Source organism: Mycobacterium lacus (assembly GCF_010731535.1).
In the GTDB taxonomy this organism is placed as follows: domain Bacteria; phylum Actinomycetota; class Actinomycetes; order Mycobacteriales; family Mycobacteriaceae; genus Mycobacterium; species Mycobacterium lacus.
The window spans coordinates 3,970,685-4,086,027 of the sequence record NZ_AP022581.1 but is presented as its reverse complement, the minus strand read 5'-3'; the positions used below and the strand labels follow the sequence as shown (position 1 = coordinate 4,086,027).

Annotated in this window: 95 protein-coding genes, 6 pseudogenes and 1 riboswitch (2 of these 102 running past the window's edge); of the genes and pseudogenes, 57 read left to right on the top strand and 44 right to left on the bottom strand. The window is 67.4% G+C overall.

What is annotated here, in order from left to right; translation table 11 throughout:
• Together G6N24_RS18840 and iniR are read right to left on the bottom strand one after the other, a co-directional pair.
• A protein-coding gene (locus G6N24_RS18840; protein WP_085160538.1) for a (Fe-S)-binding protein crosses the window boundary here: on the bottom strand, positions 1–1,724 show its 5' portion. It extends 1,105 nt beyond the left edge of the window; only the first 1,724 of its 2,829 coding nucleotides appear in the window; it begins with the start codon at positions 1,722–1,724; its stop codon lies off the left edge, out of view.
• Positions 1,725–1,828: 104 nt separating this feature from the next.
• Positions 1,829–4,306, bottom strand: coding sequence for an isoniazid response ATPase/transcriptional regulator IniR (iniR, locus tag G6N24_RS18835; protein WP_232070823.1), 2,478 nt, complete (start codon positions 4,304–4,306; stop codon positions 1,829–1,831).
• Positions 4,307–4,433: 127 nt separating this feature from the next.
• Here iniR and G6N24_RS18830 point away from each other — a divergent pair, with 127 nt between their 5' ends.
• The 4 genes from G6N24_RS18830 (at position 4,434) to iniC (ending at position 10,516) form a co-directional block, all read left to right on the top strand.
• Entirely contained in the window at positions 4,434–4,973 is a 540-nt protein-coding gene (locus tag G6N24_RS18830; RefSeq protein WP_085160534.1) for an Rv0340 family IniB-related protein, read from the top strand.
• 239 nt (positions 4,974–5,212) lie between these two features.
• Entirely contained in the window at positions 5,213–7,090 is a 1,878-nt protein-coding gene (locus G6N24_RS18825) for an IniB N-terminal domain-containing protein (RefSeq protein WP_163745557.1), read from the top strand.
• Between the two features lie 103 nt (positions 7,091–7,193).
• Complete coding sequence (gene iniA, locus G6N24_RS18820) at positions 7,194–9,035, top strand: isoniazid-induced dynamin-like GTPase IniA (protein WP_085160532.1); 1,842 nt, start codon at positions 7,194–7,196, stop codon at positions 9,033–9,035.
• Complete coding sequence (iniC, locus tag G6N24_RS18815) at positions 9,032–10,516, top strand: isoniazid-induced dynamin-like GTPase IniC (RefSeq protein ID WP_085160531.1); 1,485 nt, start codon at positions 9,032–9,034, stop codon at positions 10,514–10,516. The genes iniA and iniC overlap by 4 nt, the downstream gene beginning before the upstream one ends.
• Here iniC and G6N24_RS18810 read toward each other — a convergent pair.
• From G6N24_RS18810 to G6N24_RS18780, 7 genes are all read right to left on the bottom strand, one after another.
• Positions 10,513–12,216 carry an Hsp70 family protein gene (locus G6N24_RS18810; RefSeq protein WP_085160529.1) on the bottom strand — a complete coding sequence of 568 codons (1,704 nt, stop codon included), beginning with the start codon at positions 12,214–12,216 and terminating at the stop codon, positions 10,513–10,515. The genes iniC and G6N24_RS18810 overlap by 4 nt on opposite strands.
• Positions 12,217–12,290: 74 nt before the next feature.
• A complete protein-coding gene (locus tag G6N24_RS24915; RefSeq protein ID WP_232070606.1) occupies positions 12,291–12,482 on the bottom strand; it encodes a hypothetical protein in 192 nt (63 codons plus the stop codon).
• Positions 12,483–12,703: 221 nt separating this feature from the next.
• A complete protein-coding gene (locus G6N24_RS18800; protein ID WP_085160526.1) occupies positions 12,704–13,255 on the bottom strand; it encodes a hypothetical protein in 552 nt (183 codons plus the stop codon).
• 39 nt (positions 13,256–13,294) lie between these two features.
• Positions 13,295–13,840, bottom strand: a complete 546-nt coding sequence (locus G6N24_RS18795; RefSeq protein WP_085160524.1) for a hypothetical protein — start codon at positions 13,838–13,840, stop codon at positions 13,295–13,297.
• 54 nt (positions 13,841–13,894) lie between these two features.
• Entirely contained in the window at positions 13,895–14,368 is a 474-nt protein-coding gene (locus G6N24_RS18790; RefSeq protein WP_085160522.1) for a (2Fe-2S)-binding protein, read from the bottom strand.
• A complete protein-coding gene (locus G6N24_RS18785) occupies positions 14,361–15,248 on the bottom strand; it encodes an FAD binding domain-containing protein (protein ID WP_085160520.1) in 888 nt (295 codons plus the stop codon). Before G6N24_RS18785 ends, G6N24_RS18790 begins: the two co-directional genes overlap by 8 nt.
• Positions 15,245–17,575, bottom strand: coding sequence for a xanthine dehydrogenase family protein molybdopterin-binding subunit (locus tag G6N24_RS18780; RefSeq protein WP_085160518.1), 2,331 nt, complete (start codon positions 17,573–17,575; stop codon positions 15,245–15,247). The genes G6N24_RS18785 and G6N24_RS18780 overlap by 4 nt, the downstream gene beginning before the upstream one ends.
• A gap of 52 nt (positions 17,576–17,627) precedes the next feature.
• Between G6N24_RS18780 and G6N24_RS18775 the strand changes: the two genes are divergently transcribed.
• A complete protein-coding gene (locus G6N24_RS18775; RefSeq protein WP_232070605.1) occupies positions 17,628–18,176 on the top strand; it encodes a nucleotidyltransferase family protein in 549 nt (182 codons plus the stop codon).
• Between the two features lie 146 nt (positions 18,177–18,322).
• On the opposite strand, the gene G6N24_RS18770 is transcribed toward G6N24_RS18775, so the two are convergent.
• The 3 genes and pseudogenes from G6N24_RS18770 to G6N24_RS24910 form a co-directional block, all read right to left on the bottom strand.
• Positions 18,323–19,786, bottom strand: coding sequence for an amino acid permease (locus tag G6N24_RS18770; RefSeq protein WP_085160514.1), 1,464 nt, complete (start codon positions 19,784–19,786; stop codon positions 18,323–18,325).
• A gap of 136 nt (positions 19,787–19,922) precedes the next feature.
• Complete coding sequence (locus G6N24_RS18765) at positions 19,923–20,294, bottom strand: PIN domain-containing protein (RefSeq protein WP_163745556.1); 372 nt, start codon at positions 20,292–20,294, stop codon at positions 19,923–19,925.
• A gap of 678 nt (positions 20,295–20,972) precedes the next feature.
• A pseudogene (locus G6N24_RS24910) lies at positions 20,973–21,501 on the bottom strand (DNA-binding protein).
• 141 nt (positions 21,502–21,642) lie between these two features.
• Between G6N24_RS24910 and dnaK the strand changes: the two are divergent.
• The 4 genes from dnaK to G6N24_RS18740 are packed head-to-tail and all read left to right on the top strand — an operon-like array spanning position 21,643 to position 25,797.
• Positions 21,643–23,514 (top strand): molecular chaperone DnaK, encoded by a 1,872-nt coding sequence (gene dnaK / locus G6N24_RS18755; protein WP_085160510.1) that lies wholly within the window; start codon positions 21,643–21,645, stop codon positions 23,512–23,514.
• Positions 23,511–24,182, top strand: coding sequence for a nucleotide exchange factor GrpE (grpE, locus tag G6N24_RS18750; protein WP_085160508.1), 672 nt, complete (start codon positions 23,511–23,513; stop codon positions 24,180–24,182). The genes dnaK and grpE overlap by 4 nt, the downstream gene beginning before the upstream one ends.
• A gap of 59 nt (positions 24,183–24,241) precedes the next feature.
• Positions 24,242–25,417 carry a molecular chaperone DnaJ gene (dnaJ, locus tag G6N24_RS18745; RefSeq protein WP_085160506.1) on the top strand — a complete coding sequence of 392 codons (1,176 nt, stop codon included), beginning with the start codon at positions 24,242–24,244 and terminating at the stop codon, positions 25,415–25,417.
• A complete protein-coding gene (locus G6N24_RS18740) occupies positions 25,417–25,797 on the top strand; it encodes a heat shock protein transcriptional repressor HspR (protein ID WP_085160504.1) in 381 nt (126 codons plus the stop codon). The genes dnaJ and G6N24_RS18740 overlap by 1 nt, the downstream gene beginning before the upstream one ends.
• A gap of 56 nt (positions 25,798–25,853) precedes the next feature.
• On the opposite strand, the gene G6N24_RS18735 is transcribed toward G6N24_RS18740, so the two are convergent.
• Together G6N24_RS18735 and G6N24_RS25560 are read right to left on the bottom strand one after the other, a co-directional pair.
• A complete protein-coding gene (locus G6N24_RS18735) occupies positions 25,854–36,395 on the bottom strand; it encodes a PPE family protein (protein WP_085160544.1) in 10,542 nt (3,513 codons plus the stop codon).
• A gap of 179 nt (positions 36,396–36,574) precedes the next feature.
• A pseudogene (locus G6N24_RS25560) lies at positions 36,575–37,733 on the bottom strand (integrase catalytic domain-containing protein).
• A 103-nt stretch (positions 37,734–37,836) separates the two neighbouring features.
• On the opposite strand from G6N24_RS25560, the gene G6N24_RS18725 reads away from it, so the two are divergent.
• A complete protein-coding gene (locus G6N24_RS18725) occupies positions 37,837–39,360 on the top strand; it encodes an HNH endonuclease signature motif containing protein (protein WP_163745555.1) in 1,524 nt (507 codons plus the stop codon).
• A gap of 152 nt (positions 39,361–39,512) precedes the next feature.
• A pseudogene (locus tag G6N24_RS18720) lies at positions 39,513–40,341 on the top strand (IS982 family transposase); the annotation flags it as partial.
• A gap of 18 nt (positions 40,342–40,359) precedes the next feature.
• On the opposite strand, the gene G6N24_RS18715 reads toward G6N24_RS18720, so the two are convergent.
• From G6N24_RS18715 to G6N24_RS18705, 3 genes are all read right to left on the bottom strand, one after another.
• Positions 40,360–41,250: an aldose 1-epimerase gene (locus tag G6N24_RS18715; protein WP_085160098.1), complete on the bottom strand. Its 891-nt coding sequence runs from the start codon at positions 41,248–41,250 to the stop codon at positions 40,360–40,362.
• Between the two features lie 3 nt (positions 41,251–41,253).
• Positions 41,254–42,408 carry an FAD-binding oxidoreductase gene (locus tag G6N24_RS18710; RefSeq protein WP_085160112.1) on the bottom strand — a complete coding sequence of 385 codons (1,155 nt, stop codon included), beginning with the start codon at positions 42,406–42,408 and terminating at the stop codon, positions 41,254–41,256.
• Positions 42,409–42,867: 459 nt separating this feature from the next.
• Positions 42,868–43,044, bottom strand: a complete 177-nt coding sequence (locus G6N24_RS18705; protein ID WP_163745554.1) for a hypothetical protein — start codon at positions 43,042–43,044, stop codon at positions 42,868–42,870.
• Positions 43,045–43,436: 392 nt separating this feature from the next.
• On the opposite strand from G6N24_RS18705, the gene G6N24_RS18700 reads away from it, so the two are divergent.
• Positions 43,437–44,720, top strand: a complete 1,284-nt coding sequence (locus G6N24_RS18700) for an Rv1453 family transcriptional regulator (protein ID WP_085160093.1) — start codon at positions 43,437–43,439, stop codon at positions 44,718–44,720.
• A gap of 551 nt (positions 44,721–45,271) precedes the next feature.
• The gene (clpB, locus tag G6N24_RS18695; RefSeq protein WP_085160091.1) at positions 45,272–47,818 is read left to right on the top strand and encodes an ATP-dependent chaperone ClpB; all 2,547 of its coding nucleotides are present in this window, start codon (positions 45,272–45,274) and stop codon (positions 47,816–47,818) included.
• A gap of 91 nt (positions 47,819–47,909) precedes the next feature.
• Here the strand turns inward: clpB and G6N24_RS18690 are convergent, their stop codons facing one another.
• The gene (locus tag G6N24_RS18690; protein ID WP_197743097.1) at positions 47,910–48,392 is read right to left on the bottom strand and encodes a DsrE family protein; all 483 of its coding nucleotides are present in this window, start codon (positions 48,390–48,392) and stop codon (positions 47,910–47,912) included.
• A 95-nt stretch (positions 48,393–48,487) separates the two neighbouring features.
• On the opposite strand from G6N24_RS18690, the gene ttfA reads away from it, so the two are divergent.
• From ttfA to G6N24_RS18665, 5 genes are all read left to right on the top strand, one after another.
• On the top strand, positions 48,488–49,354 hold the full coding sequence (gene ttfA / locus G6N24_RS18685) for a trehalose monomycolate transport factor TtfA (RefSeq protein ID WP_085160089.1): 867 nt from the start codon (positions 48,488–48,490) through the stop codon (positions 49,352–49,354).
• Between the two features lie 84 nt (positions 49,355–49,438).
• On the top strand, positions 49,439–50,212 hold the full coding sequence (locus G6N24_RS18680) for an SDR family NAD(P)-dependent oxidoreductase (protein WP_085160087.1): 774 nt from the start codon (positions 49,439–49,441) through the stop codon (positions 50,210–50,212).
• Between the two features lie 82 nt (positions 50,213–50,294).
• Positions 50,295–50,831, top strand: a complete 537-nt coding sequence (pyrE, locus tag G6N24_RS18675) for an orotate phosphoribosyltransferase (protein ID WP_085160108.1) — start codon at positions 50,295–50,297, stop codon at positions 50,829–50,831.
• Between the two features lie 10 nt (positions 50,832–50,841).
• On the top strand, positions 50,842–51,735 hold the full coding sequence (locus G6N24_RS18670) for a hypothetical protein (RefSeq protein WP_085160085.1): 894 nt from the start codon (positions 50,842–50,844) through the stop codon (positions 51,733–51,735).
• On the top strand, positions 51,732–52,376 hold the full coding sequence (locus tag G6N24_RS18665) for a TrmH family RNA methyltransferase (RefSeq protein WP_085160106.1): 645 nt from the start codon (positions 51,732–51,734) through the stop codon (positions 52,374–52,376). The genes G6N24_RS18670 and G6N24_RS18665 overlap by 4 nt, the downstream gene beginning before the upstream one ends.
• A gap of 105 nt (positions 52,377–52,481) precedes the next feature.
• On the opposite strand, the gene G6N24_RS18660 is transcribed toward G6N24_RS18665, so the two are convergent.
• The gene (locus G6N24_RS18660) at positions 52,482–52,697 is read right to left on the bottom strand and encodes a dodecin family protein (RefSeq protein ID WP_085160083.1); all 216 of its coding nucleotides are present in this window, start codon (positions 52,695–52,697) and stop codon (positions 52,482–52,484) included.
• 17 nt (positions 52,698–52,714) lie between these two features.
• Positions 52,715–53,680: a LysR family transcriptional regulator gene (locus G6N24_RS18655; protein ID WP_085160081.1), complete on the bottom strand. Its 966-nt coding sequence runs from the start codon at positions 53,678–53,680 to the stop codon at positions 52,715–52,717.
• 22 nt (positions 53,681–53,702) lie between these two features.
• Here G6N24_RS18655 and G6N24_RS18650 point away from each other — a divergent pair, with 22 nt between their 5' ends.
• The 10 genes from G6N24_RS18650 (at position 53,703) to G6N24_RS18605 (ending at position 63,883) form a co-directional block, all read left to right on the top strand.
• Positions 53,703–54,833: an XdhC family protein gene (locus tag G6N24_RS18650; RefSeq protein ID WP_169716075.1), complete on the top strand. Its 1,131-nt coding sequence runs from the start codon at positions 53,703–53,705 to the stop codon at positions 54,831–54,833.
• A 115-nt stretch (positions 54,834–54,948) separates the two neighbouring features.
• The gene (locus G6N24_RS18645) at positions 54,949–55,839 is read left to right on the top strand and encodes an FAD binding domain-containing protein (protein WP_085160079.1); all 891 of its coding nucleotides are present in this window, start codon (positions 54,949–54,951) and stop codon (positions 55,837–55,839) included.
• A 59-nt stretch (positions 55,840–55,898) separates the two neighbouring features.
• Entirely contained in the window at positions 55,899–56,378 is a 480-nt protein-coding gene (locus G6N24_RS18640; RefSeq protein WP_085160077.1) for a (2Fe-2S)-binding protein, read from the top strand.
• Positions 56,375–58,783: an aerobic carbon-monoxide dehydrogenase large subunit gene (locus tag G6N24_RS18635; RefSeq protein WP_085160075.1), complete on the top strand. Its 2,409-nt coding sequence runs from the start codon at positions 56,375–56,377 to the stop codon at positions 58,781–58,783. The genes G6N24_RS18640 and G6N24_RS18635 overlap by 4 nt, the downstream gene beginning before the upstream one ends.
• The gene (locus G6N24_RS18630; RefSeq protein WP_085160072.1) at positions 58,784–59,503 is read left to right on the top strand and encodes an XdhC family protein; all 720 of its coding nucleotides are present in this window, start codon (positions 58,784–58,786) and stop codon (positions 59,501–59,503) included.
• Positions 59,500–60,072, top strand: a complete 573-nt coding sequence (locus tag G6N24_RS18625; RefSeq protein ID WP_085160070.1) for a nucleotidyltransferase family protein — start codon at positions 59,500–59,502, stop codon at positions 60,070–60,072. Before G6N24_RS18630 ends, G6N24_RS18625 begins: the two co-directional genes overlap by 4 nt.
• Positions 60,069–60,938 carry an AAA family ATPase gene (locus G6N24_RS18620; RefSeq protein WP_085160068.1) on the top strand — a complete coding sequence of 290 codons (870 nt, stop codon included), beginning with the start codon at positions 60,069–60,071 and terminating at the stop codon, positions 60,936–60,938. Before G6N24_RS18625 ends, G6N24_RS18620 begins: the two co-directional genes overlap by 4 nt.
• A 13-nt stretch (positions 60,939–60,951) precedes the next feature.
• Positions 60,952–61,557, top strand: a complete 606-nt coding sequence (locus tag G6N24_RS18615; RefSeq protein WP_085160066.1) for an SRPBCC family protein — start codon at positions 60,952–60,954, stop codon at positions 61,555–61,557.
• A 60-nt stretch (positions 61,558–61,617) separates the two neighbouring features.
• The gene (locus G6N24_RS18610) at positions 61,618–62,769 is read left to right on the top strand and encodes a vWA domain-containing protein (protein WP_275996341.1); all 1,152 of its coding nucleotides are present in this window, start codon (positions 61,618–61,620) and stop codon (positions 62,767–62,769) included.
• Between the two features lie 16 nt (positions 62,770–62,785).
• Positions 62,786–63,883, top strand: coding sequence for a glycoside hydrolase family 76 protein (locus tag G6N24_RS18605; RefSeq protein WP_085160062.1), 1,098 nt, complete (start codon positions 62,786–62,788; stop codon positions 63,881–63,883).
• An 8-nt stretch (positions 63,884–63,891) separates the two neighbouring features.
• Here G6N24_RS18605 and G6N24_RS18600 read toward each other — a convergent pair whose 3' ends face one another.
• Entirely contained in the window at positions 63,892–64,566 is a 675-nt protein-coding gene (locus G6N24_RS18600) for a VTT domain-containing protein (RefSeq protein ID WP_085160060.1), read from the bottom strand.
• A 61-nt stretch (positions 64,567–64,627) separates the two neighbouring features.
• Here G6N24_RS18600 and fbaA point away from each other — a divergent pair, with 61 nt between their 5' ends.
• On the top strand, positions 64,628–65,662 hold the full coding sequence (fbaA, locus tag G6N24_RS18595) for a class II fructose-bisphosphate aldolase (protein ID WP_085160058.1): 1,035 nt from the start codon (positions 64,628–64,630) through the stop codon (positions 65,660–65,662).
• Positions 65,663–65,733: 71 nt separating this feature from the next.
• Here the strand turns inward: fbaA and G6N24_RS18590 are convergent, their stop codons facing one another.
• On the bottom strand, positions 65,734–66,582 hold the full coding sequence (locus G6N24_RS18590) for an Rv0361 family membrane protein (protein WP_085160056.1): 849 nt from the start codon (positions 66,580–66,582) through the stop codon (positions 65,734–65,736).
• A gap of 44 nt (positions 66,583–66,626) precedes the next feature.
• On the opposite strand from G6N24_RS18590, the gene G6N24_RS18585 reads away from it, so the two are divergent.
• Positions 66,627–67,040, top strand: a complete 414-nt coding sequence (locus G6N24_RS18585; RefSeq protein WP_085160100.1) for a DUF3151 domain-containing protein — start codon at positions 66,627–66,629, stop codon at positions 67,038–67,040.
• A 6-nt stretch (positions 67,041–67,046) separates the two neighbouring features.
• Here the strand turns inward: G6N24_RS18585 and G6N24_RS18580 are convergent, their stop codons facing one another.
• Genes G6N24_RS18580 through G6N24_RS18570 form a run of 3 tightly spaced genes read right to left on the bottom strand, consistent with a single transcriptional unit; the run spans position 67,047 to position 69,414 of the window.
• Positions 67,047–67,946 (bottom strand): cation diffusion facilitator family transporter, encoded by a 900-nt coding sequence (locus G6N24_RS18580; RefSeq protein WP_085160054.1) that lies wholly within the window; start codon positions 67,944–67,946, stop codon positions 67,047–67,049.
• Between the two features lie 49 nt (positions 67,947–67,995).
• On the bottom strand, positions 67,996–68,766 hold the full coding sequence (locus tag G6N24_RS18575; RefSeq protein ID WP_085160052.1) for a site-2 protease family protein: 771 nt from the start codon (positions 68,764–68,766) through the stop codon (positions 67,996–67,998).
• A 9-nt stretch (positions 68,767–68,775) separates the two neighbouring features.
• Complete coding sequence (locus G6N24_RS18570) at positions 68,776–69,414, bottom strand: peptidase M50 (RefSeq protein ID WP_085160050.1); 639 nt, start codon at positions 69,412–69,414, stop codon at positions 68,776–68,778.
• A gap of 89 nt (positions 69,415–69,503) precedes the next feature.
• Here G6N24_RS18570 and G6N24_RS18565 point away from each other — a divergent pair, with 89 nt between their 5' ends.
• Both G6N24_RS18565 and G6N24_RS18560 read left to right on the top strand, forming a co-directional pair.
• The gene (locus tag G6N24_RS18565; protein ID WP_085160048.1) at positions 69,504–70,826 is read left to right on the top strand and encodes an adenylosuccinate synthase; all 1,323 of its coding nucleotides are present in this window, start codon (positions 69,504–69,506) and stop codon (positions 70,824–70,826) included.
• Between the two features lie 14 nt (positions 70,827–70,840).
• Entirely contained in the window at positions 70,841–71,488 is a 648-nt protein-coding gene (locus G6N24_RS18560) for a PaaI family thioesterase (RefSeq protein WP_407938712.1), read from the top strand.
• Here the strand turns inward: G6N24_RS18560 and G6N24_RS18555 are convergent, their stop codons facing one another.
• On the bottom strand, positions 71,489–72,814 hold the full coding sequence (locus G6N24_RS18555) for a PPE family protein (protein ID WP_139822376.1): 1,326 nt from the start codon (positions 72,812–72,814) through the stop codon (positions 71,489–71,491).
• Between the two features lie 438 nt (positions 72,815–73,252).
• On the opposite strand from G6N24_RS18555, the gene purT reads away from it, so the two are divergent.
• Genes purT through G6N24_RS18540 form a run of 3 tightly spaced genes read left to right on the top strand, consistent with a single transcriptional unit; the run spans position 73,253 to position 76,162 of the window.
• Positions 73,253–74,491 (top strand): formate-dependent phosphoribosylglycinamide formyltransferase, encoded by a 1,239-nt coding sequence (purT, locus tag G6N24_RS18550; RefSeq protein ID WP_085160042.1) that lies wholly within the window; start codon positions 73,253–73,255, stop codon positions 74,489–74,491.
• Positions 74,492–74,510: 19 nt separating this feature from the next.
• The gene (locus G6N24_RS18545; protein ID WP_139822374.1) at positions 74,511–74,936 is read left to right on the top strand and encodes a rhodanese-like domain-containing protein; all 426 of its coding nucleotides are present in this window, start codon (positions 74,511–74,513) and stop codon (positions 74,934–74,936) included.
• Positions 74,933–76,162 carry an O-succinylhomoserine sulfhydrylase gene (locus G6N24_RS18540; RefSeq protein ID WP_085160038.1) on the top strand — a complete coding sequence of 410 codons (1,230 nt, stop codon included), beginning with the start codon at positions 74,933–74,935 and terminating at the stop codon, positions 76,160–76,162. The genes G6N24_RS18545 and G6N24_RS18540 overlap by 4 nt, the downstream gene beginning before the upstream one ends.
• On the opposite strand, the gene G6N24_RS18535 is transcribed toward G6N24_RS18540, so the two are convergent.
• Positions 76,159–77,553, bottom strand: coding sequence for an NAD(P)/FAD-dependent oxidoreductase (locus tag G6N24_RS18535; protein ID WP_085160036.1), 1,395 nt, complete (start codon positions 77,551–77,553; stop codon positions 76,159–76,161). The two genes, G6N24_RS18540 and G6N24_RS18535, sit on opposite strands and share 4 nt — an antisense overlap.
• A 246-nt stretch (positions 77,554–77,799) precedes the next feature.
• Between G6N24_RS18535 and G6N24_RS18530 the strand changes: the two genes are divergently transcribed.
• On the top strand, positions 77,800–79,257 hold the full coding sequence (locus G6N24_RS18530) for an HNH endonuclease signature motif containing protein (protein ID WP_163745553.1): 1,458 nt from the start codon (positions 77,800–77,802) through the stop codon (positions 79,255–79,257).
• Here the strand turns inward: G6N24_RS18530 and G6N24_RS18525 are convergent.
• Genes G6N24_RS18525 through G6N24_RS18515 form a run of 3 tightly spaced genes read right to left on the bottom strand, consistent with a single transcriptional unit; the run spans position 79,254 to position 82,327 of the window.
• Positions 79,254–79,886 (bottom strand): hypothetical protein, encoded by a 633-nt coding sequence (locus G6N24_RS18525; RefSeq protein WP_085157838.1) that lies wholly within the window; start codon positions 79,884–79,886, stop codon positions 79,254–79,256. The genes G6N24_RS18530 and G6N24_RS18525 overlap by 4 nt on opposite strands.
• 2 nt (positions 79,887–79,888) lie before the next feature.
• Entirely contained in the window at positions 79,889–81,121 is a 1,233-nt protein-coding gene (locus G6N24_RS18520; protein ID WP_085157840.1) for a serine hydrolase domain-containing protein, read from the bottom strand.
• 9 nt (positions 81,122–81,130) lie between these two features.
• Positions 81,131–82,327: an acyl-CoA dehydrogenase gene (locus G6N24_RS18515; RefSeq protein WP_085157842.1), complete on the bottom strand. Its 1,197-nt coding sequence runs from the start codon at positions 82,325–82,327 to the stop codon at positions 81,131–81,133.
• Between the two features lie 35 nt (positions 82,328–82,362).
• On the opposite strand from G6N24_RS18515, the gene G6N24_RS18510 reads away from it, so the two are divergent.
• The 6 genes and pseudogenes from G6N24_RS18510 to G6N24_RS18485 all read left to right on the top strand — a co-directional run.
• Positions 82,363–82,734 (top strand): DUF3054 domain-containing protein, encoded by a 372-nt coding sequence (locus G6N24_RS18510; RefSeq protein ID WP_085157844.1) that lies wholly within the window; start codon positions 82,363–82,365, stop codon positions 82,732–82,734.
• Between the two features lie 40 nt (positions 82,735–82,774).
• Positions 82,775–83,254, top strand: a complete 480-nt coding sequence (locus tag G6N24_RS18505; RefSeq protein ID WP_085157846.1) for a GNAT family N-acetyltransferase — start codon at positions 82,775–82,777, stop codon at positions 83,252–83,254.
• Complete coding sequence (locus G6N24_RS18500; protein WP_085157848.1) at positions 83,251–84,339, top strand: LLM class flavin-dependent oxidoreductase; 1,089 nt, start codon at positions 83,251–83,253, stop codon at positions 84,337–84,339. Before G6N24_RS18505 ends, G6N24_RS18500 begins: the two co-directional genes overlap by 4 nt.
• Positions 84,336–85,457, top strand: coding sequence for an LLM class flavin-dependent oxidoreductase (locus tag G6N24_RS18495; protein WP_085157850.1), 1,122 nt, complete (start codon positions 84,336–84,338; stop codon positions 85,455–85,457). Before G6N24_RS18500 ends, G6N24_RS18495 begins: the two co-directional genes overlap by 4 nt.
• A complete protein-coding gene (locus tag G6N24_RS18490) occupies positions 85,454–86,776 on the top strand; it encodes an NtaA/DmoA family FMN-dependent monooxygenase (RefSeq protein ID WP_085157852.1) in 1,323 nt (440 codons plus the stop codon). Before G6N24_RS18495 ends, G6N24_RS18490 begins: the two co-directional genes overlap by 4 nt.
• 347 nt (positions 86,777–87,123) lie before the next feature.
• Positions 87,124–87,294 (top strand): annotated as a pseudogene (locus G6N24_RS18485) (F420-dependent methylene-tetrahydromethanopterin reductase); the annotation flags it as partial.
• A gap of 86 nt (positions 87,295–87,380) precedes the next feature.
• Here G6N24_RS18485 and G6N24_RS18480 read toward each other — a convergent pair.
• Together G6N24_RS18480 and G6N24_RS18475 are read right to left on the bottom strand one after the other, a co-directional pair.
• Positions 87,381–88,157, bottom strand: a complete 777-nt coding sequence (locus G6N24_RS18480; RefSeq protein ID WP_085157856.1) for an MBL fold metallo-hydrolase — start codon at positions 88,155–88,157, stop codon at positions 87,381–87,383.
• Positions 88,158–88,402: 245 nt separating this feature from the next.
• Positions 88,403–88,819, bottom strand: a complete 417-nt coding sequence (locus tag G6N24_RS18475; protein WP_085157858.1) for a hypothetical protein — start codon at positions 88,817–88,819, stop codon at positions 88,403–88,405.
• 374 nt (positions 88,820–89,193) lie between these two features.
• Here G6N24_RS18475 and fgd point away from each other — a divergent pair, with 374 nt between their 5' ends.
• The 3 genes from fgd to G6N24_RS18460 are packed head-to-tail and all read left to right on the top strand — an operon-like array spanning position 89,194 to position 93,479.
• Positions 89,194–90,204, top strand: a complete 1,011-nt coding sequence (gene fgd, locus G6N24_RS18470; protein WP_085157860.1) for a glucose-6-phosphate dehydrogenase (coenzyme-F420) — start codon at positions 89,194–89,196, stop codon at positions 90,202–90,204.
• Positions 90,205–90,214: 10 nt separating this feature from the next.
• Positions 90,215–92,341 (top strand): phosphate acetyltransferase, encoded by a 2,127-nt coding sequence (gene pta, locus G6N24_RS18465; RefSeq protein WP_085157862.1) that lies wholly within the window; start codon positions 90,215–90,217, stop codon positions 92,339–92,341.
• The gene (locus G6N24_RS18460) at positions 92,334–93,479 is read left to right on the top strand and encodes an acetate kinase (RefSeq protein WP_085157864.1); all 1,146 of its coding nucleotides are present in this window, start codon (positions 92,334–92,336) and stop codon (positions 93,477–93,479) included. Before pta ends, G6N24_RS18460 begins: the two co-directional genes overlap by 8 nt.
• Before the next feature lie 53 nt (positions 93,480–93,532).
• Here the strand turns inward: G6N24_RS18460 and G6N24_RS18455 are convergent, their stop codons facing one another.
• Genes G6N24_RS18455 through glnX form a run of 3 tightly spaced genes read right to left on the bottom strand, consistent with a single transcriptional unit; the run spans position 93,533 to position 98,123 of the window.
• Complete coding sequence (locus G6N24_RS18455; RefSeq protein ID WP_085157866.1) at positions 93,533–95,818, bottom strand: serine/threonine-protein kinase PknG; 2,286 nt, start codon at positions 95,816–95,818, stop codon at positions 93,533–93,535.
• The gene (locus G6N24_RS18450; protein WP_085157868.1) at positions 95,818–96,804 is read right to left on the bottom strand and encodes a glutamate ABC transporter substrate-binding protein; all 987 of its coding nucleotides are present in this window, start codon (positions 96,802–96,804) and stop codon (positions 95,818–95,820) included. Before G6N24_RS18450 ends, G6N24_RS18455 begins: the two co-directional genes overlap by 1 nt.
• Positions 96,804–98,123, bottom strand: coding sequence for a protein kinase G-activating protein GlnX (gene glnX / locus G6N24_RS18445; RefSeq protein ID WP_085157870.1), 1,320 nt, complete (start codon positions 98,121–98,123; stop codon positions 96,804–96,806). Before glnX ends, G6N24_RS18450 begins: the two co-directional genes overlap by 1 nt.
• 156 nt (positions 98,124–98,279) lie before the next feature.
• Here glnX and G6N24_RS18440 point away from each other — a divergent pair, with 156 nt between their 5' ends.
• Positions 98,280–98,912, top strand: coding sequence for an NUDIX hydrolase (locus G6N24_RS18440; protein ID WP_085157872.1), 633 nt, complete (start codon positions 98,280–98,282; stop codon positions 98,910–98,912).
• Here G6N24_RS18440 and thiE read toward each other — a convergent pair.
• Positions 98,884–99,561, bottom strand: coding sequence for a thiamine phosphate synthase (gene thiE, locus G6N24_RS18435; RefSeq protein WP_085158036.1), 678 nt, complete (start codon positions 99,559–99,561; stop codon positions 98,884–98,886). The genes G6N24_RS18440 and thiE overlap by 29 nt on opposite strands.
• A gap of 227 nt (positions 99,562–99,788) precedes the next feature.
• On the opposite strand from thiE, the gene thiO reads away from it, so the two are divergent.
• Genes thiO through thiG form a run of 3 tightly spaced genes read left to right on the top strand, consistent with a single transcriptional unit; the run spans position 99,789 to position 101,768 of the window.
• Entirely contained in the window at positions 99,789–100,799 is a 1,011-nt protein-coding gene (gene thiO / locus G6N24_RS18430; protein WP_085158038.1) for a glycine oxidase ThiO, read from the top strand.
• Complete coding sequence (gene thiS / locus G6N24_RS18425; protein ID WP_085157874.1) at positions 100,796–100,993, top strand: sulfur carrier protein ThiS; 198 nt, start codon at positions 100,796–100,798, stop codon at positions 100,991–100,993. Before thiO ends, thiS begins: the two co-directional genes overlap by 4 nt.
• Positions 100,986–101,768 (top strand): thiazole synthase, encoded by a 783-nt coding sequence (thiG, locus tag G6N24_RS18420; RefSeq protein WP_085157876.1) that lies wholly within the window; start codon positions 100,986–100,988, stop codon positions 101,766–101,768. Before thiS ends, thiG begins: the two co-directional genes overlap by 8 nt.
• Here thiG and G6N24_RS18415 read toward each other — a convergent pair.
• Positions 101,744–102,256 (bottom strand): serine/threonine protein kinase, encoded by a 513-nt coding sequence (locus G6N24_RS18415; RefSeq protein ID WP_085158040.1) that lies wholly within the window; start codon positions 102,254–102,256, stop codon positions 101,744–101,746. The two genes, thiG and G6N24_RS18415, sit on opposite strands and share 25 nt — an antisense overlap.
• Before the next feature lie 112 nt (positions 102,257–102,368).
• Between G6N24_RS18415 and G6N24_RS18410 the strand changes: the two genes are divergently transcribed.
• The 5 genes from G6N24_RS18410 to G6N24_RS18390 all read left to right on the top strand — a co-directional run bounded on the left by G6N24_RS18410 (position 102,369) and on the right by G6N24_RS18390 (position 106,553).
• Positions 102,369–102,560 (top strand): hypothetical protein, encoded by a 192-nt coding sequence (locus tag G6N24_RS18410; RefSeq protein WP_139822233.1) that lies wholly within the window; start codon positions 102,369–102,371, stop codon positions 102,558–102,560.
• A gap of 193 nt (positions 102,561–102,753) precedes the next feature.
• Positions 102,754–103,086 (top strand): CD225/dispanin family protein, encoded by a 333-nt coding sequence (locus tag G6N24_RS18405; protein WP_085157880.1) that lies wholly within the window; start codon positions 102,754–102,756, stop codon positions 103,084–103,086.
• A gap of 15 nt (positions 103,087–103,101) precedes the next feature.
• Positions 103,102–103,527 (top strand): DUF2752 domain-containing protein, encoded by a 426-nt coding sequence (locus G6N24_RS18400; RefSeq protein ID WP_085157882.1) that lies wholly within the window; start codon positions 103,102–103,104, stop codon positions 103,525–103,527.
• A 39-nt stretch (positions 103,528–103,566) separates the two neighbouring features.
• The gene (locus G6N24_RS18395; protein WP_085157884.1) at positions 103,567–105,069 is read left to right on the top strand and encodes a M28 family metallopeptidase; all 1,503 of its coding nucleotides are present in this window, start codon (positions 103,567–103,569) and stop codon (positions 105,067–105,069) included.
• A complete protein-coding gene (locus tag G6N24_RS18390) occupies positions 105,066–106,553 on the top strand; it encodes a M28 family peptidase (protein ID WP_085157886.1) in 1,488 nt (495 codons plus the stop codon). Before G6N24_RS18395 ends, G6N24_RS18390 begins: the two co-directional genes overlap by 4 nt.
• A 40-nt stretch (positions 106,554–106,593) precedes the next feature.
• Here the strand turns inward: G6N24_RS18390 and G6N24_RS18385 are convergent, their stop codons facing one another.
• Complete coding sequence (locus G6N24_RS18385) at positions 106,594–106,896, bottom strand: type II toxin-antitoxin system PemK/MazF family toxin (protein WP_085157888.1); 303 nt, start codon at positions 106,894–106,896, stop codon at positions 106,594–106,596.
• A 401-nt stretch (positions 106,897–107,297) separates the two neighbouring features.
• On the opposite strand from G6N24_RS18385, the gene G6N24_RS24900 reads away from it, so the two are divergent.
• The 3 genes and pseudogenes from G6N24_RS24900 to G6N24_RS25930 all read left to right on the top strand — a co-directional run bounded on the left by G6N24_RS24900 (position 107,298) and on the right by G6N24_RS25930 (position 111,110).
• Entirely contained in the window at positions 107,298–107,672 is a 375-nt protein-coding gene (locus G6N24_RS24900; RefSeq protein WP_232070602.1) for a ribbon-helix-helix domain-containing protein, read from the top strand.
• 841 nt (positions 107,673–108,513) lie between these two features.
• Positions 108,514–109,977: a neutral zinc metallopeptidase gene (locus tag G6N24_RS18370; protein WP_085158043.1), complete on the top strand. Its 1,464-nt coding sequence runs from the start codon at positions 108,514–108,516 to the stop codon at positions 109,975–109,977.
• Positions 109,931–111,110 (top strand): annotated as a pseudogene (locus G6N24_RS25930) (TetR/AcrR family transcriptional regulator). Before G6N24_RS18370 ends, G6N24_RS25930 begins: the two are co-directional and overlap by 47 nt.
• On the opposite strand, the gene G6N24_RS18360 reads toward G6N24_RS25930, so the two are convergent.
• From G6N24_RS18360 to G6N24_RS26110, 6 genes and pseudogenes are all read right to left on the bottom strand, one after another.
• Complete coding sequence (locus G6N24_RS18360) at positions 111,013–111,648, bottom strand: alpha/beta hydrolase family protein (RefSeq protein WP_085157894.1); 636 nt, start codon at positions 111,646–111,648, stop codon at positions 111,013–111,015. The pseudogene G6N24_RS25930 and the gene G6N24_RS18360 sit on opposite strands and share 98 nt — an antisense overlap.
• Positions 111,645–112,475 (bottom strand): bifunctional hydroxymethylpyrimidine kinase/phosphomethylpyrimidine kinase, encoded by an 831-nt coding sequence (gene thiD / locus G6N24_RS18355; protein WP_085157896.1) that lies wholly within the window; start codon positions 112,473–112,475, stop codon positions 111,645–111,647. Before thiD ends, G6N24_RS18360 begins: the two co-directional genes overlap by 4 nt.
• A complete protein-coding gene (thiC, locus tag G6N24_RS18350; protein ID WP_085157898.1) occupies positions 112,472–114,115 on the bottom strand; it encodes a phosphomethylpyrimidine synthase ThiC in 1,644 nt (547 codons plus the stop codon). Before thiC ends, thiD begins: the two co-directional genes overlap by 4 nt.
• A riboswitch (TPP riboswitch) is annotated at positions 114,106–114,216 on the bottom strand. (Overlaps the previous gene by 10 nt.)
• Positions 114,217–114,314: 98 nt before the next feature.
• A pseudogene (locus tag G6N24_RS24885) lies at positions 114,315–114,730 on the bottom strand (PE family protein); the annotation flags it as partial.
• A 140-nt stretch (positions 114,731–114,870) separates the two neighbouring features.
• On the bottom strand, positions 114,871–115,146 hold the full coding sequence (locus G6N24_RS18340) for a hypothetical protein (RefSeq protein WP_139822234.1): 276 nt from the start codon (positions 115,144–115,146) through the stop codon (positions 114,871–114,873).
• A 49-nt stretch (positions 115,147–115,195) separates the two neighbouring features.
• Positions 115,196–115,343: the 3' portion of a cation-translocating P-type ATPase gene (locus G6N24_RS26110; protein ID WP_232070599.1), read on the bottom strand. Its footprint extends 4,373 nt past the window's final position; 148 of the gene's 4,521 nt are visible here — the last part of the coding sequence; the start codon falls outside the window, past its right edge; the stop codon is at positions 115,196–115,198.

Genomic DNA, 115,343 nt, shown 5'->3' with positions numbered 1-115,343 from the left:
CCGATGGTGTTGAAGCAGTGCGGGCAGGTGACCACAATCTTGCGGTCGACGGTCTCCACACCCTCGAACAGTCCGTCCAGGGTCTCGACAGCCTGTTGGGCCAGTTGCTGGAACAGGAACTCGTTGCCCGACCGGCGCGCGGAGTCGCCGTTGCAGGTTTCCCCGGTACCCAACACCAGGAACTTCACCCCGGCGATGGCGAGCAGTTCGGCGACGGCCTTGGTGGTCTTTTTTGCCTTGTCGTCGTAGGCGCCCGCACAGCCCACCCAGAACAGGTATTCGTAGCCGTCGAAACTGTCGACATCCTCGCCGTAGACCGGGACGTCGAAGTCGACCTCGTCGATCCAATTGGTCCGGTCAGAGGCATTCTGCCCCCACGGGTTGCCCTTGTTCTCCAGGTTCTTGAACAGCACGGACAGCTCGGACGGAAACTCCGACTCCATCATCACCTGGTAGCGGCGCATATCCACGATGTGGTCGACATGCTCGATGTCCACCGGGCACTGCTCGACGCACGCGCCGCAGGTGACGCAGGACCACAGCACGTCGGGATCGATCACACCGCCCTGTTGGGCGGTGCCGACCAGCGGGCGGGCCGCTTGCTCGGGCCCGTGCCCGGGCACCCGGCCGAAGCCGGACTCCGGCACATGGTGGCCCTCCTCCTTGACCGTCTCGAGGTCGAGACCCTCAAGCGGCTCCTGGCTCTTCTCGCCCAGGATGTAAGGCGCCTTGGCCATCCAGTGGTCGCGCAGGTCCATGATGACGAGCTTGGGGGACAACGGTTTTCCGGTGTTCCAGGCCGGGCATTGCGACTGGCAGCGCCCGCACTCGGTGCAGGTGGCGAAGTCGAGCATCGCCTTCCAGGTGAAGTCTTCGATCTTGCCGCGCCCGAATTCGGCGTCGTCGGGCGGGTTTTCGAAGTCGATCGGCTCGCCGTGGGCTTCGACGGGCAGCAGCGGGCCCAACCCGTCCGGCAATCGCTTGAAGGTGACGTTGATCGGCGCCAAGAAGATGTGCAGGTGCTTGGAGTGCAACACGATCAGCAGGAACGCCAGCATGACGCCGATGTGCAGCATCAGCGCGACGGTCTCGACGATCTCGTTGGCGCCCTGACCCAACGGATGTAGTAGCGAGCCCATGGCGTGGGAGAAGAATGCGCCACGGCCGTAAGGGAATTCGTCGCCGAGCGCGTTGACCGATGCCCCGCGGAAAATGGCATACGTCCAGATGACGTTGAAGATCATGAACAGGATCAGCCAGGCACCGCCGGTGTGCGAACCGTAGAACCGGGACTGCCGACCGTGTTCCTTCGGCTCGGTGCGCAACCGGATGATCGCGAAGGTGACGATGCCGGCCAGCACGGCCAGCGCGAAGAAGTCCTGCAGGAAGCCCAGCGCGTCCCAGCGGCCGATGATCGGGAGGTGGAAGTTGGGTTGGAACAGCACCCCGTAGGCCTCGATGTAGACCGTCAGCAGGATGAAGAAGCCCCACATGGTGAAGAAGTGCGCCAAGCCCGGCAGTGACCACTTCAGCAGCCGACGTTGTCCGAACACCTCGGCGATCTGGGTCCAGATCCGGGTGCCCAGATTCTCGGTGCGCCCGGTGGCGGGCTGGCCGGACATGACCAGCTTGTACAGCCACCACACCCGTCGCAGAGCGAACGCTCCCACGACCGCCGTCATGCCCAGACCCAGCACCAGTCTGATGAGCGTTTGCGTGGTCACGGAAGGTCACCCCAATGCTTAGATACTCCGGCGTCACGACGCCGTACCCTGTTTAACCTGCCCATACTGACATCTGCGCGGTTCTGAGCGCGAGGGAGGCTGTCCTAACCTACGGGTCGAGTCAACATCGCGCGCAGCATCGACAACATCTCCGAGCGGGAGCCGGCGCCGAGGCGACGACGGATCCGCGCCACGTGGTGTTCGACCGTCTTGGCCGAGATGAACAGTTGGCCGCCAATGTCGCGGTAGGGCATGCCCAACAGCAGCAGCTCGGCGACCTCGCGTTCGCGGTCGGACAGCGGTGACCCCGCCGGAGGATGGCGGGGCGGGGGCGGACTGCCGGTCGCGGGTTCCTCATCGGGCGTCTCGCCGGCCATTTCGGTGGGGCCCGCGCTCAGCTTGAGGTCGCGGGCCAGTTGCAGCATGGCCCCGGACACCCGGGCGTCGGGCGTTTGCAGCGCCGCCTGACCAGCCAGCCGGGTCGCATCCGCGGTCAACCCGACGTGGGACAACGCCCGGGCCGCCGCGGTGACCTCGGCGGGATCGACCTGATCGGCAAGGACCCGCAGCCAGGTGCGTCCGGCGCCGGAGAGCGCCCGGGCCAGGGCGCTGCCGACCGCCGCCCCGCTGAGGGCCTGTCCGTGCGGCGCCACCGCCTCGGGCGAGTTGGCGACTATTCCGGCGTGCACCCCGGCCCAATGCAGCGGAACGGACCACAGCGCGGGATTGCCCAGCGATTCCAACAGGCTGAACGCTTGATCCAGGGTGTGTCGCATCTGGTCCAGCTGGCGCATCCGGGCAGCCGCGATCCACAATTCCCCCAGCGGCAGCAGCGTGAACAGGTCGACGGAGTACTCGGCGAGCACTTCCATGGCGGCATACCAATGGTTTTGCAGCGCACCCGCGTCGCCGCCGCGGCGCGCGATCGCGGTCTGCAGCGCCGCCGCCCACAACGTGTCGCGCCGGCGCAAGTCACCGGAGGCCGCCGCGACAGCGTCCGCGCTGGCCCACGGCAGCTGCCCGTCCTGCATCTTGATCCAGCCGGACAACAGCAGGTGGCGACGCCGGAACAGCGCGTCGTCGCCGGCACACACGGCGCGACCGATGACGCTGCGCGCGCGCACCGGATCGCCGGCGTGGATCGCCGCCAAGGCAACCAGGGCGGCGGGGCTGTCCGGAATGACTTCGGTCATCGTTCGTTCGGCCGCGATGGCCTGGCCCAGCCTTGTCATCGCGGCCGGATACGGCCGATCCATGGTCATCAGCAGCCCTTCGGCGAGGCTGCGCGACGCACGAGCCGCCATCGTCGGCGGGCCGGCGTCCTTGAGGCGCAGCGCGGCGCGCGCCGACGCCAGGTCACCGGTCCCGGCCAGCGCGATCGCCGCTGCCGCGCCCACCACCGCATCCGGGTAGGGGCCAAGCCAGCCGAACAATTCGGCCGCCTGACCCGCGTTGCCCTCGTGGGCCGCGACGCTGCCCGCAATCCGTACCGCCGCGGCGCGTTCGACGGAGTTCGAGGAGGCGAGCAGATCGTCGGCCAGTGCCGCGGCGGCGGCGCAGTCCCCGGAGAGGGCGAGCGCGTCCGCCAGTCGGGCAGTCAGCCCGGTGGCACCGGCGTCGATGGCGGCCCGGTACAGCCGCGCGGCCCGCTCCGACCGGCCGCGCGCCTGCGCGGCGTGCCGGGTCAGCAGGTCCGCCAGCCGGTCGTCGCGCAGCCCGTGTTCGGACAGTCGCAGCGCGAGATCGGGCGACACCGCCGACATGTCGAATTGTGTACGCAGCAACGCGGTTTCGACCTCGTGGTGGTGGGCATTTCCGACGATTTGCGCGACCGCGTCATGCACCGACCGCAGGAACGCCGCGGTGTGCGACGGTTCGACGAGTCCGCTCGCGCGGGCCCGATCGACCAACCCGCGGGCGTCTGCTGCCGAAATCGCCAACGCGGCTGCCACATCGGCCGTCCCTAACTCCTGGCTGAGCGACATGATCAGCAGGGTGTCCAGGGTCGGGTCGTCGTGCCGGCGCAACCGCTCGATCAGGGCGAACTTGGCCAGCTGCGCCGGGGACTGCGCGCCGGCGGACACGGCGTGAACCAGGAAGGGCAGCCCGGCGGTGCAGTCCAACAGGTGGTCGGCGACCGGCAGCGGTCCGAGCGCTATCCGAGATCCATCCCGTTCGATGACCGTCGTCAGGGCTCGCAGCGCGGCGCGCTGCTCCTGGGCTTCGGCGGCCACCACGACCGTCGCGCGCGGGTCGGCAGCCCGGTCGGCGAGGTCCGACAGTTCGGCGTCGGTCAGCAACTGGGCGTCGTCGACAACGAGCGCCGCGTCGGGTGGATCGTCGTCTCGTGGCGGGCGTGCCAGCACGGTCAACCCGGCGCGGCGCAGCCCGTCGCGGGCAGCGGCGAGAACGGTGGTTTTGCCCGTTCCGATACCGCCGCTGATCAGGACCTTGGCCGGCGCCGTCGCGGCGTTCGCGAGGGCCCGGATGGCCTCGCGCGCTGACGGCGGGATCTCAGTGCCGGGTTCGGTCACCCTGGATCCCCATATCCCCACAATTCCCCTAACGTCGTGCCCCCTAATAGTGCCGCAGGGTAGGTGGGTTTCGCACCGATCAACGCCGTTGCCTCAACCGATAACATTTTGATAATCGGCTGGGATTTCCCCGTGGTCGCCACGGCATCGGACACTGAGGGGGAGGAGGAGCGTGATGGCAAACTCGTTGCTCGATTTTGTGATCTCACTCGTGCGCGACCCCGACGCCGCCGCACGCTACGCCGCCAACCCCGCGCAGGCGATCGCCGATGCCCATCTTACGGATGTGACCAGCGCCGACGTGAACAACCTGATCCCGATGGTGTCGGATTCGCTGTCGATGGCGAACGCGGATACCACCGCCGCGGGAACACCTCCCGCCGATCATGGCAACGTGTGGGCAAGCGGAGCGGCCACGGCCGCCCTCGACGCATTCTCGCCACATATCCCTGCGGGAGTTGTCGAACAGCATCGAGCGTCAAGCGGCGTGATCAACCAGCCGGCCACACCCGACCGCGGTGACGTGCCCACGGATCCGCATCTGTTTCCGGCCGTCGGAAATGAACCGCCGGTCCTGCACACCGCGGCTGAGGTGCCGGAAACCACCGTCGACCACGGCGTATTCCCGCCAGAGGATCCGGGTATCGGGGACCACCCGGTCATCCACCCCCACACCGTCGAGGCCGATCATCACGGTTTCGGCATCCACGGGTAGCGCGCGTTAGGTTTCTGACGTGCGCAAATGCGGCTATTGGGGGTGGCTTCACGATGGGCATGGGGGATCCTAGATATCCCCTAATCCCCTAAAGGGGCGCCGCGGCCGATCCCGATGGGTACTCGACCCACCGGGGGATCGGACCCCGATTCCGGGGAGGGGTGCAATCCCTAGCGTTTATGGCAAACCGCCGGTCACATCGGCGGACAGCTGCACAGATTCGATTGAAGGGATGGACCATGACCACGCTGACCTCGCTTGTCGACTACATCCTGAGCCTGTTTCGCAACGAGGAAGCCGCGCAGTCCTTCGTGTCGGCTCCTGGGCAGGCCATGACCAATGCCGGGCTGATCAACGTGTCGCCGGAAGAGTTTGCCGCGGCGGCTAGTGCGGTGCCGGGGCTTGTCCTCGATGACGGCGACCCGATCGGCGCGGTCCAGCTGGCGGTGGCCGACCAGTTCGGCTTCGCGCCGACGCCCGACTCGGGCTTCGTGTCCGACGCCGGTTATGCGTCGGCGCTTGTTGCGCAGGACGCCGGCGCCGTCGTGGCGAGTGACGCGGGATCCGGACTGGCCAATGTCGCCGCAGACCTCGGTGCTGGGATCCTCGGTCAAGCGGGTGGCGGCCTGGGTTGGCAGGGCGGTGCCGGTGGGTTCATGCCCGGCCTCGCTTTCGCCGAACCAACCGGTGGCTTTGGGAGCCAGGTCGGTCTGGGATTGGGCGCTCAGGCAGGCTTCGCGGTTGAGGCCGGGATTGCTGTCCAGGTGGGCGCTGGCTTGGGTGTTGGTCTGGGTGGTCAGACGGGCGTGGGCGCCGGCCTGGGCTTTGGTCTTGGTGGCCAGGCCGCCGTTGGTGGTCAGGTTGGTGCGGGCCTGGGCCTCGGTCTGGGCGGCGGCGTTGGCGGCGGGGCCGGTTTCGGTGGTCAGGCTGGCATCGGCGGCGGCGCGGGCCTCGGAGGCCACGTCGGTGTCGGTGTCGGAGGTCAGGTCGGCGGTGGTCTAGCGGTTGGCGTCGGCGCCCAGGCCGGAGGCGCGATCGGTGGTGGCGTCGGCGGTCACGCCGGGGTCGGTTTCGCCGGTGAAGCCGTTGGGCGGACCGACATGGGAGGCCGCGTAGGTGGCGGTGTCCAGATCGGCGCCGGTGGTCAGGCAGGCGTTGGTGGCCAGGTTGGCATCGGCGCCGGTGGTTCGGCCGCGCTCGGCGGTCAAGCCACGCTCGGTGGCCAGGCCGCACTCGGCGGCCAGGCGGCTCTGGGTGGCCAGACTGCTCTCGGTGGCGTGGGCGGTGTTGGCGCAAACGTGGCGTTGGGAGCAACCGCAAGCAGCCAAGCCGGATTGATTGCTAGCGAAGGCGCCGCGTTGAACGGCGCCGCTACTCCTCACGTTTCCGGCCCACTAGGGGGTGTCGGTGTGGGTGGTACCGCCGGCGCCGGGGCGGCCGGCGGCGCAGGGCTAGGCATCGGTGGTGGCGGCCGCGGCAACCTGCTGAGCGGCGACAGCGCCGCGCTTGGTGGCCACGCGACCCCGCAACCGGCGATCGCGGGTGGGGCTGGAACCGCGGCCCACGTTGGCGCCGAGGGCGCAATGGCCGGCGGAGTGGGCGACGGCATCATGGGGACCGGACCCGGCGGCGGTGCGGCGGCCGGGGGAGCCGGCGCCGGGGCGCACGGCGACATCCTCGGCCAGGAAGGCGTCACGCTCGGAGGTGGCGGCACCGTCAACGGCGGTTTCCCGCCCGCCCAGCATGGCCCGACCGTTCCCGCTGGCCAGGGCCCTGTCATTCGGGGCGGTGCTGACGGCACGGTTGGCGGTCACACAACGCCCCCGTCGGGTGGCGGCCCCGTCATCGGCAGCCCCGGCAGCGCCGATGGCCACGGCGGCGGCGCGCACCCACCGGTGATCAATGCACCGGAGCCGCACGCTCCGGCGCCGGCCCATCCGGCCCCCACGCCGGCCCTTCCGGCCCCCACGCCGGCCGAGCACGCGCCGAGCGAGTGGCCGGCCCACGCGCCGAGCCCCTCGGTGTTCGGTGGCGATCACCAGCCGCCGGTGGCGCATACGTCGCCGCACACCGAGCCACCCGCGTCGCACGGCCCGGTCGACCACCACGGGTTCTGACCCCGGACCGGCCCGACGAACCGGCGGGGACTTCGTGGTCCCCGCCGGTTCGTGCGCATACCGTGATCTGAAGTGCAAGCGAGCGAGAAAGTAGGGCTGCACGGTGAACCAACCCGATGACCCGCGTCGGGTCGGCGTGATCGTCGAATTGATCGATCACACCATCGCGATCGCCGAACTCAACGACCGTTCCGACCTGGCGCGGCGGCTGACCCGGGCCCGCGAGCGAATCACGGATCCGCAGATCCGGGTGGTGATCGCCGGACAGCTCAAACAGGGCAAGAGCCAACTGCTCAACTCCCTGCTGAACATGCCGGTGGCGCGCGTCGGTGACGACGAAGCCACCGTGGTGGTCACCGTGGTGAGCTACAGCGCGCAGCCGTCGGCTCGCCTCGTCGTTGCCGCCGGTCCCGACGGCGAAACCGAGACGGTCGACATCCCGGTCGATGACATCAACACCGACCTGCGGCGGGCCCCGCGCGCGGACGGCCGCGAGGTGTTGCGGGTCGAGGTGGGCGCGCCCAGCCCGCTGCTGCAGGGCGGCTTGGCGTTCATCGACACCCCCGGTGTGGGTGGCCACGGGCAGCCCCACTTGTCGGCGACGCTTGGGCTGTTGCCCGATGCCGACGCCATCCTGATGGTCACCGACACCAGCCAAGAACTGACCGAACCCGAGATGCGTTTCGTGCAGCAGGCCTACCAGATCTGTCCCGTCGGCGTGATGGTGGCCACCAAGATCGACCTCTATCCGCACTGGCGTGACGTCGTCAACGCCAACGCCGCGCACCTGCACCGCGCCCGGGTGCCGATGCCGATCATCGCAGTGTCGTCCCTGTTGCGCAGCCATGCCGTCGCGCTCAACGACACGGAGCTCAACGACGAGTCCAACTTTCCGGCGATCGTCAAGTTTCTCAGCGAGAAAGTCCTCTCTCGCCAGACCGACCGGGTGCGTGATGAGGTACTCGGCGAAATACGTTCGGCAGCAGAGCATTTGGCTATTTCCGTGGGCGCGGAGCTATCGGTGGTCAACGATCCGGATCTTCGCGGCCGGCTCGCCGACGAGCTGGAGCGACGCAAGCGGGAGGCCCAGGATGCGCTGCAACAGACCGCGCTATGGCAGCAGGTGCTGGGCGACGGATTCACCGACCTGAGCAACGACGTGGACCACGACCTGCGCGCGCGCTTCCGCGCTGTCACCGAAGACGTTGAGCGCCAGATAGATTCGTGCGACCCGACCAGGCATTGGGCGCAGATCGGCACCGACGTGGAAAACGCAGTCGCCACCGCCGTCGGGGACAACTTCGTGTGGGCTTACCAACGGGCCGAAGAATTGGCTGACGACGTGGCGCGCTCCTTCGCCGACCTGGGGCTGGACTCGGTGATGTCTCCCGAGCTGAGCGCGCGTGCGATGGGCGAGGATTTCGGCCGGCTCAAGGCGCTGGCCCAGCTCGAGTCCAGGCCGCAGGGCAAGGGCCAGAAGGTGGTGTCCGGCTTGCGGGGTTCCTACGGCGGCGTGGTGATGATCGGCATGTTGTCCTCGGTGGCCGGGCTGGGTTTGTTCAATCCGCTGTCCGTGGGGGCCGGGGTGATACTCGGCCGCATGGCATATAAGGAGGAAAAAGCGAATCGGCTGTTGCGGGTGCGCGCCGAGGCGAAGAGCAATGTGCGGCGCTTCGTTGACGACGTTTCGTTTGTCGTCGGCAAGGAGTCCCGCGACCGGCTCAAGGTCATCCACCGCACGTTGCGCGACCACTACCGCGGCATCGCCAACGAGCTCACCCGGTCGCTCAACGAATCACTGCAGGCCACCATCGCGGCGGCGCACCTGCACGACGTCGAGCGTGACAATAGGGTCCGTGAACTTCAGCGGCAGTTGGACATCCTGAACCAGGTGAGCGACAACGTGAACAAGCTGACGTCCCGGGTGGCCATGGGAGGAACGTGAGCACCAGCGAGCGGGTCCGCGCGATTCTGGGCGGGACCATCGAGGCCTACCGGGGCGAGCCGGCTTACCGCCAACGCCAAGACGTTTTCTACGAACTGGACCGCATCGGCGCGCGCCTGGCCGAACCGATCCGCATCGCGTTGGCCGGCCCGCTCAAGGCCGGAAAGTCCACTCTGGTCAACGCATTGGTCGGCGCCGACATCGCGCCGACCGATGCCACCGAGGCGACCCGGATCGTGACCTGGTACCGCCATGGCCCCACGCCGAAGGTCACCGCCAACCATCGCGGCGGCCGGCGTTGCAACGTGCCGATCACCCATAGCGGCGGGCTGACCTTCGATATGCGCGGGCTCAACCCCGCCGACGTCGTGGACCTCGACGTCGAGTGGCCCGCCGAGGAATTGACCGACACCACCATCGTTGACACCCCGGGGACGTCGTCGCTGACGCGCGACGCCTCCGAGCGCACGCTGCAGCTGTTGGTCCCCGCCGACGGGGTGCCGCGGGTGGATGCGGTGGTGTTCCTGCTGCGCACCCTGGGCGCCGCCGACGTCGCACTGCTCAAGCAGATCGGTGCGCTCGTCGGCGGGTCGGCGGGAGCGCTGGGCATCATCGGGGTGGCCTCCCGGGCGGACGAGATCGGCGCCGGCCGGATCGACGCCATGCTGTCGGCGAAGGACGTGGCCATGCGGTTCACCAGCGAAATGAATCAGACCGGCAGCTGCCAGGCGGTGGTGCCGGTGTCCGGACTGCTCGCGTTGACCGCGCGCACGCTGCGCCAAACTGAGTTCATCGCACTGCAGAAACTCGCCGGCGCCGACAGCACCGAACTCAACAAGGCCCTGCTGAGTGTGGACCGGTTCGTGCGGCCGGACAGCCCATTGCCCGTGGACGCCGGCACCCGCGCGCAATTGCTGGAGCGGTTCGGCATGTTCGGCATCCGGATCTCGATCGCCGTGCTGGCGGCGGGCGTCGCCGATTCGGCGGGGCTGGCCGCCGAGCTGCTGGAGCGTAGCGGGCTGCTGGCGCTGCGCGACGTCATCGACCAGCAGCTCGCGCAACGCTCCGACATGCTCAAGGCACACACCGCGCTGGTGTCGTTGCGCAGGTTCGTCGAGGTGTTCCCGATCATGGCAACGCCATACATCATGGCCGATATTGACCCGCTGTTGGCCGACACCCACGCCTTCGAGGAGCTTCGCCTGCTCAGCCAATTACATTCACGGACAACGACATTGAATGAGGAGGAAATCGCATCGCTGCGCCGCATCATCGGTGGGTCGGGCACCAGCCCGGCGAGCAGGCTTGGGCTGGACCCCGATGCGCATCCCAACGAGGGGCCGCGTGCCGCGTTCGCCGCTGCCCAGCGCTGGCGCCGCCGGGCCGAACACCCGCTCAACGATCCTTTCACCACCAGGGCCTGCCGCGCGGCGGTGCGCAGCGCGGAGGCGATGGTGGCGGAGTTCGCCGCGCACCGCTAGCCCACCGGCGCCATGGTGGTTGGTGTGACGGGCGCGGCGGTCGTCGTTTGTTGCGTGGTCGGCGGCGCGGTGGTCGTCGCCTGGGACGTCGTCGGTTTGGTCGTGGTCGGCTGAGCGGTCGTGGTGGTCGGCGGGGGAGTCGTGGTGGATGTGGTGACGGCCGTGGTCGTGGGTTGGCTGGTTGTCGTGGGCGCGGGCGGCCGCGTGGTGGTGGTGACGGGCGGCGGGGGGAGCACCGTCAGGGCGGGGCTGTTGTTTGGCCGGATCACGGTCGTGGTGACGGACGACGGCGGGGCCGGTGGTTGGTTCGGTGGGGTGGTGTTGACCGGGGTGGTTTTGCTCTTGCCCAGGTTCAGTGCCAGCAGCACGGTAACCAAGACGGCCGCTCCGGCGCCGGCCACGCCCAACACCAGGGCGGCGCGTTTGTACCACGGCAGTGTCCCGGCTTCGGTGACCGGGCGGGCCTCGGCCGCATAGTCGAATCCCGTTGTTTCCCAGGCATATTTGCCAGTCGCGCCGGATCCGGCGTAGGGCACCGGCTCGTCTCCCGCGACGTCTTGTGACCACGCCAGGGCACGGTACGTCGACGATTTGTCGTCACTTGCGGCCCGCGCGGCCCACGCGGCTGGCGCCACCTCGGTCGGTGGGACGCCAACCATGTCGGTCGGCGTGTCGACCACGGCCCCCATGACGGTCGGTGTGCCCCCGGATGACTGCCGCTGGCCGAGCACCGCCGCGCCGATCGCGGCGCTGAACGTGGGTTGGCCGGTGGTGAAGATCGGCACCCCCAGGCGCTCCGACAGGCGCGTGGTGATCAGCGGGATGCTGGCCCCACCGCCGACCGTCGCCAGAGCGCGCAGGGTGGTCCGCGGAATCCCGTTGCGCTGCAGCATCTCTTCGACGTTGCTGACGAAGAGGTCGAGCGGGCCCGCGATAAGTTGCTCGAATTCCGTGCGGGACAGCCGGACATCCTCGCCGGAACCCGGCCGGCCCGCAATGACGGCCACGGTGGCCGCCGACAGCTGTTCCTTGGCGTGCCGGCATTCACCGAGCAGGCGCGTCAGCGACCCATCCGGTGGGTCTGCCCGCAGATGACTCACCATGAGCTGATCGATCGTGTCGCCGGAGAATTCGGGATCGCGGAGGGTGGCGCCGATCTGGTCGAAGCCCGCGCCGGCGTCGCTCAGCGTGACACTGGTGCCGCTGGCGCCGAAGTCGCACAGGGCGACGACGCCGTCCGTCGGGAATCCCGGTTTGGCGCAAAGCGCCGCGAGCGCGGCGGTCGCGTCGGAGATCAACGCCGGGGGCACACCGCCGGGCGCCAGGCCGGGTTGGGCGAAAAACTCCTCACGCATCGCGGCGTACTGGCCCTCGGACCAATACGCAGGCACGGCAACGGTGACCGGACCGCCGTCGCCAACCGTGCGCGCCATCGCCTCGAGCGCTTCGACCGTCAGCGCCACGCCGAGGTACTTGGTGCCGTCGGCGGCCACCAGCGGAGTCCGGTCCCCGACCCGCTCGACAAATCCCCGCAGCACCAGGCCAGCTTCGGTCACGTTCGGATTCTCTTCTGGCACACCGACCTCGGACGCCCGGTGGTCGAATACCGTCAACACCGAGCCGCGGGATACCGGCGCACCACCCACCCGGGCCGCGACCAGGTTGGCCACCCCGATCGACAACCCGAGCGACGCGCTCATATCGCTAACCCCCGTGTCCTTTGTCTAGCTCGGCGGCCGACGGCCGCTCCCCACCATAGCGGCACCGGGAACGGTCACAGGCCGGGCGACAAATTGATCACGGTGAGCATCGACGGCAGCGTGGGCCACGCCCCGGGCGACGGCGTGTTGGTGGTCGTGGTGCTCGTGATGGCCGGCACCGGAGCGGGGCGGCCGTGGGCGAGCTGGATAACGCCGTCGATGATCAGCGCGATCAGGATTGCGATCAGGACGCCCCACCTGACCAAATGCGAGGGGATTGCGCCACCCAGGGGTTAGCTCGGGTCGCGGCGCTTGTCCGTACCCTCCCTGGCTGGCGCCGTAGCCGCCGTTGCCACGCGGTCGGGTCGTTGGCTCCATAGTTCGGCGGGTCTCGGCCGCCGTGGCAAAATACCCGCGGGCCCCGGCTGGATACCGCCTCCACACGCGGCGCTACCGATCAGCGGTCAAACCCCGACCCAGACGGGACCTACTCGGTAAGGCCGGGCGGCAACGTAATCGGCGACGGCAGACCCGGAATGGTGATCACCGACGGAAGCGGCGGCAGATGCGGGTCGTGCGTTGGCTGCTGTGTCGGGTGAAGCGTTGACTGCCAGGTTGGCTGCGGTGGCGGCGGTTCGACTGCGCTGCTGGTGGGCGGTGGCGTCGCTGTCGTGGTGGTGGTGGGCGGCTGCGTTGTGGTGGTAGCCGGCGGAATCGTCGTGCTCGTGCCAGGCGGGGTTCGGCTGGTGCCCTGGTCGCCCCCGATCAGCTCGCTGATTCCGAAGACGATCAAGCCGATCAGGATCACGACGAGCGCCAACCAGCCGATGAACGCCACGGGGTTGCGGTACCACGGCGTGGGCTCGGCATCCAGATCCTCAGGCTCGAAGGGCTCATCAGGCGGCCCCGCGGTTTCAAGGGGCGCCTCAGCCACAGGGGGTGGCGGTGGCGGATTGGCCGGCAGGTATCCGCCCGGGCCGAAGTTGGCCTGCTGGGTGGGTTGCCTGTTGAATTCGTCTGGTGGGCCGTAAGGTGCCACGCAACCGATGGTACTGACAGCCCGGCGTGGGCCACGCGCTCAGAACGTGCTGACCTTCTCGATGCTGACGAACATGCCATGACCCGTGCGGCTGTTCGTAAAGCGGGTGCCCTCGGTGGTCGCCACGATGGTCCAGCCCACCGCGTCGTAGGTCTTGTAGTCGATGGTGACCGTCGGGATGGCGCCCAGATTGCCCAGCACCCACTGTACGGAACCGTTGGCGGTAACCCGGACGCCGTTCGCGTGCTCGCCATCCTGGATGGGGGAGTTCTTGAACGGCGCCTCGCACCCGACGCTTTCGGTGTTGATCTGGCAGCGCGTTTGGCCGGACTTGGTCTCGATGAAGACATAACCGCTCTGATCCGGTGGGAGCGGGATCGCGCCGGCCGGCGCCGTCGGGCTCGCGGGTGTTGTCGGTGCGGCGGTCGGCGGTGCGGCCGAAGACGTCGGGAACGAGGGCTCGGTTGGACCCGACCCCGGCGAGGCGACCGGCCTGCCGTCGATCGTGGTGCTGCATCCGGCGACCAGCGCGCCACCCGCCAGCACGCCGGCCAGGCCCCACCATGCTTTTTGGGATAACCGCACGAACTCAGACTACGCACCAGGTGATGCAAGTGACTGCAGTGACGCGCCTTGGCATTACCGCAGCAGTTCCGCCGCCCGATGCGCGGCGGCGACGATTCCTTGGTAACCGGTGCACCTGCAGAAGTTCCCGGACAGGCCTTCGCGTATCTCGTCTTCGGTCGGATCGGGGTTGTCGCGCAGCAACGCAGTCAGCGACATGACGAAACCCGGTGTGCAGAAGCCGCATTGCAGCCCGTGGCATTCCCGCAGCGCGGATTGCACCGGCGACAACGCCCCGTCCGGCGACGCGACGCCCTCGACGGTTGTCACCTCCATGCCGTCGGCCTGCACCGCGAACAGCAGGCACGACCGCACCGCCGCGCCATCCAGCAGCACGGTGCAGGCGCCGCAGGCTCCATGTTCGCAGCCCAGATGGGTGCCGGTGAGTGTGCACCTCTCCCGCAGGAAGTCCGCCAGCGTCATCCGCGGCTCGACGGTCGCCGCGATGGGAATTCCGTTGACCGACAGGTGGATCGGGTGTTCATGCATGCGGCGCCCCTGCGACCGCTTCCGCGACGGCTTGCGCCCAGGCGCGCGCCGTCATGACCGCGCCCACCTGGGTGCGATAGGACGCCGATCCTTGCAGGTCGGCCGGAACGTCGTCGAGCCCCGTCATCGCGACCCGGCCGACCTCCTCGGGCTCCACCTCCCTGACGGGTTCGCCGGCGACCGCCGCTTCGGCCGCCGTTGCGCGCCTGGGAGTGGCGCCCAGGCCCAACAGGCCGATAGCGCAGCGGGATAACCGCTCGTCGTCGTCGAGCGCGACGGCCACCAACGCGCCGGCGATCGCGAAATCGCCATGGCGACGCGAGAATTCGTGCACGGCGAAGCCGGGTCTGCTGTCCCACACGGGAAATCGGACTCCGGTCAGCACCTCGTCCGGTTCCAGGGTGGTTTCCCACACGCCGGTGAAGAAATCGGCGGCGGCGATCTGGCGTCGTCCCCGCGGCGACAGCACCTCCATCGTGGCATCCAGCGTAAGGGCCGCCGCGGGATATTCGCCCGCGGCGTCGGCGTGCGCGATCGACCCGCCGAGGGTACCGCGGTTGCGGATCTGAAAGTGACCGATGAACGGCGTCGCCCGGGCCAGCAGCGGAACCGCCGCGCGGACTTGGGAATCGGAGCCCACCGTGGCCTCGGTGGTGCCCGCACCGATCCACAGCTCCTGGCCCCGGCGCTCGATGCCCTGCAGCTCGGTCAGCCGGGAAATGTCGACGAGATGCTCGAAGGACGCCAAACGCATCGACAGCATCGGGACCAGGCTCTGCCCGCCCGCAAGGATCTTGGCGTCCTCGCCCAGTTCGGCGAGCAAGCCCACCGACTCCTCGAGGGTGCCGGGGCGGTGGTATTCGAACGACGCCGGTTTCACTGGCGCGCCTCTGCGAGTAACGACATGATCGCCGCCGGGCTGGCCGGCAGCCGGGTGATGGTCACGCCCAAGGGCGCCAGCGCGTCGTTGATCGCGTTGATCACCGCCGGCACCGAGCCGATGGCCCCGCCTTCGCCGACGCCCTTGTATCCGCCGGGGCCGGGGCCGGGCACCTCGATGTGGCCGAATTCGATGGGCGGGACCTCGGTGGCCGTCGGCAACAGGTAGTCGACGAAGGTCGTTGCCAGCGGATTGCCGTCGTCGTCGTAGACGAGGTTCTCCATCAGCGCGCCCCCGATGCCCTGCGCCGTTCCGCCGGCGATCTGGCCCTCCACGATCGTCGGGTTGATCATCGGCCCGACGTCTTCGCTGACGATGTAGCGCAGCAGCCTGACTTGGCCTGTCTGGGTATCCACCTCGCACGTACACGCGTGGGTGGCGTTGGCCCACAGGATCGGCGCCTTGGCGACGTAGCGGGCGGTGGCCTCCAGCACCGGCGAGATTCCCGGCGGCAGCCGCCGTGGCTGGTAGTACGCCAGGTATGCCAGCTCGCCAAAGGTCACCGCCTGGGCCGGGTCGTCGCGCACCATGGCAGTCGAATGGGCCAGTCGCACTTCGGATTCGGCGACCTTGAGCCGGTGCGCGGCCAGCGCCACAATCTTGCCGCGCAGGATCGACCCCGCCTCGTTGACAGCTCCCGCGGTCATCGGGCCGCTGCGGCTGCCCTGGGTCCCGGCGCCATACGGGGTGATCGCGGTGTCGCCCTGGATGGTGGCCACGTCCTCGATGTCGGCGCCCAGGGCGTCGGCGGTCAGCTGAATGACGGTGGTTTCCAGGCTGTTTCCGGTCGAGCCTCCGTTCACGTAGACGTTGATCTTGCCGGTCGGCTCCATCCGGATGGTGGCGCCTTCGGTTGCCATGTGGCCCGTCATGGCACTCGTCGCCTCGATGTATGCCGCGAACCCGAGGCCCAGATAGCGACCCTGGGACAGCGCTTCCCGTTGCTCCCTGCGGAACCCTTCGTGGTCAAGGATTTTCACCGCCTGCTCGAACGTCTCGATCGGAGCCACGTGGTCGTACGGCAGCCCGTTGGGGTTGAGATACGGCATCTCGTCGCGACGCAGCAAGTTCCGCCGGCGTAGCTCGACCGGATCGATATTCATCTTGCGCGCGGCTATGTCGAGAAGTAGTTCGCGCGCCAGGGTTTCGAATTGCCAAGGTCCGCGGTAGGCGGCCAGGCCGGCGGTGTTGGAGAAAACCGTCTTGTAGGTGAAGCTGGCCTTCGGTACCCGATAGGGCCCCGGGAAGAACATGCCGATCGCGGCACTTGTCAACACCGGGTAGGGCGTCGGATAGGCGCCGATGTCCTGGACGAAGTCGATATCCGCTGCGCGGAAATTGCCGTCGTCGTCGAACGCCATCCGGGCGGTCCCGTCGACGTGCCGGGCCTGCCCGGCCGACATCAGGTTCTCGCGCCGGTCCTCGATCCACTTCAACGCCGCCGGCACCTTCCGGGCGGCCAGCATGATGCACATGTCTTCGCGCATCGGGACGACCTTCTGGCCGAAACCACCCCCGGTGTCGCGCACGATGACCCGAACGCGTTGTGCCGCAATGCCCAACAGCCGCGCACAGAACGCCCTCAACTCGTGGGGCGTTTGTGTGGACGCCCACACGGTGAGTTCCTGGGAGGCCGCCGCCCACTCGACCACCAGACCGCGGGTCTCGATCGGCACGGGCACGTAGATCTGTTGGTATACATGCTCTTTCACGACGCATGTCGACGTGGCGAAGATCTCCTCGTCGGGCGGCGCGCCGGCCATCCCGCCCGCGACGTTGTTCGCGTAGTCGTCGTGAACCTGCACATCCGACGTTTGCGCGCGGGTGAAGTCGGTGATCGCGGGCAGCGGTTCGTAGTCGACGTCGATGAGTTCGAGCGCGTCCTCGGCGACATACCGGCTCTCGGCGACGACCAGCGCCACCGGGTCGCCGACGAACTTCGCCACACCCTCGGCCAGTGGCGGCCGCGGGGTGTCCGGGACGTCCTTGCCCGCGACGGCGTGCCAGGCTTCCCTGACGTCCGGGTTGAGGTCGGCTGCGGTGAAAACCGCGCGCACGCCGGGCAGCGCCAGCGCCGCCGAGGCGTCGATGCCGTTGATCCGGGCACGGGCAAACGGGCTGCGCAGGAAGCAGGCGTGCAGCATCCCGGGCCGCGAGACGTCGTCGACGAAGCTGCCGTGGCCGGTCAGCAGGCGGGCGTCCTCCACCCGTTGGACGCGGGTTCCGGCGTACCGCGGCGAGACGGCCCCCTGCACGTCCTGAGTCATCGCGCTCCGTCCAGTTGACGCCCAACGAGAAGCTCGATGTCATCATATGAGAGTGCCGTTATCGAAGTCGAGGGTCGTCGGTGTCCTGCTGGCCGCGGGAGCCGGACGGCGATATGGCAAACCGAAGGTGTTGGTCGACGGCTGGTTGGAGGCCGCGGTCGGCGCGCTGCGCGACGGGGGTTGCGCCGAGGTGGTTCTGGTGCTCGGGGCCGCCGAGGTGACGGCCCCGGACGGGGTCACGGCGATTACCGCTGCGGACTGGCAGCAGGGCCTGAGCGCCTCGTTGCGCGCCGGTCTGGCCGAGGCCGATCGGATGCGCGCGGAGTATGCGGTCTTGCACGTCATTGATACGCCCGACGTCGGACCGGCCGTGGTGGCCCGGGTCCTGGACCGCGCGTTGGCTTCCGGCAGCGGCATCGCGCGGGCATGTTTCGGGGACCGGCCGGGCCATCCCGTCGTCATCGCGCGCCGGCATTGGCCCGGCGTCTTGGCCGGGGTATCCGGCGACCAAGGTGCCGCAGCGTATCTGAGCACCCAGCCGGACGTCGCGATGGTCGACTGCGGCGATCTTGCTAGCGGCCGCGACCGAGACCGGCGGTAGCGGCCGACGTCCTCGGTTACCCACTTTGGCCGACGGCACCTCCGGCAACGGCCTTGCGCGGTGTGATGCACCGTAACGATCCCGACCGCATGGCGGCGGAGGATGCAGCCAGCCACGCGAACAGTGTGTGCACCGTGCCCGGTGTATTAGTCCTCCGGGTCAACCGAAGACAGGACCGCGAGGTCGCCAGCGTGGCCGACATCGTCGGCGGTCGCCGCAACGCGGTGGCGGACCAGGTACCAGCCACCGATGAGGGCGGGGATGCCGACCGCCATCGCGGCGAGCATCCAGCGCCCGTATGTCTCGTCGAACAGCATCAGTGCCAACACGCCGGCCAGGAACGCCAGCGTGAGGTAGCCGCTGTAGGGGGACAGCGGCATCCGGAAACTCGGACGCGGCAGCGCGCCGGCGGTCGTCATGCGGTGGAACCGCAATTGGCAGGCCACGATCGTCGCCCAGGCCACGATGACTCCCGTCGCGGCGATGTGCAGCACGATTTCGAAGGCCTGGCTCGGCTTGACGGCGTTGAGCACGATGCCGAACAGGCCGATACCGGCGGTAAGCAGGATTCCGCCGTACGGCACCCCGTTCTTCGACATCGGCGCGGTGAACTTCGGGCCGCTGCCGTTGATGGCCATCGACCGCAGGATCCGGCCCGTCGAGTACAGCCCGGCGTTGAGGCTGGAGAGCGCGGCGGTGAGCACCACGAGGTTCATCAGGCTGCCGCCCCCGGCAAAACCGGCCTTGGCGAAGAACGTCACGAACGGGCTGACATGTTCGCGGTAGGCGGTGTAGGGCAGCAGTAGGGCCAGCAGGACGGTCGACCCGATGTAGAAGACCGCGATGCGGAACACCACCGAGTTGATGGCGCGCGGCATGATCCGCTCCGGATCGGCCGTCTCCCCGGCCGCGATGCCGACCAACTCGATGGCGGCGTAGGCGAACACCACACCCGACGTGACGAGCACCAGAGGCAGCAGGCCGCTCGGCAACAGGCCGCCATGACTACTCCACAGTGACCACCCGGTCTCCTGCCCGTCGACCTTGAAGCGCCCGGCTAGAAAGATCGTCCCGACGACCAGGAAGGTCACCAGCGCCAGGACCTTGATCAACGCGGCCCAGAACTCCAGCTCGCCGAAGAGCTTGACCGAGATCAGGTTCATCGAGAGCACCACCAAAAGCGCGATCAACGCGAGCGTCCACTGTGGTATGACGTGCAACGCCTTCCAGTAGTGGCAGTAGTGCGCGATCGCGGTGGTATCGACGATCCCCGTCGTCGCCCAGTTCAGGAAGTACATCCAGCCTGCGGCGAAAGCCACCTTCTCGCCGAAGAATTCGCGAGCGTAGGACACGAAGGATCCCGACGACGGGCGATGCAACACCAGTTCGCCGAGCGCGCGCAAAATCAGGAACACGAAGATGCCGCAGACCCCGTAGACCAGGAACAAGCCCGGCCCCGCCGACGCAAGCCGGCCCCCAGCGCCGAGGAAAAGGCCGGTACCGATGGCGCCGCCGAGCGCGATCATCTGCAGCTGCCGGTTTTTGAGGTCCTTGTGGTAGCCCGTGTCTTCGCGGGTGAGTCTCGCCGCGTCGGTGTCTAGCGGTGGCATCGAGCTCCTGCCATGGTGGCTTGCTGAAACGCCGCGACGCGGGCACGCCCGAGGAACGGACTGGCTGTCAGGCTATCGCACCGAAACGCCGCTGGCGCGCCGAAAACCCCGTTGGAGCAAATCGGGCGTGCCTCCGTCAGAGGCTGCCACGCCTGGCCAGCCAAACGCTCGCGAAGCGAAGGTCCGTCCTCGTGGCGAGGGTGTCGTAGTCGCGGTCGTAGTGCAGCACTCCGGCGCCGTGTCGATCTGCCAGCGCCGCGATGATGAGGTCGACGGGGCGAAGGCGATGGTGCCCGGCGCGGGCAAGTTGACGCTGCGCGTCGACCGCGCGACGCTCGACCTCGGTATCGATGTGCAGCATCGGCAGCGACATCAGTTCGCGCAGCAGTTCAGCGTGATCCGTCGTGCTGCGCGCCGAGTAACCGGCTTCGAGCAGGAATGGCAGGCAGACACCGATCCGGCGCTGTTCGATCGCGTCGGCGATCTCCCGCGCCCGCCGCTCCCGCAATGCCGGCGACGCGAGGCGGACGAAACGCCGAATTGTCCAGCAGCAGCTCGACGCTCACCCGCGCGCCCAGCCGGACCGGCGCGCGAGTTCCGCGGCATCGGCGTCAACCGGAAGGCTGCGCGCCCGTACTCGGTCGGCCAGCCGCCGCCGAAGCCTCGCATCGCTTTCACGCTCGGCGCGGATCGACGCGAGTTGGGAGTGCGCGCGGGCGGTCGCCGAAACGCAAGCAGTGTTGTCCGGTGAAAATCTCGCCGTGAGTGCACGTTCGGCGCCTGCATAAGCCAGGGGTACCGTCCTCGGTCGGGGTTCGGCACGCCGAGGGGAATGGATGCCGGCGACTCCAACAGGACACGCGGGCGGAATTTTCATACTGGTACTCCCGGGCCTGTACTCGGCGATCTGCCCGCGCGCCGGTTGAATGGTTGGAAAATCCGTGCTGGTCCCTTTGGCGAGAGCGCTACGGACCGTCGCCGCGTCTGTGGACGATATCTCGGTGACGGCGGCGGTGCACCGCACCTCGACAATGGCAACCTCACGTGGAGCCTTGCCGAGCATCTTGTTGTCCGCGGGAGGAAGCCCCCGGGAGAAGAGCACCATCCGTCCGGGTGGCGGTGCCGGTGGTGCCGAGCGAACGCAGTACGTGCGGTGGCGGAGGGCCCGGCAGCATAGGGTCGACGGTCAAGTCGCCGCCCATTCGGCGATCTCGATCAGTCCGAGTACGGGCTCGACGGATCCACCGTGCAACAGCCTGCTGCGGGGTCATGAGAAAGCCAGCTACTGCAGTGGGGGGCAGCTCCCTGGCGAGCAGAGCCGGTAGCACCTCGTCGAGGCCGCGGACGTGCTTGAGTCTTCGTGGCTTGCCGCGGCCGCGGTCGACGATCTCGAACCTGAATCGCCGGGTATACCCAGGTGCCTCCGTCGCTGATCGCCCAGAGCGTGCGGGCGAGGCGGCGCTGCCGCACGCGGGAATCGTTGACGCCCAGTCCTTCTCTGACCTCGGCGGCGGTATAGGCAGTCTGTACAAGCTGGCCATGTGGGCGGTCGCGTCGGCTGCGATCTCTGCGTACGCTTCGGGGTCTTCGGTGAACCCGGCGTCATCGAGTAAACGAGCCTCGTCGGCGGTGAGTGTGGCCGCCCACGGACGCAAGCGGGATTTGGACACGATCCGCGCGTCACCACAGCAGACCCCGGGGAACAAGACGCGCATGCCCGCCGTTAGCATGGGCAGCAAGTTGAGCGAATCAGACTCAAGACTGAGTTGACACCACCATCGCCCTAGGGGCAGTCTTGAGCGGGGTTCACTCAGCATAGTGCACGAAAGAAGCTCTACTACTCAGGAGGATTCACTATGGCTCGTGCGGTCGGGATCGACCTCGGGACCACCAACTCCGTCATCTCGGTTCTGGAGGGCGGCGACCCCGTCGTCGTCGCAAACTCCGAGGGCTCCAGGACCACTCCGTCGGTCGTCGCGTTCGCCCGTAACGGCGAAGTCCTCACCGGCCAGCCGGCCAAGAACCAGGCGGTGACCAACGTCGACCGCACCGTGCGTTCGATCAAGCGGCACATGGGCAGCGACTGGTCCATCGAGATCGACGGCAAGAAATACACCGCCCCGGAGATCAGCGCGCGCGTCCTGATGAAGCTCAAGCGCGACGCCGAGGCCTACCTTGGTGAGGACATCACCGACGCGGTGATTACCGTGCCCGCCTACTTCAACGACGCCCAGCGCCAGGCCACCAAGGACGCCGGCCAGATCGCGGGACTTAACGTGCTGCGGATCGTCAACGAGCCGACCGCCGCGGCCCTGGCCTACGGTCTCGACAAGGGTGAGAAGGAACAGACCATCCTGGTCTTCGACCTGGGTGGCGGCACGTTCGACGTCTCCCTGCTGGAGATCGGTGAGGGCGTGGTCGAGGTCCGTGCCACCTCGGGTGACAACCACCTCGGCGGTGACGACTGGGACGACCGCATCGTCGACTGGCTGGTCGACAAGTTCAAGGGCACCAGCGGCATCGACTTGACCAAGGACAAGATGGCGATGCAGCGGCTGCGTGAGGCAGCCGAAAAGGCCAAGATCGAGCTGTCCTCGTCGGGCAGCACCTCGATCAACTTGCCCTACATCACCGTCGACGCCGACAAGAACCCGCTGTTCCTCGACGAGCAGCTGACGCGGGCCGAATTCCAGCGGATCACTCAGGACCTGCTGGACCGCACCCGCAAACCGTTCCAGTCGGTGATCGCCGACACCGGCATCTCGGTGTCGCAGATCGACCACGTCGTACTGGTGGGTGGTTCCACCCGTATGCCCGCGGTGACCGACCTGGTCAAGGAGCTCACCGGCGGCAAGGAGCCCAACAAGGGCGTCAACCCCGACGAGGTCGTGGCCGTGGGCGCCGCGCTGCAGGCTGGTGTGCTCAAGGGTGAGGTGAAAGACGTTCTGCTGCTTGATGTTACGCCACTATCCCTGGGAATCGAGACCAAGGGTGGCGTGATGACCAAGCTGATTGAGCGCAACACCACCATCCCGACCAAGCGGTCGGAGACCTTCACCACCGCCGACGACAACCAGCCGTCGGTGCAGATCCAGGTGTATCAGGGTGAGCGCGAGATCGCGGCGCACAACAAGCTACTCGGCAGCTTCGAGCTGACGGGTATCCCACCGGCGCCCCGGGGCATCCCCCAGATCGAGGTCACCTTCGACATCGACGCCAACGGCATCGTGCACGTCACCGCCAAGGACAAGGGCACCGGCAAGGAGAACACGATCCGCATCCAGGAAGGCTCGGGCCTGTCCAAGGAAGAGATCGACCGGATGATCAAGGACGCCGAGGCGCACGCCGAGGAGGACCGTAAGCGTCGCGAGGAGGCCGATGTCCGCAACCAGGCCGAGACGCTGGTCTACCAGACGGAGAAGTTCGTCAAAGAACAGCGCGAGGCCGAGGGTGGCTCGAAGGTGCCCGAGGACACGCTGAACAAGGTCGACGCCGCGGTCGCGCAAGCGAAGGCGGCACTCGATGGATCGGACATCGCCGCGATCAAGTCGGCGATGGAAAAGCTCGGCCAGGAGTCGCAGGCGCTCGGACAGGCGATCTATGAGGCCACCCAAGCCGCGGCGGCGCACGCGGGCGGCGCGCCCGGCGACGGGCCTGGCGCTGGCGCTGGTTCAGCTGACGAGGTGGTGGACGCGGAGGTGGTCGACGAAGATCGGGAGTCCAAGTGACCGAAGGAAACCCACACGAACAGGTAACGGTCACTGACAAGCGCCGGATCGATCCCGAGACCGGCGAAGTGCGCCATGTCCCTCCGGGCGAACCGCCGGGCGGGGTGCCGGAAGGCCAGGCACCGGCCGCACACAATGCCGACAAGGTCGCCGAGCTGACCGCCGATCTGCAACGTGTGCAGGCTGACTTCGCCAACTACCGCAAGCGGGCGTTGCGCGACCAGCAGGCGGCGGCGGACCGGGCCAAGGCCGGCGTCGTCAGCCAACTGCTGCACGTCCTCGACGATCTCGACCGGGCGCGCAAGCACGGCGACCTGGACTCTGGGCCGCTGAAGTCGGTTGCCGACAAGCTGGACAGTGCGTTGAACGCGCTGGGTCTGCGTGCGTTCGGTGCCGAAGGCGAGGATTTCGACCCGGTGCTGCACGAAGCGGTGCAGCACGAGGGCGACGGCGCGGAGGGCTCCAAGCCGGTGATCGGCACCGTGATGCGGCGGGGCTACCAGCTGGGTGAGCAGGTGTTGCGGCACGCGCTGGTCGCGGTCGTCGACACGGTCGCCGACGAGGCCTCCGAACCGGCCCAGACGCCCGACCAAGCCGACGCGGTCGAAGGCGACGCCGAAACCGAACAGGCCGACACGAGCGACAACGCCGACGCCTCCGATCAATAGGACACAGAATCGCAGATGACGGACACGCGATAGAGGAAGGTGAAAGGGGGTGACGCGACATGGCCCAGCGTGAATGGGTCGAAAAGGACTTCTACAAGGAGCTCGGCGTCTCCTCCGACGCTAGTGCCGAAGAGATCAAGCGCGCTTATCGCAAACTGGCCCGCGACCTGCATCCGGACGCGAACCCTAACAATCCGGCCGCCGGCGAACGCTTCAAGGCGGTGTCGGAGGCCCACAACGTCTTGTCGGATCCGGCCAAGCGCAAGGAGTACGACGAAACCCGGCGGCTGTTCGCCGGCGGTGGCTTCGGCGGCCGCCGGTTCGATACCAGCTTCGGCGGATTCGGCATGGGCGGTGACGGCGCCGAGTTCAACCTGAACGATTTGTTCGACGCCGCCAGCCGGGGCGGCGGCACCAACATCGGCGACCTGTTCGGCGGCCTGTTCGGACGCGGTGGCAGCGCGCGTCCCAGCCGGCCGCGGCGCGGCAACGACCTGGAGACAGAGACCGAACTGAACTTCGTGGAGGCCGCCAAGGGCGTGGCAATGCCGCTGCGGCTGACTAGCCCGGCGCCGTGCACCAACTGCCATGGCAGCGGCGCGCGGCCGGGCACCAGCCCAAAGGTGTGTCCCAGCTGCAACGGGTCGGGTGTGATCAACCGCAACCAGGGCGCGTTCGGCTTCTCCGAACCGTGCACGGACTGCCGGGGAAGCGGCTCGATCATCGAGCACCCGTGTGATCAGTGCAAGGGCACCGGCGTCACCACCCGCACCCGCACGATCAATGTGCGGATCCCGCCCGGTGTCGAGGACGGGCAGCGGATCCGGCTGGCCGGGCAGGGTGAGGCCGGGTTGCGCGGCGCTCCGTCGGGTGACCTGTACGTGACGGTGCATGTACGGCCGGACAAGATCTTCGGTCGCGACGGCGATGATCTGACGGTGACGGTCCCGGTCAGCTTCACTGAATTGGCTCTTGGCTCAACGCTTTCGGTGCCGACGCTGGACGGCACGGTCGGCGTCCGGGTGCCTAAAGGTACCGCCGACGGCCGCATCCTGCGGGTGCGCGGCCGCGGCGTACCCAAGCGCAGCGGCGGTAACGGAGACCTACTCGTCACCGTGAAGGTGGCCGTGCCGCCAAATCTGGAGGGCGCCGCCCGGGAGGCGTTGGAGGCCTACGCGGCGGCCGAGCGGTCCAGTGGTTTCGATCCGAGGGCCGGATGGGCAGGTAATCGCTGATGGCCAAGAACCCACGGGAAGGGGACTCCCGGACCTTCTTGATTTCGGTGGCCGCCGAGCTGGCCGGCATGCACGCGCAGACCTTGCGCACCTACGATCGGCTCGGTCTGGTCAGCCCGCGGCGCACCTCCGGTGGCGGGCGCCGTTACTCGCAGCATGACGTCGACCTGTTGCGCCAGGTGCAACGGCTTTCGCAGGACGAGGGTGTCAACCTCGCCGGCATCAAGCGCATCATCGAGCTGACGAATCAGGTGGAGGCGCTGCAGTCGAGACTGCAGGAGATGTCCGAGGAATTGGCGGCTTTGCGTGCCAATCAGCGCCGCGAGGTCGCGGTGTTGCCGAAGAGCACGGCCCTCGTCGTCTGGAAACCGCGCCGGTGAGCCGAGCCTGCGAAGCAGGCAAGCGAACGGCGCCATCAGCAGAAGCCGGTGAGCCGCTACGGCCCCATCCCCTCGTTGAAGAATCCGGAGAGTTGGCTGCCGAAGTTCCCGACACCGGAGACAAGGGCCTGCTGCATGAGGCTGAGCATGGTCGTGTTGTAGAAGCCCGAGATGAAGTTGCCGAGATTCGCCCAGCCCGATTCCAGTGTGCCGACGTTTTGGAAGCCCGAGAGGTCGGGGCCGCCGGCGTTGAAGAGGCCCGAGTTTTGGGCGAAGGCGTTTCCGAAGCCCGATACGGCGCCGGCGGCGTCGTTGAAGAAGCCCGATGCGCCGCCGGCTCCGGAGTTGAAGAAGCCGGACGATGGGGAACTGGTCGAATTGAAGAATCCCGGGGTTTGCTGCCAGCCGAAGCCGAAGGTAAAGGGGCCCACGGTTCCGCTGCCGGAATTATCGATGGTTTGCGAGATGACCGTGTCGATCGGGGTTTGCGGGTTGAGCACGGTCGCATCAATGGTGTAGGGGCCCACGTGCTCGGTGGTTATGGGGATGGTGACCGAGACGTGGAGTACGCATCCGACGAAGGGGATGTAGACGACGCAGACCGTGGTTTCCAAACTGATCGGTATCTCGAATTCGGCGATCGTGAACATATCCTGGGTCACGGCGTTGATGGTGCCCGTGACCGGAATCTGTATGTCGGAACTGATGTCGTAGCTCCAGGGGATTTCGGGAATGGTGCTCGAGTAGGCGAAGCCACCTAGGCCCTGGTAGTCACCGCGCCAGAAGAAGCCGTTGCTGTAGCTGCCCGCGATGAAGGCGCCGGTGTCGACATTGCCGGAATTTGCGAAGCCCGTGTTGGAGTCGCCCGTGTTGAAGTAGCCGGTGTTGTAGTTGCCCGGGTTGAAGCCGCCCGTGTTGTAGCTACCCGGGTTGAAGCTGCCGGTATTCGTGTTGCCCGCGTTGTAGTAGCCGGTGTTGTAGTTGCCCGCGTTGCCGACGCCGGTGTTGACCAGGCCGCTGTTGAAGAAGCCGGTGTTGGTGCTGCCCGTGTTCCCGATGCCGGTGTTGTAGTCACCGGAGTTCCCGATGCCCCAGTTGCCGGTGCCTGAGTTGAAGAAGCCGACGTTGCCGGTGCCCGAGTTGAACAAGCCGACGTTCCCGGTGCCCGTGTTCCATGCGCCGAACCCGGTCAGCGCGTTGCCGGTGAGCCCGATACCGATGTTGGCGTCGCCCGTGTTGCCAAAGCCGATGTTGTTGTTGCCGGTGTTGCCGAAGCCGACGTTGAAGCTGCCGGTGTTGCCCAACCCGATGTTGTTCAGGGCCGCCGACAACGCGGCACCCGAGTTTCCGAAACCCCAGTTTCCGCTGCCGATGTTGCCGCTGCCGAGGTTGTAGTCGCCGATGTTGCCGCTGCCCCAGTTGAAGCTGCCGATGTTGCCGTTGCCCAGGTTGTAGCTGCCGATGTTGCCGTTGCCCAGGTTGTAGCTGCCGAGGTCGGCGCTGCCCAGGTTCCACGATCCCTGGTTTGCCAAGCCGAAGTTGAAGCTGGTCGCGGTCGGGCCGTTGCGCAACCACCCCGCCAGGTCGGTGCCGATGTTGGAGAACCCCGAGACATTGGCCGGCGTCGCGAGGCCCGTGTTGAACAGGCCCGAGACGGTGTTACCCAGGTTCGCCCAGCCCGATTGCAGCGAGCCGTAGTTTTGGAATCCGGAGTTTCCAATGGCCGCGGTGGCGAAGTTGTAGATGCCCGAATTGTTGCCGAAGTTCTGGAAGCCCGACGCGCTCCCGGCGCCCCAGTTGAGGAAGCCCGACGAAGGGCCGGTCGTGGCGTTGAAGAAGCCCGGGGCCGGCGCGACGTCGATCAGCGGGACGTAGGCGGGACCGAAGCCGCCGGTGCCGCCGATGTGGACCACGGTCGAACCGTCCGGCGCGCCGATGTTGATGTTGATCGCGGGTTGCGTGCCGAAGTCGATCGTGAAGGGCGTGTTCGACGGGGCCGAGGCGTTTCCGCCGTGGATGGTGATGGGCCCGATCGGGGCGATCACCGTGCCCTTGACGATGGTCAGGTCGACGGAACCTCTGGTGTCGATTGTGGGGATGGTGATGGCCGGGACCGAAACGTCGGTGATGGTGCCGACGATGGGGATGTTGATCGGGATGTCAACGTTAAGGAACGCCGGGATCCTGTTGACGACGATGGTGTAATTCGCCTGCAGCAGGCCCTCGCTGTCGGCGCGCCAGAAGAAGCCGTTGTCCATGTTGGCGGTGATGAAGGCGCCGGTGCCAAAGGTGCCGGCGTTGGCCATGCCGGTGTTGTAGGTGCCGGGGTTGTAGAAGCCCGTGTTGTAGTCGCCCGGGTTGGCGATGCCGGTGTTGAGGTCGCCGATGTTGAACAAGCCGGTGTTGTAGTCGCCCGGGTTGGCGATGCCGGTGTTGAGGATGCCGGTGTTGAACAGGCCGGTGTTGTAGCTGCCCGCGTTGCCGATGCCGGTGTTGCCGACGCCGGTGTTGCCGATGCCCCAGTTTCCGGTGCCCGAGTTTCCGATGCCGACGTTGCCGGTGCCCGAGTTGAACAGGCCGATGTTCCCGCTGCCCGAGTTCAACCCGCCGATGCCCACCTCGTTGTTGCCGGACAATCCGATGCCGACGCCGCCGTTGCCCATGTTGCCGATGCCGACGTTGCCGGTGCCCGAGTTGAACAGGCCGAAGTTGCCGGTACCCGAGTTGAACAGTCCGAAGTTGGAGGTGCCCGCATTGAAGAAGCCGGTGTTGGCGGCTCCCGAGTTCAGCGAGCCGAAACCGACCTGGTTGTCGCCGGTGAGCCCGATGCCGACGTTGTTGTTACCGGTGTTGAACAGGCCGACGTTGTTGTTGCCGGCGTTCGCCCACCCGCGGTTGGAGTCGCCGGCGTTCGCCAGGCCGACGTTGTTGTCGCCCAGGTTGAACAGGCCGATGTTGCCCATGCCGTCGTTCAGCGGGCCCAGCCCCACCTGGTTGTCGCCGGTGAGCCCGATGCCGATATTGCCGTTGCCGGTGTTGCCGAAGCCGATGTTGCCGTCGCCGGTGTTGCCGAAGCCGAAGTTGCTGTTGCCGGTGTTGCCGAAGCCAATGTTGCCCAGGGCCGCCGTCAACCCGGGACCGGCGTTGCCGAAACCGAAGTTTCCGTTGCCGACGTTGCCGCTGCCGACGTTGTTGTTGCCGACGTTTCCGAATCCGATGTTCGAGCTGCCGAGGTTGCCGCTGCCGATGTTGAAGTCGCCGAGGTTTCCGCTGCCGACGTTGAGGCGGCCGATGTCGGCGAGCCCGGCGTTGAAGACGGTCCCGGTCGGGCTGCGGAACAGGCCCGCCAGGTCGGTGCCGATGTTGTAGAAGCCGGAGATGTTGGCCGCCGTCGCGAGGGTGGCCGTGCTGGTGTTGTAGAAGCCCGAGACGGTGTTGCCGAGGTTCGCCCAGCCCGATTGCAGCGAGCCGTAGTTCTGGAAGCCGGAGCTTCCCGCGCTCGCCAGCGTCGTGTTCCAGAAGCCCGAAAGGTTCCCGCCGGTGTTCCCGAAGCCGGAGGCGCTACCGGTGCCGGTGTTGAAGAAGCCCGACGAGGGGCTGGTGGTGGAGTTTCCGAAGCCGGGTGCCGGCGGGATGTCGAGCAGCACGACGCTGATGGGGCCGGCGCCGCTGCGGATCGAGATAGGTATCGAGGTGTTCGGTCCGCCGATGGTGATATCGATGACGGGCAGGGTGCCGCTGATGGTCGGAATGGTGATGGGTCCGACGCTGACGTTGGTGATGTTTATCGCGTTGAGGTGGATTGTCGGAATGGTGAAGCCGTTGATCGTGAGCGTCCCGAGGTCGGCGTAGATGGGGATATTGACGGGGATGCTTATGTCGAAGTTCAGCACCGGGAACTCGGGAATATCGATGGCGACGTGAGCGCCCCACAGGCCCTGGTAATCGCCCCGCCATAAGATGCCGTTGCTGTAGTTGCCGGCGATGAAGGCGCCGGTGTCGACGTTGCCCGAGTTGGCCAGGCCGGTGTTGTAGTCGCCCGTGTTGAAATGGCCGGTGTTGTAGTCGCCGGTGTTGAAGCCGCCCGTGTTGGTGCTGCCGGTGTTGTAGCTGCCGGTGTTGTAGTCACCGGGGTTGACCAATCCGGTGTTCGTGCTGCCCGTGTTGTAGCCGCCGGTGTTGAAGGTGCCGGCGTTGGCGATGCCGGTGTTGCCGGTGCCCGGGTTCCACAGGCCCCAGTTGCCGGCGCCCGCGTTCCCGATGCCCACGTTGCCGGTGCCCGGGTTGCCGATGCCGACGTTGCCAGTGCCCGAGTTGAACAGGCCGACGTTGCCGGTGCCGGTGTTGAAGAAGCCGGTGTTGTCGCTGCCGGAGTTGAACAGGCCGGTGTTGCCGCTGCCCGTGTTCAGCGCGCCGAATCCGAGTTGGCCGTCGCCGGACAGGCCGATGCCGATGTTGTTGTTGCCGGTGTTGGCGAAGCCGATGTTGTTGCTGCCGTTGTTCGCGAAACCCTGGTTGAAGTCGCCCAGGTTCGCCAGGCCGATGTTGTAGTCGCCCAGGTTTGCCAGGCCGAGGTTGAAGTTGCCCAGGTTGGCGGGGCCGACGTTGTATGCGCCCTGGTTTCCGGAGAAGACGTTGAAGCTGCCGATGTTGCCGGCACCGAAGTTTGCGTTGCCGACGTTTCCGAAGCCGACGTTGGAGTTGCCGACGTTTCCGCCGCCGACGTTTCCAACGCCGATGTTCGCGAAGCCCAGGTTCGCGATCGGGTTGTCATTGAGTAGCCCTGAGAGGTTGGCGCCGACGTTGCCAACACCCGAGATATTGGCCGGCGTCGAAAAGCCCAGCGTGCTCGTGTTGAGGAAGCCCGAGACGGTGTTGCCGAGGTTGGACACGCCCGATACCAGGTCGCCGAGGTTCTTGTAGCCCGAGATGCCCGAGGTGCCGGACGTGAGGTTAAAGAAGCCGGAACTGTTGGTGCCGGTATTTCCAAACCCCGACACGGTTCCGGCGCCGGAGTTGAAGAAACCCGACGACGGAACGGTCGTTGTGTTTCCGAAGCCCGGGGCCGCCGGGATGTCGATGATCGGGATCGTGATCGGGCCCAGGCCGCCGGTGCCGGTGATGTCGATCAGGGGTCCTGGGCTGGTACCGATGCTCATCGCGATCGCGGGAAGGGCAATCGAGATGCTCGGAAAATTGATTGCGCTGAGTTTGACGACGCCCGAGATGCCGGCGCCCAAGATGGTGATGTCCACGGTGACCGCCGGAATCTGGAAGCCCTCGATCGTGACGACGCCGAGTGTGCCGGTGATCGGGATATCGAGGTAGATCGGCACATGCATGTTCACCGGGATGGCGGTGTCGGGAATGGTGATTGTGTTGCTGATGCCCAACAGGCCCTCGTAATCGCCCCGCCACAAGAAGCCGTTGCTGTAGCTGCCGCTGATGAAGGCGCCGGTGTCAACGCTGCCCGAGTTCGCCAAGCCCGTGTTGTAGTTGCCGGTGTTCAGGTGGCCCGTGTTGTAGGAGCCTGGGTTGAAGCCGCCGGTGTTGAAGCTGCCCGCGTTGAAGCTGCCGGAGTTGTAGCCGCCCGCGTTGCCGAAGCCGGTGTTGACGTTGCCGGCGTTGGAGAACCCTGTGTTGATGTCACCGGAGTTGAACATGCCGGTGTTGGTGCTGCCGGTGTTGCCGATGCCCCAGTTTCCGGTCCCCGAGTTTGCGATGCCGACGTTGCCGGTGCCGGTGTTGAAGAAGCCGGTGTTGTCTGTGCCCGAGTTGAACAGGCCGGTGTTACCGCTGCCCGAGTTCAGCGCGCCGAATCCGAGTTGGCCGTCGCCGGACAGGCCGATGCCGATGTTGTTGTTGCCGGTGTTGGCGAAGCCGATGTTGTTGCTGCCGTTGTTCGCGAAACCGCGGTTGAAGTCGCCCAGGTTCGCCAGGCCGATGTTGTAGTCGCCCAGGTTTGCCAGGCCGAGGTTGAAGTTGCCCAGGTTGGCGGGGCCGACGTTGTATGCCCCCTGGTTTCCGGAGAAGACGTTGAAGCTGCCGATGTTGCCGGCGCCCAGGTTTGCATTGCCGACGTTTCCGAACCCGAGGTTGAAATCGCCCACGTTTCCGAAGCCCACGTTGTAGGTGCCGACGTTCGCCAGGCCCACGTTGAACGTCGACATCCCGGGGGGCGGAACCTGGTTGTAGAAGAAGCCCGCGAGGTTGCTGCCGACGTTCCACGCGCCCGAGACGTTGGCCGGCGCCCCGATGCCCGTGTTGAGCAGGCCCGAGACGGTGTTGCCCAGGTTCGCCAGGCCCGATTCCAGCGAGCCGTAGTTTTTGAAGCCCGAGGTTCCCGGGCCCAAGGCGTTTTGGAAGCCGGAAATGTTGGCGCCCACGTTCGCGATGCCCGAGACCGTCCCCGTGCCACTGTTGAGGAAGCCCGACGACGGGTTGGTGGTGGCATTGAAGAAGCCCGTTGTCGCTGGGATATTGACCACGGTCCAGTCGACGGGCCCGATGCTGGCAGTGGCAGGGATCGACACCACCGTCGAGCCGTCGGTGGCGCCGATATTGATCGAGACCGCGGGGCCGTTAGCCGTGATGGGCGGCACGGTGAGGGAGTTGATGACGCCGGTAAAGAGGGGGATCCCGATGTTGACGGCCAAACCAAAATTGATGTCCTGCATCGTGATGCCGCTGTAGACCGTGTCGGTGAAGCCGGCGGTAATGGGGATGTTGATGGGAGCGTTGACGTCGACGTGTGCGGGAATTTCGGGAACGTGGATTGTGTAGTTGGCGCCCCACAGGCCCTGCTGATCGCCCCGCCATAGCGCGCCGTTGCCCATGTCGCCGGTGATGAAGAAGCCGGTGTCGATGTCGCCCGCGTTGGCAAAGCCGGTGGCGTAGTTGCCGGTGTTGTAGGCGCCCGTGTTGTAGTCACCCAGGTTGGCGACGCCCGTGTTGGTGTTGCCCGCGTTGAACCAGCCGGTGTTGTAGCTGCCCGCATTGGCGACGCCGGTGTTGACGCTGCCGGCGTTGAGCAGGCCCGTGTTGGTGCTGCCGGCGTTGCCGATGCCGGTGTTGAAGTTGCCGGAATTGCCGATACCCCAGTTTCCGGTGCCCGAGTTGCCGATGCCGACGTTGTTGGTGCCGGAGTTGAACAGGCCGATGTTCCCGGTGCCCGAGTTCAACCCGCCGACACCGAACTGGCCGTCCCCGGTCAGCCCGATGCCGAAGTTGTTGTCGCCCGTGTTGCCGAACCCGATGTTGCCGTCGCCGGTATTGCCGAAGCCGAAGTTGTTGCTGCCGAGGTTGGCGAACCCGATGTTGTTTAGCGCCGCGGTCGACCCGGGACCCGCGTTTGCGAACCCAAAGTTTCCGCTGCCGACGTTGCCGCTGCCGACGTTGTTGCTGCCGACGTTTCCGAATCCGAGGTTCGAGCTGCCGAGGTTGCCGCTGCCGATGTTGAAGTCGCCGAGGTTTCCGCTGCCGACGTTGAGGTGGCCGATGTCGGCGAGCCCAACGTTGAAGACGGTCCCGGTGGGGCCGCGGAACAGGCCCGCCAGGTCGGTGCCGATGTTGTAGTAGCCGGAGATGTTGGCCGCCGTCGTGAGATTGGCCGTGCTGGTGTTGTAGAAGCCCGAGACACTGTTGCCCAAGTTCGCCCAGCCCGATTCCAGCGAGCCGAAATTCTGGAAGCCCGAATTTCCTATCGCACTCGCCAAGCCGCTGTTCCAGATACCCGAATTGCCGGCGCCGAAGTTTTGGTAGCCGGATGAGCCACCGGTGCCCGCGTTGAAGAAACCTGACGAGGGGTTGGTGGTCGAGTTTCCGTAGCCGGGGGCGGCCGGGATATCGACGAATGTGATCGTGCGGCTCTCGACGGCTCCGACAATGCTGATGGGCACGTTGATTGTTGGTCCGCCGATGGTGAGCGTCACCGTCGGGGTGGTAATCGAGGATGCGCCGAGGATGATAGGCCCGATATAGAACAGGCCGCCCAAGTAATAGGTTTTGGGAAAAACTGCTCCAGCCGTGGTGACCGGGACCACCATGCTGGGGAAGGTCATTACGTTGTTGACGGGAATGACCATCTGCTCGTTGATGGGAATGTAGGGCGTGGTGTAGGAGATGTTGATCGCAATCTGGCCCTGGTTGTCGAGCGACTGGGAGAAGCCATTGTTGAAGTCACCCGTATTTAGGGCGCCGGTGTTGACGTTACCGATATTGAAGAATCCGGTGTTGGTGTTGCCCGGGTTGTAGCTGCCCGTGTTGGTGTCGCCGATGTTGAAGTTGCCCGTGTTGGTGTCGCCGACGTTGAAGGCGCCGGTGTTGTAGCTGCCCGTGTTCAGCCAGCCCGAATTGACGTTGCCGGCGTTGGCCCAGCCCGTGTTGTAGGTGCCCGCATTGTGCAAGCCCGTGTTTCCGGTGCCGGGGTTCTCGATGCCCCAGTTCCCGATGCCCGCGTTCAGTATTCCCGAGTTCCCGGTGCCCGAGTTACCAATGCCGATGTTCCCGGTGCCCGAGTTGAAGAAGCCGACGTTGTTGGTGCCGGAGTTGAAGAGGCCGGTGTTGCCGATTCCCGAATTCAGGGTGCCAAACCCTATTTGGCCGTCGCCGGTGAGGCCGATGCCGATATTGTTGTTGCCGGTGTTTCCAAAGCCAATATTGTTGCTGCCGGTGTTTGCGAAGCCTTGGTTGTAGTCGCCGGCGTTTCCGAAGCCGACGTTGTAGCTGCCGAAGTTTCCGGGTCCGATGTTGTAGTTGCCAAGGTTTCCGGACCCGAAATTGTATATCCCGATGTTTCCGCTTCCGAAGTTGTTGCTGCCAATGTTTCCGCTACCGAAGTTTTGGCTGCCGATGTTTCCGCTGCCGAGGATGTTGAGGTTGCCGACGTTGCCGCTACCGAGGATGTTGTTGTTGCCGACGTTGCCGCTGCCGAGGATGTTTTCGTTGCCGATGTTTGCGTTGGCGAAATAATTCCCGACGCCCTGGTTTGCGATGCCGAGGTTGAAGGTTATCGGGCCGCGGAAGAAGCCCGCGAGGTTGCTTCCGCTGTTGAACACGCCCGAGATGAAGGCCGGCGTCGCGATGCTCAATAGGCTCGTGTTGAGGATGCCCGATATCGTGTTGCCCGCGTTGATCAGGCCCGATTCCAGCACACCGGTGTTCGCAAAGCCCGAGTTGCCGATGGCCCCCGAAGATGAGTTGAAGAAGCCGGAATTGTTGGCGCCCGAGTTGAAAAAGCCCGATGCGCTACCGGCACCGCTGTTGAAGAAGCCCGACGACGGGGAGGTGGTCGTGTTGCCGTAGCCCGGGCCCCCGAAAAACAGGCCCTGGTAATCGCCCCTCCAGAGGATGCCGTTACTGAAGTTGCCCGTAATGAAAGCGCCGGTGTCGACATTGCCGGAGTTCACAAAGCCGGTGTTGTAGTTGCCGCTGTTCAGGTAACCGGTGTTGTACCTGCCGATGTTGAAGCCACCGGTGTTGCTGTTGCCCGGGTTGTAGCTGCCGGTGTTGTAGCTGCCCGAGTTGGCCAGGCCGGTGTTGGCTATGCCGGAGTTGAAAAAGCCGGTGTTGGCGTCGCCCGAGTTGCCGATGCCGGTGTTGTAGCTATTGCCCGAGTTGCCGATGCCCCAGTTCCCGGTGCCGGAGTTGCCGATGCCGATGTTGCCGGTGCCCGAGTTGAACAGGCCGACGTTGCCGGTGCCCGAGTTCCAGCCGCCGAACCCGGACTGTCCGGTGCCGGTGAGCCCGATGCCGTGGTTTCCGTCGCCTGTGTTGCCGAAGCCGATGTTGTTGTCGCCGGTGTTGCCGATGCCGATGTTGTTGTTGCCGGTGTTGCCGAATCCAATGTTGTTCAGCGCCGCGGTCAATGCCGGACCCGCGTTGCCGAACCCGATGTTGCCGCTGCCGATGTTTCCGGAGCCGAAATTGGAGTTGCCGATGTTTGCGGAGCCGAGATTGAAGTTGCCGATGTTCGCGTTTCCGACGTTGCCCTGACCCACGTTTGCCAGGCCCAGGTTCCGCAGGCTGGGCATGGCGGCTGCCGCGGCGGCCGCGCCGGACAGGCCCGCGCCGCCCAGGAGGCTCTGCAGCGCCTCGAACGGCGTCAACGCCGAAGCGGCCGCCGAGGCGTCGGCGTAGTAGCCGAACATTGCGGACACATCCTGGGCCCACATCTGCTCATACTGAGCTTCTGCCGCCGCGATGGCAGGGGCGTTTTGGCCCAGCAGGTTCGAAAGCACCAGAGACACAACCTGGTTGCGGTTGGCCGCGATGATCGCCGGCTGCACCGTCGCCGCCCGCGCCGCCTCGAACGCGGCCGCCGCTAACCGGGCCTGCGACGCCGCCTGTCCGGCTTGGGCCGCCGCTGAACTCAACCACCCCAGATACGGCGCCGCCGCGCCCGCCATTGCCGCCGACGCCGCGCCCTGCCATGCGGAGCCCACCAGGCCGGAGGTCACCGACGAAAACGAGGATGCTGCCGAACCCAACTCGGTTGCTAGCGCCTCCCAGGCCGCCGCCGCCTCCAGCATCGGCCGCAACCCGGCGCCCAGATACAGCCGCGCCGAGTTGATCTCGGGGGGGAGCACCGCAAAGCTCATCATCCGTCCCTAACTGGAACCGTGGCGCGTGTGGTAGGGACGATTATTCAACAGATGTCCGATGCCCAAACCGTGTTTGAGCACACGACTTCGCAGATTGTGCGGGCCGGGTCGGACTTGGTCCGGGCAAGACCGGCCTTACCCGAATGCGGTTGACACAATCAATGTCGCCTGTTGCCTTATGTGAAGATGGGCGCGAGGGCGTCGGGTCCAGCTGTGCTGGTGGCCAGCGTGAGGGGCTGGGCGGTCAGGGCTTGGATCTGGTGTTGGGTGGCGGCGGGATTGATCAGGGAGTAGGTCCGCGTTAGTGCCACGATGCGCTCCACGGTCATGGTGGGGTGATCGATCGCGTGATGGAACGCGGTGGCGGTGGTGTCGTGTTTCTTGGGCACCGTGGCGCCGTTGCGGACTTTAGAGATCGGTTTCTGCTGTGGGTAGAAGTAGTTGGTCAGCTTGGACTGCAACTGCCAGATCTCGTTGAGCGGCAACAGTTCTGCGGCGGTGTCGTAGCGGTGGTAGCCGACGGTGGCGCGCACTACCGTCCAGTTCTTCTGCTCGACGTGACAGCCGTCGTTCTTGTTGCCCGGCCGCGCCCGGGTGAAGGTGATCTGGCGGTCCTGGCACCATCTGAGCAGGTCTTCGTTGATGAATTCTGATCCGTTGTCGGAGTCCACACCTAGGATCGGGAACGGCATCTTGCGGGCAATGTCATTTAGGGCGGCCGGCACGCATTTGGCGGTCTTGTCCGGCATTGAGCGGTTCTCGGTCCAGCCGGTGGCGATGTCGGTGACCGTCAGCGTGAAGGCATGGCCCCCACCGCGATTGCCGCCGTCGTGAAAGACCGTGTCGATCTCGACGAACCCGGGCCGCGCGTCGTCCCACTCGGCCCAGGTGCGCACCGGGATCTGGCTTGTGAGAAGCGATCCCGGCTTTGTCCCCACACGCCCTTGAGCTGGTGTTTGGCCCGCTCACCAGCCAGGCGGCGATCGATGGTGGCCGCTGACATTGACACCAACAGCGCCGCGGTGGCCTCGTCGATGACCAGTTCTCCGAACTGATGCAGCACTGCCACCGGTTGCCTGAGCATCGGCGCAAGCCGTTTGCCGGCGGGCATTCCGGGCACTGTCCAGCGCACCAACGGCGCCGCGGTGACATCAGGCCCGTACTTCACTGGCCGCGGACTGCGCGGGGTGACGATCTTGGGTTGCAGCGCCGCTTTGAGCGCCTTGCGGGCATGGCTGCGGTGCCACCGGGTGTTAGCGCACAACTCGTCGAGAATCCGACTCGTACCGCGGTGGTCTCGGTGATTGCTCTGCGCTCGGCCAACGTCAACCCCATCCACCGGGCGTTCGCGCGCATCTTCAATGAGGCAACGAATCAGCCTTTCGCGCGCATTTCTCACGGGTCAACGTGGTCGGCGGGGTCTGCTAGTATCGAATGTATGTTCGAAGGGGTGCTCGATCCGGAGGTGGTGGCCCGTTTCGATGAGCACGTCGAGCGGCGCCATCCGTCGACCACTGCGGAGTCGGCGGGGTTGGTGGAGCGGATTTGTGCGGCCGCGCGGGCGGAGAACCGGGCCGCCGCCGCGCAGCTGGTGGCTGTGGGGGAGTTGTTCGCCTCTCGGTTGTCGCGGTGTTCGGAGACCGAGGACTGGGCGATCGACACCATGGAGGCGGTGGCCGCGGAGGTGGGTGCGGCGTTGCGGATCAGCCAGGCGCGCGCCGCCGGCCGGCTGCGTTATGCGCGCGCGATGCGTGAGCGGTTGCCCAAGACCGCTGCGGTGTTTGTGGCCGGCGAGATCGACTTTCGGGCGTTTTCCACGATCGTGTTCCGCACCGATCTGATCGTCGACCCCGAGGTGCTGGCGGCGGTGGATGAGTTGGTGGCGCTCAATGTGACGCGCTGGCCCTCGATGACCAGCGCCCGGCTGTCCGGGGCGGTCGATAGGATCGTGGCCCGCGTGGATACCGATGCGGTGCGCCGGCGTAAGGAGTATCAGGCCGATCGGCAGATCTCGATCGGACAGGACCAAGACGGCCTCTCGCGCATCGACGGCAGCCTGTACAGCGTCGACGCCCACGCACTGGACAAGCGGTTGACTGCGTTGGCGGCCACCGTGTGTGCCCACGATCCGCGCACCCGCGAGCAGCGCCGCGCCGACGCGTTGGGGGCGCTGGCGGCCGGGGCGGATCGGCTGGGCTGTGGCTGCGGGCTCACCGACTGCCCGGCCGCCACCCGCCCGGGCGCGGCCCCGGTGGTGATTCATGTGATCGCCGAACCCGCCACCATCAATGGCACGGGCTCGGCGCCGGCATCTGAGATGAACGCCGACGGGCTGATCACCCCCGAACTGATCGCCGAGCTCGCCACCTCGGCCAAACTGGTGGCGCTGATCCACCCCGGCGATGCCCCACCCGAGCCCGGCTATGTGCCGTCGAAGGCGTTGGCCGATTTTGTGCGGTGCCGGGATCTGACCTGCCGCTGGCCCGGCTGTGACCGGCCCGCCGTCGATTGCGATGTGGATCATTCGATCCCCTACGCCGCCGGTGGGCCCACCCATGCGGCCAACCTGAACTGCAAATGCCGAACCCATCACCTTGTGAAGACCTTTTGGGGCTGGCGGGAACGGCAACTACGCGACGGGACCCTGATTTTCACCTCACCGTCGGGGCACACCTATGTCACCACGCCGGGTAGCGCGCTGCTGTTTCCCAGCCTGTGCCGCGCGGTCGGCGGTATGCCGGCACCGGAGGCCGACCCCCCGCTCGACTACTGCGCCCACCGGACGGCGATGATGCCCAAACGCCGGCGCACCCGCGCCCAAGACCGCGCCCACCGCATCGCCACCGAACGCCGCCACAACCGCGCCGCCCGCACGGTCGCCCACACCACCCGGCTAGCCGAACCCCCCAACCACCCCGGCCCCGCCCCACCCGACACCGACCACGACCCACCACCATTCTGACCTTTCGTGTCGCGTGTTCGTGGTCTAGATGAGTAATTCCAAGGGGTGTTACTGGTGTGGCTGCTGTGAATTGCGGCTGAGGGTGTCCAGGATTGGCGTTGCAAACCCAACCTGGCACTGGAGGCCGAAGTGGACGCCGACCTGGACACCCTCGCCAACAAATTGGGCTCGCCCCGCGGTTGTCCGACGCCGAACTGGTCACGCTGGTGGTACTGCAAGCATTGCTCGGCTTCACCTGCGAGGCGCGGTGGCTGCGCTATGCGAATACCCACCTGCGTGGCATGTTTCCTTATCTACCAACACAATCCGGATACAACAAGCGGGTCCGCGCCGCGACTGACATGCTGCGTGCGGTGATCGCGCACCTGGTCAAGTGCACCAGCTGCGCCACCGATGACGTGTGGGTGGTGGACTCGACACCGGTGGAGTGCGGGCGCTCACGAGAGACCGCGAAAACGCTCCGATCTGGCCGGGTGGGCCGAGTACGGCTACTGCGCATCGCACTCGCGCTCCGTCTGGGTGCTGCGGCTGCACCTGCTGTGCACCCTGTCGGGGCTGCCGGTCGCGTTCGCGCTGACCGGCGCCAAGGCCGACGAACGCGAGGTCCTGCTGGGCATGCTCAAGGCCGACCCGGCCCTGGTCGCAACCCATCCCCGCCAGGCCCTGATGGCGGACAAGAACTACTACGGCAAGGCGTTTGAGGCCGAACTCGCCGACGCCGACGTCCAGCTGCTGCGACCAGCCCGCAAGGGTGAGAAACCCCATGCGGAACAAGACTTTTTCAAGCCGCTACGGCAGATCATCGAATCGATCAACAACACCCTCAAAGCACAGCTCGACCTCGAACGCCACGGCGGGCGCACCATCGCCGGCGTCGCAGCGCGAGTTCTGCAACGCATCCTCGCCCTCACCGCCGCGATCTGGCACAACGACCACACCAGCCAGCCCGTCCTACGATCACTGACCGCCTGCGACCGCTGACCCCGTGGAATTACTCATCTAGGCGCGGATTGAGAACACCGCGACGGCCGACTCGCCCGGGTTCGCGCATCGGTAGCCACCCCGACGTAACGCATCGGTCGGAGCGGTCATTGGCTCGAAGCACACCACGTCCTCGCCGGGCGGCGCGAAGATCTGCGCCGCCGGGTACCCGCGTTCGAAGTGCACTTCGAGGCGGCGGGCGCCGCCGGAGACGGCGAATACCGATCCATCGGGCACCTGGTCGTAGCCGTCGTCTAAAGACTTGTCGCCCAATGGTTCTGATGCTGCCGGCCGCCGAGTCGTTTCGCCGGTGGGTAGTCCCCGCTCGTCGAGGGACAGCTGCCGCAGCGGCGGCGTCTCGATGGTCCACTCGCTGCGCGGTACGCCCGGCACGTGCAGATAGGGGTGGAAGCCGAAGCACAGCGGCACCGCCTTGTCGCCGGTTGGGGTGACGGTGGTGCGCACCGTCAGCGCCCGGTTGGCCACTCGCACCGTCAGCGCGAGCAAGTGCGGATAGGGGAAGCTGGCAAGCAATCGGGAGTCGGCGGCGAAGTCCAGTTCGGCGCTCAGCTCGTTCGCCGATTCGGTCGTCACCCGCCAGCCCGGATACGCGGCCAGCACCCCGTGTATGGGTAGTCCGTTGGGGTCGGGACGGACACCGTTCACGCCAGGTGTCAGCGTCACCGTCGTGTCCAGCGCGGTATAGGTGTTGTCGCCCAACCGATTTGCCCAGGGATACAGAATCGGGATCCCCATGGTCTTGGCCGCGGTGATGTAGCCGTCCAGGCCGTGTCGTTGGCCGAGCAGCTCAGATCCGGAGTCGGCCAGCGATGCGCCGATCATGCCCGCGTCGGGCACGAACTGGGCCTCAACCGGTGATGACGGGTCGCGCAGGATGACGACGTGCACGGGTTACCTCGACAGCGGGTCGTGCTGAATGCGTTCCGGCGGAGCGCCCTTGGCGATCAAAGCGGCCTTGGTCGCGCGGACCATCGCCGGTCCGCCGCAGATCAGGATCTGCCGGTCGCCCCAGCCGCCGTACTTGGTCACCACGTCGGGCAGCCGGCCGGCCTGGCGCACATGCAGGCCGCGCGGTGGCGACACGTCAGGGTAGTCGGCGGCCCAGGACGGATCGCGGTTGTACTCCGACACCGGCGACACCGAGAGCCACGGATTATGCGCCGCGATCTGCCACAGCGTGCGCAGGTCGTAGAGCTCGCAGAAGTAGCGTGCGCCGAAGAAGAGATGCACCCGTGGATTCGCGGCGAAGCGGGTCAGGTCCATGATCAACGCGCGCAGTGGCGCCAAACCGGTGCTGCCGGCCACCATCAGGACATCCCCGCCTTCGCGGTCGACCCGCATTCCGCCATGCGGGCTCGACAATCGCCACCGGTCGCCGGGTCGCGTCTCGTTGACGATGGCCGTGCTGACCAGCCCGCCGGGAACCACCCGGACGTGGAACTCGATGTGGCCGTCGGGGTCGGCCGGAATGGCGGGGCTGAGGTATCGCCAGCGGCGCGGGCACTGCGGGACGTGGACGTTGACGTACTGGCCGGGGTGATAGTCCAGCGGGTGGTCGAGACGCAGCCGAACCACCGCGAGATCGCGTGACACCCGAAGGTGCTCGGCCACCTCGCCGTCCCACCAGGCGGGCCCTTCGTCGGCGTCCGCCGCACCGCTCATTACCCCGGTGATCAGATTGAGCGAGGCAATGGCGGCCTGCTCGACGGCATCGGTCCAGGCGCTACCCAGATGACTGCGCATCGTCGCATAGAGCGCGTGGCGCAGCGTGTCGTAATGGCTCGGCAGCACACCGTATTTGCGATGGTCCCGGCCGAGCTGGGCAAGAAAGCTCACGGGCGCCTCGGCGCGCTGGGCGACCAGCTCGCCGTACACCCAACACAGCGCGTGGGCGAAGGAGGCCCGCTGGGCGTCCATGTCCGGCGGGAACAGATCGCGAACCGACGCGTCGAGCGCAAACCAGTGGGTGTAGAACCGGCGGGCGAGGTCCGGGCCTGCGAAGGCGTCTTGCAACACCCGCAACGCGTTCCGGTCCTCAAGGCCCACGGACCGTGATTCTAAGCTCGCCGCGGCACGGTCGGCGACGCCGCGGCCGCGGCCCGGCGGCACACCGCGAGGATCGTGGCAGTCGCTCCGGCGCCGAAACAAATGGGACGACGCTGCCGTCCCGGCGGGTCACCAACCACCGCCGGAGGTGTGTTCCGCCTGGTGTCGGCGGCAATGCCGCTTGTGTTCTGCGCCGGCCGCTGGCCCGCCAGCCCCGCCGTCGCCGACGGCGCCGCCGGCGCGGATTAGCCGGGCGCTGCTGTTGCGCGAAGGTGTCTTGCGGTGCCCGCAAGCCATCACGGTCCTCGATAGCCGGCGAACCTAACCCGGGGACTTCAGCAAGACAGCACAGGCGCGGGTGCGACCAGCAGTGCGTGAATTCCCTTGTACCGCAGCACTAATCCGATCAGCAACAGGATGGCCGCGACCGGGCGGCGTGGTGCCATTGCATCCAGTACTTCAGCCGCTCCAACGGAGCAGCGAGGCGGTCACCGGCAGCACGGGGGTGGCGACCGCCGACGCGGCGATCGTGAGGAACAGCGCGGGCGAGAGAACGGTTGCGGGGATGTCGAATGCGTCGGTACCGATCGCCAAACCTGCTGCTGCGCAGATGAATAGCACTTTGGGGTTAACCACGGCGAGGGCCGCTCCCGTGACTGTCCTTCGGCTGGGAGCATCTTCATGACTCACTAAACAGTGGCGGCACCGGTGGTGGCGGTGCGGGACTCGGGTTTGGCAACACCGTCGGCTTGGTACGTGATGTTTGTCGGCAACGGCGGCCATGGTGGCCTTGGCACCACCGGGGGTACTGCGCCAGGGCCGGTTTCCTGATCGGCAACGGCGGAGGCGGGGTAGCGACAGCAATGCATGTGTGCGGCGCCGATGGGACTTAAACCGCCGTCGCCGTCACCGCCGGCGCCGCCGGTGCCGTGCGAGTTGGCTCCGCCGGCCCGCCCAACGGGGCAAAGCACCTCAACCGGTGTGCGAAAAACATCGTGCACAATGCAGCGTTGCCCTAGCATCGATCCGTGATACGGCCCGAGCCCTCACCACGGGTATGTCAGCTCATCCGCGCGGGTGCGCGGATCGTCCTCGACGGCAGCCAAGACTTCCTCGTCGAGGTTGACTGCGCCATGATCGCCGGCAACCCGGTCATCGCCAACGACCCCGCGCTGGCAACGCTGGTCAGCCGCGCCAGCCGTTCCCATTTGATCCACTTCGCCACCGCCTGTCTGCACAGCCCTGGCGCCCCGGTGCCGGCCAACCTCGGCGACGAGCCGCTGTGCATGGCCCGCGAGCTGATACGCCGCGGCCTCGCCGAGTCCGCGCTCGACATGTACCGCATCGGACAAAACGCCGCCTGGCGGCTCTGGCATGACATCGCGTTCGGACTTACCCACGACCCTCAAGAGCTGCACGAGCTCCTTGAGACGCAATTTCGGTTGGCCAACGATTTCGTCGACGCCACCCTCGCCGGCATCGCAGCACAGATACAGTCGGAATACGACCAACTGACGCGTGACGGTCGTGCCGAGTGCCGCAGGGTCGTCGAACAGATCCTTGGCGGCGCCCCATTCACCCGTGAGCGCGCCGAAGCTCGATTGGGCTATCCCCTCGACCGATCTCACATCGCCGCCATCATCTGGAGCGACCAGCCCGAAGGTGATCCCGGCCGCCTCGACCAAATCGCCGAAGCATTGGGCCACGCCGCGGGTTGTCCGCGCCCACTGACCGTGGACGCCAGCGCCGACAGCCGCTGGGTATGGGTCAACGAGGTGGTTCCCCTGGACAGCGAGCAGATCCATCCGGTGCTCACCAGCGCACCGAACGTGCGCGTCGCGATCGGGACCGCCGCCATTGGAGTCGATGGGTTCCGGCGCAGCCACTTGGAGGCACTCGCCACGCAGCGCATGATGTCTCGGCTCCGGTCGCACCAGCGCGTTGCCCGCTTCGCCGACGTCCAGATGATCGCGTTGCTCACCGAAAACCCTGACGGCGCGGACGATTTCATCGAGACCACCCTCGGAGACTTTGCCGCTGCCAGCCCGATCCTGCAGGACACGGTGCTGACATACATCGCCGAACAATGCAACGCTTCCCGCGCCGCCAAGCGGCTGTTCACCCACCGCAACACCTTGCTGCACCGACTCGAGACCGCTGAACGGCTGCTTCCCCGACCCCTCGACCGGTCCACTATCGAGGTCGCCGTCGCGCTCCAAGCGCTGCAGTGGCGCGGTGATCACACCCGTGATTCCACCGGGGCGCGTACCCAAGAGCACCTCAATGGCGCCGTGCGCACGGCACAGCACTGAGCACCCTCATCGACCTCGTCCGCGTCCGAAAGCCGCACGGCAAATATGAAAACCCACCGCGTGGTCGGCGATCAGCGACAACCCGCAGCCTGCCGCCATCTCGGCATCACCACCGGCGATTTAGCCAACATGCCGCCGAGCGCCGAGTATCGCCGAGTATCCGCCCACCGACACGCATATGGGCAAACCGCCCAGCTGACTCGGGCCCGTGCAGGCCAACCAAGCGCCGCTGCGCCTGATGTCGGCTGGCGATCGGCGACCAGCGCAGCGCATCACCATCCCAGCAAAACCACAGGTAGTGCCTACGACCACGATGTGCGATAGCGCTGTGAGCCCTATGCTCCCACCCCCAGTACGACGCGAAACAGGGCACACCTCACACTCTGGTGCACAAGCACAGTGCAAACTGCCCAGCGGGAATGCGGCCCCCGTTAGCCAACTGAGCGGGTGCAGCGCCGTGAAAAACGTGAACTTGAGCGGAACAGACTCAACATTGACGGCGTTGAAGAACCCGACAAGCATTTTTTAGACGCACCCCGAACGGAGCTGTCGTGGACTCTTTCAACCCCACCACCAAGACGCAGGCGGCCCTCACGTCGGCCCTCCAGGCGGCCTCGGCCGCCGGGAATCCCGAGATCAGGCCCGCTCATCTGCTGATGGCGTTGTTGACGCAGAACGACGGGATCGCCGCACCGCTGCTGGAGGCCGTCGGCGTCGAGCCCGCCACCGTCCGCGCCGAGGCGCAGCGCCTGCTGGATCGGCTGCCCCAGGCCAGCGGCGCCAGCTCGCAGCCCCAGCTGTCCCGCGAATCGCTGGCCGCGATCACCACCGCCCAGCAGCTGGCCACCGAGATGGACGACGAATACGTCTCCACCGAGCACCTGATGGTGGGTTTGGCCACCGGCGACTCCGACGTGGCCAAGCTGCTGACCGGCCACGGCGCCTCGCCGCAGGCGCTGCGCGACGGCTTCGTCAAGGTGCGCGGCAGTGCCCGGGTCACCAGCCCCGAGCCGGAGGCCACCTACCAGGCGCTGGAGAAGTACTCCACCGACCTGACGGCCCAGGCCCGCGAAGGCAAGCTTGACCCGGTCATCGGGCGCGACAACGAGATTCGCCGGGTCGTGCAGGTGCTCTCCCGTCGCACCAAGAACAACCCGGTGCTCATCGGCGAACCCGGTGTCGGCAAGACCGCGATCGTGGAGGGTCTGGCCCAGCGCATCGTCGACGGCGACGTCCCGGAAAGCCTGCGCGACAAGACCATCGTCGCCCTCGACATGGGTTCGATGGTCGCGGGCTCGAAATATCGCGGGGAGTTCGAGGAGCGGCTGAAGGCCGTGCTCGACGACATTAAGAACTCGGCCGGGCAGATCATCACCTTCATCGACGAGCTGCACACCATCGTCGGCGCGGGCGCGACGGGTGAGGGTGCGATGGACGCCGGCAACATGATCAAGCCGATGCTGGCGCGCGGCGAGTTGCGGCTGGTCGGCGCGACCACGCTCGACGAGTACCGCAAGCACGTCGAGAAGGACGCCGCGCTGGAGCGCCGCTTCCAGCAGGTGTACGTCGGCGAGCCGTCGGTGGAGGACACCATCGGCATCCTGCGCGGGCTCAAGGATCGCTACGAGGTGCACCACGGCGTGCGCATCACCGACTCCGCGCTGGTTGCCGCGGCGGCGCTATCCGACCGCTACATCACCGCCCGGTTCCTGCCGGACAAGGCCATCGACCTGGTCGACGAGGCGGCCAGCCGGCTAAGGATGGAGATCGACTCGCGGCCCGTCGAGATCGACGAGGTCGAGCGGCTGGTGCGCCGGCTCGAGATCGAGGAGATGGCGCTGGCCAAGGAGGAAGACGAGGCGTCCAAGGAGCGGCTGGAGAAGCTGCGCGCGGAGCTGGCCGATAAGAAGGAAGAGCTGGCAGAGCTGACAGCCAGATGGCAGAACGAGAAGAACGCGATCGAGATCGTCCGCGAGCTCAAGGAGCAGCTGGAAACCCTGCGCGGTGAATCGGAGCGGGCCGAGCGCGACGGCGACCTGGCCAAGGCCGCCGAGCTGCGCTATGGGCGCATCCCCGAGGTGGAGAAGAAACTCACCGCGGCGCTGCCCCAGGCCGAGGCCCGTGAGCAGGTGATGCTCAAAGAAGAGGTCGGGCCGGACGACATTGCCGACGTGGTGTCGGCGTGGACCGGCATCCCGGCGGGACGGCTGCTGGAAGGCGAGACCGCCAAGCTGCTGCGCATGGAAGACGAGCTGGGCAAGCGGGTCGTCGGGCAGAAGCGGGCCGTGCAGGCGGTGTCGGACGCCGTGCGCCGCAGCCGGGCCGGGGTTTCCGACCCCAACCGGCCGACCGGCGCGTTCATGTTCCTCGGCCCGACGGGCGTCGGCAAGACCGAGCTGGCCAAGGCGCTGGCCGACTTCCTGTTCGACGACGAACGCGCCATGGTCCGCATCGACATGAGCGAGTACGGCGAGAAGCACACGGTTGCTCGCCTGATCGGCGCCCCGCCCGGTTACATCGGCTACGAGCAGGGCGGTCAGCTGACCGAATCGGTGCGCCGCCGACCCTACACCGTGGTGCTGTTCGACGAGGTCGAGAAGGCTCACCCCGACGTGTTCGACGTGCTGCTGCAGGTCCTCGACGAGGGCCGGCTCACCGACGGGCAGGGCCGAACCGTCGACTTCCGCAACACCATCCTGATCCTGACGTCCAACCTGGGTTCGGGAGGTAACGAGGAGCAGGTGATGGCCGCGGTGCGCGCGACGTTCAAGCCGGAGTTCATCAACCGCCTGGACGACGTGTTGATCTTCGAGGGCCTCAACCCCGAAGAGCTGGTGCAGATCGTCGACATTCAGCTCGCGCAGCTGGGCAAGCGGCTCGCACAGCGGCGGCTGCAGCTCGAGGTGTCGCTGCCGGCCAAACAGTGGCTGGCGCACCGCGGCTTCGACCCGGTGTACGGCGCTCGTCCGTTGCGTCGGCTGGTGCAGCAGGCGATCGGCGATCAGTTAGCCAAGATGCTGCTTGCCGGCGAGGTGCACGACGGCGACACCGTGCCCGTCAACGTCAGCCCGGACGGCGACTCGCTGATCCTGGGCTAGGTTCCTCGGCGAGCAGCCGCGAAAGCCCCCATTTCGTCACGAAATTGGGAGTTTTCGCGTCTGCTCGCCCTAAAACCGCTCGCGTACACGCTTACGATTCCGAAATCTTGACGTATCCCTGCTGGTCGAGCTGGGTCAATCTGGCCATGGCATTCCTGTTGATCTTGATTCCGGGGATCAAGTCGGCATTGCCCCAGCCGTTGGCCTTGGCGGTAACGCCGCAAAGCTCAACTTGCACGCCCTTCTGCATAAGGTCCGCGACGACGGGCCGGTACGGATTGCCGGTGGCGATGTGTCGGTTCGCGTTGTATGCCTGGTCATCCAGGGTCACGTGTCCGGCGTTCGTGTGGAACACGACCACCACCCGCGACTGCGCGCTCCAGTCCGCGGCATCGTCAGCGATGAGTCCCGCGTGCAGTAGAACGGCTGGCATGTCGCCCTCGAATGTGAGCGATGCCACGCTGAACACGACCTTTAACTCATCGAGATGGACCGGAATGTCGATCTGCAGCGAATCGTCTGGAAGAGACACCTCATTACTCCTGTTCCCGGCGAACCCGGGCTCGGCCGGCACCTGACCGAACCACGCTACGACTTAGCAAACCTTGATTCGCTTGTGACCTGGTCGCATTCCCGGTTCTGGGCCGACAGCAGATAGGCTGTTCACCGATGGTCCCACTCTGGTTCACGCTCTCCGCGCTGTGCTTCGTCGGTGCGGTGGTGTTGCTGTACGTCGACATCGATCGACGCCGTGGGCGCAGCAGACGCCGTAAGTCGTGGGCGCGCTCGCACGGATTCGACTACGAGCGCGAATCGACCGACATACTCAAGCGCTGGAAGCGCGGCGTGATGTCGACGGTGGGTGATGTCCCCGCCCACAACGTGGTGCTCGGTCAGATCCGCGGCGAGGCGGTGTACATCTTCGACCTCGAGGAGGTCGCCACGGTGATCGCGCTGCACCGCAAGGTGGGCACCAACGTCGTGGTCGACCTGCGGCTCAAGGGCCTGAAAGAGCCACGGGAGAGCGACATTTGGCTGCTGGGTGCGATCGGGCCGCGCATGGTGTACTCCACCAACCTGGACGCGGCCCGGCGGGCCTGCGACCGGCGCATGGTCACCTTCGCCCACACCGCACCGGACTGCGCCGAGATCATGTGGAACGAGCAGAACTGGACGCTGGTCAGCATGCCGATCGCCAGCACTCGCGCCCAATGGGACGAGGGCCTTCGCACTGTGCGCCAATTCAACGACCTGCTGCGGGTATTGCCGCCGCTGCCCGCCGAGACCGCTCAGGAAACGGGGGAGCGGCGCAATGTCGCGCCGAGCCGTCCGTTGGCGCCGGCCGGGCGAGCGGAGTTGCCACCCAGGCGCGCCCAGCAGGATGTGGCCGGGCTATTGGGTGATGCGGGCCGCGGGGCGCGGCCGGAGCCGGTGCGCCGCGAGGAGCCGGTGCGCCGTGACGACGGGCGTCCGGACCCCGGTCGACGCCCGCCGCCGGGACGCAACGGCAACCAGGCGCCGCATCTCCAGCGCTGACGACGAGCAGACGCAGACTCGCCCATTTCGCGGTCGAAATGGGCGATTCTGCGTCTGCTCGCGCTGAGCACTACGCTGTCGCACATGCCTCGCCCCGTCGCCCTGATCACCGGACCCACGTCCGGGATCGGCGCGGGCTACGCGCGACACTACGCGCGCGACGGCTATGACCTGGTTCTGGTCGCCCGCGACGTCGACCGGTTGAAGCGATTGGCCACGGAACTGGGCGGCGACGCCGGCAACATCGAGATCCTGCCCGCCGACCTGGCCGAGCCCGTCGACCGCGAGAAGGTCACCGCCCGACTCGCCGCGGGGGTTCGGGTGTTGGTGAACAACGCCGGCTTCGGCGTATCCGGCGAATTCTGGACGGCCGATCCAGCCCTGCTGCAGGCGCAGCTCGACGTCAACGTGACCGCGGTGCTGCACCTGACCCGGGCCGCGCTGCCGGCCATGCTCGACGCCGGCGCTGGGACCGTCATCAACATCGCCAGCGTCGCGGGGCTGCTGCCCGGAAGGGGGTCGACCTATTCGGCATCCAAGGCCTGGGTGATCTCGTTCACCGAGGGCCTGGCCGGCGGTTTGCAGGGCACCGGCGTCGGCGTGCACGCCGTCTGTCCGGGCTTCGTGCACACCGAGTTTCACGCGCGGGCGGGCATCGACATGACCAAGCTGCCGTCGTTCGTGTGGCTCGAGGTCGACGACGTGGTCCGCGAAAGCCTCGCCGATATCGCCGCCGGCAAGGTGATCAGCGTCCCGGGCATGCGGTACAAGGCGCTGGTCAGCGTCGGGCGGGTGATTCCGCGGCGCCTGCTGCGCGCCGCTACCAGGCGGGTCGGCGGTGGCCGTGGCCGGACTTGAGCGTGGCGACGATGCGCGCCGCATCGCGGCGCGAGGTGGGGGTACCCCCAGCCGCGGAGCGGCGAGGGGGCGAGGTGGGCAAATCGGACTTGAGCGTGGCGAGTTGGCGGAGCTGGTGCGTCGGCTGTCGGTGGTGCACGGGCGAGTCACGCTGTCGTCTGGCAGACAGGCCGACTATTACGTCGACCTGCGCCGCGCCACCCTGCACCACCGGGCCTCGGCCCTGATCGGCCGGCTGATGCGTGAACTCACCGCCGACTGGGAGTACTCGCTCGTCGGCGGCCTGACCCTGGGCGCGGATCCGGTCGCATGCGCCATCATGCACGCGCCCGGCCGTCCGATCGACGCGTTCGTGGTCCGAAAATCGGTGAAAACCCATGGGATGCAACGACTTATCGAAGGGTCCGAGGTCTCCGGCCGGCGGGTGCTGGTGGTGGAGGACACCAGCACCACGGGCGCCTCGGCGTTGACGGCCGTCCGCGCCGTCCAGGATGCCGGTGGCGACGTGGTCGGTGTGGCCACCGTGGTGGACCGCGCTACCGGCGCCGCGGAAGCCATCGAAGCCGAGGGACTGCCGTACCGCAGCGTGCTGGGGCTTACCGACCTGGGGCTGGGCTAGGCCGCCGGCTGTGCGAGTTGTCCCTGCGTTGGCCGTCGCTTTGTCCTGCCTGGTGGCCTGCTCCGGTTCGAAACCAAGTCACATCTATGGCGCCCGGAGCGCCCGGGCCGGCGAATCGGTGGTGGTGCTGGGCTGGAACATGGCGGTGTCGAATCTGCGGTGGAATGGCGACTATGTGCTGATCGACGTTGATGCCTCCGCGACGGACCCGCACGCGCCACACGCCAAGCCCGAGGACATCCGGTTCGGCCTCTACGGCGCGCTGGCCCATCCGATGGAGTCCCCCGGGCTCGGAAGCTGCGACGACGCGATCGTCCGTGTGCGCGGCATCGATTCGCCGCTGTCGGCGCCGCACGACCGGCTCACCGGCACGGTGTGTCTGGGCCCGCTGAAGGACCGAAGCGCGGTGCGCGGCGTGTACACCTACTCGCCGCGCGATCGGATCCCGGCTACGTCGGCGGCCTATCCGGCCGCGTTTCCCGTGGGGATGTTGCCGACCAACGGAAGCGACACCGGCGTGGTAATCAAGACCACCAGCGTGTCAGCCTGGCGCGCCGACGGTACGCCGTTGACCAAGGCACAGCTCGGTGATCCGGCCGCGTTCACCGGCGACGGTTATATGCTGCTGGGGTTGGAAGCCGACGCCCTCGCGGCCCGGTATCACGACGATTCGGCCGCCCGCGGTGGGCCGATGATGCTGCTGGCGGCGCCGACGTTGCCGGGCCGCGGACTCAGCCCGGCCTGCAGTGCCTACGGGTCGTCGGTGCTGATCCTGCCTGATGCGTCGTTGGACGCGGTGCGCGTCAACGCGTCGCTGTGCACCCAGGGGGAGATCAACGAGGCGGTGCTGTACGCGACGGTGGCGATCGCGGGCACCCACGCGGCGGTGTGGACGGCGCGATGAACGAACCCGGGCCTACCGAGTGGGGGACATCGACCGGAGGCGTCGGGCCCTGGGAAGGCGAGCCTCCGGACGACCCCCGGTATGACCCAATCCTGTTGCGCGACGGTGATACTCGCAACGTCGTCGACGCCTACCGGTACTGGACCCGGGAGGCGATCATCGCCGACATCGACAGGCGCCGGCATCGGCTCCACGTGGCGATCGAGAACTTCGGCCACGACGCCAACATCGGCTCCGTGGTGCGCACCGCCAACGCGTTCGCCGTCGACACCGTGCACATCGTCGGCCGTCGGCGCTGGAACCGCCGCGGCGCCATGGTCACCGACCGCTACCAGCGATTGCGCCATCACGACAGCACCGCGGCGCTGCTGGATTTCGCGGCGGGCGCCGGCTTGACCGTGGTCGCGGTGGACAACGTCCCCGGGGCGGCGCGGCTGGAGCAGACCGCGCTGCCGCGGGATTGCCTGTTGGTGTTCGGTCAAGAGGGTCCGGGGATCACCGACGACGCCCGCGCGGGTGCGGCCATCACGGTGTCGATCGCCCAGTTCGGCTCGACGCGCAGCATCAACGCCGGCGTCGCCGCCGGGATCGCGATGCATGCCTGGATCCGGCAGCACGGGGACATTTCGCGCGCCTGGTGAAATCGAGTGTGCGCCGACGGCTTCGAGCCTGCGGTGACGGCGGGAAGTTGGCCGAATTTTCCGCCCTGTACGCAGGCTCGACGGGTCGACGCGTCTCGTCAGCAGTCAGCGCGGTTGCGGCGGCCTCATCTTGAACGAGACCTCGAGCTTGATGCGGAAGGTGATCTTGCCGGAGGCGTCCACCGCCATGTCCTGCTCGATGACCCGGGCGACGCGGATGTCGTCGACGCTTGCCCGCGCCCGCTCCACCGCCTCCGACGCGGCGTGCTCCCACGACGTGGGGCTGGTCCCGATGATGTCGATCACCTTGTAGACGCTCATGGGGGTAGAGCGTATCGCTAACTCCAGAGCGTGACGTGGACCTTGGGCCGGAACCTCGTCACGCCGACCCCGCTGCCCCGGATCATCGCCTGGATGCATCGCGGCGTGGTGATGAAGCGAACCAGTTCGGACACGGCTGGTTGGCGGGCCGACGGCGCCAATGTCGTCGCGCACCACTCGCCCGCCTTATCGAGGCCCGGGCCGGTCACGTGCACCAATCGCCCGTCGGCCAGATCCTTGGCGACTGCGAAGCCGATGGTCAGCGCGGCACCGCCGACGCGCTGGACCTCCTCCAGCGCGGCGGCGTCGCTCTGGAAGATTCGTTGTTGCGACTCCGGAATTGCCAAGGCGCGCAACATGGTTGAGATCTCACCGCCCGCACTGCCGGCCGACGGGCCGAGCATCCACTGTTGGTGACGCAACAGCGCGGGCGTCGGAATGCCCACGGCCAAGGGGCTACTCGGCGCCACAACGGTGATGATCTGATACTTCAGGAAGGGCCGTATGAACAGCGAGCTGTCGGAACCGATCGAGCTCTCACTGGCCGGACCGATCGCGATATCGACTGCTCGCGCGCAGATCAGGTCGCGAAATCGGCTCGTGGGATGCACGCTCAACTCGACGGACAGATCGTCGGCCCGGGACGAGAAGAGCTCGATCAGGCCCGGCGCGGCGTGTTCGGCGAAGGTGGACGACGCGGCGATGCGCAACAGCCGACGCCCGTGGGCGGCCTCGGTGACCTCGATCGCCGTTTGCTGTTGCAGGCCCAGGATTTCCACGGCGCGGCTGGCCAGCCGCAGCCCGCCGGGCGTGAACGCCAGCCCGGCGCCGGTCCTGGTGAACAACGCGTCGTCGAGCTCCTTGCGCAGCGCGGCGATATGCATCGAGACCCCGGCGTCGGAAAGGCCCAATTCCGCGGCGGCCGCTCGCACCGAGCCCAACCGCACCACCGCCGAATAGGCCCGAAGTTGAGCCGGGGTCATGGAACGAGCCTACGTTGGATGCGTGCGTGACGTGCTTGCCGAGCTGATGTCGATCTGGCGCGCGGGGGGCACCGCCGGGCTGGGGACGGTGGTGCGGACGTTCCGGTCGGCGCCGCGGCCGCCGGGTGCGGCGATGGTGGTGGCGCCGGACGGTTCGGTGAGCGGGTCGGTGTCGGGTGGTTGCGTGGAGGGCGCGGTATACGAGGCCGCCGCCGAGGTGGCGAACACCGGGACACCGCGGCTGGAACGGTACGGCGTCAGCGACGACGCCGCCTTTGCGGTGGGTCTGACGTGTGGTGGCGTCATCGACGTCTTCGTCGAGTCCGTGTCGCGGCCCACGTTTCCCGAACTTGACGCGGTGGCCGAGGACATCGACGCCGACCGGCCGGTGGCGATCGCGACCGTCATCGCCCATCCGGATGCTCGGTGGGTTGGGCGCCGGCTCGTCGTCCGTCCCGACGCCACGGCGGGATCGCTGGGTTCGCAACGGGCCGACGCCGCCGTCACCGACGACGCCCGGGGCCTGCTCGCGCTGGGCCGCAGCGAGGTCCTCACCTATGGGCCCGACGGGCAGCGCCTGGGTGAAGGCATGGAGGTGTTCGTGTCCAGCTGCGCCCCGCGCCCGCGGATGCTGGTGTTCGGCGCCATCGACTTCGCCGCCGCCCTGGCCCGGCAGGGCTCGTTCCTCGGCTACCGGGTCACCGTCTGCGACGCCCGCGCGGTGTTTGCCACGCCGGCGCGCTTTCCGACGGCCGACGAGGTCGTCGTCGATTGGCCCAACCGCTATCTGGCTGCCCAGGCGGAGGCGGGCGCCGTCGACGAGCGCACGGTGATCTGCGTGCTCACCCACGACCCGAAGTTCGACGTCCCGGTGCTGGAGGTGGCGCTGCGCCTGGATGTCGGATACGTGGGGGCGATGGGATCCCGCCAGACGCATGACGACCGGCTGGGCCGGCTGCGCGCGGCGGGGCTGACCGACGCCGAGCTGCGCCGGTTGTGCAGCCCGATCGGGCTGGACCTCGGCGCGCGCACGCCCGAGGAGACGGCGGTGTCGATCGCGGCCGACATCATCGCCCGGCGGTGGGGCGGCGGCGGGCGCCCGCTGGCCGAGATCGTCGGCCGAATCCACCATGATGCGCAGGTAGAAGGCTAGTGGTGGTCGCGAGGCCGGCGAAGCCGGTTGAAGCGGGCCGCCGCCATTCAGGCCAGTTCAGGGATTGCTTAACTCGATATTGACGCCCATTTAGTAGCGGCCGACACTGAGGCCCATGCAAGTACCTGGGCCCTTTGAGTACGAACGTGCAACCAGCGTCGACCACGCCATCGGACTACTGGATCGGTTGGGCGAGACGGCGAGAGTGGTCGCCGGGGGGCACAGCCTGCTGCCGATGATGAAGCTGCGCATCGCCAACCCGGAGTACCTGGTCGACATCAACGACCTGGTGCCCGAGCTGGGATACGTGATCACCGATCCGACCCTGGTTCGCATCGGTGCGATGACCCGGCACCGCGAGATCCTGGAGTCGGACAGGTTGGCCGCCGTGTGCCCGATCTTCCGTGATGCCGAGCGGGTGATCGCCGACCCGGTGGTCCGCAATCGGGGCACCCTCGGCGGTTCGCTGTGCCAGGCGGACCCGGCCGAGGATCTGTCGACCGTGTGCACCGTCCTGGGCGCGGTGTGCCTGGTGCGCGGGCCGTCGGGCGAACGCGAGATTGCGATCGACGACTTCCTGGTTGGCCCGTACGAGACGGCGCTCGCCCACAACGAGATTCTGATCGAGGTGCGCATCCCGGTGCGCCACAAGACGTCTAGTGCGTACGCGAAAGTGGAACGGCGGGTGGGAGATTGGGCCGTCACCGCGGCCGGGGCGGCGGTGACACTGGACGGTGACGTGATCGTCGCCGCGCGGGTGGGCCTGACCGCGGTGAATCCCAATAGGACGGCGCTCGCCGAGCTTTCCGAGGCGCTCGTCGGCCAGCCCGCCACAGAGGAATCCTTCGCCGAGGCGGGCCGCCGCGCGGCCGAGGCCTGTGAGCCGGTGACCGATATGCGCGGCACCGCCGACTACAAGCGCCACCTGGCCTCCGAACTGACCATCCGCACCCTGCGCAGCGCCGCCGAACGCGTGCGCAACCAGCCTGAACCGGAAGGGAATTAAGGCGATTGTAAGCGCGGCGAAGCCGGGCGCAACGGGTCGCCGCCAGAAAGGAATTAGCCATGCAAGTAAGCATGACCGTCAACGGCGAACAGGTGACCGCCGAAGTCGAACCCCGGATGCTGCTGGTGCATTTCCTGCGGGATCAATTGCGGCTCACCGGAACTCACTGGGGATGTGACACCAGCAACTGCGGAACCTGCGTTGTCGACGTGGACGGTGTGCCGGTGAAGTCCTGCACGATGCTGGCCGTGATGGCATCCGGGCACAGCGTGCGGACCGTCGAAGGGCTCGCGGGTCCCGACGGCTCTCTCGACCCGGTGCAGGAAGGGTTCATGCGGTGCCACGGGCTGCAATGCGGTTTCTGCACACCGGGAATGATGATCACCGCCCGCGCCCTGCTGGACCGCAACCCCGACCCCGACGAGCAGACCATCCGGGAGGCGATCTCGGGGCAGATTTGCCGGTGCACCGGATACACGACGATCGTGCGCTCCATCCAATGGGCCGCACAGCACTCCACGGTAAAGGCCGAGTCATGACTACTTTTAAAGAGGGGGCGTCCCGTCCACCCTCCCCCGAGGACCTGGCCGACAACGACCAAAAGCCGTGCGGCCACGGCCGGATGCTGCGCAAGGAGGATCCCCGTTTCATCCGGGGCCGCGGCACGTACGTCGACGACGTCGTGCTGCCGGGCATGCTGCACCTGGCGATCCTGCGCTCGCCGTATGCGCACGCCCGGATCGTCGGCATCGATGTGACTGCCGCACAGGCACATCCGAAGGTCAAGGCGGTGGTGACCGGCGCCGACCTGGCCGCAAAAGGCCTGGCCTGGATGCCGACGCTCGCCAACGACGTGCAGGCCGTGCTGGCCACCGACAAGGTGCGCTTCCAGGGCCAGGAAGTCGCGTTCGTCGTGGCCGAGGATCGGTACTCGGCCCGCGACGCGTGTGAGTTGATCGACGTCGAATACGAGCCGCTGGAGCCCGTCGTGGATGTCCGCACGGCGCTGGACCCGTCGGCGCCGGTGATCCGCACCGACCTCGAGGGCAAGACCGACAACCACCTCTTCGACTGGGAGACCGGCGACGCGGCCGCCACCGAGGCCGCGTTCGCGAAGGCCGACGTCGTCGTCAAGCAGGAGATCGTCTACCCCCGGGTGCACCCGGCGCCGATGGAAACCTGTGGGGCCGTTGCCGATCTGGACCCGGTCACCGGCAAGCTCACGCTGTGGACCACCTCGCAGGCGCCGCACGCGCACCGCACGGTGTACGCGTTGGTCGCCGGCTTGCCCGAACACAAGATCCGGGTGATCTCACCTGACATCGGCGGCGGCTTCGGCAACAAGGTGCCGATCTATCCCGGCTATGTGTGTGCGATCGTGGGCTCGCTGGTGCTGGGCAAGCCCGTGAAGTGGATGGAGGACCGCAGCGAGAACCTGACCTCCACCGGCTTCGCGCGCGACTACATCATGGTCGGCGAGATCGCCGCCACGAAAGACGGCAAGATACTGGCGATCCGGTCCAATGTGCTGGCCGATCACGGAGCGTTCAATGGCCAGGCGGCGCCCTTGAAGTATCCCGCCGGGTTCTACGGGGTGTTCACCGGCAGCTACGATATCGAGGCCGCCTACTGCCACATGACCGCCGTGTACACCAACAAGGCGCCCGGCGGGGTGGCCTACGCGTGCTCGTTCCGGATCACCGAGGCGGTGTACTTCGTCGAACGGTTGGTGGACTGCCTGGCGTTCGAGCTGAAGATGGATCCGGCCGAGCTGCGGTTACGAAACCTATTGCGGCCCGAGCAATTCCCGTATACGAGCAAGACGGGCTGGGTGTATGACTCGGGCGACTACGAGGCCACCATGCGCAAGGCCATGGACATGATCGGCTATGAGGCGCTGCGTGCCGAGCAGAAGGAGCGCCGTGCCCGCGGCGAGCTGATGGGCATCGGCATGTCCTTCTTCACCGAGGCCGTCGGGGCCGGCCCGCGCAAGGACATGGACATTCTCGGCCTCGGCATGGCCGACGGCTGCGAGCTGCGCGTGCACCCGACGGGCAAAGCCGTTGTGCGGCTTTCGGTCCAGACCCAGGGCCAGGGCCACGAGACGACGTTCGCGCAGATCGTCGCCGAGGAGCTGGGCATCCCGCCCGACGACATCGAGGTGGTGCACGGCGACACCGACCAGACACCGTTCGGGCTGGGCACCTACGGCAGCCGCTCGACACCCGTCTCCGGCGCGGCCGCGGCACTGGTCGCACGCAAGGTCCGTGACAAGGCGAAGATCATCGCGTCGGGCATGCTGGAAGTTTCGGTCGCCGACTTGGAGTGGGAGAAGGGCAAGTTCCACGTCAAGGGTGATCCGTCGGCGGCGGTGACTATCGCCGACATCGCGATGCGCGCGCACGGGGCGGCCGATCTGCCCGAGGGCATCGAGGGCGGGCTGGACGCCGAGGTCTGCTACAACCCGTCGAATCTGACCTACCCGTACGGCGCGTACTTCTGCGTGGTCGACATCGATCCGGGCACCGCGGTGGTGAAGGTGCGCCGCTTCCTGGCCGTCGACGACTGCGGCACCCGGATCAACCCGATGATCATCGAGGGCCAGGTGCACGGTGGCATCGTCGACGGAATCGGGATGGCGCTGATGGAAATGATCGCCTTTGACGAGGACGGCAACTGCCTGGGCGGGTCGCTGATGGACTACCTGATCCCCACCGCGCTCGAGGTACCGCACCTGGAGACCGGCCACACCGTGACGCCGTCGCCGCATCACCCGATCGGCGCCAAGGGCATCGGTGAATCGGCCACCGTGGGATCGCCGCCCGCGGTGGTGAACGCGGTGGTGGATGCGTTGGCGCCGTTCGGGGTTCGGCATGCCGACATGCCGTTGACGCCGTCGCGGGTGTGGGAGGCGATGCAAGGTAGAGCGAGGCCACCGATCTAGATGACGATCACCGAGCGGGCTCAGCAGCTGTTGGCGGCACGCACACCGTTCGTGCACGCGACGGTGGTGCGGGCGCAACAGCCCACTTCGTCGCGTCCCGGCGACGAGGCGATTCTGTTGGCGGACGGCACCATCGAGGGTTTCGTCGGCGGCCATTGCGCGCAGAACTCGGTGCGCAAGGCCGCGCTAGGCGCGCTGCAAGCCGGTGAAAGCGTGCTGCTGCGGGTGCTTCCCGACGGCGACGTGCACTTTCCCGAGGCCCCCGGCGCCTGCGTGGTGGTCAATCCGTGTCTGTCGGGAGGGTCGTTGGAGATTTTCCTGACGCCGCAGCTGCCACCGCCGCTGATCCGAATCTACGGCGCCACACCGATAGCCGACGCGCTGACCCAGCTGTGTGGCCTGTTGGGCTACGAGGTGCGCCGCGACACCGACCTGGGTGACACCACCGCCTCGCCCACCGCCATAGTGATCGCCAGCCACGGCGGTCCGGAGGCCGAAATCATCCGTGCCGCACTCGGTTCCGGCGTCAGTTATGTAGGACTGGTGGCCAGCAAGGTTCGCGGCGCGGCGATCCTCAACGAGCTCGAACTCACCGACGCCGAGCGGGCCCGCGTGCACACCCCGGTCGGGTTGGCCATCGGCGCCAAGACCCCGGCGGAAATCGCGGTGTCGATCGCCGCCGAACTCATCACGGTCCTGCGCGGGACAGCCGGGGCATGACGGTCACCGGTGTCGTGCTGGCAGCCGGGGGCTCCAGCCGGCTGGGCACACCCAAACAGCTGTTGCCATACCGGGATACGACGGTGCTCGGGGCGACTCTCGATGCGGCTCGCCGCGCCGGGTTCGACCAGCTGATCGTCACCCTGGGCGGCGCCGCCGACGCGGTGCGCGACCAGATGCCCCTGGACGACGCCGACGTGGTGGTGGTCGAGGACTGCGGCGCCGGTTGTTCGGCGTCGCTGCGGGTCGCATTGGGACGGGTGGACGCCGAAGCCGCCGGCATCGTGCTGATGCTCGGCGATCAGCCGGGGGTGGATCCCGCGACGCTAAGGCGGCTCATCACCGAAGGGCCGGACACGGACGTCGCGGTGTGCCGCTACGCCGACGGCGTCGGTCACCCGTTCTGGTTCGGCCGCAAGGTGTTTGGTGACCTCGCGCGCCTGCGCGGCGACAAGGGCGTCTGGAAATTGGTGATGTCACGTCCGGTTCGCGAGCTTTCGGTCGACGGTCCCATCCCGCTCGACGTCGACACCTGGGACGACTACCGGCGGCTGGTGGAGTCGTCGTGACCTTCGAAAGCCCGGACGACGTCGTCCGCCAGTTTGACGCACAGGACTACCTGCTGGACACCGGGACCGCGTCGGCGATCTACCTGGCGGTCACCCTGCCCAGGCCGCTGCTGCTGGAGGGTGAGCCCGGCGTCGGCAAGACGACAGCGGCGAAAACCCTCGCGGCGGTGCTGGATACCACATTGGTCCGGCTGCAGTGTTACGAAGGCCTGACCGCGAGCGAGGCGCTCTACGACTGGAACTATCAGCGTCAGCTGCTGTCGATCCGGCTGGCCGAGGCCCGGGGCACGGGCATCGACGAGGCAGATCTATACACCGAGGAATATCTCGTCGATCGCCCCATCCTGCAGTGCGTGCGACACCACGGCCCGGCACCGCCCGTGCTGCTGATCGACGAAATCGACCGGGCCGACGACGAATTCGAGGCGCTACTGCTGGAGTTTCTCGGGGAATCCGCGGTCACCGTTCCGGAGCTGGGCACGTTCGTCGCCCAGCGGCCGCCGATCGCGGTGCTGACGTCCAACCGCAGCCGCGACCTGCATGACGCACTGCGACGCCGGTGCCTGTACCACTGGATCGACTATCCGGAGCCGTCCCGGGCGGCGGCGATTGTCCGCCGGACGGTGCCCGGGGCTACCGCGCCGTTGATCGAGCACGCCACCCAATTCGTCGGCAGGGCACGCGATCTCGACCTGGACAAGCCGCCCGGGGTGGCCGAGACGATCGACTGGGTGGCGGCCCTGGTGTCGCTCGGCGTCGCGGACCTGGTAGCCGACTGGGCCCTGGTTAGCCTGGGGGCGCTGGCCAAGACACCCGACGACCGTAGGCTGATCCGTGACGCGTTCGTTGAGTACACCGGGGCATGAGAGGACTTCACGAATGAAGATCGCCAACCAGTTCACCGTCAGCGCGCCCATCGAGCAGGCCTGGGACGTGCTGTGCGACCTGGAGCAGGTGATCTCGTTGATGCCCGGCGCGCAGCTGACCGGCCATGAGGGCGACGACTACCTCGGCAAGGTGAAGGTCAAGGTCGGGCCCGTCACCAGCGAATTCAGCGGCAAGGTGCATTTCGTCGAGCAGGACCGCGACCAGCACCGCGCCGTCATCGACGCCAAGGGCAAGGAGGCGCGTGGCACCGGCAACGCGGCGGCCACGGTCACCGCACAACTGCGCGAGGCCGGGGATCGCACCCACATCACCGTCGACACCGACCTCAAGATCGTCGGCAAGCTGGCGCAGTTCGGCAGCAGCATGTTGCAGCAGGTGTCGGAGAAGCTGTTGGGCCAGTTCGTGGAGTCGCTGGAAGCCGAGCTCAAAGCCCAAGCCCAAGAGAGCCCGCAACGCGCCCAGCCGGAACCCTCCGAACCCGAGCCCATCGATCTGCTGGACCTCGCCGGCGGCGACCGGCTCAAGAAATTCGGTCCGGTGCTGCTGGCGGTGCTCGCCGCGCTGGTGCTGATCTGGGTCCTGCGCAGGCGGCGTTAGCCGCCCGTGGACAGCCCATTGCTGTTGCCGGGCGTCGATTTGGCGGCGTTTGCGGCCGCCATGGTGACGCGGCTGCGCGGCGTTGGGGTACTCGTATCCGCCAGCGGCCCAGCGAGTTTCGTGCAGGCGCTACGGTGCCTGGTGCCGCGGACCCCGTCGGCGCTGTACTGGGCCGCGAGGCTGACCTTGGTCAACCGGATGGAGGATCTTGGCGCCTTCGACGCCGTGTTCGCAGCCGTGTTCGGCACCGTCGAGCCCGACGGCAGGCACGGCCCCGGTCCGTCTCTGCCGCTCCCCGGCCCCAACACACCCGCGGCCGGCGTCGCGCACCGCGGCGGCAGATCCGGTGTGCCGGCCCAATCCGTGCCGTGGGTCGCGCGGACAACCACGGATCAGGACCGGACCGACCACTCGAGCATCCGGCTGCCCGACGTCCTGCCCAGCCGCATCGCAGCGCTGGCCGACGAACCGTTTGACCAATTCGATCCCGACGACCTCCGCGTGATCGGCTCCTGGCTGGAGACGTCGGCTGGGCGCTGGCCGCGGCGGCGCAGCCTGCGATTCGAACCCAGCCCGCACGGCAAGCGCATCGACCTGCGCGCGACGATGAACGCGTCGCGGTCGACCGGCTGGGAATCGGTGATCTTGGCGCGAACCCGGCCGCGCCGGCGGCCCCGGCGGGTGGTGCTGGTCTGCGACGTGAGTCGCTCGATGCAGCCCTACGCCGCGATCTATCTGCATTTGATGCGGGCTGCGGCGCGCCGCCAGGCGGGGGTGCGGGCCGAGGTCTTCGCGTTTTCGACGTCGTTGACCCGGCTCACCTCGGTGCTATCCCACCGCTCGGCCGAGGTGGCGCTGCAGCGCGCCAACGCAAAGGTGACCGACCGATATGGGGGCACGTTCATCGGCCGCAGCATCGCCGCGCTGCTGGCCGCGCCGCACGGCAACGCGCTGCGCGGCGCGGTGGTGATCATCGCCTCCGACGGATGGGACAGCGATCCTCCCGACGTTCTCGAACACGCGCTGGCCCGGGTGCGTCGCCGCGCGGAGCTGTTGGTCTGGCTCAACCCACGCGCCGCGCATGGTGGGTTCCAGCCGCTGGCCGGTTCGATGGCGGCGGCCCTGCCCCATTGCGATCTGTTCCTGCCGGCGCACTCGTTGACGGGGCTGCGCGAGTTGCTCCTGGCCCTGGCCGACAGATCCGGCCGGTAGGGCAGGATCAGATGGCATGGATCAGGTATGGGCGAATCGGGCCGCCAGCTCCGAAGCCGCCGTCACGCGACGGCACCTGAGACGGCTCTGGGGGCTGCCGGGAACGCAGCTTGCGGTGGTGGCCTGGCCGTCGGATCGCAAAGACCGACTGTTCGGTATCTGGCACTACTGGTGGCAGGCGCATCTGCTGGATTGCCTGGTCGACGCGCAGCTGCGCGACCCGCAGCCCGAACGGCGCACCAGGATCAACCGGCAGGTCCGTGCGCACCGGCTGCGCAACCACCTCTCGTGGATCAACAACTATTACGACGACATGGCGTGGCTGGCGCTGGCGCTAGAGCGGGCCGCCCGGGTCGCCGGGGTCGAGCGCCGGCGCGCGCTGCCGAAGCTCACCGACCAGTTCGTCAAGGCCTGGGTCCCCGAGGACGGCGGCGGCATCCCGTGGCGCAAGCAGGACCAGTTCTTCAACGCGCCGGCCAACGGCCCGGCGGGTATTTTCCTGGCCCGCTCCGGCGGCCGGATGCGGCGGGCCCAGCAAATGGCCGACTGGATCGACGAAACCCTCATCGACCCCGATACGCACCTGGTGTTCGACGGCATCAAGGCCGGCTCGCTGGTGCGCGCGCAATACACCTACTGCCAGGGCGTGGTGCTCGGACTGGAGACCGAACTCGCCGCACGCACCCACGACGACCGGCACGCGCCGCGCGTGCACCGCCTGGTCGCGGCCGTCGGCGAACACATGGCGCCGTCGGGCGTGCTGAAGGGCACCGGGGGCGGGGACGGCGGCCTGTTCGCCGGCATCGCCGCCCGATACCTCGCGCTGGTGGCCACCGCGCTGCCGGGTGACTCGGCCGACGACGTGACGGCCCGCGACACCGCCCGCGCCATCGTGCTGGCCAGCGCGAAGTCGGCGTGGGACTACCGCCAGACGCTCGACGGGTTGCCGGTCTTCGGGGCGTTTTGGGACCGCGACGCGGAGCTACCGACCGCCGGCGGCGCCCGGGCGCGGTCCGTCGAGGGCGCGGTGAGCGGATCCGAGGTTGCCGAGCGGGATCTGTCCGTGCAGCTGTCCGGCTGGATGCTGATGGAGGCCGCTCATAGCGTCGCTTGAGTGCTGGGTCACTCGGGTAGCGCCGGCTCGCTCCTGGCCGCCTGGCGTCGCGACCGGTAACCCCGCCAGGCCGCCGTCATCACCGGCAAGAGCGATACGAACAGGATCGCCAGGATGATCTCTTGCAGGTTGTGGTGCACGAATGGCACGTTGCCCAGGAAGTATCCCGCCAGCGTGACACCGGCGCCCCAGAGGATACCGCCGACGATGTCGAACGCCAGGTACACCGGATAGCGCATGTACGACACCCCGGCGATCACCGGCACAAACGTCCGCACGAACGGCGCGAACCGGGCCAGGATGATCGCCCAAGGCCCGTATTTCTCGAAGAACGCATGCGACTCGGTCACGTAGTGCTTCTTGAAAAACCGGGAGTCTTCCCTCTTGAACAGCGCCGGGCCGATCCGGCGCCCAATGAAATACCCGGTTTGGTCGCCCAGCACCGCGACCACCGCGACGCAGGGCGCCAGCACCCCGATGGTGACCGGTGGGTGCGGTTGCGCGGCCAGCAGCCCGCCGGTGAACAACAGCGACTCGCCCGGCAACAACGGAAACAGCAGGCCGGTCTCGACGAAGACGATGATCAGGATCCCGGGCAACACCGCGGTCCCGAAGACGCCGTTGGCGCCCAACCAGTACATCGGGTCCAGGATGTCCGGCAGGGCCAGCACGGCGGTGCTCACGGTGTCTCAACATACCGGCCCTGCGATACTTAAGCGGTCCCAGTCTTCAGGAGGAAGTTCCATGCCCATCGCAACGCCCGAGGTCTATGCCGAAATGCTGGGCCGCGCCAAAGCGAATGCCTACGCCTTCCCGGCCATCAACTGCACCTCTTCGGAGACCGTCAATGCCGCCATCAAAGGATTCGCCGACGCCGGCAGCGACGGTATCATCCAGTTCTCCACCGGTGGTGCGGAGTTCGCGTCCGGCCTCGGGGTCAAGGACATGGTGACCGGCGCGGTGGCGCTGGCCGAGTTCACCCACATCATCGCGGACAAATACCCGATCAACGTCGCCCTGCACACCGACCACTGCCCGAAGGACAAGCTCGACGGCTACGTGCGACCGCTGCTGGCGATCTCGTCGGAAAGGGTGCGCAAGGGTGCCAACCCGCTGTTCCAGTCGCACATGTGGGACGGTTCCGCGGTGCCGATCGACGAGAACCTGGTCATCGCGCAGGAGCTGCTCAAGGAGGCGGCGGCCGCCAAGATCATCCTGGAGATCGAGATCGGCGTGGTCGGCGGCGAAGAGGACGGCGTCGCCAACGAGATCAACGAAAAGCTGTACACCGACCCCGAGGACTTCGAGAAAACGATCGAGGCCCTAGGCGCCGGTGAGCACGGCAAGTACCTGCTGGCCGCGACTTTCGGCAACGTGCACGGCGTCTACAAGCCCGGCAACGTCAAGCTCCGCCCGGACATCCTGGCCCAGGGGCAAAAGGTGGCAGCGGCCAAGCTGGGATTGCCCGACGACGCAAAGCCGTTCGATTTCGTCTTCCACGGCGGTTCGGGTTCGCTGAAATCCGAGATCGAGGAGGCGCTGCGCTACGGCGTGGTGAAGATGAACGTCGATACGGACACCCAATACGCGTTCACCCGCCCCATCGCCGGCCACATGTTCACCAACTACGACGGCGTGCTCAAGGTCGACGGCGACGTGGGCGTCAAGAAGGTCTACGACCCGCGCAGCTACCTCAAGAAGGCGGAGGCTTCGATGACGGAGCGGGTGGTCGAGGCCTGCAACGACCTGCACTGCGCCGGAAAGTCCCTCACCAGGTAACGCCGAGAAGACGCAAAAGCGCCCTTTTTCGTGCCGAAATGGGCGCTTTTGCGGCTGCTCGCGCCACCTGGCTAATTGCTCGGGGACTGGCAGATCTTCCACTGGTCGTCGCGGAACTGCAGGTCGAGGCTGCGGGTCGAGCGCACCTGCGGGTCGTAGGCCATGAACGTGGTGATGTTGGCCTCGGCGTGCTGGCCGTTGACGACGACCTGGTCGATGCTGGCGATCACCGGATATTGTTTGGCCGCCGAAACCCGGCGGTATGTTTCCGCCCAGGAGCGCTCGTCGTATTCCACGTAGCCGTCCCGGGTGGCGCCGCAGGTGATGCTGCGCAGCGTTGTCAGGTCGCCGGTCTGGATCGCGACGTCGAAGGCTTGGATGGTGTGCCGCACCTGGTCTTCCTGCGAGATGTGCGAATGTTTGCTGCGGGTCAGCAGCACGGTGCCCAGGATGGCGATCGCCGCCAACGCCAGGACGATCACGACCACCGCCAGCACCCAGCCCCAGACGCGTTGACTGGACGCCCGGGGCCTTGCCCCCGTCCTGGCCGGGATCGATTGTGGCACAGCAGTTTTGGGCGGCATAGCGATCGGTGGCGGGGGCGTTGGCGGGTGCCCGGTCGGCGCCTGGGGGGTGTGAAAGACTTCCGTCGCAGGATCCGGCGATGTGGCGATGACCTGAGTCTCTTTCGCGTCGAAGCCGGGCGCGGTGAACCGCCGTTCGGGCTTTTCGTCGGATTTCGCAGCGCCCGGGGCCTCCTCGGGATCCGGTGTGCTGATCACCACGGTCTCGGTTTCTGCGTCGCGGGTGATCAGAGGCTGGTTTTCGGTGCCTTGTCCGCCCGGATTTGCGGTCCGCTCGCCGGCCGGTTCGCCCCTAGATTCGGTGTGTTCACGGTCGGACTCCGGTGGGTTGGGCATGAATGGAGCTTAGCGACCCGCGGTAGAACGGCAGAATGGAAACCATGACGCCGATGGGTGATCTCCTGGGACCCGATCCGATCCTGCTGCCCGGCGACAGCGACGCCGAGGCGAAGCTGCTTGCCAACGAGAACCCGGCCATCGTCGCCGCCGCGCATCCGTCGGCCTCGGTGGCCTGGGCCGCGCTCGCCGAGGAGGCACTGTCCGACGACAAGGCCGTCACGGCCTATGCGTATGCCCGCACCGGCTACCATCGCGGCCTGGACCAGCTGCGTCGCCACGGCTGGAAGGGCTTCGGCCCGGTGCCGTATTCGCACCAGCAAAACCGCGGCTTCCTCCGGTGTGTGGCCGCGCTGGCCCGGGCGGCCGAAGCCATCGGTGAGACCGACGAGCAGCTACGCTGCCTGGATTTGCTCGATGACTGCGACCCGGCGGCCCGCGCCGCGCTGGGGTTCTAGCGGGTCCTAGCACTCGGCCGAGCAGCCACGAGTACTGTCCGGCGGCTCCACCTGCACGGTGGCATGCTCCAGCCCGCGGGCGGCCAGCACGGCACGTGCGTCGCCCAGCACGCGGGCCGAGTCGCCCTCGCTGGTCAGGTGCGCGGTGACCATGTCCTTGCCGGGCGAGAGGGTCCACACATGCAAGTCGTGCACCCCGGTCACGCCGTCGACGGCGCCCAGGGCCAAACGCAGCTCTTCGACGTCGATGTGGCTGGGCGACGACTCGGACAGGATGCGCAACGCGGCACGGGCCAGCCCGATCGCCCGCGGCAGTACCCACATCGCCACCAACACGGCGACCACCACGTCGGCGTAGGGCCAGTGCGTCGTGATGGTGACCACCCCGGCAATCAGCACGCCCACGCTGCCGACGGTGTCGGCGATGACCTCCATGTAGGCGCCCTTGACGGCCAGGCTGCCCTCGGAGTGCGAACGCAGCAACAGCGCGACCACCAAGTTGGCGGCCAAGCCGGCCAGTGCCACCACGATCATCGGCACGCCGGGGATGGCGGGAGCCGCGCTCAGCCTTTCTAGGGCCTCGACGAGGATGAACAGCGCGACGCCGATCAGCAGCACGGCGTTGGCCACCGCGGTGAACACCTCTGCGCGATGCCAGCCGTAGGTGCGGTTGGGTGACGCGCTGCCGCGGCGGGCCAGCACGACGGCGCCAAGTCCCATGAATACGGCAACGACGTCGGTGAGCATGTGCCCGGCGTCGGCCAGCAGGGCGATCGAGTTGATCAGCAGCGCCGTGGCCAGTTCCACCACGAAGAACGCCGCCAGGATCGCCGCGGCGATGATCATTCGCGGGATCATCCGCGACGCCTCGGTCTCGGCGGGGGTGTGATTGTGTCCGGCGCCCATGGCGAGCAATATATGCGCGTTGACGCATATATTGCAAGAGGCAAATAAGTCAGAGCCAGGCGCTCCAGAACCGGGTCAGCGCGTTGCCGACGGCGGCCAGCCAGTGCGGCACGCCGGACAGGTCGAAGAAGAAATACACGACCCCGAACAGCAGTCCGCTAAGCGCCGGTGTCAGGAACAGAAACAGCAGGAAAAGCATCGCGAACTGCTTGGCCGGAGCCAGCGCGCGCTGCGTCTCGGGGCTCAAGTGCGGCTCGAGCGCGTCATAGCCGTCCAGACCGGGGATCGGCAGCAGGTTCAGCACCACCGCGGTGAGTTGCAGGAACCCCAGGAACGCCACCCCAGCCCAAAACACCGCGTAGGCCGGGTCGTAGAACAACCGTGTTGCCGTCAGCAGCAGCGCGGCCAGTACGAGGTTGGTTGCCGCCCCCGCCAAACTGACCAGGGTGCGGCGCGTCGTCGTCATGAACCAGGTCTGCACGTAGACCGCGGCGCCCGGCAGGCCGATCCCGCCCAGCGCGACGAAGAGCATCGGCAGGCCGAGCGACAGCAGGGGATGGCTGTAGCGCCGCGGATCCAGCGTCAGGTAGCCGCGCGCGGCGACGTCGCGGTCGCCGAATCGCCAGGCGGTGAACGCGTGCCCGAACTCGTGCAGGCAGAGCGACACCAACCAGCCCGCGATCACGAAGAGGAAAACTCCCGCGTAGGCCATCGGGCGCACGGTCGCCCCGGCCAGCCAGGCCAGCGCGCCCCCGACGGCCGTCAATCCGATGAGGCTCAGAAAGATCGGACTGGGCCGAACGGATTCGCGCAGGCTCACCGGTCGAAACTACCGGACCAGCAGCCACCCCTCGACGTTGCGGTAGAACGTCGATCGGCGCACGGCGCGTGCCGCCGGCACACCGTCGCGGACCACCGTCGCGCCCGTGGTGCCCAGCTGGACCGCGCGGCCCGTCATCCACCGCTGCCGCCTGCTTGCCCTGGCGCGCAGGCCCGGCATGGTCGCCGTCGGCTCGATGCACACCCCGGCGACATCGCCGTCGAACAGCACCGTGTCGTCGACCACGGCCTCGCCGTGGATCAGCTGCCGCTCGGCAGTAGGAAGCCAACGTGCCCGGCCCACGATTACCGAGCCGGTCTCGTCGCGGATCAGCGGCACTCGCCGGGCCGACCCACGCAGGGCGCGCCGCGCCGCGCGGCGACCGGCGGGCAAGCCGTGGATCCGCGTTGCGGCGGTGCGCCTGCGGGGTGCGTAGCCCACCTCGATATCGAGCCGGTCGGCGCGCAGCAGCCGGGTCAGCACCGCGGCCAGGTCCGGGTCGGCGCCGGCGACGATCAGCCGCCGGTAGGGTCCCGGGACAGCGGTCAAGTCGTCTTGATGGGTGGGCAGGCCGGCCAACAGGGCGGGTGTGGAGCGATCGCCAAAAAGCAACACCGCCACGCCGGGGGTGTTCTCCGCCGCATCCATGACACTCCTCGTTAACCGCTGAGTAGGGTAGGTCACCGGCTGGACCACAATAGGCGGGCGCGACCCGCGAGAGCAGGTGGGAGCAAGTCATGCCGGCAATCGTCCTCATCGGCGCCCAGTGGGGCGACGAGGGCAAGGGTAAGGCCACAGATCTGCTCGGCGGCCGCGTCCAGTGGGTGGTGCGCTATCAGGGCGGCAACAACGCCGGGCACACCGTCGTCCTGCCCACCGGCGAGAACTTCGCGTTGCACCTCATCCCGTCCGGCGTGCTGACGCCCGGCGTCACCAACGTCATCGGCAACGGCGTGGTGGTAGATCCCGGGGTCCTGCTCGGCGAACTGCACAGCCTCGAAGAGCGCGGCGTGGACACCTCCAGGCTGTTGATCTCCGCCGACGCGCACCTGCTGATGCCCTACCACGTCGCCATCGACAAGGTCACCGAACGCTACATGGGCAGCAAGAAGATCGGCACCACCGGCCGTGGCATCGGACCCTGCTATCAGGACAAGGTCGCCCGCATCGGGATCCGGGTCGCCGACGTGCTTGACCCGGACCAGCTGGCCCACAAGGTCGCGGCCGCGCTCGAGTTCAAGAATCAGGTGCTGGTCAAGATCTACAACCGCAAGGCGCTGGAGCCGGCGCAGGTGGTCGAATCGCTGCTGGAGCAGGCCGAGGGTTTTCGCCATCGCATCGCCGACACCCGGCTGCTGCTCAACGCCGCGCTGGAGGCCGGTGAAACCGTGTTGCTGGAAGGCTCCCAGGGCACCCTGCTCGACGTCGACCACGGCACCTATCCCTATGTGACGTCGTCGAATCCGACGGCGGGCGGCGCGGCCGTCGGCTCCGGCATCGGCCCCACCCGGATCAGCACGGTGCTCGGAATCCTCAAGGCCTACACCACCCGGGTGGGCTCCGGCCCGTTCCCCACCGAGCTGTTCGACGAGAACGGCGAATACCTGTCCAAGACCGGCGGCGAGTTCGGGGTGACCACCGGGCGACGCCGCCGCTGCGGCTGGTTCGACGCCGTCGTCGCGCGCTACGCCACCCGCGTCAACGGCATCACCGACTACTTCCTGACCAAGCTCGACGTGCTCTCCAGCCTTCAGACGGTGCCGGTGTGCGTCGGCTATCGGATCGACGGGGTGCGCACCCACGAGATGCCGATGACCCAGAGCGATCTGTGCCGGGCCGAACCGGTTTACGAGGAAATGCCGGGCTGGTGGGAAGACATCTCTGCGGCACGCGAATTCGGCGACCTGCCTGTCAAGGCGCGTGACTATGTGTTGCGACTGGAAGAGCTTGCCGGAGCACCGGTTTCGTGCATCGGTGTCGGCCCGGGACGGGATCAGACGATCGTCCGCCGCGACGTTCTGCTGGGGGCACCACCCGCATGCGGGGGAGCCCGCTCGTGACCGATTATTCTTTCTTGCGCCCGGAAGACCTACCTCCAGAAGATCCCGAATATGGGCACCACGGCGGCTTTCCCGAATACGGCCCGGCCAGCCCCGGCCCGGGCTTCGGCCGATTCGTGGCGACCATGCGCCGGTTGCAGGACTTGGCGGTGTCCGCCGATCCCGGCCCAGACGCTCAAGACGTGTGGGACGAGGCGGCCGAGCGCGCCGCCGCGCTGGTCGAGTTGCTGGGCCCGTTTCAGGCCGCTGAAGGCAAGGCGCCGGCCGGCCGGACCCCTGATTTGCCCGGCATGGGCAGCCTGTTGTTGCCGCCGTGGACGTTGACCCGGTACGGCCCCGAGGGTGTCGAGTTGGGGGGATCCTTCAGCCGGTTTCATGTCGGGGGCAATTCCGCCGTGCACGGTGGTGTGCTGCCGCTGCTGTTTGATCACATGTTCGGCATGATCGCCCACGCTGCCGGACGGCCGATTAGCCGGACGGCCTTTCTGCACGTGGATTACCGCAAGATCACGCCGATCGATGCGCCGTTGGTCATGCGTGGACGAGTCAGCAGGATCGAGGGCCGCAAGGCGTTCGTGTCCGCCGCATTGGTCGACGGTGACGAGACGGTGCTGGCCGAAGGCAACGGCCTGATGATTCGGCTGTTGCCCGGCCAGCCCTGACTACTGGTTGGGATTCGGCGGCACCACGATGATGGTCGCCCCGGGGATGGCCGCCAGAGTCGCCGCCAGGTTCGCCACCACGCCGGGCGGCAGGCCTTGCGGTAGGCCCGGTATCCCCGCGGCGGAGGCCGCCGCGGGGACCGCGGGTGGGCTCGTCGCCGGTCTGGTGGCAGCCGCGCCTCCGCCGCCGGCCGCCGCCGGTGCGGCGGCGGCCGGGGCCGGTGAGGAGCCACCACCGCGGGCCGCAAGCCCGGCCAGGCCGGTACCGGCCAAACCTGCCGTCGCCATTGCGGTGTAGGAGCCGTCCGAGGCGCCCGTCAGGAACATCGGGGTCGCGCCGGGGAACATCGCGGCGACCTGGCGCACCGCGGGCGGAAGCATCCAGCTCTGCGGCACCGAGAGCCCGCCGACATTGGCGGCGTAGCCGGAAAACGCGGCGATCGGCGGTTGGGGCGGGGTCGTCGTCCTGCCGCCGGGGGCCGAAGAGCTTCCCCTGCCGGTGGACGGGCCACCTTCGGGGCTCTGTAGCGCCTGCTCGCGGTGCCAAGCCTTGTCGTCCTCGTCGACCACGTCGTGGCGATAGATCTCGCCCAGCTGCGCTCCCGACACGGCCAAGGAGCTTGCCGCGACTACCACGGCTGCGGCCACCAGAAGGTCAAGATCCTCGAAGGGGTTGGGGATGGCGTTGAAGGGCGGGGGTAGGAAGGACTGCAGGGTTGGTAGGACGCTAACGCCCTGGGCGGGGTTTGCGGCGGCGGCCTGGGCCGCCGGCGTCGCGGTTTGGCTCAACAGCCCCGCTTCGGTGGTGGTCGCCGGTGGCGGGGTGAACGGCGTGAACTGCGATGCGGCCGCCGAGGTGCCGGCATAGCCGTCCATCGCCACGACGTCCTGGGCCCACATTTCGCCGTACTGCGCTTCGCTGGTTGCGATCGCCGGGGTGTTCTGCCCAAAAATGTTGGTCTGGATCAGCGACATCATCGTGCTGCGGTTGGCCGCGATCGCCGCCGGGGGCACGGTCGCCGCGTACGCCGACTCGTAGGCGTTCGCGGCGGCCAGGGCCTGGGCGGCGGCCTGCTCGGCCGCGGCGGCGGTAGCCCTCATCCACGCCACGTACGGGGTGGCCGCCGCCGCCATCGACAGGGCCGAAGGGCCTCGCCATTCGTCGCCGGTGAGCCCGGAAATCACCGCGGTGTAGGAGTCCGCCGTCGCATTAAGTTCGTTGGCCAGCCGCTCCCAGGCGGCGGCCGCCTGGATCAGTGGAGCCGAGCCGGGGCCGGAATAGATTCTGGCTGAATTGATTTCCGGTGGAAGCGCCCCGAAGGCCATCGTCATCGCTCAGCGCCTCCCGGGCCGGCCGATGCCCGTGTCGTCACGAAAGGCATGGACTCTCCTTTGCCGACTCTCCTTTGCCGACTCTCCTCCGTCGAAGTGTCCGGTCCGCCAAGGGGCTCCCGCTGCCGCACAATGGATTTTCGGTGCCCGGAGTCTCGGCGAGCGTGACTGGGGCGCATGCCGATTCAGGCGGAAACCACGCCGGTGCCGGATCGGATAGCGAAACCGTCGCAAGCCGGATCGCTCGGGTCGTCAATAGTCGCTCACTCGCCCCCACCTCCTTACGGCAAAGGTACACAGGCAGATGTCAGCAGGGTTGCATAAACAGCCAAAAAATAGAGTCGAGACACGGCCTAATCATGTGGTCGTTCCGGCGCACCTATCCTTGAGCGACATGGCGTGGGGCAATGACTGCAGCGGGAGGGTGAGCTGGTGACTGGCGGCTTGACCGAAGGGGAGCACGAACTCACCGCTAAGCACGAGCGCCCAGCGGCCCCGGACAGGGTTGTCGAGACCGAAGTCCCAACCGGACCGCGGGTGGTGTTGCTGGGTTCGGATGCGCTCGGCCGAGAGCTGGCAATTGCCTTGCGGCGCTTGGGTGCTGAGGTGATTGCCGTCGACGGGCGCGCCGCTGCGCCGACGCACGGGGTAGCCGACCAGTCGCTGGCGGTCTCGATGACCGACGCGGATGGGCTGGCGGCGCTGATACGGCGCCTGCAACCGGATTTCGTGGCGACGGCGACCGACGCGGTCTCCCCCGATGCCATCGATGCCCTAGAGGCCTGCGGCGACAACGGGTTCACCGAATTGGTGCCCAGTGCACGCGGCGTCCGGCTGGCCGCCGACCGGGAGGGTCTACGCCGGCTGGCGGCCGATCAGCTCGGCCTGCCCACCGCGCCGTTCTGGTTCGTCGGATCACTCGGTGAGCTCGAGGCGGTGGCCGCCCACGCCGGGTTCCCGTTGTTGGTGACGCCGGTGGCCGGCGAGCCCGGCCGGCGGCACTCGGTGGTCGCCGGGCCCGACGACGTCGAGCGCGCCTGGCAGCGTGCGGTGGGGCCGGATACTGGGGGAGCAAACCGCCGGCTATTGGCCGAAACGAAGGTCGAGATCGAGTTTTTTGTCACCCTGATTGTGGTGCGAACGGAGGGCCCGGACGGGCCAGTGATCGAGTTCTGCGCACCCATCGGCCATGGCGCCGCCGACGCTGACGAGCCGGAATCCTGGCAGCCGCAGAGGCTGACCACGTCTGCGATGGACGCCGCCAAGTCGATCGCGGCACGTATCGTCAAGGCGCTGGGCGGGCGCGGCGTCTTCAGTGTCGAATTGATGGTCAACGGCGATGAGGTGTATTTCGCCGGTGTCACCCCACGACCGCAGCACAGCGCCTGGGTGACCGTGCGCAGCCAGCGCCTTTCCGTGTTCGAGCTGCAAGCCCGGGCAATCCTGGGTCTTGCGGTGGACACCATGATGATCTCGCCGGGTGCCTCCCGCGTCATCAGTGCACGCGGAGCGCCGACGGCCGATGCCCTGACCAAAGCGCTCGCCGTGCCGGAAAGCGATGTGCGGGTCTTCGGGCGGGGCCCTGGGGTCGCACTGGCCACCGCGCCGGATGTCGGGACCGCCCGCGACCGCGCTCGCCGGGTGGCCGCCGCGCTGCGCGGGCGCAACTGAGTATGCGAGACTCACGCTAGTGAGCTACGCAGGAGACATCACGCCACTTGAGGCGTGGAAGATGCTCAGCGACAACCCGCGGGCGGTGCTGGTCGACGTGCGCTGTGACGCGGAATGGCGCTTCGTCGGTGTGCCCGATTTGTCCAGCCTCGGCCGCGACGTGGTGTACGTCGAGTGGAACACGTCCGACGGGGCGCGCAACGACAACTTCCTCGCCGAACTGCAGGACCGGATCCCGCCGATCAACGTCGGTCAGGACGAGCGGCCGGTGGTGTTCATCTGTCGCTCGGGCAACCGCTCCATCGGCGCCGCCGAGGTCGCGACCGAGGCGGGCATCTGTCCGTCCTACAACGTGCTGGACGGGTTCGAAGGGCACCTCGACTCCGCGGGTCATCGAGGAGCAACCGGCTGGCGCGCGGTCGGGTTGCCCTGGAAACAGTCATGACCGACCAGCCCTCGGTCCGCATCCCCAAGGAACTACCCGAAGGCGTCGGCCAGGCCACGATCGGCGTCCGCGGCGGGTTGTTGCGGTCGGGGTTCGAAGAGACCGCCGAGGCGATGTATTTGACGTCCGGCTATGTCTACCCGTCGGCGGCGGTTGCGGAGCGGTCGTTTGCCGGCGAGCTGGACCACTTCGTGTACTCGCGCTACGGCAACCCGACGATCACCATGTTCGAGGAACGGCTGCGCCTGATCGAGGGCGCCCCGGCGGCGTTCGCCACGGCCAGCGGCATGGCCGCGGTCTTCACCTCACTGGGCGCCCTGCTGGCGGCCGGTGACCGCTTGGTCGCCGCGCGCAGCCTGTTCGGCTCGTGTTTCGTGGTATGCAACGAGATCCTGCCGCGCTGGGGAATTGAGACCGTTTTCGTCGACGGCGACGACCTCTCCCAGTGGGAGCGGGCGCTGGCCGACCCCTCCAAGCCCACCCGAGCGGTGTTCTTCGAGACGCCGTCCAATCCGATGCAGTCGCTGGTGGACATCGCCGCGGTGACCGAGCTGGCTCATGCCGCTGGCGCAAAGGTGGTGCTGGACAACGTTTTTGCCACGCCTTTGTTACAGCAGGGCTTTCCGCTCGGGGTTGATGTGGTGGTGTACTCGGGCACCAAGCACATCGATGGGCAGGGCCGGGTGCTGGGTGGCGCCATCCTCGGCGACAAGGAGTACATCGACGGTCCGGTGCAGAAGCTGATGCGCCATACCGGCCCGGCGATGAGCGCCTTCAACGCCTGGGTGCTGTTGAAAGGCCTTGAGACGCTGGCGGTTCGGGTCGAGCGCAGCAACTCCTCGGCGCACCGGATCGCGGAGTTTCTCGAGGGCCATCCCGCGGTGCGGTGGGTGCGCTACCCGTATCTGCCGTCGCACCCGCAGTACGACCTGGCCAAGCGCCAGATGTCCGGCGGCGGGACCGTCGTCACATTCGAACTCGACGCCCCCGAAAGCTCGGCCAAGCAACGCGCCTTCGAGGTCCTGGACAAGCTGCGGCTGATCGACATCTCCAACAACCTCGGTGACGCCAAATCGCTTGTCACACACCCGGCGACCACGACGCACCGGGCGATGGGCCCGGAGGGTCGTGCCGCGATCGGGCTCGGTGACGGCGTAGTTCGCATCTCCGTCGGGCTGGAAGGCGCCGACGACCTGATCGCCGATATCGACCAAGCCCTGAATTAACCCGCCGCCTGTCGTTCGGCCGCTTCGGCGCGTTCGGCGGCGGCCAGCGCCCCCTCCTCCGCCCGTGCCTGCACAAAGCGCATCGCCAATCTGGCGTAGACCATCTGGCTGGTGATGGCCATCTGCCCGCGAGTGCGGCCCAGGAAGGAGATCCCCCAGGCGAACATGGCCGCGATCCGGTTCCGATGGCCGATCAGGTAGTACAGGTGCAGCACCAGCCACGCCAACCAGGCGATGAAGCCGGCGAACTCCAGCTTGCCGACCTGCGCGACGGCGCTGTATCGGGAGATGAGGGCCATGCTGCCCTTGTTGAAGTACTTGAACGGCTTGCGGTGGGCCGGATCGTCGTGTCCTTTCACCGCGTGCTTGATCACCGTGGTGGCGTAGTGCGCCCCCTGGATGGCGCCCTGCGCCATCCCGGGCACGCCGGGTACCGACATCAGGTCGCCGATGACAAAGACGTCCGGGTGTCCTTTGACGGTGAGGTCGGGCTCTACGATTACCCTTCCGGCACGGTCGATTTCGGTTCCGTCGGACTGTTCGGCGATCATCTTTCCCAGCGGGCTGGCCGCGACGCCGGCCGCCCACACCTTGCATGCGCAGTCGATCCGGCGTTCGCCGCCGTCCTTCTCCTTGATCGTGATGCCCTTGTAGTCGACCGCCGTCACCATCGCGTTGAGCTGGACCTCGACATCCATCTTTTCCAGCCGCTTTTGCGCCTTGAGGCCCAATTTCGGGCCCATCGGCGGCAACACCTGAGGTGCCGCGTCGAGCAGGATCACCCGGCACTCGCTGGGCGTAATGGTCCGAAATGCCCCGGCCAGGGTGCGCTCGGCGAGCTGGACGATCTCGCCGGCCACCTCGACGCCGGTGGGTCCGGCCCCGACGACGACGAAGGTGAGCCGACGTTCGCGCTCGGCATGGTCGGTGGCGACCTCGGCGGCTTCGAACGCGCCGAGGATGCGCCCGCGCAGCTCCAGGGCGTCGTCGATGGTCTTCATGCCGGGCGCGAAGACGGCGAATTCGTCGTTGCCGAAGTACGACTGCTGCGCACCGGCGGCCACGATGAGGCTGTCGTACGGCGTCACCGTCGTCATGTCCAGCAACTTCGACGTGACCGTCTTCGCCTTCAGGTCGATCGCGTTGACCTCACCCAGCAACACCCGCACGTTTTTCTGCTTACGCAGGATCAGCCGGGTGGTCGGTGCGATGTCGCCCTCGGACAGGATCCCCGTGGCCACCTGATACAGCAGCGGCTGAAACAGGTGGGTGGTCGTCTTCGAGATGAGCGTGATATCGACGTCGGTCCGCTTGAGCGCCCTGGCGGCATTCAGGCCGCCGAATCCGCTTCCGATGATGACGACGTGGTGGCGCTTGCCGACGGGCGTCATGGTCCTCCTTGGATCTGGTCACTGCGGCGCATGTACACCGTACGACTCCACCGGGCCGACGTCGCCCATGCCCGGTCTGTGCACCAACGATGAGTTCGTCGATGTCTTCGATGTCATCGCTTGAGCTCGATGGTCAAGACTCTCGGCTCGTCGAGGGCCTGGGCGCCACGGTGGCCGACGCCAGTTGTCCACAACCCGCGACCCCGCCAATCGACCGGTGTCGGTGGGGTTGCTAGACTCGAACATATGTTCGATCTTGCGGAGTATTTTGAGCCGCCCGACACCGCCCAGTCGCGCGGGTTGATTGAGCGGATGCGGGTGGCGGGGCGGGCGGAGGCGCGTGCGGCGGCGGCTCGGTTGGATGCGATCGGGGAGTTGTTCGAGTTGCGCCGGGTCGAGCGGGGGGAGTGTGCGGAGTGGGCGGTGGATACCTGGGCGGCGGTGGGGGCCGAGGTGGCCGCGGCGTTTCGCACCAGCCTGGCGATGGCCGGTAGTTACCTGCGGTATGCCCTGGCGATGCGCGAGCGGCTGCCGAAGGTGGCCGAGGTGTTTCGGGCCGGGGAGATCGACTACCGGATGTTTCAAACGCTGGTGTATCGCACCGACTTGATCACCGACGCGGCCGTGCTGGCCCGCGTCGATGCCGAGCTGGGGTTGCGGGTGGCGCGCTGGCCGTCGATGACGCAGGGCCGGCTGGCCGGCGCGATCGATCGGATCGTGGCCCCGGCCGACCCGGACGCGGTGCGCCGGGTGCGGGAGCGAACCCGCGATCGGCAGGTGTGGATCGGCAACTGCGAGGACGGCATGGGTGAGGTCTCGGGGCGGCTGTATGCCACCGACGCCCAAGCAGTGGACAAACGGCTCGAGGCGCTGATCGCCACGGTGTGTGCCGCCGATCCGCGCACCCGCGATCAGCGCCGCGCCGACGCACTGGGCGTGCTGGCCGCCGGGGCCGAGCGGCTGGGCTGCCGCTGCGGGCGCACCGACTGCACCGCCGGGGCGCGTCCGGCCTCTGCGGTGGTCATCCACGTGGTCGCCGAGCAGGCCAGCGTGGAGGGCCGCGGCCAGGCCCCGGGATCGCTGCTGGGCGCCGACGGGCTGATCCCGGCGCAGCTGGTGGCCGAGCTGGCCACCACCGCTCGGCTGCGCCCGCTGGTTTTGCCCGGCGCCGAGCCCGGCTACACCCCGTCGGCCACGCTGGCGGCGTTTGTGCGGGCGCGGGATCTGACGTGTCGGGCCCCGGGCTGCGACCGCCCGGCCAGCGACTGCGATCTCGACCACACGATCGCGTTCGCCGACGGCGGCGCCACCCACCCCTCAAATATCAAGTGTTTATGCAGGTTTCATCATTTGATGAAGACTTTCTGGGGCTGGCGCGACCGGCAGTTGCCCGACGGCACGGTCATCTGGACCCTGCCCGACAACCACACCTACGTCACCACCCCCGGCAGCGCGCTGCTGTTCCCCGCCCTGGGCACCCCCACCGGCGACCCACCCCCACCCGATACCGCCCGCGCCGATCGCCGCGGTAACCGCACCACCATGATGCCGCTGCGCACCAGCACCCGCGCCCAAAACCGCGCCCACTACATCACCACCCAACGCCACCACAACCACCAAGCCCGCCAAAGCGCCCACGCCGTCACAACCCTCGCCGAAACCCACGGCCCACCACCCGATCCCGACGACCCACCGCCCTTCTAGCTCGGCCACCCGCTCGCGTTGTTCCGGTACTTCTCGTTGGGCGTACCGCAGAAGTCCGAGGCCGTGCCGGCCAGCAGGACGAAATAGCCCTCGCCGCGGCGGGTATCGGCGAAGGGCGGGTAGGTCCAGCCGCTGTTGCACATCGAAGTTGGCGTGCCCGCGGTGGCCCGGCGCCAACCGGACTTGACGCACGCGGTCAGGGCGTCGACGTCCGAGATCGAACTCTTGGCGATGACCAGCATCGCGCCGCCCCATTGCCCGTCGGTGCGTCGGTAGGCGCGCGCTCCGAAGCCCGTCCCCGGTTTGCCGGCGCTCTGTTGGCAGCCCAACGCCCGCTGCAGCGGCAGGAAGACGGAGGCGAGGTCGCGGTTCGCGACAGCGGCCGCGGCCGTGATGAATCGAGCCGCGTCCGTTCCGTCGGCCTCTTGGACGTCGGGATTGCCGAAGCTAAACAGTTGCTGCGAGATCCCCGGGGCTGCTCCTCCGCCACCGATGACCGGGCCAGCGCCGGTGGACGTCAGCGGGGGCAGCGTGACGGTGGGGTCGCCGTCCGCCGTCGGCGCCACAGCCACCGTCGAAACGCCCAGTAAAGCTGCGATAGTGAGAACGATCCGACGTGTGAGTCTCATGGCTATCTCCCTGGCGGCATGGGAGGCGCGTCGTTAGGCGCTACCTCGGCACCGATCTTGCGGAACAAAGTGTCGGCCTCGTTGCGGGAGTTGCCCTGCTCGTCGAAGGCATCGGGGGCGTAGGTGACCGCCACCGCGACGGCGGCTCGTTGCGACGGCAGATACGCCTCCACGGCGGCGTATCCGGCGAACATCGGATTCTGCATCAGCCAATTGCCCGATATGACAATCCCGAGGCCGAAGGTGTAGCCGCTGTCTTGCTCGAAGCAGGTGGGGCATCCCGGTTGGGCGTGTGTCTTTCCGCGCAGATCGGTCGACACCATCTTCTTGTACGAGTCCGCCGAGAGTAGCCTTCCCGAGCCGATACCGACCGCGCTGGCCTCCATGTCGTAGATGTTGGTCGTCTGAATGGCGCCGTGAGTGATGGTCCAGGACGGATTCCAGTACGTCGAGTCTTCGTAAAACGGCATTCCGGCAGGGATTTTCAGGAACGCGCGCCGCTCCGACGTGAACGCGTGCAGCGCCGGCCGGGGGATGTCAGGCGTATCGGAGTTGGCGGTGGCGGTCAGTCCGAGCGGGGCGAGGACGTAGTGCTGCAACAGCTTCGGGATATCCTGACCGGTTGCCTTCTCCAGGGCCAGCCCCAGCAGCACGTAATTGGTGTGCGAGTAGTTCCAGTTGGTTCCTGGGTCGTACAGCAGCGGCCGGGACGAAATCTGGGCAAGTATCTCTTGAGTTGTCCACTGCCGGAATGGATTAGCGTAGAACGCGTTGATGAAAGCGTCGTTGCCGAGTACGTAGTCGGGGTAGCCCGACGTCATCCGCGCCAGCTGGACCAGCGTGACCCGATCGGCGTGCGGAAACTCGGGCAACCACTTCGACAGCTTGTCGTCGAGGCTCAGCTTCTTCTCGTCGACCAGCCTGAGCAACAAGGTCGACACGTAGGAGATCGCGACCGCGCCGTTGCGAAAGTGCATGTCTGTGGTGGCCGGTACTCCAGTCATCGAGTCGCCGACGGCCTGCGTGACGATCTCCTTGCCGTCGACGGTGACCCGGACGATCACGGCCTTGAGGTGGGCCTGCGCCATGAAGTCACGCACGACCCGCAGCACCGCGTCGGCCTTGGCCGCGGAGCCACCGGGTGACGAGGCCGGTGGCGCCACACGGGGCGAGCCGCAGCCGGCCACCACCCCAAGCGCGAAAACCACACACCCGATGCGTCGCAAGATTGGCATGCGTGTGTTCTACCGGAACGCGGACAAGCCGGTGAACGCCTGGCCGAGCACCAGCTGGTGCATCTCGGGGGTGCCCTCGTAGGTCAGCACCGACTCCAGGTTGACCATGTGCCGGATGACCGGGTACTCCAGTGATATTCCGTTGCCGCCCAGTATCGTTCGAGCGGTCCGGCAAATCTTGATCGCCTCCCGGGTGTTGTTGAGCTTGCCGAAGCTGACCTGTTCGGGGTGCAGCCCGACGCTGTCCTTCAGCCGGCCGAGGTGTAGCGACAGCAGCTGACCCTTGTGCAGTTCGACGGCCATGTCGACGAGCTTGGCCTGCGTCAGCTGAAATCCGGCGATCGGGCGGCCGAACTGGGTGCGCTGTGTCGCGTAGTCGAGCGCGGCCTGCCAGGCCGACCGCGCCGCGCCCATCGCCCCCCAGACGATCCCGTAGCGGGCCTCCGACAGGCACGCCAGCGGACCTTTGAGACCGATCGCGTTGGGCAGCATCGCCTCGGCGGGCAGCCGTACGTCGTCGAGCACCAGCTCGCTGGTGATCGACGCCCGCAGCGACAGCTTGTGGTGGATGGTGTTGGCGGTGAAGCCCGAGGTGTCGGTGGGGACGATAAACCCCCGAATAACCCCGCTCCCATCGTCGGTGGCGGCCCAGACTATCGCGACGTCGGCGACCGAGCCGTTGGTGATCCACATCTTGCGGCCGTTGAGCACCCAATCCGAGCCATCGCGTCGCGCCCGGGTTTTCATCGCCGCCGGGTCGGATCCGACGTCCGGTTCGGTCAACCCGAAGCAGCCGAGCAATTCACCGGCCGCCATGGGCGGCAGCCACCGCTGCTTCTGCTCCTCGGAGCCGTTATTCCAAATGGCGAACATCGCCAGCGAACCCTGCACCGACACCAGCGACCGGATGCCCGAGTCGGCTGCTTCGAGTTCCAGGCAGGCCAGGCCGTAGTGAACGGCGGACGCGCCGCCACATCCGTAGCCGCGCAAATGCATTCCCAGCAGGCCGAGCTCGCCAAACTGCTTCGCCAATTCACGGGCCACGGGTAAATCGCCGTCTTCGAACCAGCGGGCGACGTGCGGGGTGACGTGCTCGGCGCAGAACCCCCTGACGGTGTCGCGGACCGCGATCTCGTCGCCGGATAGCGACGCGTCGAGCCCGAGCGGGTCGTACGGGTCAAAGGCGGGCGGTGTATTGGTGCTCATGACCCAATCCTGCCCCGTCCCGGTAGTCTCGCTGCATGCAACCGCGGCGCCGGCTGGCGTGGCTCGCCACAGACGTCGTCGCCGTGCTGGTGTTCTGTGCCGTCGGACGCCGCAGCCACGACGAAGGACTCAGCATCACCGGCGTCGCGGTCACGGCGTGGCCGTTTCTCACCGGGACCGTCGTCGGATGGCTCGTGTCCCGGGCCTGGCGGCAGCCCACGGCGGTGGCCCCCACCGGGGTGATCGTCTGGCTGTGCACCGTGGCGGTCGGCATGGTGTTGCGCAAGGCCAGTTCGGCGGGTGTGGCGGCGAGTTTCATCGTGGTGGCGGGGTCTGTCACCGCCGTGCTGTTGCTCGGCTGGCGAGCGGCCGTTGGGCTGACGCTGCTGCGCCGCTCGCCGCGCTGATCACGGGAATGCGCCCGAGGCACAGACGTTAGACATTGAGGTGACGCCCCTCCGCTTCGTCCCGGCCGCCCTCGCCGACCCGCTGGCGCAGCCGCTGCTGGCCGAGTTGGCCGTGGAGTACGCGCAGCGATACGGCCCCACCCCGGAAGCGGTGCTCGCGTGGTTCAAGAGCAGCCCGGCCTCCGAGTTCGCGCGCCCGGACGGCGGCATGTTGATCGGTACGTTGGACGGCCAGGTGGTGACGGGCGGCGCGTTCTGCAGATTCGACGCCGACACCGCCGAACTGAAGAGGATCTGGACGGCCCGCGAGCATCGCCGTCGCGGATACGCTCGAGCGCTGTTGGCCGAGCTGGAGGCCGAGATCGCGGCCCGCGGCTACCGGAAGGTCTACCTGATGACCGGCGATCGCCAGCCCGAGGCCGAGGAGCTCTACCGGGCGACCGGATACACCCGGCTGCCCGGGCCGCTGCCGGCCGCGGGTCCGGTCTTCCCGATTGCCTTCCAGAAGGAACTGGCATGACAGATCAGCTACACCTGGCCGTCGCGCTCGACGGATACGGCTGGCGCCCACAGGCGTGGCGCGCCACGCTGGCCGGAAACCCCGACGCGCCGTCGGTGCTCAGCGGCCACTATTGGGCGGGCCTGGCGGCCACCGCCGAGCGCGGGCTGTTGGATTTCCTCACCATCGACGACACGCTGATGCCGCAACCCGGGCGCGGCGAACGGATCGATCCTCGTCGACTGGCCGGGCGCGCCGACGCCGTGCTTGTCGCGGCACGCATCGCCCCACTAACCCGGCACATCGGGCTGGTTCCCGTGGCCACGGTCACCCACACCGAGCCCTTCCACGTCTCCAAATCGATTGCCACCCTTGACTATGTGTCTCATGGTCGGGCGGGCTGGCAGGCGCGCGTCAGCGTGACGACGCACGAGGCTGCCCTGTTTGGTCGCCGGTCGGTGAACCCCGAAGAGCTGTTCGATGAGGCCCGAGATTGCGTCGAGGTGGTGCGCCGGCTGTGGGACAGCTGGGAGGATGATGCGGTGATCCGCGACGTGGCCACCGGGCGCTACGTCGACCGCGACAAGCTGCACTACATCGACTTCACCGGAAAGTACTTCTCGGTCAAGGGGCCGTCGATCACGCCGCGTCCGCCGCAGGGCCAGCCCGTGGTGGCCGCCCTCGCGCACGCGACACCCGCCTATGAGTTCGCCGCCGCCAGCGCCGACGTCGTCTTCATCACGCCGACGGACGAGGCGTCGCTTGAGAGCATTCTCTCCGAGATACCGGCATCACGACTGAAAGTGTTCGCCGACCTGGTGGTCTCGTTCCACGGCGATAACGACTTCCGGTCCGATGCGCTCGTCTTTACCGGTAGCGCAACGGATTTGGTGGACATGCTGCTGGATTGGCAGCGGCTGGGCATCGACGGCGCGCGGCTACGGCCGGCCGTCAGCGCTACCGATCTTGCGGTGATCGTCGACCAGGTGGTGCCGATGTTGCAGGGGGCCGGACGTTTTCGCGCCTGTTACCGGGCTGGCGAAACGCTGCGCGAACGGCTTGGTCTTCCGGTGACACCGAACCGATACACGGCGGTGACGCAATGATCCCGCTGTCCATCCTGGACCTGTCGCCGATCAGCGCGGGCAGCGACGCCGCGACCGCCCTGCGCAACACCGTCGAATTGGCCCAGCACGCCGAGCGGTGGGGCTATCACCGGTTCTGGATAGCCGAGCATCACTTTGTCTCCGTCGCCAGTGCCTCGCCGGCGGTGCTGATCGGGCAGATCGCGGCGGCTACCAAGCGGATTCGTGTGGGGTCGGGGGCCGTCCAGCTGAGCCACACCACGGCGGCTGCCGTGGTCGAGAGTTTCGGCATGCTCGACACCTTCCATCCGGGGCGCATCGATCTCGGCCTGGGCCGCTCCGCGCAGCGTCGGCTGACGAAGCCGCAAGTTCCTAAGCCACAACGCAAAACGCCCGAACCACCGCGCGAATGGCGCGAGGTCGACGGTGTGGTGGTCCCGCCGCCATTCGACCTGCGCGGGCTGCTGGTCAGCGAGCGGGTACGGGCCACCATGGCGATCCTGCAGCAGCCCGAGGCGGTGGCACCGGATTTCGCCGAGCAGGTGGGCGACATCGTCGCGATGTTGGCCGGCACCTATCGGGTCGACGGCGTTGATCTGCATGCGGTGCCCGGTGAGGGCGCAGCCCTGACACCGTGGATCTTCGGCAGCAGCAAGGGACCCAGTGCCCAGGTGGCCGGTGCGATGGGGCTGCCGTTCGCCTCCAGCTACCACATCACGCCGGCCACCGCACTGGAGGCCATCGACGCCTACCGCAACGCCTTTGTCCCCTCGGCGAGTCTGAAGCGGCCCTATGTCGTGGTGTCGGCCGACATCGTGGTCGCCGACGACAGCGCCACCGCCCGGCATCTGGCGTCGAGTTACGGCCATTGGGTGTATTCCATCCGGGCCGGCGGCGGTGCGATGCCCTATCCGGATCCCGACGACTGCGCGCCGCTCACCGAGGAGCAGCTGGCGGTGGTAAAAGACCGGGTGGCAACGCAATTCGTCGGCAACCCGGACGAAGTCGCCGAGCGGCTGGAGGCGTTGCAGCGAGTCACGGGCGCCGACGAGCTCGTCGTCACCTCGGTCACCTACCGACACTCCGACCGGCTGCGCTCGCACGAGCTGATCGCCAGACGCTGGGGACTGGTCCCGTGAGGCGCAAGCCAATTCATCTGGCGGCCCACTTCCCGGGGGTCAACAACACCACCGTGTGGGCCGATCCCGCAGCGGGCAGCCAGGTCGAGTTCGACTCGTTCGTGCACCTCGCACGCACCGCCGAGCGTGGATTGTTCGACTTCTTCTTCCTCGCCGAAGGGCTGCGACTGCGCGAGCATCGCGGCCGGATCTACGACCTCGACGTGGTAGGCCGGCCGGACACCTTCACCGTGCTGGCGGCCCTGGCCGCCGCCACCGACCGGATCGGGCTGACCGGGACCATCAACACCACCTTCAACGAACCATTCGAGGTGGCACGGCAATTCGCGACACTGGATCATCTTTCGGAGGGTCGTGCGGGCTGGAACATGGTGACCTCGTCGGACGCTTTCACCGGTGCCAACTTCCGCCGCGGCGGCTTTCTCGACCACGGCGACCGATACCGGCGGGCCGAGGAGTTCCTCACGGTGGCCCGCCGATTCTGGGATAGTTGGGCGCCCGATGCCGTGCGGGCCGACGTCGACGCCGGCGTCTACGTCGATCCGGACCGCATCCGCAGCGTCGAACACCGGGGTCCGCAGTTCGACGTGCGCGGGTTCGCGACACTGCCCGCCGGCCCGCAGGGTCATCCGGTGCTGTTGCAGGCCGGCGATTCCGCCGAGGGTCGGGCGTTCGGCGCCCGGCACGCCGACGCCCTGTTCACCCTGCACGGTTCGCTGGAGGACGGTCAGCGCTACTATGCCGACGTCAAGGGCCGCGCCCGGTTGTACGGTCGAGACCCCAACCAGCTCAAGGTTTTTCCGGCAGCGACGTTCGTCATCGGCGACACCGAAGAGGAGGCTCAGGACAAGGCGCGTCACATCCGCTATCAACAGGTCAGCGGTGCGACCGCGATCGCGATGCTGGAACAGGTGTGGGGCCGCGACTTGTCGGACTACGACCCGGACGGCCCGCTGCCCGATGTCGACCCGGTCGTCGACGGCGACATCACCCAGGGGCGGGTGCGGCACGGCGACCCGATCGCGGTGGCCCGTAAGTACCGCGAACGCGCTCAGGCGGAGAAACTTTCGATCCGCGAGTTGGTGATCGCCGCTACCAGCCGGCAGCAATTCGTCGGCACCGCCGCGCACATCGCCGGCGAGATCGACCGCTATATCCAGGCCGACGCGTGCGACGGGTTCATCCTGGTGCCGCACCTGACCCCGCACGGCCTGGATGAATTCGTCGATAAGGTGGTGCCACTCTTGCAGGAACGCGGGGCATTCCGTACCGAGTACACGGGAAAGACACTGCGCGAGCACCTCGGATCGGTGGCCTAATTGCATCGTGGCTACCGCCTGGGGCGGTCAACAAGAGTGGCGTTACGACAGTCGCAATTCCGACTTGATGGCACGGACCAAGTAATCCGCGAATGTTGCCGTCGAATCGATATAGGCCTGATTAGTAGCCGGTGGTGTCGTCACCCCGGCTGATGCACGCGCGGGCGATCAGCAGGGCGATGTTGGGGTTTCGCTCCAAGACACGCCATAGCCGCTCGGTGCTCTCCAAGAGCACTTCGACCCGGCATCGGCGTCGTCCTTGCGGTCGATGGCGACGCTGGCCACTGGCGACACCGGCATCACCAGGGGGCGGGTTCGTCCGCACCGCCGCGCACATCGCCCATTAGATCGACCGCTGTATCCAGGCGGACGCCTGCAACGGGTTCATCCTGGTGCCGCACCTGACCCCGCACGGCCTGGGCGAATTCGTCGGTAAGGTGGTGCCGCTCTTGCAGGAGCGTCGCGGGGCATTCCGCACGGCGTATGGCGGTGAGACGCTGCGCGACCATCTGGATTGACCGAGTCTGGAAGTCGATATCGCATGCGATAACGCGTTTGCGAAGCCGGTGGTGGCTCCTTCGTGCGACTGCTGTGGCTGCAGTGACTATTGGACCTCGGCCCGCGCGCCGGCTTTTTTCAAAGCCGCGTCCGTCGCGACGCGGATCGGGCCGCGCCACAGATCGCCGTGGCCGGGGGCCAGGATCTCGGTTTCCAGCAGGGCCAGCGCGGACAGGCTGCGGATGCAGTCCTGCTGGCTGTGGCTGAACACCGCCGGCAGCAGCTGCGGCCCGCTGTGCCGTAACAGGGGATGGCCGGTGATCAAGGCGTCGCCGCTGGCCAGCACGCCGTCGACGAGGTACGAGCAATGCCCATTGGTGTGCCCCGGGGTGAATATGGCCACCGGGTGGCCCGGCAGCCCAGCGGCCGTCTCGGCGGTCAGCGGCTGTGCGGTCGGGATGCCGTCGCGGATCAGGCCCCCGTTGCGCACCACGTGCGCGGTCCACACCGCCCAGCGCGGCCGCCAGAGGCGCAGCGCGATATCGAGAATCGACACTTGCTCCAAGTACTCCCGCTTGGCGTGGCCCACCTCGTCGGCGTGGCAATACACCGGGGTGCCGTGCTCGCTGGCGAACCAGATCGCGGTGCCCAGGTGGTCGATGTGGGCGTGGGTGAGCAGGATGGCGCGCACGTCGCCGGGCTCGTACCCCAGTTTGCGCAGCGAGGCCAGCACGTCCTCGCGGTCGCCGGGATAGCCGGCGTCGATCAGCATGACGCCGGCGTCGTCGGCGACCAGCACCCAGTTGACCGCATGGCCCTGGGCGAGGTGAACCTTGTCGGTGGCCTGAATAAGCTCAATCGACGCCTTCAACTGGTGGGTCATCGGTTTGTCCTATGTCACGCTGCCGCTGGTTGGCAAGGCTTAACGGTTTCGTGGCTCGGTTGTTCCGAGGCCGCCGCTGTCTTCGGTGGTGACCCAGCGTAGTCGCTGAACGCGACGATGGAACTGCGCAAGACGGGCCAGCGCCGCCTGGTCGCCTGATCGCAGCGTGTCCGGTAAGCAGGTGCGGGTGACTGTCTGGGGGGAGACTCCCACGTTGTTGTGCGATCAAGACCGGTCAGGCTGCGTTAGTTCCTTCTCCGATCCCTGAGCGCGTGGGCTAACCGTTCACCGGCGGGCGTGAGTGCCAGCCAGATCGTGAATTCCCACAAGTGAGGCTCGTCGTAATGGTTCACGAAAAGGTGGTAAACGCGCTCCATCGCCGCGTCGATCGGGAGATCCCATGCTGAGAAGTGCTCACCCGGGTAGGGCAGATTCCCAATCTGCATAAGCCCGTCGTCCAGAAGCGAACGGACGGTTTGCACCGCGAACTCTTGTCGGGTCGGACGTGTTTCGGAGAGGTGGTAGTGGGTGATCGCGGTTTCGACCTCCGCGAGGGGTACCCAGTCCGACAGTGCGCTGATGAGTAGCGCGGCGCGCAGCCGTTCTTGTGCAGCCCCATCAGGCTGGTTTCCGGCGCGGTGGTCCTCACCGGGCTGAGTCATCGTTCTCCACACTCCTGCGGTGCTTTAGGTCTCCACGACGTGGCATGCCCTCCCCCGATAAGGGGCCGGCGCCTCCGACATTGGGGCCGATGCCCCCGCTGGCCATAGGTGTCTTGGGCCCGGCGCGGCCGGGCACTGGCTCGAGAGGTGGCCGCGCAACGGGTGGGGGCTCGACCGTCCGGCCGGGGCAGGGTTGCCTCGGGAAGCGCCAGTCTGCTTAGCGGTGGGATGTCCGGCACTCCTGCTCCATCAGGGTTGATGTGCACCTTGACGGAGCCGTCTTTACCAGGGAGGCGGATATCGAGGGCGGAGCCGGGCGAAGCGGGTCGCGACCGTGAGTCTACGAGCAGCGAGTGTAGGAGTAGAAAGAACTGGTGGTTGAACTGAAACTCGGATACAAGGCGTCCGCCGAACAATTCGCCCCGCGCGAGCTCGTCGAACTGGCCGTTGCCGCCGAGGCTCACGGCATGGACAGCGCCACCGTCAGCGACCATTTCCAGCCGTGGCGTCACGAGGGCGGCCATGCCCCGTTCTCGCTGTCCTGGATGGCCGCCGTCGGCGAACGGACCAAGCGACTCATGCTGGGTACCTCGGTGCTCACCCCGACGTTCCGGTACCACCCAGCCGTCATCGCGCAGGCCTTCGCCACCATGGGCTGCCTATACCCCAACCGCGTCTTTCTCGGAGTCGGCACCGGTGAGGCGCTCAACGAGATCGCCACCGGGTATCAGGGCGACTGGCCGGAGTTCAAGGAGCGGTTCGCTCGGCTGCGCGAATCGGTGCGATTGATGCGGGAGCTGTGGCGCGGCGACCGAGTCGACTTCGACGGTGACTACTACCGCCTCAAGGGCGCCTCGATCTACGACGTGCCCGAGGGCGGGGTGCCCGTCTACATTGCCGCCGGCGGCCCGGCGGTGGCCAAGTACGCCGGCCGCGCGGGCGACGGCTTCATCTGCACCTCCGGCAAGGGCGAGGAGCTGTACACCGAAAAGCTGATGCCCGCCGTCCGAGAGGGAGCGACGGCCGCCGACCGTGATGTGGACGACATCGACAAGATGATCGAGATCAAGATCTCCTACGACCCGGATCCGGAGCTGGCGCTGAACAACACCCGATTTTGGGCGCCGCTGTCGCTCACCGCCGAACAGAAGCACAGCATCGACGACCCGATCGAGATGGAAAGGGCCGCCGACGCCCTGCCGATCGAGCAGATCGCCAAGCGCTGGATCGTGGCGTCGGACCCCGACGAGGCGGTGGAAAAGGTGGGCCAGTATGTGACGTGGGGACTCAACCATCTGGTGTTCCACGCGCCCGGCCATGACCAGCGCCGGTTCCTGGAGCTGTTCGAAAAGGACCTAGCGCCGCGGCTGCGGCGGCTGGGCTGAAGGCGAGCGGGTGGCCGCCCCCACCGGCATTTACATCGCCGCGCCTGAGCCGGCGTCCGGCAAGGCGACGATCGCGCTGGGGATCTTGCACCGTCTTGCTGCGACCGTCGCCAAAGTCGGTGTGTTCCGGCCGATCACGCGGTCCTACGGCGATCGCAAGCGCGGCGAAGCCGGGCGCAGCGGGTCGCCGCACGTCTCCCGTGACGATCGCGACTACATCCTGGAACTGCTGCTGGAGCACACCACCGCGGGCCTGTCATACGAGCAGTGCGTCGGCGTCACCTACCAGCAGCTGCACGCCGACAGCGACGCCGCGATCGCTGACATCGTCGCCGCGTATCACGCGATGGCTCGGGCGTGCGACGCGGTGGTGATCGTCGGCAGCGACTACACCGACGTCACCACCCCCACGGAGCTTTCGGTCAACGCCCGGATCGCGGTCAACCTCGGCGTGCCGGTGTTGTTAGCGGTAAGCGCCAAAGACCGCACCGTCGACGAGGTCGCCAGCGTCGTTGAGGTCTGCCTGGCCGAGCTATCGGCCCAGCGGGCCCACACCGCGGCGGTGGTGGCCAACCGTTGTGACCCAGCGCAGCTGGGGGCCCTCACCGCGGCGCTGCGCACCTTCGCCGCGCGCAGCTACGTGCTACCCGACGAGCCTCTGCTGTCGGCGCCGACGGTGGCCGAACTGGAGAAAGCGGTCAACGGTACGCCGGTCAGCGGCGACGCGCCGCTGCGGGAACGTGAGGTCGTCGACGTGCTGGTCGCCGGGATGACCGCCGACCATGTGCTGGAACGGCTGACCGACGGAATGGCCGTCATCACCCCCGGCGACCGTTCGGACGTCGTGCTCGCCGTGGCCAGCGCCCATGCGGCCGAAGGATTTCCGGCGCTGTCGTGCATCATCCTCAACGGCGGGTTCGAGCTGCATCCGTCGGTTGCGGCCCTGGTCGCCGGCCTGCGGCTGCGACTCCCCATCATCGCCACCACTCTGGGCACTTACGACACGGCCAGCGCGGCGGCGTCGGCTCGCGGCCGGCTCACCGCATCCTTGCAGCGCAAGGTCGACACCGCGTTGGAACTGATGGACCGCCACGTCGATATCGCCGACCTGATGGCACAGCTTGCCATCCCGATCCCGACCATTACCACACCGCAGATGTTCACCTATCGCCTGCAGCAGCAGGCGCGTTCGGATCGCAAGCACATCGTTCTTCCCGAGGGCGAGGACGACCGCATTCTCAAATCCGCCGGCCGCCTGCTGCAGCGCGGCGTCGCCGACCTGACCATCCTCGGCGACGAAGCCCACATACGCCTACGTTCGGCCGAACTCGGCGTCGATCTGGACGGGGCGGCGGTGCTGGACCCGCGCACCAGCGAGTTGTGCGACAGGTTCGCCGAGCAGTACGCGCAGCTACGAAAGGCGAAGGGGATCACCATCGAGCAGGCGCGCGAGTTCATGCACGACGCTTCGTATTTCGGCACCATGTTGGTGGACAACGACATGGTCGACGGCATGGTGTCGGGCGCCGCCCACACCACCGCTCACACGGTTCGTCCGGCGCTGGAGATCATCGGAACCGTTCCGGGCGTGTCCACGGTATCGAGCATCTTCCTGATGTGCCTGCCCGATCGGGTGCTGGCGTATGGTGACTGCGCGATCATTCCGAACCCGACGCCCGAGCAGCTCGCCGATATCGCCATCTGCTCGGCGCGCACTGCCGCACAGTTCGGCATCGAGCCACGCGTGGCCATGCTGTCCTACTCCACCGGAGCCTCCGGTGTCGGCGCCGACGTCGACAAGGTCAGGGCAGCAACGGAATTGGTGCGCGCCCGGGATCCGCGGCTACTGGTGGAGGGGCCCATCCAGTACGACGCCGCGGTAGAACCGTCGGTAGCGGCCACCAAGATGCCCGAATCGCCGGTCGCCGGCCGCGCGACTGTGCTGATCTTTCCCGACCTCAACACCGGCAACAACACCTACAAGGCCGTGCAGCGCACCTCCGGGGCGATCGCGATCGGCCCCGTGTTGCAAGGTTTACGCAAACCGGTGAACGACCTGTCCCGGGGTGCGCTGGTCGAAGACATCGTCAACACCGTTGCCATCACAGCGATCCAGGCGCAAGGTGTCCATGGATAGCACCGTTCTGGTCATCAACTGCGGCTCCTCGTCGCTCAAGTTCCAGCTGATCGAACCCGATTCCGCAACGTCACGTGCCACCGGGATGGTGGAGCGAATCGGGGAGGAATCGTCGTTGGTGGCCGATCACGGCACGGCACTGCGGCGAGCGTTCGAGATGTTGGCCGAGGACGGCATCAACCTGCAGGCCTGCGGCCTGGTGGCGGTCGGACATCGGGTGGTCCATGGCGGCAAGGAATTTCACCGTCCGACAGTGCTGGACGACAGCGTGGTCGGCCGGCTCAAGGAGCTGTCGGCGTTGGCTCCGTTGCACAATCCGCCCGCGGTGCTGGGCATCGAGGTGGCGCGCAAACTGCTGCCCGACGTTCCGCACGTCGCGGTGTTCGACACGGCGTTCTTTCACGACCTGCCCGCCGCGGCGGCAACGTATGCGATCGACCACGGGTTGGCCGAGGAGTGGCACATCCGCCGGTACGGGTTTCACGGCACCTCGCATCGGTATGTCAGCGAGCGGGCCGCTGCCTTCCTGGGCAGGCCGCCGGATGGCCTGAATCAGATTGTGCTGCATCTGGGTAACGGTTCATCGGCGTCGGCGATTGCCGCGGGCCGCCCGGTCGACACGTCAATGGGCCTGACGCCGTTGGAGGGGTTGGTGATGGGCACCCGCAGCGGTGACGTGGACCCGAGCATCGTCGGCTATTTGTGGCGGGCCGCGAAGATGGGCGTGGGCGAGATCGAGTCGATGCTCAACCATCGGTCCGGGATATTGGGCCTGGCCGGTGAGCGCGACTTCCGGCGGCTGCATGAATTGATCGAATCAGGCGACGGCTCAGCGCAATTGGCCTACGATGTATTCATTCACCGCTTGCGCAAGTACATCGGCGCCTACCTGGCGGTGCTGGGGCACACCGACGTGGTGAGCTTCACCGCGGGGATCGGCGAGAACGATCCCGCGGTGCGCCGCGACGCGCTGGCGGGCATGGCCGAGCTCGGGATCAAGGTCGACGAGGACCGCAATGCCAAAGGCGCGCGGCGGATTTCCCAGGACGACTCACCAATAACGGTCCTGGTGGTCCCGACCAACGAAGGACTGGCTATCGCCCGCGACTGCGTCAGCGTGCTGGGACGCCGAGCGTGAATCACTCGACGCCTCGCCGGCGTGTCGCGTCGTGCGATTCACACTCGCGCGACCTAGAACGTGCTAGTGGGCCGCACCTTGTTGGCCATGTCCACCAGCGTGTAGCGGTGCCGCTGGGTGGGCGCCACCCGGGCCAGGCTGCGCAGCGACGCCTCGACACCCAGCCGCAGCCCGTGCATAGTGAACGGGAAGCCGAGGATGTGGTTCGTGCTGGCCTGATTGTCCTTCAGCCAGTCCATCGCGCCGCCCAGCACCAGGGCGCGGATCTGCAGCACCCGCGGTTCGGTGGGCGGCAGCGCCTCCACCCGCCGGGCGGCGTCGCGGATCTGCTCCTCGGTGATTTCACTGGTCGACCGGCCGGACAGCAGGGTCACCGCGCTGGTCAGGCGCGCGGTAGTGAAATGCCTGGAGGTTGCGGGCACCTCGTCCAGGGTGCGCACGGCTCCCATGCGATCGCCTTCAGCCGACTGGGACCTGGCCAATCCGAAGGCCGCTGAGATCACGCCGTCGTCGGTCCGCCACACGGCCTGGTAAAACTTGTGCGCCTCCGCGTCGCCGGCCAGTTCGGCGGTCGCGGCCAGCGCCATCTTGGGTGCCACCTCGCCGGGGAAGGTGTCGAGCACCTCGGTGAAATGCTTGCTGGCGGAGTCGTAGTCGCCGGTCAGCAGCTCGGCGACGGCCCGGTACCAGATCAGCCGCCAGCGCCACCCCACGCGCTCGGCCAGGTCGTCGAGCTTGCGGGTGGCCTTGGCCACGTCGCCCAGGTCCAGCAACGCGCGGACTTCCATCAGCGGCAGCTCGATCGACTCGGACAGGTCGATGCCCTCCGCGGCCAGCGCGCCGTGGCGGGCCGCCCGCAGCGAATCCAGCGTCTGCACTGGCTCGGACAGCACCGTCGCCTGCAGCACCGGGGCGGCGACGTCGGCGGGATCGACCAGCGGTACCTGCAGCGCGGTCACGATCTCCTTGGCGGTCAGCTTCTCCGAATGCACCTGGCCGTCCAGATACACGTCGGTGTGGGCGACCAGCAGGTTCACCCCGAATGTGGAGCGGGTGCGGGAAAAGATCGTCGACAACCCGGGCCGGGGTACCCCGGTGTCCTGGGCGACCGCCTCCCGGAGCACGCCCATCAGCTGCCCGGACATCTCCTCGGCGCTGGCGAACCGGCGCCTCGGGTCGGGGTCGATGGCGCGGCGCAACAACCGGCCGAACGAGTCGTATTTGGCCAGCACCGGGTCGTCTTCGGGCAGTCCGTCGACGTAGCGACCATTGCGGGTGCGCAGGTTCAACGTCAACGCCGCTAGCGTGCGTCCCACGGTGTAGATGTCGGTGGCCACCGTGGGTCCGGTGCGCACGATCTCCGGCGCCTGGAAGCCGGGCGTGCCGTAGAGGTAGCCGAACGAGTTGATCCGCGACACCGCGCCCAGGTCGATCAGCTTGAGCTGCTCCTCGGTGAGCATGATGTTCTCCGGCTTCAGGTCGTTGTAGACCAGGCCGATGGAATGCAGGTAGCCGAGCGCGGGCAGGATTTCCAGCAGGTAGGCGATCGCCTCGGCGACCGGCAGCTTCTCTTGCTTACGGCCACGCTTGAGCGATTGCCCACCGACGTACTCCATGACGATGTAGCCGACCGGATCCCCGTGGCGGTCGGTGTGCTCGACGAAGTTGAAGATCTGCACGATCGCCGGGTGCACCACCTCGGCGAGGAATTGCCGCTCGGCCATCGCGATCGCCTGTGCCTCGGCGTCACCGGAGTGCACCAGTCCCTTGAGCACGACAGGCCGGTCGTTGACGTTGTGGTCGACCGCGAGATAGACCCAGCCCAGGCCGCCGTGTGCGATGCAGCCCTTGACCTCGTACTGGCCCGCGACGATGTCTCCGGGACTCAGCTGCGGCAGGAACGAATACGGACTGCCGCAATACGGGCACCAGCCTTCCGAGGCCCCCTTGCCTTCCGAGCCGGACCGGCCGACGGGTCGGCCGCAGTTCCAGCAGAAGCGCTTGGATTCCGGCACCACCGGATTGGTCATCAGGGCTTTGACCGGATCGATATCGGGCACCCGCGGGATCGCCACCAGGCCGCCGCCGAGCTGTCGGACCGGCGGGAGCACCCGCGTCGCCGCCGTCGGCCGATCCTGCGGCTCGGTGTCCATGCCGCCGGTGTGGGGGAAGTCGTCGTCCTCGTCGAAGTCAGGGCGGAAAAGCGCCTGGGTGGACGGTGGCCGGATCTTTGATGACTCAGTGAACAGCACGTCCGCCGGCTGGGTGCTGGGGCCCAGGTCTTCTTGGTCGGAGTCCTGAGATCCGGACCCCAACCCTTTGTTCGTGGGCTTGCCCATCAGTCCACGTACCTCGGCGTGGGCGGGGCGGGTGCCGGACCGAGAACCGATAACCACTTGCGGTACAACGTGTTCCACGTGCCGTCGGCGCGGATGCGTTCCAGTGTGCCGTTGACGAACCGCACCAGGCCAGTGTTGTCCAGGTTGATCCCGACGCCGTAGGGCTGGGAGGCCATGTTCGGCCCGACGATGTGCAGGTACGGGTCTTCCTCCACCAGCCCGGCCAGGATCGAGTCGTCGGTGCTGACGGCGTCGATCTCCCGCTGTTGCAGCGCCACCAGGCAGTCGGCCCAGTTCACCACCGACACGATGACCGGCGGCGGTGCGATCTCCCGAATCCGCCGCATCGACGTGGTGCCTCGAGCCACGCAGACGCGCTTGCCGGACAGGTCGGCCACCTGCGCGATCGTCGAGTCACGCGGGGCGAGGATGCGCTGGTTGGCGTCGAGGTAGACGGTAGAGAAGTTCACCAGCTTGCGGCGCTCGCAGGTGATTGTCATGGTCTTGACGACGACGTCGACCTGAGATTTCTGCAGCGCGAGCACGCGCTCGTCGGCCGACAGGATCCGGTACTCGACATGCGAGGGGCCACCAAAGATGTCCCGCGCGATCTCGCCGGCGATGTCGACATCGAAGCCGGTGATCTCGCCGGTGATCGGGTCGCGGAAGCTGAATAGGTTGCTCCCGATGTCGAGCCCGACGATCAGCCTGCCGCGGGCGCGGATGTCGGCCACCGCGGCGTCGGCCTCGGCCTTAGTCGGGAAGGGGCGCAGGCTGGCGGTGGGGTCGCAGTCCTGACTCGAGTTGTCCGGCGTCAGCGGGGGCTCCGGTGGCAGCTCCTGCATGCCGACCGGTGTGGGCAGCGGCAGGGTCGGCACCGTCGCCACCTTCGGCGATTCCGAGTGGCCACAGCCGGCCAGCAGGATCGCCGCGGCAAGCGCCGTGAGAACGGAGCCCGCCCGCGCGACCCGGGGCAGCCGCGCCATCATCGGTACTCCTTCAGCCTGGGCCACAGGCCGAGGGCGACCGCCATGGCCGCGCCGAGGCTGAGCACCACGCCGCCCACCTGGGCGCCGGCCAGCCCTCGGCGCGCATGCAGCACATCGTGGCGAAGGTGCGCGCGGCTCTGGTCCATGGCCTTCGTCAGCGCCTCGTCGAGCTTGTCGAACGCGGGGGTGGCGTCGTCCTCGCCCTTGCCCAGTGCGACCTCGGTGGCGGCCCGGTAGTTGCCGACCGAGATGTAGGAGTTGATCCGGTCGTTGGCTTGGCGCCACCGGACCAGCAGCTGGTCGGCGCCCTGCAGGTCGGGCTTGTCGACGGCATCACGACGCGACATGTATTGGTCCAGCTGTTGGTGCATGGCCTCGATGCGCTGATAGAAGGACTGCTTGCGGACCTCTTCGTCGCCGCGCCGGATCAGCGACAGCGTCTCGTCGGCTCGCGCCTGCTGGGCGGTGATCGCCAGGTTGGTGACGGTCTTGAGCGACTCAGCCGCAGTGTCTTTGGCACTACGGCTGGCAGCCGTGGAGATTGTTAGCGCAGTCCCGACCCACACCACCATGACGAGAATACCGAGCGCGCCCACGACGAGACCGGGATTGATCCGCCGCCGGGTGCGCCGGGCCAGCCAGCGATGGGAGAAGGCGCCGAAGGCAGCGGTGGTGGTGACGACCAGGATCACCGGGGCCGGGATCTGCGTGGACGCGGTGGTTTCCGTATCCACCCGATTCGACGTCGCCTGGTAGAGCTGTTGCGCGTCGGGCAGGATCGTCGATTGCATCAGGCCCGAGGCCTCCGACAGGTACGACGACCCCACCGGGTTACCCGCGCGGTTGTTGGTGCGCGCGATCTCGATCAGCCCGGTGTAGACGGCCAGTTCGGCGTTGATCCGGCCCAGCAACTGCACCAACGGTTCGTCGGTGAGCCCGCTCGACGCGCGGGTCACCGCGACGGCGGCGTCGGTGATGGCCTGCTCGTAGCGCAGCCGCACGGCGCGCGGTTCGGCCTGGGCGATGAAGGCGGTGGCCGCCGCGGCGTCGGCCACCGACAGCGTGGTGTACAGCCGTCCGGCCGCAAATGCCAGCGGCTCGGTGTGGTCGAGCACGGTGGACAGCACCTGCTGCCGGTGGTTGATGGTCGTCGAGGTGGCAAACGCGGTCAAACCGCCCAGCGTCGCCAAGACGATGCCGATGGTCAGGATGCGGCCGGGCGTTGTCGAGATGAACCACCAGCGGGGATGGGCCGGTTCGGCGGGCGAGCGCGACCCCAGCGGCTCAGTCGACGGGTGCGCTAGCTCAACCGTCACGTCTGCTCGAACCTCATCTTTCGGCCATCTCACGAACCGCTACGGCCATCTCACGAACCTCTATAAGCAAATTCTAAGAGCATGTTCCGGCGTATGGGGGGAGGCGGAGCCAATTGCCTGAGGCGGGCGCCCAATTGCACTGCATATCCTGAACCGGTGCAGGGCGACGGCGACGGATGGGTGATATCCGACAGTGGTGCCCACTATTGGGGTCGGTATGGTGCGGCCGGTTTGCTGCTGCGGGCCCCGCGGCCGGACGGCACCCCGGCGGTGCTGCTGCAGCATCGGGCGGTCTGGAGTCATCAGGGCGGCACCTGGGGTTTGCCGGGTGGTGCACGAGACAGCCACGAGACCCCGGAGCAGACCGCGGTCCGGGAGGCGCATGAGGAGGCGGGCCTGCCCGCCGAGCGGCTGGCCGTGCGAGCGGCGGTGGTGACGGCCGAGGTCTCCGGCATCGGCGGTACCCGCTGGACCTACACCACCGTTGTCGCCGACGCCGCCGAGTTGCTGCACACCGTGCCCAACCGGGAAAGCACCGAGCTGCGTTGGGTCGGCGAGAACGAGGTGGGCGATCTGCCGCTGCATCCCGGATTCGCCGCAAGCTGGCAGCGGCTGCGCACGGCCCCGGCGACCGTGCCGCTAGGACGCGGCGACGAGCGGCTGCGGCGGCTGCCGCGCACCGTCGAGATCGAGGCTGGGGTTTTCGTCTGGTGCATGCCGGGCGACGCGGGTCCGGCGTCGTCGCAGCCGAATCCCCGGATCAACTCGCTGCTGCGAGCGCTGACTTGAGTTCGCGGGCCGCGGCCCGCGGATCCTGGGCCGCGGTGATGGCCCGCACCACGACGATCCGGCGGGCACCGGCCTCGAGCACGTTGGGCAGCCGCCGCGCGTCGATGCCGCCGATCGCGAACCACGGTTTGTCGCCGCCCAGTTCGGCCGCCAACCGCACCAAATCCAGGCCCGGCGCCGACCGTCCCGGCTTGGTCGGGGTGGGCCAGCACGGGCCGACGCAGAAATAGTCGGCCGGCCCCGCTGCCGCCGCAGCCACCTGGTCGGCGTCATGCGTGGACAGGCCGATCAGCCTTTCCGGGCCGATGATGTCCCGCGCGACGGCGAGCGGCAGGTCGCGCTGGCCCAGGTGCAGCGCGTCGGCGCCGGACGCCCGGGCGATGTCGGCACGGTCGTTGACCGCGAACAGGGCACCATGCCGGCGGGCGGCGGCTGCCAGGATCTCGCACGCCGCCAGCTCGTCGCGCGCCTCCAGTGGGCCGAACCGCTGCTCGCCGGCCGAACCCTTGTCGCGGAGCTGGATGATGTCCACCCCGCCGGCCAGGGCGGCGTCGGCGAACTCGGCGAGGTCGCCCCGCTCGCGCCGGGCGTCGGTGCACAGATAGAGCCGGGCTGTCCCCAGACGGGCCCGACGGGCCCCGGCGACGATGCGGGCCGGTGCGGCCCGCGGTGGGGGCACGCCCCCACAAGTGGGAGGTACCCCCACCCGCTCGCGGGGGAGAGCCGGGCGATCGAAACCGTGGTGCACACGGCGACGGTAGCGCGCTAGCGTGGAACGTTGTAGACACGGGAGTCCCGGGAGCGGGGTCTGAGAGTGGGCGCGCCTGCCCTTACCGTCACACCTGATCCGGGTCATGCCGGCGAAGGGAGGGCAGCATGCCAACCGGGTCCTTGGCCGTTATCGGCGGCGGCGTCATCGGGCTGTCGGTGGCGCGGCGGGCGGCACAGGCCGGATGGTCGGTGCGGGTGCACCGCACCGGCGACCATGGCGCGTCCTGGGTCGCCGGCGGCATGCTGGCCCCGCACAGCGAAGGCTGGCCCGGCGAGGAGCGGTTGTTGCGCCTGGGCCTTGAGTCCCTGCGGCTATGGCGTGAGGGCGGGTTTACCGACGGGCTGGGCCCGCAAGTGATCACCGCGCGCGAGTCGCTGGTGGTGGCCGTCGACCACGCGGATGCGGCCGACCTGCGTACCGTCGCGGACTGGCTGTCCGCGCAGGGCCACCCGGTGGTCTGGGAGTCGGCCGCCCGCGATGTCGAACCTCTGCTGGCGCAAGGCATTCGACACGGCTTTCGGGCGCCCACCGAGTTGGCCGTGGACAACCGCGCCGTGCTCGACGCGCTGCGCCTGGACTGCGAGCGGCTTTCGGTGCGGTGGGCGGCGCCGGTGACCGACCTGTCCGGCGTCGAGGGCGACGCGGTGGTCATCGCTAACGGCGTCGACGCGCCCGCATTGTGGCCCGGCCTGCCGGTGCGCCCGGTGAAGGGCGAAGTGCTGCGCCTGCGGTGGAGAAAGGGCTGTATGCCGTTGCCGCAGAGGGTAATTCGTGCCCGCGTGCACGGGCGGCAGGTGTATCTGGTTCCGCGCGCGGACGGAGTGGTCGTCGGTGCCACCCAATACGAACACGGCCGCGACACCGCCCCCGTCGTGTCCGGGGTGCGTGACCTGCTTGACGACGCGTGTGCGGTGCTGCCGGCGCTGGGTGAGTACGAGCTGGCCGAGTGTGCGGCTGGGCTGCGCCCGATGACACCCGATAACCTGCCGATTGTGCAGCGTCTCGATGCACGGACCCTGGTGGCGGCCGGCCACGGCCGATCGGGATTTCTGTTGGCGCCGTGGACCGCCGAACGGATTGTGTCCGAGCTCGTTCCGGTGGGAGCGCACGCATGATCGTCGTCGTCAATGACCAACGGATCGAGGTCGACGAGCGGACCACGGTCGCCGCGCTGCTGGAGTCGCTGGGTTTCCCGGACCGCGGTGTTGCGGTGGCGTTGGACTTCGCGGTGCTGCCGCGATCCGATTGGGCGACAACACTTTCCGAAGGTGCCCAGCTCGAGGTGGTGACGGCGGTGCAGGGTGGCTGATTCCAAATTGACAATCGGCGACCGCAGCTTCGCCTCGCGCCTCATCATGGGTACCGGCGGCGCGACTAACTTGGCGGTGCTGGAGAAGGCACTGATCGCGTCGGGCACCGAGCTGACCACCGTCGCGATGCGCCGGGTCGATGCCGAGGGTGGCACTGGGATGCTCGACCTGCTCAACCGGCTCGGCATCACCCCGCTGCCCAACACCGCGGGGTGCCGCAGCGCCGCCGAGGCGGTGCTGACCGCGCGGCTGGCCCGCGAGGCGCTGAACACCAACTGGGTGAAGCTCGAGGTGATCGCCGACGAACGCACCCTGCTGCCCGACGCCGTCGAATTGGTCCGGGCCGCAGAGCAATTGGTGGACGACGGGTTCGTGGTCCTGCCGTACACCAACGACGACCCGGCGCTGGCCCGTCGGCTCGAGGACGTGGGTTGCGCGGCGGTGATGCCGCTGGGCTCGCCGATCGGCACCGGGCTCGGCATCACCAACCCACACAACATCGAGATGATCGTCGCGCGGGCCGGTGTTCCGGTGGTGCTCGACGCCGGCATCGGCACCGCCAGCGATGCGACGCTGGCGATGGAGTTGGGTTGCGACGCCGTGTTGTTGGCCTCCGCGGTGACCCGGGCCGCCGACCCGCCCGCAATGGCCGCCGCGATGGCCGCCGCCGTCACCGCCGGCTATCTAGCCCGTCGGGCCGGGCGTATCCCCAAACGTTTCTGGGCGCAGGCTTCCAGCCCCGGCGCGGGTCAGCCGTTGGTCCGCCACCACTGATAGAGCGCGGCGGTGTCGGCGTTGCCTGCGCGGATGAGGCTCACCACGTTCTTGGCATCGGTGGTCCAGATGACCTCGGCGGCGCCTTGGTAGGTTCCGCACGCCACCTGTCCTGCCGACGCCGTTGAGCTGCCCTGGTGCCAGGTAGTGGGCGACTTGGCATCGCCGCAGTTCGTCAGCGTGTCGGATCCGATGCTGTTGGTGAACGCGCTGGCCATATCGCTGGAGTTGGCGAAAAGCAAATACTTGCCAAAGATTGGCCCACTTGGGTCGGCGTTCTGCCCGCACTGGAGCACGGCCAGCACCCCGGAGGAAGTCTCCTGGGACGTGCAATTGCTGGAGCTGTAGCCCTTCGATAGGGAGCCGGCAAGCGTGTTGACGTCTGAGGGGTTGGGCTCTGCGGTCGCGATGGCACTACCCAGGCACGCGAAGCTACCTATGAGCGCTGCGGTCGTCACGGCGCGCAGCGCCTTGGTGAGGTGAGACATCGTTGACTCCTTACGGTTGTCGGGCCGGCGATGCGCCTGGACGCCAAACAGGACTTTCGCCATTACGAATCGTAGAGCCATGTGCTGGCCATGCAATACGTTCCGCAGGAAATTGTCTGTCTGGTCATTAATTTCGGACGAGTGGCGCCTGGGCGAAATCCGAGTCCTGAACGAATGCGGCGATGCGCCATTTCGCGGCATTTCCGCGACGCCGGTGACCGATATCGGGCGCCGCAAAATCGTGAAACGCCAAAGTGACCAGGTCTTTTCGGGTTCCTATGTGCTGTCGTTGCGCCAGCGTTGACGGGGCCCGTACGACCCTCGCGGCGACTTCCGGGCGGGAAGCCGGCGCCAATTCGCCCGCCAACCTGGTGCCCGTGGCGCGGGCTGTGGCAAATAGTGAAAGCGGCTTTTTCGTTTGTTGATGCCGTCGCGGCGGCTCTCCGGTATGGTAAGCACCGCTTTACGCCAGCTAACTTCTTTCGACTGGAGAATCCATGACACAGCCACCACCACCCCCCGGATACCCGCCGCAGCAGCCCCCCGCCGCGCAGGCGCCGAATAACTACTTGGTGTGGTCCATTCTGGTGACCTTGTTCTGCTGTCTTCCGCTTGGGATCGTCGCGATCGTCAAGTCCAGTCAGGTCAACGGGTTATGGGCGCAGGGCCGTTACGCCGAAGCGCAGGCGGCCGCCGAGAGTGCCAAGAAGTTCTCGATCTGGGGGGCTGTCATCGGTGTCGTCGTACTGGTCATCTACGGGATCTTGATGGCGGTGGGCGCCTTCAACGCCGGGAACACGAACGCGGCGATGATCGCGGCGATGCTGTAAAGCCGAGGTGCGCTCATGCTGACCCGCCGCGGATCGGTGCCGCTGGGACTGGGTGCGCCGCTGCTGGTGGCCGCAACCTCCGCGTTGGCTTGCGCCGCCATCTGGGCGGGTGATCCAACCACCCCGAACGGCCCGCTGCCGGTGTGCCCGACCAAGGCGTTGCTCGGCATCGACTGCCCGGGGTGTGGCAGCCTGCGCATGCTGTACAGCCTGATGCACGGCAATCTGTTGGCCGCCGCCAGGTTCAACGCTCTGGGCCTGGCGGCGCTGGGCCTGCTGTTGTGGGCGTACCTGACGTGGACCTATGGCCGTGTGGTGGGCCGACGGATCAGGGGGTGGCAGCACCATCGCTGGTCGGCGGCGGTGGCGCTGTCGCTTGTGCTGGTGTGGTTCGTGGTGCGCAACATCCCGGTTGCGCCATTCAGCGCACTGTATGTCTGATTCCTGACGCGCGCGCCGCCGCGGTCTAATCTGGGCGCGATGGTGAACAAATCCCGGGCGATGCCGGCGGTGCTGGCCGTGGCCGCGGTCATCGCCCTTGTGACCGGGGGCTGCATCCGTTGGTCGACGCACTCACCCCGCGCGGCCGGCAACCCCGCGGCGGCCGAGTTCGCCAACACGTTGCGTAACCGGGTGACCACCGACGCGATGATGAGGCACCTGTCCAAGCTCCAGGACATTGCCAATGCCAACGACGGCACTCGGGCGGTGGGCACCCCCGGTTATGAGGCCAGCGTCGACTATGTGGTCAACACGTTGCGCGACAGCGGTTTTGACGTGCAAACCCCCGAATTTTCCGCCCGCGTGTTCCACGCCGACAAGGGTTCGGTGACGGTCGACGGTCAGACCGTGGAGGCGCGCGCCCTCGAGTACAGCCTCGGCACCCCGGCCGACGGGGTGACCGGGCCACTGGTGGCCGCACCCGCCGACGACAGCCCCGGCTGCAGCGCCTCGGACTACGACCGGCTGCCGGTGCAAGGCGCGGTGGTGCTGGTGGATCGCGGCGTCTGCCCGTTCGCGCAGAAGGAAGACGCCGCGGCGCAGCGCGGCGCGGCGGCGATGATCGTCATCGACAACGTCGACGAGGAGCAAATGGGGGGCACCCTGGGGGTGAACACCGACGTGAAGATCCCGGTGGTGAGCGTCACCAAGTCCGTCGGAATCGGGCTGCGCGGGCGGTCCGGACCGACCACCGTCAAGCTCACCGCGAGCACCCAGAGTTTCACGGCCCGCAACATCATCGCGCAGACCAAGACGGGCTCGCCCAGCAACGTGGTGATGGCCGGCGCCCACCTGGACAGCGTCCCGGAGGGACCCGGCATCAACGACAACGGCTCTGGGGTGGCGGCGGTCCTGGAAACCGCAGTGCAGCTAGGGAACTCACCCAACGTGCAGAACGGGGTGCGGTTCGGCTTCTGGGGCGCCGAGGAGCTCGGCCTGATCGGCTCGCGCAACTATGTTCAGTCGTTGGACATCGACGCGCTCAAGGACATCGCGCTCTATCTGAACTTCGACATGCTGGCGTCGCCGAATCCGGGTTACCTCACCTATGACGGCGACCAATCGCTGCCGCTGGATGCCCGCGGCAAGCCGGTGGTGCCGGAAGGCTCGGCCGGGATCGAGCGAACGCTGGTCGCCTACCTGAAGTTGGCCGGCAAGACCGCTCAGGACACCTCGTTCGACGGCCGTTCCGACTACGACGGGTTCACCCTGGCCGGCATCCCGTCGGGCGGGCTGTTCTCCGGCGCGGAGGCCAAGAAGTCCGAGGAGCAGGCCAAGCTGTGGGGCGGGACCGCCAACGAGCCGTTCGATCCCAACTACCACAAGGACACCGATACCCTCGACCACATCGACCGAACCTCGTTGGGCATCAACGGCGCCGGCGTCGCCTACGCTGTGGGTCTGTACGCGCAGGATCTCGGCGGGCGAAACGGGGTTCCGGTGATGGCAGACCGCACGCGCCACGTGCTTGCCAAACCATGACCTGTCGGCTTGCCGCGACGCTGCTGCTGGCCTGGTTGGTTGCCTGCCTGCTTGCGGGATGCTCTGCGCCTGCGCCGAGACCGGGGCCGCCGGCCGCGGCGCCCGACCTGGGTCATGCGCTCGCGGCGAAGGTGACCGCGGATTCGATGTTCACCCATTTGCGCGCGCTGCAGGACATCGCCAACGCGCACAAGGGGAATCGGGCCGAGGGCACGCCGGGCTACGACGCCAGCGTCGAATACGTGGTGAAAGCGCTGCGCGGCAAGGGCTTTGACGTGTCGACGCCGCAGTTCGACAGGCTTTACACCGCGTCGCCGGGCAAGCCGACGCTGACGGTCGCCGGTCGCAGCTATCCGGTTGACCAGGCCTCGCTGCTGGTCCGGACTCCGCCCGGCGGCCTGACCGGCCCGCCGGTCCGGCCCGTGCAACCGGCCGGCTGCGCTGTGGGTGACTACCCGCCCGTCGTGCCCAGGGGCGCGATCGCCGTGGTCGACGACACCCGGTGCTCGGTGGTCGACAAACAGAACAGCGCGCGGGCCAAGGGCGCCACGGCGCTGATTGTCGTCAGCGTCACCGATGGTCGGGGGGCCCCGCCCAATTTGTTCAACCCCGGGTACTACAACCAGCTGACCATGCCGGTCGCGGTGGTCGGCCCCGACGGGGCCGCCGCGCTGGGACGCGCCACCGCGCCGGTGCGCCTGGTGCTGGACGCCGAAACCACCAAGATCACGTCGCGAAACGTGTTGGCACAGACCAAGACCGGTGCGCCCAACGAGGTGGTGATGGTCGGTGCGCATCTGGACAGTCCGCGCGACAGCCCGGGCATCAACGACGCCGGGTCCGGCGTGGCTGCGGTGCTGGAGACGGCGCTGCAGCTGGGCCCGCTGGCGCCGGTGACCAACGCGGTGCGGTTCGTGTTCTGGGGCGCCGAGGAGGCCGGGCTCGGCGGTGCCATGGACTACGTCTTCGGCCTGGATGACGAGCAACTCAACAACATTGCGCTCTACCTCAACTTCGACATGCTGGGTTCGGCCAACGCCGGCTTCTTCACCGACGACGGTGACCAGTCCGGTCCGCCCGGGCCCGGGGTGGCATCGGCCGACGTGCCGGAAGGTTCGGCCGGCATCGAGCGCACCCTGGCCGGCTATCTGAACCTGGCCGGGAAGCGGCCGGCGGACATGCCGTTGAGCACGCGCGCCGACTACCATCCCTTCCTGGTGGCCGGCGTGCCGATCGGGGGGATGACCACCGGCGCTTCGCAGACGAAAACCACTGTGCAGGCCCGACTCTGGGGTGGTCAGCCCGGCGTCGCGTTCGATCCCAACTACCAGGGTCCGCGGGACGCGGTGGACAACATCAACCGGGAAGCGTTGGCGGTCATGGGTTCTGGAGTGGCGTTCGCGGTGGGCCGCTACGCGGAGTCGATCGGGGGCGCCAACGGCGTCACACCCCACGACAAACGCCATCGCACGCGGATGCCGTAGTGTGGCTGGTGCCCGTAGGGTGCGGCACTGTGACCCGGGACTAGCGCTCTGGCGTCGCAAGGAGCCTGAATAGCATGTTGTTCACGTCAGTGAGGGCCTGGATGTTGACGTGCCGAAGCCGTTCGCTCAAATTGGCCTTGCGCAAGCTGGTTATCAGACCGGGAGCCGCCCAGCCGTTAGCCAAGTCCACGCCAAAACCGGCGTCAGGCTCGGAATCGAATACGGGCACGACGATAACGGTTGGCTCGCTGGGAATCTCGTTGTAGACCGTCGACGAAATCACCAGCACGGTAACGCCGGTGTCCGTTCGCCAGATGTCGCCCCGGCGTGGGGATGGAGTCAATGCCTAGCCAGCATGCCGAGGTTGCGATCCGCCCAAGCCTCGCTGAACGCGACAGCCTCAGGGTGTGCTTGCATCCACTGATCGTGCTCCGCGCAGCGCCGCCTCATGTCGTCTATGTCGAGCAAGCCAGCACTCCACGAGTCCGATGAGGGTTTGTCCAGGCCTGTATAGCGCTTCAGGACCTGGTACGCGCTGTCAAGAAGCCGCACCGCAATCAACCGGGCCATCGCTAGATGCTAGCAAGCGAAGCTGTTGAAGGGGCCGCTTGACGGTCGTTGTGGATCGCTCGATCATTCGGTCCAAAGAGGCAGCGAATCGGCCCAAGAATTACGCGTTCTTCCCACGCTCCGCGAAAGTCTGGCGTTTGCACCGCGGCGCCGGCAAGACTCAAGCTGACTCCCTTGGACCTCAGCCTGGCCGAGCTTGGCCAGCACTCGGTTGGCCTGGTCAACAGTCAGAGACATTGCAGCTGTATCACCGGGCGCGGCAGTCTCCTAACCGTCGTGCTGTCGGGGCGATTGTTCGGCAGACATCAGGGCATGCTGGCATACGTGAAACGTAGGACGGTCAAGATCTCGGATGCGCTGGATGCGCGTCTGCGGCATGAGGCCGAGCGGCGGAATCTGACCATCGCGGAGATCACCCGTGACGCGCTCGAGGCCTACTTTGGCGCGTCCGGTGGCCGCCGTCGCCTTGGGGCTGCCGGTGCGGGCCGCAGCGGCCGCACCGATATCTCCGAGCGCATCGAGGAGATTCTTGCCGAGGTTGGCTCATAGCCGCGATTGTCGTCGATGTCGGCCCGCTATATGCCTATGTCGACGCGGACGACGCCCACCATGCTGCGTCGCTGGAGCTGCTCGAAACACATCCCGGCCCGCTGACCGTCCCGACGCTCGTGATCACTGAGGTGGTCTACCTGCTCGGTACCCGTCTCGGTGTGGAACCTGAGGTGCGATTCCTCGGCGACCTCGCCGCCGGCGCATTCAGGGCGGAGGTGCGCTAGCGGGCCGCGAGAAGCAAGTTTGGCGATCACGCATAAGCTCAAGGTCATTCGCCTGCATGGCGATGAACCGGGGACGGTTCACATCCGCAACACTGGCCGCTGCCTGAGGCGATGGGCACCCTGCCCACCTACGCGCGACAACTCGGTTTCCGCAGGTCAACGCCACACCGAAACCCGCACGCCCACTATCAACTTGGGAACAACACGCAGGTCAGGCAATTGTCGCTGAAAGCCGGGCACATCGGTAGTCGCCCGGTGCAGCGACACATGTGACTGTTGGTGCGCCATGAGCGCGGAGGGGAGTCCTCTGTAGGGAGGGCAGCCGTCGAAACGGCACCGGCATCCAATCCTCACGCACCCACCCATACGCGGTCTGCGGGTGCACACCCACCGACCGCGCACACCGCCAACTTCACACCAGCCAGTCAAACATACATTCACTCACAAACACACACATTCGCACACGTTTTGCCGAACAGTTCGCAACCCCATGGCTGGCGACGATACTGCGCCGTTTCGGCATCGTGGCAGCTTCGTTTGGGTGCTGGCGGCAAACCAACCCATCTAAGATGGGACTCCTTATGGTGCAGGCCGGCTGGGACGGGGTTGGTCACATGAATGGTCGCTCGCGCAGGGTCGTTGCGTCGGTACGGTCCGCGATCGCCTGCGTCGCGGCGCTCCTTGTGGTGGCCGGCTGCACGACCGTCGTCGGCGGTCGCGCCCTGTCGATCCTCAACGACCCGTTCCGGGTGGGGGGTTTGCCCGCGACCAACGGTCCCAGTGGCCCCCGCCCGAACGCGCCCGCTCCCACCGGCACGGTGGTCAACACGGACAACGGAGCGATCGACAAGTTGTCGCTGTTGTCGGTCAACGACATCGAGGAGTACTGGAAGGCGGTCTACAGCCAAGCGCTGAAGGGCACGTTCCAACCGGTCGGCAAGCTGGTCTCCTACGACTCCGACGACCCGAACAGCCCGGTTGTTTGCCGCAACGAGACCTACGAACTCGTCAATGCCTTTTTCAGCTCCCGCTGCAACCTGATCGCCTGGGACCGAGGGGTGTTCATGGCGGTCGCGCGGCAATACTTCGGGGACATGTCCGTAAATGGCGTGCTGGCACACGAGTTCGGGCACGCCCTGCAGTCGATGGCGAAATTGGTCACCAAGAAAGACCCCACCATCGTGCGCGAACAGCAAGCGGATTGCTTCGCCGGGGTCTACCTGTATTGGGTGGCCGACGGCAAGTCGCCGCGCTTCACGATCAGCACCGCGGACGGGCTCGACCACGTCCTCGCCGGGGTCATCACCACCCGCGACCCGGTCATGGACGCCGATGGCGAAAACGACGACGAGCACGGCTCGGCTCTGGATCGGATCAGCGCCTTCCAGATGGGCTTCCTTAGCGGCACCCCGGCATGCGCGGCGATCAACAAGGCCGAAATCGAGCAGCGCCGCGGTGACCTGCCGACGACCTTGCGGGTCGACACGTACGGGGACCCGGAGACCGGTGAGGTCGCGATCAACGAAGACACCCTGAAGGCGCTGATGGAGCTGATGGGCAAGATCTTCTCGCCCAAGAATCCCCCGACGTTGTCCTACCAGCCGGGTGGGTGCCGCGACGCGAAACCCAGCCCACCCGCGTCGTACTGCCCCGCGACCAACACCATCGTGGTCGACCTGCCCGCGCTGGCGAAGATGGGCACCGTCGCCGCCGAAAAGGAACACACCCTGCCGCAGGGCGACGACACCGCGCTGTCGGTCGTGATGTCGAGATACGCGCTGGCGGTGCAGCATGAGCGGGGCCTGCCGATGCAGAGCCCGTGGACCGCGCTGCGGACGGCGTGCCTGACCGGCGTCGCGCACCGCAGGATGGCCGAGCCCATCGACCTGCCTTCCGGGCAGCAACTCATACTGACCGCCGGTGACCTTGACGAAGCCGTCTCCGGTCTGCTCACCAACCACATGGTGGCCAGTGACGCCGACGGTGTCAGCGTGCCGGCCGGGTTCACCCGGATAGCCGCGTTCCGTGGCGGTGTCAGCGGCGATATGGAGGCGTGCTATACCCGGTTTCCGGGATGACGTTTCGCGCAAGGCCCATATCGCCCGCGCGTCCGCCGAGGCATTCAGCGCGCAGGGGTACCGGCACTACAGCGGCAAGTGCGACCTCTTTCGCGGCGCCGTGCTGGGCTTGAGCCAGCAACTCGTCGACTGCACCGACCTGGCACCAAACGAACTCGACCCGGCCGCGGCGCTGGACCGGCTGATGGACGCGCTCATCGACGTGACCCTGGACAACCGCGACTCGGGCGGCTTGTTCCGCTGGCAGGCCCGCTACCTGCGCGCCGAGGACCAGTCGACGGTGCCGGACAGCTCAAGGGGGTGAATCGCCGAATTCAGCAGCCGCTCATGGCTATTCGGCCGTTGTTGACCTCCTCGCAGCGATGGATGTTGTCGGCGGGGGTGCTGAGCGTGATCGGTAGCATCGTCGACCGCGGCGGGCGGATGCCGGCCGAACAGATTCGGGCGCTGCTGGCCGAGGCCGCTTCGGCGATCCTGGCCGCCGAGCTCCCGGGGCCGGAAGAGGTCCTTCCTCGTCCGGTGGCGTCGCGCGTGTTCGCCGCGGACGCCGGCGCGTACGAAGCGTTGCTGCACGCCGCAATGGTGTTGTTCAAGGAGCGCGGTTATTCCGAGACCAGCATGGCGCAGATCGCTTCGGCCGCCGGTATTCCGGTATCGGGGATCTACCGGTACTTCTCCGGGCAAGTGGGAGATTGTAGCGACCGGATTGCGCCGCGCGGCCGGATCCGGCCAACTCTCGCCGATCCTGGGCGCGCTCACCGAACCGCGGGACGCGTTGACCGTGCTGATCGACGCCTACGTGGCGACGTCGTTCGCCAACCCCGAACTGCCCGCGGTCTATCACACCGAGCGAGTGAATCTGCCGCCCGCCGACCGGCTGCTATGCTGCTGCATAACGCCCAGCGGTCGACGATCGACTCGTGGGTCCGGTTGCTGACGGCCGCGCGGCCGTCGCTCCTGGTGGTCGATCTGGGCCGGATGGCGAGCCCGCAGATTCGGCATGTGTCCAGGCGTGTGTGCGAAAGCTGATGGCGCTCAGGCTTTTTGGTCACCCAGCAGGCCTAGCGCCGCGTCGACGGCCAGGGCGGCCACGTCGAGGGTCTTCGAGCCCAAGTCGTGTCGGGCGCCGGTGATTTCGACGACCTCGGTCGGTGCGGGGATCATCGCCGCGGCGGCGCGCACCTCGGCGAGCGTGCCGAAGGGATCCGAGGTGCCGTGGGTGAACACCGTGGACACGTGGATATCCGGCAGGTGTTCGGTCCGCACGCGTTCCGGCTTGCCGGGTGGGTGCACCGGGTAGGAGAACAGCGTCAGCACGTCGACGGGCGCTTGGCCGGCGGCGACCACCATCGACGTCTGCCGACCGCCGTAGGAATGTCCGCCGGCGATCAGCGGGCCGTCGGTGAGGTCGCGGCACAACGTTATCGCCTCGACGATCCCCGCGCGGTCGCTGGCCGCCGACCCGGACGGAGGACCGCTGGGCCGGCGGCGACGGTAGGGCAGGTTGTAGCGCACCGCCAGCCAGCCGCGCCGGGCCCATTCGTCGCAAACCTGTTGCAGCAGTTTGGATTCCCGGTTGCCGCCGGCGCCGTGGGTTAACACGACGACACCTTGTGGGGTTCCTTCGGGTTGGTGTGCGATGCCGGCGATCCGCTCGAGGTTGAGGTTCACGAGCCCAGCCGAAACAATGGCGAGACGGGCCCATGGCCACCGCCCAGGGGATAGGCGGCGCGCAGGCTTTCGGTGACCCATCGCTTTCCGAAGCCGACCGCGTCGGGCACGGTGAACCCGTGCGCCAGCGCGCAAGCGATCGCTGTCGCCAGCGTGTCACCACCGCCGTGGTCATCGCTGACGGGCAGCCGGGGTGCGTCGAACTCGTAGAAGTCGGCGCCATCGTAGAGCAGATCGCGGCTGCGGTCCGACGTTCGCAGGTGTCCGCCCTTGACCAGCGCCCACTGTGGTCCCAGCGCATGCAAAGCCTTCGCCGCGGCGCGCTGCGATGTCGAGTCGACGACATCCATATCCAGCAATACGCGCACCTCGTCGAGATTGGGTGTCACCAGCGTGGCCAACGGAAACAGTTGATCGCGAAGGGTATCCAGAGCCGACGATGCCAGCAGCGTGTCGCCGTGCATGGATGCGCACACCGGGTCGACGACCAGCGGAACCGTCAGGCCGAGGCGGCGCCAGGTGGCGGCCAGCGTCGCGATGATGCTCGACGATGCCAGCATCCCGGTCTTGGCGGCCTGGATGCCGATATCGGTGACCACGGCCTCGATCTGGCCGGCGACGACGTCGTCGGGAACTTCGTGAAAACCCGTGACTCCCAACGTGTTCTGCATGGTCACTGCGGTGACCGCGACGCATGCGTGCACGCCCAGCAGTGCCATGGAGCGCAGATCGGCCTGGAGGCCCGCGCCACCCCCAGAGTCCGATCCGGCGATGGTCAGCACCCGCAACGGCGTGGCGCCCGGCGGTGGCAGCGGCAGGAAATTCATTGTGTGAGAGGCAGATACACCCGGTTGCCGTGCTCGGCGAACTCACGTGATTTTTCGGCCATGCCAGCGGCGAGCATAGCCTCGATGTCCTCTTCGGTCTCCAGCCCATGTGCCGCCGCGTAGTCGCGGACATCTTGGGTGATGCGCATCGAGCAAAACTTCGGTCCGCACATCGAGCAGAAGTGCGCGGTCTTGGCCGGCTCGGCGGGCAGCGTCTCGTCGTGGAATTCCCTTGCGGTGTCGGGGTCCAGCGACAACGCAAACTGGTCGTTCCACCGGAATTCGAAACGCGCGGTGCTCAAGGCGTCGTCCCGCTCCTGTGCGCGGGGGTGTCCCTTGGCCAGGTCGGCTGAGTGCGCGGCGATCTTGTAGGCGATCACCCCGTCCTTGACGTCCTTGCGGTCCGGCAGTCCCAGGTGCTCCTTCGGGGTGACGTAGCACAGCATCGCAGTGCCGGCCTGGGCGATGATCGCCGCGCCGATCGCCGACGTGATGTGGTCGTAGGCCGGCGCGATGTCGGTGGCCAGCGGACCCAGCGTGTAGAAGGGGGCCTCCTCGCACAGCTCCTCTTCCAGCCGCACGTTCTCCACGATCTTGTGCATCGGGATGTGCCCCGGGCCCTCGATCATCACCTGTGCGCCATGGGCTTTCGCGATCTTGGTCAGCTCGCCCAGGGTGCGCAGCTCGGCGAACTGCGCGGCGTCGTTCGCGTCGGCGATGGACCCCGGGCGCAGCCCGTCGCCGAGCGAGAAGGTGACGTCGTAGCGCGCAAAAATGTCGGCCAGTTCGTCAAAATGCGTGTACAGGAACGACTCCCGATGATGTGCCAGGCACCAGGCCGCCATGATCGACCCGCCGCGGCTGACGATGCCGGTGACCCGCTTGGCCGTCAGCGGCACATACCGCAGCAGCACCCCGGCGTGCACGGTCATGTAGTCCACGCCCTGCTCGCACTGCTCGATCACGGTGTCGCGGTAGATCTCCCAGGTGAGTTCGGTGGGGTCGCCCTTGACCTTCTCCAGCGCCTGGTAGATCGGCACGGTGCCGACGGGCACCGGCGAATTGCGCAGGATCCATTCGCGGGTTTCGTGAATGTTCTTGCCGGTGGACAGGTCCATGATGGTGTCGGCACCCCAGCGGGTGGCCCACACCATCTTGTCGACCTCTTCGGCAATCGACGACGTCACCGCCGAGTTGCCGATGTTCGCGTTGACCTTGACCGCGAACGCCTTGCCGATGACCATCGGCTCGCTCTCGGGATGGTTGTGGTTGGCCGGGATCACCGCGCGGCCGCGGGCGACCTCGTCGCGCACCAGTTCGGCGGGCAGGTCCTCGCGGGCGGCGATGAACGCCATCTCCGCGGTGATCTCGCCGGCGCGGGCGCGCTGCAGCTGGGTGCCGCGGTCGTGGACCACCCCGGGTCGTGGCGGCAGCCCGGACTTCAGGTCGATCACCGCGTCCGGGTCGGTGTAGGGCCCGGAGGTGTCGTAGAGGTCGAAGTGGTCCCCGGTGGACAGGTGCACCCGCCGGAACGGCACCCGCGCGTCTGGAAAGCCTTCAATCGAGCGGTACACCTTGCTGCTGCCCGCGATCGGGCCGGTGGTCACGGACGGCACTGACGCTTCTTTGGTCACGGTCATTCTCATCTCCCTACGCCGGCATTACCCGGTCAGGTTCGTACGGTCGACGGCCCCGAGCCGTCCTCTCAGCGCACTGGGCGTGCGCTCCCGCGTGGATTGGTTTGGTGGTTCCCACGCTAGCGCAGCACTGCGCCGGCGTGCAGGTGTGTCTTGGGGTCAGCCGTGCGGGCCGGGCGCGCCGGGAGTACCGAACAGCAGTGCCGACTCCACCGGTTCCGCGGGGCCCGCCGTTGCCGAACAGCAGCCCGCCAGCACCGCCATGGCCCCCGGGCCCAGCGGGCGGCCAAACAGGGTCTGCGTGGGCGCATTGATCGAGTTGAGCAGAGCCTGCTGCACGTTGGCGGCCTCGGCGGTGGCATACGATCCGGCGCCGGCGTTCAGCGTGGACGAACCGGTCATGAAACGCCGCCGCCCGGGTGCTGACCGCCCGATACGCCTGGGCATGGGCGCTGAAGAACGCGGCGACGGCCACTGACACCTCATCGGCGCCGGCGGCCAGCACCTCCATGGTTGGGTCCGCCGCCGCCGCGGTGGCGAAGCCGATTGTCGAACCGATACTGGCAGGTCATTTGCCGCGGAGGCGAGTACCGCCGGGGTTGTGATCGCAAACGACATCCCCGCACCCCCAGCTCCTGACAGCCCGATTGCCGCCGATCAGCGTGGCGTCGTTAGCGCACACCGAGCGTATCGCCGCCACCCTGCGGATTTGGCGCATGCCACGGAATCCCGCTCGGCCAAGGGCGTGTTCATCGCGTTCAGGCCTCTTCCATCGCCTCGCCGAGTTCCTCCAGGATTTTGTTGTGGTGGTTGCTCGCCAGTATGTGTCCGGCGGCGATGACCAGTGCGACCGGCCAGTCGATGAGTTCGAAAGCGGCCAGCGCGGCCAGACCGCCGTAATAGGCCAGTTGCTCCGGGCGCGGAATGCCGACCTGCCCCACCACCGGCAGGTTCACCGCAAAGGTCTCGCCCTCGCGGATCTTCATCACGGCTTCACGCTGGGACGTTGCCCGCCGAGCTTTGTTTTCCGCCATCATTTGCCTTTCAGTAACTCAGGGTTTGCCAGTAGGCGGGACGGTGCGGTCACCGTCTGACGTATGACGAGGACCGACGCCCAGGCCGATCCGCTGGTTTCAACGATTGCTTTGCTGCTGACCGTGCCGTTGCGGGAGTTTTATGCGCTGCTGTGGCGCGTCGGGGTGGTCGAGGTCCGCGAGACCGTCCCCGCGAA

Coding starts and splice junctions, on each gene's coding strand:
- G6N24_RS18830 (WP_085160534.1), top strand. CDS start 4,434: ATGGCAAACTCGTTGCTCGATTTTGTGATCTCACTCGTGCGCGACCCC.
- G6N24_RS18825 (WP_163745557.1), top strand. CDS start 5,213: ATGACCACGCTGACCTCGCTTGTCGACTACATCCTGAGCCTGTTTCGC.
- G6N24_RS18810 (WP_085160529.1), bottom strand. CDS start 12,216: ATGAGCGCGTCGCTCGGGTTGTCGATCGGGGTGGCCAACCTGGTCGCG.
- G6N24_RS18790 (WP_085160522.1), bottom strand. CDS start 14,368: ATGCATGAACACCCGATCCACCTGTCGGTCAACGGAATTCCCATCGCG.
- G6N24_RS18780 (WP_085160518.1), bottom strand. CDS start 17,575: ATGACTCAGGACGTGCAGGGGGCCGTCTCGCCGCGGTACGCCGGAACC.
- G6N24_RS18770 (WP_085160514.1), bottom strand. CDS start 19,786: ATGCCACCGCTAGACACCGACGCGGCGAGACTCACCCGCGAAGACACG.
- dnaK (WP_085160510.1), top strand. CDS start 21,643: ATGGCTCGTGCGGTCGGGATCGACCTCGGGACCACCAACTCCGTCATC.
- dnaJ (WP_085160506.1), top strand. CDS start 24,242: ATGGCCCAGCGTGAATGGGTCGAAAAGGACTTCTACAAGGAGCTCGGC.
- G6N24_RS18740 (WP_085160504.1), top strand. CDS start 25,417: ATGGCCAAGAACCCACGGGAAGGGGACTCCCGGACCTTCTTGATTTCG.
- G6N24_RS18735 (WP_085160544.1), bottom strand. CDS start 36,395: ATGAGCTTTGCGGTGCTCCCCCCCGAGATCAACTCGGCGCGGCTGTAT.
- G6N24_RS18725 (WP_163745555.1), top strand. CDS start 37,837: ATGTTCGAAGGGGTGCTCGATCCGGAGGTGGTGGCCCGTTTCGATGAG.
- ttfA (WP_085160089.1), top strand. CDS start 48,488: ATGGTCCCACTCTGGTTCACGCTCTCCGCGCTGTGCTTCGTCGGTGCG.
- G6N24_RS18680 (WP_085160087.1), top strand. CDS start 49,439: ATGCCTCGCCCCGTCGCCCTGATCACCGGACCCACGTCCGGGATCGGC.
- G6N24_RS18665 (WP_085160106.1), top strand. CDS start 51,732: ATGAACGAACCCGGGCCTACCGAGTGGGGGACATCGACCGGAGGCGTC.
- G6N24_RS18660 (WP_085160083.1), bottom strand. CDS start 52,697: ATGAGCGTCTACAAGGTGATCGACATCATCGGGACCAGCCCCACGTCG.
- G6N24_RS18655 (WP_085160081.1), bottom strand. CDS start 53,680: ATGACCCCGGCTCAACTTCGGGCCTATTCGGCGGTGGTGCGGTTGGGC.
- G6N24_RS18645 (WP_085160079.1), top strand. CDS start 54,949: ATGCAAGTACCTGGGCCCTTTGAGTACGAACGTGCAACCAGCGTCGAC.
- G6N24_RS18640 (WP_085160077.1), top strand. CDS start 55,899: ATGCAAGTAAGCATGACCGTCAACGGCGAACAGGTGACCGCCGAAGTC.
- G6N24_RS18635 (WP_085160075.1), top strand. CDS start 56,375: ATGACTACTTTTAAAGAGGGGGCGTCCCGTCCACCCTCCCCCGAGGAC.
- G6N24_RS18630 (WP_085160072.1), top strand. CDS start 58,784: ATGACGATCACCGAGCGGGCTCAGCAGCTGTTGGCGGCACGCACACCG.
- G6N24_RS18625 (WP_085160070.1), top strand. CDS start 59,500: ATGACGGTCACCGGTGTCGTGCTGGCAGCCGGGGGCTCCAGCCGGCTG.
- G6N24_RS18615 (WP_085160066.1), top strand. CDS start 60,952: ATGAAGATCGCCAACCAGTTCACCGTCAGCGCGCCCATCGAGCAGGCC.
- G6N24_RS18610 (WP_275996341.1), top strand. CDS start 61,618: ATGGTGACGCGGCTGCGCGGCGTTGGGGTACTCGTATCCGCCAGCGGC.
- G6N24_RS18605 (WP_085160062.1), top strand. CDS start 62,786: ATGGATCAGGTATGGGCGAATCGGGCCGCCAGCTCCGAAGCCGCCGTC.
- fbaA (WP_085160058.1), top strand. CDS start 64,628: ATGCCCATCGCAACGCCCGAGGTCTATGCCGAAATGCTGGGCCGCGCC.
- G6N24_RS18590 (WP_085160056.1), bottom strand. CDS start 66,582: ATGCCCAACCCACCGGAGTCCGACCGTGAACACACCGAATCTAGGGGC.
- G6N24_RS18585 (WP_085160100.1), top strand. CDS start 66,627: ATGACGCCGATGGGTGATCTCCTGGGACCCGATCCGATCCTGCTGCCC.
- G6N24_RS18580 (WP_085160054.1), bottom strand. CDS start 67,946: ATGGGCGCCGGACACAATCACACCCCCGCCGAGACCGAGGCGTCGCGG.
- G6N24_RS18570 (WP_085160050.1), bottom strand. CDS start 69,414: ATGGATGCGGCGGAGAACACCCCCGGCGTGGCGGTGTTGCTTTTTGGC.
- G6N24_RS18565 (WP_085160048.1), top strand. CDS start 69,504: ATGCCGGCAATCGTCCTCATCGGCGCCCAGTGGGGCGACGAGGGCAAG.
- G6N24_RS18555 (WP_139822376.1), bottom strand. CDS start 72,814: ATGGCCTTCGGGGCGCTTCCACCGGAAATCAATTCAGCCAGAATCTAT.
- G6N24_RS18540 (WP_085160038.1), top strand. CDS start 74,933: ATGACCGACCAGCCCTCGGTCCGCATCCCCAAGGAACTACCCGAAGGC.
- G6N24_RS18535 (WP_085160036.1), bottom strand. CDS start 77,553: ATGACGCCCGTCGGCAAGCGCCACCACGTCGTCATCATCGGAAGCGGA.
- G6N24_RS18530 (WP_163745553.1), top strand. CDS start 77,800: ATGTTCGATCTTGCGGAGTATTTTGAGCCGCCCGACACCGCCCAGTCG.
- G6N24_RS18525 (WP_085157838.1), bottom strand. CDS start 79,886: ATGAGACTCACACGTCGGATCGTTCTCACTATCGCAGCTTTACTGGGC.
- G6N24_RS18520 (WP_085157840.1), bottom strand. CDS start 81,121: ATGCCAATCTTGCGACGCATCGGGTGTGTGGTTTTCGCGCTTGGGGTG.
- G6N24_RS18515 (WP_085157842.1), bottom strand. CDS start 82,327: ATGAGCACCAATACACCGCCCGCCTTTGACCCGTACGACCCGCTCGGG.
- G6N24_RS18510 (WP_085157844.1), top strand. CDS start 82,363: ATGCAACCGCGGCGCCGGCTGGCGTGGCTCGCCACAGACGTCGTCGCC.
- G6N24_RS18500 (WP_085157848.1), top strand. CDS start 83,251: ATGACAGATCAGCTACACCTGGCCGTCGCGCTCGACGGATACGGCTGG.
- G6N24_RS18495 (WP_085157850.1), top strand. CDS start 84,336: ATGATCCCGCTGTCCATCCTGGACCTGTCGCCGATCAGCGCGGGCAGC.
- G6N24_RS18480 (WP_085157856.1), bottom strand. CDS start 88,157: ATGACCCACCAGTTGAAGGCGTCGATTGAGCTTATTCAGGCCACCGAC.
- G6N24_RS18475 (WP_085157858.1), bottom strand. CDS start 88,819: ATGACTCAGCCCGGTGAGGACCACCGCGCCGGAAACCAGCCTGATGGG.
- G6N24_RS18460 (WP_085157864.1), top strand. CDS start 92,334: ATGGATAGCACCGTTCTGGTCATCAACTGCGGCTCCTCGTCGCTCAAG.
- G6N24_RS18455 (WP_085157866.1), bottom strand. CDS start 95,818: ATGGGCAAGCCCACGAACAAAGGGTTGGGGTCCGGATCTCAGGACTCC.
- G6N24_RS18450 (WP_085157868.1), bottom strand. CDS start 96,804: ATGGCGCGGCTGCCCCGGGTCGCGCGGGCGGGCTCCGTTCTCACGGCG.
- thiO (WP_085158038.1), top strand. CDS start 99,789: ATGCCAACCGGGTCCTTGGCCGTTATCGGCGGCGGCGTCATCGGGCTG.
- thiS (WP_085157874.1), top strand. CDS start 100,796: ATGATCGTCGTCGTCAATGACCAACGGATCGAGGTCGACGAGCGGACC.
- G6N24_RS18415 (WP_085158040.1), bottom strand. CDS start 102,256: ATGTCTCACCTCACCAAGGCGCTGCGCGCCGTGACGACCGCAGCGCTC.
- G6N24_RS18405 (WP_085157880.1), top strand. CDS start 102,754: ATGACACAGCCACCACCACCCCCCGGATACCCGCCGCAGCAGCCCCCC.
- G6N24_RS18400 (WP_085157882.1), top strand. CDS start 103,102: ATGCTGACCCGCCGCGGATCGGTGCCGCTGGGACTGGGTGCGCCGCTG.
- G6N24_RS18395 (WP_085157884.1), top strand. CDS start 103,567: ATGGTGAACAAATCCCGGGCGATGCCGGCGGTGCTGGCCGTGGCCGCG.
- G6N24_RS18390 (WP_085157886.1), top strand. CDS start 105,066: ATGACCTGTCGGCTTGCCGCGACGCTGCTGCTGGCCTGGTTGGTTGCC.
- G6N24_RS18370 (WP_085158043.1), top strand. CDS start 108,514: ATGAATGGTCGCTCGCGCAGGGTCGTTGCGTCGGTACGGTCCGCGATC.
- thiD (WP_085157896.1), bottom strand. CDS start 112,475: ATGAATTTCCTGCCGCTGCCACCGCCGGGCGCCACGCCGTTGCGGGTG.
- thiC (WP_085157898.1), bottom strand. CDS start 114,115: ATGACCGTGACCAAAGAAGCGTCAGTGCCGTCCGTGACCACCGGCCCG.
- G6N24_RS18340 (WP_139822234.1), bottom strand. CDS start 115,146: ATGGCGGAAAACAAAGCTCGGCGGGCAACGTCCCAGCGTGAAGCCGTG.